The sequence below is a fragment of the Paenirhizobium naphthalenivorans genome (assembly GCF_007992095.1).
GTDB lineage: Bacteria > Pseudomonadota > Alphaproteobacteria > Rhizobiales > Rhizobiaceae > Allorhizobium > Allorhizobium naphthalenivorans.
Map to the genome: position 1 here is coordinate 1 of NZ_BJZP01000012.1, position 114,825 is coordinate 114,825.

102 protein-coding genes and 1 pseudogene are annotated in these 114,825 nt (G+C 60.3%); 73 read left to right on the forward strand and 30 right to left on the reverse strand.

Annotation, left to right across the window (positions count from 1 at the left end; genetic code table 11):
- Positions 1-588 (reverse strand): LysE family translocator (locus tag RNA01_RS12995; protein ID WP_147180646.1); only part of this gene is annotated, 588 nt, incomplete at its 3' end.
- A gap of 127 nt (positions 589-715) precedes the next feature.
- Positions 716-1,618 carry a polyprenyl synthetase family protein gene (locus tag RNA01_RS13000; RefSeq protein ID WP_147180647.1) on the reverse strand — a complete coding sequence of 301 codons (903 nt, stop codon included), beginning with the start codon at positions 1,616-1,618 and terminating at the stop codon, positions 716-718.
- A 196-nt stretch (positions 1,619-1,814) separates the two neighbouring features.
- Here RNA01_RS13000 and mtgA point away from each other — a divergent pair, with 196 nt between their 5' ends.
- The 4 genes from mtgA (at position 1,815) to RNA01_RS13020 (ending at position 4,121) form a co-directional block, all read left to right on the forward strand.
- Positions 1,815-2,507, forward strand: a complete 693-nt coding sequence (gene mtgA / locus RNA01_RS13005; RefSeq protein WP_147180648.1) for a monofunctional biosynthetic peptidoglycan transglycosylase — start codon at positions 1,815-1,817, stop codon at positions 2,505-2,507.
- A 77-nt stretch (positions 2,508-2,584) separates the two neighbouring features.
- The gene (locus RNA01_RS13010; protein ID WP_147180649.1) at positions 2,585-3,232 is read left to right on the forward strand and encodes a glutathione S-transferase family protein; all 648 of its coding nucleotides are present in this window, start codon (positions 2,585-2,587) and stop codon (positions 3,230-3,232) included.
- A gap of 160 nt (positions 3,233-3,392) precedes the next feature.
- Positions 3,393-3,578, forward strand: a complete 186-nt coding sequence (gene rpmF, locus RNA01_RS13015) for a 50S ribosomal protein L32 (RefSeq protein ID WP_016556742.1) — start codon at positions 3,393-3,395, stop codon at positions 3,576-3,578.
- A 135-nt stretch (positions 3,579-3,713) separates the two neighbouring features.
- On the forward strand, positions 3,714-4,121 hold the full coding sequence (locus RNA01_RS13020; protein ID WP_147180752.1) for a hypothetical protein: 408 nt from the start codon (positions 3,714-3,716) through the stop codon (positions 4,119-4,121).
- Between the two features lie 86 nt (positions 4,122-4,207).
- Here the strand turns inward: RNA01_RS13020 and phaR are convergent, their stop codons facing one another.
- Positions 4,208-4,783, reverse strand: a complete 576-nt coding sequence (gene phaR / locus RNA01_RS13025) for a polyhydroxyalkanoate synthesis repressor PhaR (RefSeq protein WP_147180650.1) — start codon at positions 4,781-4,783, stop codon at positions 4,208-4,210.
- A 228-nt stretch (positions 4,784-5,011) separates the two neighbouring features.
- On the opposite strand from phaR, the gene RNA01_RS13030 reads away from it, so the two are divergent.
- The 3 genes from RNA01_RS13030 to RNA01_RS13040 all read left to right on the forward strand — a co-directional run bounded on the left by RNA01_RS13030 (position 5,012) and on the right by RNA01_RS13040 (position 7,463).
- Complete coding sequence (locus RNA01_RS13030; RefSeq protein WP_147180651.1) at positions 5,012-6,193, forward strand: acetyl-CoA C-acetyltransferase; 1,182 nt, start codon at positions 5,012-5,014, stop codon at positions 6,191-6,193.
- Positions 6,194-6,325: 132 nt separating this feature from the next.
- Positions 6,326-7,051 carry a beta-ketoacyl-ACP reductase gene (locus RNA01_RS13035; RefSeq protein ID WP_147180652.1) on the forward strand — a complete coding sequence of 242 codons (726 nt, stop codon included), beginning with the start codon at positions 6,326-6,328 and terminating at the stop codon, positions 7,049-7,051.
- Between the two features lie 64 nt (positions 7,052-7,115).
- Complete coding sequence (locus RNA01_RS13040) at positions 7,116-7,463, forward strand: YunG family protein (protein ID WP_147180653.1); 348 nt, start codon at positions 7,116-7,118, stop codon at positions 7,461-7,463.
- Positions 7,464-7,696: 233 nt separating this feature from the next.
- Here the strand turns inward: RNA01_RS13040 and RNA01_RS13045 are convergent, their stop codons facing one another.
- Complete coding sequence (locus RNA01_RS13045; RefSeq protein WP_147180654.1) at positions 7,697-7,948, reverse strand: YMGG-like glycine zipper-containing protein; 252 nt, start codon at positions 7,946-7,948, stop codon at positions 7,697-7,699.
- 31 nt (positions 7,949-7,979) lie between these two features.
- The gene (locus tag RNA01_RS13050; protein ID WP_147180655.1) at positions 7,980-8,135 is read right to left on the reverse strand and encodes a DUF3309 family protein; all 156 of its coding nucleotides are present in this window, start codon (positions 8,133-8,135) and stop codon (positions 7,980-7,982) included.
- A gap of 549 nt (positions 8,136-8,684) precedes the next feature.
- On the opposite strand from RNA01_RS13050, the gene RNA01_RS13055 reads away from it, so the two are divergent.
- The 4 genes from RNA01_RS13055 to RNA01_RS13070 all read left to right on the forward strand — a co-directional run bounded on the left by RNA01_RS13055 (position 8,685) and on the right by RNA01_RS13070 (position 13,628).
- The gene (locus RNA01_RS13055; RefSeq protein WP_147180753.1) at positions 8,685-11,729 is read left to right on the forward strand and encodes a helicase-related protein; all 3,045 of its coding nucleotides are present in this window, start codon (positions 8,685-8,687) and stop codon (positions 11,727-11,729) included.
- Between the two features lies 1 nt (position 11,730).
- Positions 11,731-12,144 carry an RNA-binding S4 domain-containing protein gene (locus tag RNA01_RS13060; protein ID WP_147180656.1) on the forward strand — a complete coding sequence of 138 codons (414 nt, stop codon included), beginning with the start codon at positions 11,731-11,733 and terminating at the stop codon, positions 12,142-12,144.
- Between the two features lie 188 nt (positions 12,145-12,332).
- Entirely contained in the window at positions 12,333-12,671 is a 339-nt protein-coding gene (gene fdxA, locus RNA01_RS13065) for a ferredoxin FdxA (protein WP_147180657.1), read from the forward strand.
- 387 nt (positions 12,672-13,058) lie between these two features.
- Positions 13,059-13,628: a CarD family transcriptional regulator gene (locus RNA01_RS13070; RefSeq protein ID WP_147180658.1), complete on the forward strand. Its 570-nt coding sequence runs from the start codon at positions 13,059-13,061 to the stop codon at positions 13,626-13,628.
- Between the two features lie 93 nt (positions 13,629-13,721).
- Here RNA01_RS13070 and RNA01_RS13075 read toward each other — a convergent pair whose 3' ends face one another.
- Genes RNA01_RS13075 through RNA01_RS13085 form a run of 3 tightly spaced genes read right to left on the reverse strand, consistent with a single transcriptional unit; the run spans position 13,722 to position 16,475 of the window.
- Positions 13,722-15,020 (reverse strand): KpsE/RkpR family capsule polysaccharide export protein, encoded by a 1,299-nt coding sequence (locus tag RNA01_RS13075; RefSeq protein WP_147180659.1) that lies wholly within the window; start codon positions 15,018-15,020, stop codon positions 13,722-13,724.
- Between the two features lie 4 nt (positions 15,021-15,024).
- Positions 15,025-15,684 (reverse strand): ABC transporter ATP-binding protein, encoded by a 660-nt coding sequence (locus tag RNA01_RS13080; protein ID WP_147180660.1) that lies wholly within the window; start codon positions 15,682-15,684, stop codon positions 15,025-15,027.
- Positions 15,681-16,475, reverse strand: coding sequence for an ABC transporter permease (locus tag RNA01_RS13085; protein WP_235916615.1), 795 nt, complete (start codon positions 16,473-16,475; stop codon positions 15,681-15,683). The genes RNA01_RS13080 and RNA01_RS13085 overlap by 4 nt, the downstream gene beginning before the upstream one ends.
- A 318-nt stretch (positions 16,476-16,793) precedes the next feature.
- Here RNA01_RS13085 and RNA01_RS13090 point away from each other — a divergent pair, with 318 nt between their 5' ends.
- The 3 genes from RNA01_RS13090 (at position 16,794) to RNA01_RS13100 (ending at position 26,604) form a co-directional block, all read left to right on the forward strand.
- Entirely contained in the window at positions 16,794-24,350 is a 7,557-nt protein-coding gene (locus RNA01_RS13090) for a type I polyketide synthase (RefSeq protein ID WP_147180661.1), read from the forward strand.
- Positions 24,351-24,368: 18 nt separating this feature from the next.
- Complete coding sequence (locus tag RNA01_RS13095; protein WP_147180662.1) at positions 24,369-25,748, forward strand: aminotransferase class I/II-fold pyridoxal phosphate-dependent enzyme; 1,380 nt, start codon at positions 24,369-24,371, stop codon at positions 25,746-25,748.
- A gap of 64 nt (positions 25,749-25,812) precedes the next feature.
- Positions 25,813-26,604 (forward strand): SDR family oxidoreductase, encoded by a 792-nt coding sequence (locus RNA01_RS13100; RefSeq protein WP_147180663.1) that lies wholly within the window; start codon positions 25,813-25,815, stop codon positions 26,602-26,604.
- Positions 26,605-26,616: 12 nt separating this feature from the next.
- On the opposite strand, the gene RNA01_RS13105 is transcribed toward RNA01_RS13100, so the two are convergent.
- Positions 26,617-27,780 (reverse strand): capsular biosynthesis protein, encoded by a 1,164-nt coding sequence (locus RNA01_RS13105; RefSeq protein ID WP_235916617.1) that lies wholly within the window; start codon positions 27,778-27,780, stop codon positions 26,617-26,619.
- Positions 27,781-28,243: 463 nt separating this feature from the next.
- On the opposite strand from RNA01_RS13105, the gene RNA01_RS13110 reads away from it, so the two are divergent.
- Positions 28,244-29,329 carry a capsule polysaccharide biogenesis protein gene (locus tag RNA01_RS13110; RefSeq protein ID WP_235916618.1) on the forward strand — a complete coding sequence of 362 codons (1,086 nt, stop codon included), beginning with the start codon at positions 28,244-28,246 and terminating at the stop codon, positions 29,327-29,329.
- Between the two features lie 148 nt (positions 29,330-29,477).
- Entirely contained in the window at positions 29,478-30,626 is a 1,149-nt protein-coding gene (locus tag RNA01_RS13115) for a polysaccharide biosynthesis/export family protein (RefSeq protein ID WP_147180755.1), read from the forward strand.
- 119 nt (positions 30,627-30,745) lie between these two features.
- Here RNA01_RS13115 and RNA01_RS13120 read toward each other — a convergent pair whose 3' ends face one another.
- From RNA01_RS13120 to RNA01_RS13130, 3 genes are all read right to left on the reverse strand, one after another.
- The gene (locus RNA01_RS13120; protein WP_147180666.1) at positions 30,746-31,489 is read right to left on the reverse strand and encodes a Bax inhibitor-1/YccA family protein; all 744 of its coding nucleotides are present in this window, start codon (positions 31,487-31,489) and stop codon (positions 30,746-30,748) included.
- A gap of 189 nt (positions 31,490-31,678) precedes the next feature.
- Positions 31,679-34,225 carry an ABC transporter permease gene (locus RNA01_RS13125; RefSeq protein ID WP_147180667.1) on the reverse strand — a complete coding sequence of 849 codons (2,547 nt, stop codon included), beginning with the start codon at positions 34,223-34,225 and terminating at the stop codon, positions 31,679-31,681.
- On the reverse strand, positions 34,222-34,935 hold the full coding sequence (locus tag RNA01_RS13130; protein WP_147180668.1) for an ABC transporter ATP-binding protein: 714 nt from the start codon (positions 34,933-34,935) through the stop codon (positions 34,222-34,224). The genes RNA01_RS13125 and RNA01_RS13130 overlap by 4 nt, the downstream gene beginning before the upstream one ends.
- A gap of 85 nt (positions 34,936-35,020) precedes the next feature.
- Here RNA01_RS13130 and RNA01_RS13135 point away from each other — a divergent pair, with 85 nt between their 5' ends.
- Both RNA01_RS13135 and thpR read left to right on the forward strand, forming a co-directional pair.
- Complete coding sequence (locus RNA01_RS13135) at positions 35,021-35,668, forward strand: arylesterase (protein ID WP_147180669.1); 648 nt, start codon at positions 35,021-35,023, stop codon at positions 35,666-35,668.
- A 66-nt stretch (positions 35,669-35,734) separates the two neighbouring features.
- Positions 35,735-36,328, forward strand: a complete 594-nt coding sequence (gene thpR, locus RNA01_RS13140) for an RNA 2',3'-cyclic phosphodiesterase (protein WP_147180670.1) — start codon at positions 35,735-35,737, stop codon at positions 36,326-36,328.
- Here thpR and RNA01_RS13145 read toward each other — a convergent pair.
- Positions 36,235-36,741, reverse strand: coding sequence for a low molecular weight protein-tyrosine-phosphatase (locus tag RNA01_RS13145; RefSeq protein WP_147180671.1), 507 nt, complete (start codon positions 36,739-36,741; stop codon positions 36,235-36,237). The two genes, thpR and RNA01_RS13145, sit on opposite strands and share 94 nt — an antisense overlap.
- A 33-nt stretch (positions 36,742-36,774) precedes the next feature.
- Here RNA01_RS13145 and RNA01_RS13150 point away from each other — a divergent pair, with 33 nt between their 5' ends.
- From RNA01_RS13150 to RNA01_RS13180, 7 genes are all read left to right on the forward strand, one after another.
- Entirely contained in the window at positions 36,775-37,077 is a 303-nt protein-coding gene (locus RNA01_RS13150; RefSeq protein ID WP_147180672.1) for a 4a-hydroxytetrahydrobiopterin dehydratase, read from the forward strand.
- 57 nt (positions 37,078-37,134) lie between these two features.
- A complete protein-coding gene (locus tag RNA01_RS13155; protein ID WP_147180673.1) occupies positions 37,135-37,527 on the forward strand; it encodes a YkvA family protein in 393 nt (130 codons plus the stop codon).
- Positions 37,528-37,831: 304 nt separating this feature from the next.
- Complete coding sequence (locus RNA01_RS13160) at positions 37,832-38,335, forward strand: invasion associated locus B family protein (RefSeq protein ID WP_147180674.1); 504 nt, start codon at positions 37,832-37,834, stop codon at positions 38,333-38,335.
- Between the two features lie 321 nt (positions 38,336-38,656).
- A complete protein-coding gene (gene rlmN, locus RNA01_RS13165) occupies positions 38,657-39,820 on the forward strand; it encodes a dual-specificity RNA methyltransferase RlmN (protein ID WP_371864068.1) in 1,164 nt (387 codons plus the stop codon).
- A gap of 117 nt (positions 39,821-39,937) precedes the next feature.
- Entirely contained in the window at positions 39,938-40,891 is a 954-nt protein-coding gene (locus RNA01_RS13170; RefSeq protein ID WP_147180676.1) for an ABC transporter substrate-binding protein, read from the forward strand.
- A gap of 97 nt (positions 40,892-40,988) precedes the next feature.
- The gene (locus RNA01_RS13175; protein WP_147180677.1) at positions 40,989-41,870 is read left to right on the forward strand and encodes an ABC transporter permease; all 882 of its coding nucleotides are present in this window, start codon (positions 40,989-40,991) and stop codon (positions 41,868-41,870) included.
- Positions 41,867-42,661, forward strand: coding sequence for an ABC transporter ATP-binding protein (locus RNA01_RS13180; RefSeq protein ID WP_147180678.1), 795 nt, complete (start codon positions 41,867-41,869; stop codon positions 42,659-42,661). The genes RNA01_RS13175 and RNA01_RS13180 overlap by 4 nt, the downstream gene beginning before the upstream one ends.
- 76 nt (positions 42,662-42,737) lie before the next feature.
- Here the strand turns inward: RNA01_RS13180 and RNA01_RS13185 are convergent, their stop codons facing one another.
- Both RNA01_RS13185 and RNA01_RS13190 read right to left on the reverse strand, forming a co-directional pair.
- Positions 42,738-43,379 (reverse strand): LysE family translocator, encoded by a 642-nt coding sequence (locus RNA01_RS13185; RefSeq protein WP_147180679.1) that lies wholly within the window; start codon positions 43,377-43,379, stop codon positions 42,738-42,740.
- Positions 43,380-43,466: 87 nt separating this feature from the next.
- On the reverse strand, positions 43,467-44,318 hold the full coding sequence (locus RNA01_RS13190) for an SDR family NAD(P)-dependent oxidoreductase (RefSeq protein ID WP_147180680.1): 852 nt from the start codon (positions 44,316-44,318) through the stop codon (positions 43,467-43,469).
- Between the two features lie 207 nt (positions 44,319-44,525).
- On the opposite strand from RNA01_RS13190, the gene RNA01_RS13195 reads away from it, so the two are divergent.
- Positions 44,526-45,749: an argininosuccinate synthase gene (locus tag RNA01_RS13195; RefSeq protein WP_147180681.1), complete on the forward strand. Its 1,224-nt coding sequence runs from the start codon at positions 44,526-44,528 to the stop codon at positions 45,747-45,749.
- Between the two features lie 57 nt (positions 45,750-45,806).
- Here the strand turns inward: RNA01_RS13195 and RNA01_RS13200 are convergent, their stop codons facing one another.
- Entirely contained in the window at positions 45,807-47,000 is a 1,194-nt protein-coding gene (locus RNA01_RS13200) for a multidrug effflux MFS transporter (protein ID WP_174824555.1), read from the reverse strand.
- 246 nt (positions 47,001-47,246) lie between these two features.
- Between RNA01_RS13200 and RNA01_RS13205 the strand changes: the two genes are divergently transcribed.
- From RNA01_RS13205 to ppa, 4 genes are all read left to right on the forward strand, one after another.
- Entirely contained in the window at positions 47,247-49,310 is a 2,064-nt protein-coding gene (locus RNA01_RS13205; protein ID WP_147180682.1) for a M3 family metallopeptidase, read from the forward strand.
- Between the two features lie 155 nt (positions 49,311-49,465).
- On the forward strand, positions 49,466-51,292 hold the full coding sequence (typA, locus tag RNA01_RS13210; protein WP_147180683.1) for a translational GTPase TypA: 1,827 nt from the start codon (positions 49,466-49,468) through the stop codon (positions 51,290-51,292).
- A 197-nt stretch (positions 51,293-51,489) separates the two neighbouring features.
- A complete protein-coding gene (locus RNA01_RS13215) occupies positions 51,490-51,996 on the forward strand; it encodes a GNAT family N-acetyltransferase (RefSeq protein WP_147180684.1) in 507 nt (168 codons plus the stop codon).
- A gap of 232 nt (positions 51,997-52,228) precedes the next feature.
- Positions 52,229-52,762, forward strand: coding sequence for an inorganic diphosphatase (gene ppa, locus RNA01_RS13220; RefSeq protein WP_147180685.1), 534 nt, complete (start codon positions 52,229-52,231; stop codon positions 52,760-52,762).
- Positions 52,763-52,764: 2 nt separating this feature from the next.
- Here ppa and RNA01_RS13225 read toward each other — a convergent pair whose 3' ends face one another.
- Together RNA01_RS13225 and RNA01_RS13230 are read right to left on the reverse strand one after the other, a co-directional pair.
- Positions 52,765-53,079, reverse strand: a complete 315-nt coding sequence (locus tag RNA01_RS13225) for a DUF167 domain-containing protein (RefSeq protein ID WP_147180686.1) — start codon at positions 53,077-53,079, stop codon at positions 52,765-52,767.
- Positions 53,076-53,396: a YggT family protein gene (locus tag RNA01_RS13230; RefSeq protein ID WP_147180687.1), complete on the reverse strand. Its 321-nt coding sequence runs from the start codon at positions 53,394-53,396 to the stop codon at positions 53,076-53,078. Before RNA01_RS13230 ends, RNA01_RS13225 begins: the two co-directional genes overlap by 4 nt.
- A gap of 112 nt (positions 53,397-53,508) precedes the next feature.
- Here RNA01_RS13230 and RNA01_RS13235 point away from each other — a divergent pair, with 112 nt between their 5' ends.
- Positions 53,509-54,753: an MFS transporter gene (locus RNA01_RS13235; RefSeq protein ID WP_147180688.1), complete on the forward strand. Its 1,245-nt coding sequence runs from the start codon at positions 53,509-53,511 to the stop codon at positions 54,751-54,753.
- On the opposite strand, the gene RNA01_RS13240 is transcribed toward RNA01_RS13235, so the two are convergent.
- The 6 genes from RNA01_RS13240 to hemC form a co-directional block, all read right to left on the reverse strand.
- Positions 54,741-55,472, reverse strand: coding sequence for a glutamine amidotransferase (locus tag RNA01_RS13240; RefSeq protein WP_147180689.1), 732 nt, complete (start codon positions 55,470-55,472; stop codon positions 54,741-54,743). The genes RNA01_RS13235 and RNA01_RS13240 overlap by 13 nt on opposite strands.
- Positions 55,465-55,941, reverse strand: a complete 477-nt coding sequence (locus RNA01_RS13245; protein ID WP_147180690.1) for a tellurite resistance TerB family protein — start codon at positions 55,939-55,941, stop codon at positions 55,465-55,467. Before RNA01_RS13245 ends, RNA01_RS13240 begins: the two co-directional genes overlap by 8 nt.
- A 9-nt stretch (positions 55,942-55,950) precedes the next feature.
- A complete protein-coding gene (locus tag RNA01_RS13250; RefSeq protein WP_147180691.1) occupies positions 55,951-57,558 on the reverse strand; it encodes a heme biosynthesis protein HemY in 1,608 nt (535 codons plus the stop codon).
- 12 nt (positions 57,559-57,570) lie between these two features.
- Positions 57,571-58,851: a COG4223 family protein gene (locus RNA01_RS13255; protein ID WP_147180692.1), complete on the reverse strand. Its 1,281-nt coding sequence runs from the start codon at positions 58,849-58,851 to the stop codon at positions 57,571-57,573.
- 88 nt (positions 58,852-58,939) lie between these two features.
- Complete coding sequence (locus RNA01_RS13260; RefSeq protein ID WP_147180693.1) at positions 58,940-59,665, reverse strand: uroporphyrinogen-III synthase; 726 nt, start codon at positions 59,663-59,665, stop codon at positions 58,940-58,942.
- Between the two features lie 3 nt (positions 59,666-59,668).
- Positions 59,669-60,598, reverse strand: a complete 930-nt coding sequence (gene hemC / locus RNA01_RS13265; RefSeq protein WP_147180694.1) for a hydroxymethylbilane synthase — start codon at positions 60,596-60,598, stop codon at positions 59,669-59,671.
- A 73-nt stretch (positions 60,599-60,671) separates the two neighbouring features.
- On the opposite strand from hemC, the gene tsaD reads away from it, so the two are divergent.
- The 5 genes and pseudogenes from tsaD to RNA01_RS13290 all read left to right on the forward strand — a co-directional run bounded on the left by tsaD (position 60,672) and on the right by RNA01_RS13290 (position 64,174).
- Positions 60,672-61,769 (forward strand): tRNA (adenosine(37)-N6)-threonylcarbamoyltransferase complex transferase subunit TsaD, encoded by a 1,098-nt coding sequence (tsaD, locus tag RNA01_RS13270; RefSeq protein ID WP_147180695.1) that lies wholly within the window; start codon positions 60,672-60,674, stop codon positions 61,767-61,769.
- Positions 61,766-62,755, forward strand: a complete 990-nt coding sequence (locus RNA01_RS13275) for an NAD(P)H-dependent glycerol-3-phosphate dehydrogenase (protein WP_147180696.1) — start codon at positions 61,766-61,768, stop codon at positions 62,753-62,755. The genes tsaD and RNA01_RS13275 overlap by 4 nt, the downstream gene beginning before the upstream one ends.
- A gap of 32 nt (positions 62,756-62,787) precedes the next feature.
- Positions 62,788-63,081 (forward strand): YciI-like protein, encoded by a 294-nt coding sequence (locus RNA01_RS13280; RefSeq protein WP_147180697.1) that lies wholly within the window; start codon positions 62,788-62,790, stop codon positions 63,079-63,081.
- 7 nt (positions 63,082-63,088) lie between these two features.
- Positions 63,089-63,520: an EVE domain-containing protein gene (locus RNA01_RS13285; RefSeq protein WP_147180698.1), complete on the forward strand. Its 432-nt coding sequence runs from the start codon at positions 63,089-63,091 to the stop codon at positions 63,518-63,520.
- A pseudogene (locus RNA01_RS13290) lies at positions 63,472-64,174 on the forward strand (class I SAM-dependent methyltransferase). The gene RNA01_RS13285 and the pseudogene RNA01_RS13290 overlap by 49 nt, the downstream one beginning before the upstream one ends.
- A gap of 9 nt (positions 64,175-64,183) precedes the next feature.
- Here RNA01_RS13290 and RNA01_RS13295 read toward each other — a convergent pair.
- A complete protein-coding gene (locus RNA01_RS13295) occupies positions 64,184-64,510 on the reverse strand; it encodes a hypothetical protein (RefSeq protein ID WP_147180700.1) in 327 nt (108 codons plus the stop codon).
- Between the two features lie 303 nt (positions 64,511-64,813).
- On the opposite strand from RNA01_RS13295, the gene sdhC reads away from it, so the two are divergent.
- From sdhC to RNA01_RS13380, 17 genes are all read left to right on the forward strand, one after another.
- Positions 64,814-65,206 carry a succinate dehydrogenase, cytochrome b556 subunit gene (gene sdhC, locus RNA01_RS13300; protein ID WP_147180701.1) on the forward strand — a complete coding sequence of 131 codons (393 nt, stop codon included), beginning with the start codon at positions 64,814-64,816 and terminating at the stop codon, positions 65,204-65,206.
- Positions 65,207-65,217: 11 nt separating this feature from the next.
- Positions 65,218-65,598, forward strand: coding sequence for a succinate dehydrogenase, hydrophobic membrane anchor protein (sdhD, locus tag RNA01_RS13305; protein ID WP_147180702.1), 381 nt, complete (start codon positions 65,218-65,220; stop codon positions 65,596-65,598).
- Positions 65,599-65,604: 6 nt separating this feature from the next.
- Positions 65,605-67,446 (forward strand): succinate dehydrogenase flavoprotein subunit, encoded by a 1,842-nt coding sequence (gene sdhA / locus RNA01_RS13310; protein WP_147180703.1) that lies wholly within the window; start codon positions 65,605-65,607, stop codon positions 67,444-67,446.
- Between the two features lie 18 nt (positions 67,447-67,464).
- Positions 67,465-68,244 carry a succinate dehydrogenase iron-sulfur subunit gene (locus RNA01_RS13315; RefSeq protein ID WP_147180704.1) on the forward strand — a complete coding sequence of 260 codons (780 nt, stop codon included), beginning with the start codon at positions 67,465-67,467 and terminating at the stop codon, positions 68,242-68,244.
- Positions 68,245-68,439: 195 nt separating this feature from the next.
- Positions 68,440-68,958: a protease inhibitor Inh/omp19 family protein gene (locus tag RNA01_RS13320; RefSeq protein ID WP_147180705.1), complete on the forward strand. Its 519-nt coding sequence runs from the start codon at positions 68,440-68,442 to the stop codon at positions 68,956-68,958.
- A gap of 71 nt (positions 68,959-69,029) precedes the next feature.
- Positions 69,030-70,193 (forward strand): cell division protein ZapE, encoded by a 1,164-nt coding sequence (gene zapE / locus RNA01_RS13325; RefSeq protein WP_147180706.1) that lies wholly within the window; start codon positions 69,030-69,032, stop codon positions 70,191-70,193.
- A gap of 178 nt (positions 70,194-70,371) precedes the next feature.
- Positions 70,372-71,334: a malate dehydrogenase gene (mdh, locus tag RNA01_RS13330; RefSeq protein ID WP_147180707.1), complete on the forward strand. Its 963-nt coding sequence runs from the start codon at positions 70,372-70,374 to the stop codon at positions 71,332-71,334.
- 31 nt (positions 71,335-71,365) lie between these two features.
- Complete coding sequence (gene sucC / locus RNA01_RS13335; protein ID WP_147180708.1) at positions 71,366-72,559, forward strand: ADP-forming succinate--CoA ligase subunit beta; 1,194 nt, start codon at positions 71,366-71,368, stop codon at positions 72,557-72,559.
- 18 nt (positions 72,560-72,577) lie between these two features.
- Entirely contained in the window at positions 72,578-73,480 is a 903-nt protein-coding gene (gene sucD, locus RNA01_RS13340; protein WP_147180709.1) for a succinate--CoA ligase subunit alpha, read from the forward strand.
- A gap of 162 nt (positions 73,481-73,642) precedes the next feature.
- The gene (locus RNA01_RS13345) at positions 73,643-76,639 is read left to right on the forward strand and encodes a 2-oxoglutarate dehydrogenase E1 component (RefSeq protein WP_147180710.1); all 2,997 of its coding nucleotides are present in this window, start codon (positions 73,643-73,645) and stop codon (positions 76,637-76,639) included.
- 59 nt (positions 76,640-76,698) lie between these two features.
- The gene (odhB, locus tag RNA01_RS13350; RefSeq protein ID WP_147180711.1) at positions 76,699-77,922 is read left to right on the forward strand and encodes a 2-oxoglutarate dehydrogenase complex dihydrolipoyllysine-residue succinyltransferase; all 1,224 of its coding nucleotides are present in this window, start codon (positions 76,699-76,701) and stop codon (positions 77,920-77,922) included.
- Between the two features lie 93 nt (positions 77,923-78,015).
- Complete coding sequence (locus RNA01_RS13355; protein WP_147180712.1) at positions 78,016-78,651, forward strand: LysE family transporter; 636 nt, start codon at positions 78,016-78,018, stop codon at positions 78,649-78,651.
- Between the two features lies 1 nt (position 78,652).
- Positions 78,653-79,150 carry a hypothetical protein gene (locus tag RNA01_RS13360; RefSeq protein WP_147180713.1) on the forward strand — a complete coding sequence of 166 codons (498 nt, stop codon included), beginning with the start codon at positions 78,653-78,655 and terminating at the stop codon, positions 79,148-79,150.
- On the forward strand, positions 79,147-79,899 hold the full coding sequence (locus RNA01_RS13365; RefSeq protein ID WP_147180714.1) for an SDR family oxidoreductase: 753 nt from the start codon (positions 79,147-79,149) through the stop codon (positions 79,897-79,899). The genes RNA01_RS13360 and RNA01_RS13365 overlap by 4 nt, the downstream gene beginning before the upstream one ends.
- A gap of 25 nt (positions 79,900-79,924) precedes the next feature.
- A complete protein-coding gene (gene lpdA, locus RNA01_RS13370) occupies positions 79,925-81,331 on the forward strand; it encodes a dihydrolipoyl dehydrogenase (protein WP_147180715.1) in 1,407 nt (468 codons plus the stop codon).
- Positions 81,332-81,446: 115 nt separating this feature from the next.
- Positions 81,447-81,947 carry a cytochrome b gene (locus RNA01_RS13375; protein ID WP_147180716.1) on the forward strand — a complete coding sequence of 167 codons (501 nt, stop codon included), beginning with the start codon at positions 81,447-81,449 and terminating at the stop codon, positions 81,945-81,947.
- 49 nt (positions 81,948-81,996) lie between these two features.
- On the forward strand, positions 81,997-82,488 hold the full coding sequence (locus RNA01_RS13380; RefSeq protein ID WP_147180717.1) for a DUF2867 domain-containing protein: 492 nt from the start codon (positions 81,997-81,999) through the stop codon (positions 82,486-82,488).
- Here RNA01_RS13380 and RNA01_RS13385 read toward each other — a convergent pair.
- Positions 82,478-83,572, reverse strand: a complete 1,095-nt coding sequence (locus tag RNA01_RS13385; RefSeq protein WP_147180718.1) for a TraB/GumN family protein — start codon at positions 83,570-83,572, stop codon at positions 82,478-82,480. The genes RNA01_RS13380 and RNA01_RS13385 overlap by 11 nt on opposite strands.
- Positions 83,573-83,653: 81 nt before the next feature.
- A complete protein-coding gene (locus tag RNA01_RS13390; RefSeq protein WP_147180719.1) occupies positions 83,654-84,589 on the reverse strand; it encodes a tyrosine recombinase XerC in 936 nt (311 codons plus the stop codon).
- Positions 84,590-84,727: 138 nt separating this feature from the next.
- On the opposite strand from RNA01_RS13390, the gene RNA01_RS13395 reads away from it, so the two are divergent.
- The 20 genes from RNA01_RS13395 to RNA01_RS13490 all read left to right on the forward strand — a co-directional run bounded on the left by RNA01_RS13395 (position 84,728) and on the right by RNA01_RS13490 (position 110,816).
- Complete coding sequence (locus tag RNA01_RS13395) at positions 84,728-85,627, forward strand: GNAT family N-acetyltransferase (RefSeq protein WP_147180720.1); 900 nt, start codon at positions 84,728-84,730, stop codon at positions 85,625-85,627.
- 427 nt (positions 85,628-86,054) lie between these two features.
- Complete coding sequence (locus RNA01_RS13400; RefSeq protein WP_170253444.1) at positions 86,055-88,301, forward strand: methyl-accepting chemotaxis protein; 2,247 nt, start codon at positions 86,055-86,057, stop codon at positions 88,299-88,301.
- A 124-nt stretch (positions 88,302-88,425) separates the two neighbouring features.
- Positions 88,426-90,630: a primosomal protein N' gene (locus RNA01_RS13405; RefSeq protein WP_147180722.1), complete on the forward strand. Its 2,205-nt coding sequence runs from the start codon at positions 88,426-88,428 to the stop codon at positions 90,628-90,630.
- A 119-nt stretch (positions 90,631-90,749) separates the two neighbouring features.
- Positions 90,750-91,133, forward strand: a complete 384-nt coding sequence (locus RNA01_RS13410) for an AGROH133_08824 family phage infection protein (protein ID WP_147180723.1) — start codon at positions 90,750-90,752, stop codon at positions 91,131-91,133.
- A gap of 261 nt (positions 91,134-91,394) precedes the next feature.
- Positions 91,395-91,961 (forward strand): F0F1 ATP synthase subunit delta, encoded by a 567-nt coding sequence (locus RNA01_RS13415; protein WP_147180724.1) that lies wholly within the window; start codon positions 91,395-91,397, stop codon positions 91,959-91,961.
- A complete protein-coding gene (gene atpA / locus RNA01_RS13420; protein ID WP_147180725.1) occupies positions 91,961-93,490 on the forward strand; it encodes a F0F1 ATP synthase subunit alpha in 1,530 nt (509 codons plus the stop codon). The genes RNA01_RS13415 and atpA overlap by 1 nt, the downstream gene beginning before the upstream one ends.
- A 29-nt stretch (positions 93,491-93,519) precedes the next feature.
- A complete protein-coding gene (locus RNA01_RS13425) occupies positions 93,520-94,398 on the forward strand; it encodes a F0F1 ATP synthase subunit gamma (RefSeq protein WP_147180726.1) in 879 nt (292 codons plus the stop codon).
- Positions 94,399-94,422: 24 nt separating this feature from the next.
- On the forward strand, positions 94,423-95,886 hold the full coding sequence (atpD, locus tag RNA01_RS13430) for a F0F1 ATP synthase subunit beta (RefSeq protein WP_147180727.1): 1,464 nt from the start codon (positions 94,423-94,425) through the stop codon (positions 95,884-95,886).
- 65 nt (positions 95,887-95,951) lie between these two features.
- Positions 95,952-96,359: a F0F1 ATP synthase subunit epsilon gene (locus tag RNA01_RS13435; RefSeq protein ID WP_147180728.1), complete on the forward strand. Its 408-nt coding sequence runs from the start codon at positions 95,952-95,954 to the stop codon at positions 96,357-96,359.
- Between the two features lie 203 nt (positions 96,360-96,562).
- Entirely contained in the window at positions 96,563-97,498 is a 936-nt protein-coding gene (locus RNA01_RS13440) for an L-lactate dehydrogenase (RefSeq protein ID WP_147180729.1), read from the forward strand.
- Between the two features lie 184 nt (positions 97,499-97,682).
- Positions 97,683-98,039, forward strand: a complete 357-nt coding sequence (locus RNA01_RS13445; RefSeq protein WP_147180730.1) for an ArsR/SmtB family transcription factor — start codon at positions 97,683-97,685, stop codon at positions 98,037-98,039.
- Between the two features lie 124 nt (positions 98,040-98,163).
- The gene (locus RNA01_RS13450; protein ID WP_147180731.1) at positions 98,164-99,060 is read left to right on the forward strand and encodes a LysR family transcriptional regulator; all 897 of its coding nucleotides are present in this window, start codon (positions 98,164-98,166) and stop codon (positions 99,058-99,060) included.
- A gap of 190 nt (positions 99,061-99,250) precedes the next feature.
- The gene (locus RNA01_RS13455) at positions 99,251-99,730 is read left to right on the forward strand and encodes a formate dehydrogenase subunit gamma (RefSeq protein ID WP_147180732.1); all 480 of its coding nucleotides are present in this window, start codon (positions 99,251-99,253) and stop codon (positions 99,728-99,730) included.
- Positions 99,727-101,283, forward strand: coding sequence for a formate dehydrogenase beta subunit (locus RNA01_RS13460; RefSeq protein WP_147180733.1), 1,557 nt, complete (start codon positions 99,727-99,729; stop codon positions 101,281-101,283). Before RNA01_RS13455 ends, RNA01_RS13460 begins: the two co-directional genes overlap by 4 nt.
- Positions 101,284-101,288: 5 nt before the next feature.
- On the forward strand, positions 101,289-104,168 hold the full coding sequence (gene fdhF, locus RNA01_RS13465) for a formate dehydrogenase subunit alpha (RefSeq protein ID WP_147180734.1): 2,880 nt from the start codon (positions 101,289-101,291) through the stop codon (positions 104,166-104,168).
- A gap of 134 nt (positions 104,169-104,302) precedes the next feature.
- Positions 104,303-105,127: a formate dehydrogenase accessory sulfurtransferase FdhD gene (gene fdhD / locus RNA01_RS13470; RefSeq protein ID WP_284727860.1), complete on the forward strand. Its 825-nt coding sequence runs from the start codon at positions 104,303-104,305 to the stop codon at positions 105,125-105,127.
- A complete protein-coding gene (locus tag RNA01_RS13475) occupies positions 105,117-105,347 on the forward strand; it encodes a formate dehydrogenase subunit delta (protein WP_147180736.1) in 231 nt (76 codons plus the stop codon). The genes fdhD and RNA01_RS13475 overlap by 11 nt, the downstream gene beginning before the upstream one ends.
- 87 nt (positions 105,348-105,434) lie before the next feature.
- Positions 105,435-106,826: a sigma-54-dependent transcriptional regulator gene (locus tag RNA01_RS13480; protein ID WP_147180737.1), complete on the forward strand. Its 1,392-nt coding sequence runs from the start codon at positions 105,435-105,437 to the stop codon at positions 106,824-106,826.
- The gene (locus tag RNA01_RS13485; protein ID WP_147180738.1) at positions 106,819-108,840 is read left to right on the forward strand and encodes a sensor histidine kinase; all 2,022 of its coding nucleotides are present in this window, start codon (positions 106,819-106,821) and stop codon (positions 108,838-108,840) included. Before RNA01_RS13480 ends, RNA01_RS13485 begins: the two co-directional genes overlap by 8 nt.
- A 320-nt stretch (positions 108,841-109,160) precedes the next feature.
- Complete coding sequence (locus tag RNA01_RS13490) at positions 109,161-110,816, forward strand: OFA family MFS transporter (RefSeq protein WP_147180739.1); 1,656 nt, start codon at positions 109,161-109,163, stop codon at positions 110,814-110,816.
- Positions 110,817-111,096: 280 nt separating this feature from the next.
- On the opposite strand, the gene RNA01_RS13495 is transcribed toward RNA01_RS13490, so the two are convergent.
- From RNA01_RS13495 to rocF, 3 genes are all read right to left on the reverse strand, one after another.
- On the reverse strand, positions 111,097-111,576 hold the full coding sequence (locus RNA01_RS13495) for a chemotaxis protein CheW (protein WP_147180740.1): 480 nt from the start codon (positions 111,574-111,576) through the stop codon (positions 111,097-111,099).
- Entirely contained in the window at positions 111,576-113,348 is a 1,773-nt protein-coding gene (locus RNA01_RS13500; RefSeq protein WP_235916621.1) for a methyl-accepting chemotaxis protein, read from the reverse strand. The genes RNA01_RS13495 and RNA01_RS13500 overlap by 1 nt, the downstream gene beginning before the upstream one ends.
- A gap of 447 nt (positions 113,349-113,795) precedes the next feature.
- Positions 113,796-114,731 (reverse strand): arginase, encoded by a 936-nt coding sequence (rocF, locus tag RNA01_RS13505; RefSeq protein ID WP_147180741.1) that lies wholly within the window; start codon positions 114,729-114,731, stop codon positions 113,796-113,798.
- Between the last annotated feature and the right edge of the window lie 94 nt (positions 114,732-114,825).

Consider the following 114,825-nt stretch of genomic DNA (forward strand, 5'->3'; position numbering starts at 1 on the left):
ATCTATGCCGCGGCGGGCCCTGCGATAGGTGCGAAAGACGGGGGCAGTGGAAAACAACAAGGCATAGCCTGAAAAGACGATCATGCCGGTCAGCAGGCAGCCGCCAACGATCAGCGCCACGGTTGTGGCCGGGGCGCCTTGCGGCAGTCCGAGCGAGATGATCGCCAGCCAAGCGAAGATTGCCTTGGGGTTCGTCAGGTGGATGGCGTATCCGAGCAGGAAGGTGCGCCTGATGCTTCTCACCGGCTGTGCCTTAAGCGGGGGCGCCTGCAGTGGATCGTCCCCGCGGCTTGCCGAGCGCAGCGACTTATAGGCAAGGTAGAGAAGATAAAGCCCGCCCGCGATCTTCACGGCCTGCAGGACGCTCGCGTAGTGGGTGAGAACGGCGGCCAGGCCGATTGAGGCCGCCATGGCCCAGGTGAACGAGCCGGCCAAAACCCCGGCCGCCATCGCAAGCCCGGAGCGGCGCCCCTCGGCGATTGATGTCGATGCGATCGCCATGACGGCGGGGCCGGGGCTGACCACCGCGACAAGATAGACGAGATAGGCCGTAAAGATCTGTGGCAGGTGCTGGGCGATATCGGTCATCAGTAAACCCCGTTCCCGTGGATGGACGATTGAGCATAGCGTCGGCACGTGCCCCGGACACGTCAGATGATTTGATCCGGACCTTTCGGGAATTGATGGGTCGGACCAGTGGCTGGCACGAAAAGGGTCATGCTTTGCGGTTGGCAACAAAACGAGCGGCTTCAATCAGCGTAGCTGCGCGCTCGCCATAGACGGCGATCAGGGCGCTTGCCTCGTCAACCAGCCGATCGAGTTCGGCTTCCACCCAGGCCTGGCCCCTGAGCGCGACCAGTGTGCCCTTGCCGCGGGCGGCGTCCTTGCCGGCGGCCTTGCCCAGCGTTGCGGCATCGGACGTCAGGTCAAGCAAGTCGTCGGCCAGCTGGAAGGCGCGGCCGATGATCTCTCCGAAACGGCGCATGCGGTCGCGGTCATCTTCCGAGGCGCCGGCGATAACGGCACCGGCCTCACAGGCAAACCGGATCAGTGCGCCGGTCTTCATCGCCTGGAGCATCACAATGCCGTGCACATCGGGAGCCTGCTTCTCGGCCGCCAGATCGAGCGCCTGGCCACCGGCCATGCCACCAACGCCAGCGGCGCGGGCGAGGGCTAGCACGAGCTCGATCTTGGCGCGATCGACGATTTGCGTTTCCGGCGCGGCGATGATGTCGAAGGCATAAGTCAGCAAGGCATCGCCAGCGAGGATCGCAGTTGCCTCGTCATAGGCGATGTGGACCGTCGGCTTGCCGCGGCGCAGATCGTCGTCGTCCATGGCCGGCAGGTCGTCGTGGACCAGCGAATAGCTGTGCAGGCATTCGAGCGCCGCGCCGACCCTGAGGGCCGCCATCTCGTCACCGCCGAACATTGCCGCGCTCTCGAAGACCAGAAAGGGGCGAAGTCTCTTGCCGCCGTTCAGTGCGCCATAGCGCATGGCTTCGGCCAGGCGGGCCGGGCGTGTCACTTCCTGCGGTCGGGCTTCTTCCGATAGGAGCTGTTCCAGCAGCGTTTCGGTTCGCTTGGCCACAGTGTTGAGCTTTGCTTCGAATGGGGTCATCAGGGCCTCCGTCGCGGCTATTTGGCATGGGGGCGAGGGACTGGCAACGGGAATCTGGCCGGGAAAAGCCGCGCTGCCTCGCAAGCTGTCTGGCTATCGATGGCGAGCCTCGTTAAGAGGAAAGATCACTCGAAGACACCAGGGTAGGTCCTTCTTGGCGGACAACAGCGATTTCGGAAGCGATGAGGATGGCGATATGGCAGCGCCGCGCAGGTCCAAGAGGCTGGTGCGGGAGCTTCTGCGCATCGTGCTCGCCTTTCTACTGCTGCCCTATGTGTTGATCCCGTTCTATCGACTGGACTTCATTCATCCCGTTTCGACGCTGATGCTGGCCGATCTTGCGATCTTTCAGGGCTATGACCGGCAGTGGGTGGGCTTTGACGAGATCTCGCCGCATCTGGTCCGCGCTGTGATGATGTCGGAGGACGGCCAGTTCTGCTCGCACATGGGCGTCGACTGGGAGCAGATGAAAGGCGTGGTTGACGACGCGCTGGCGGGTGAGGCGACGCGAGGGGCCAGCACGATCCCGATGCAGACGGTCAAGAATCTCTTTCTATGGAACAGCCGGTCGCTGATCCGAAAGGGGTTGGAGTTGCCGCTCGCTATTTTCGCTGACGCGATCTGGTCGAAGAAGCGGACGATGGAGATTTATCTCAACATCGCCGAATGGGGCCCTGGCGTCTATGGCATTGAGGCGGCAGCCCGTTATCATTTCAAGACCTCGGCCGCAAAACTGACGCCGAGCCAGGCGGCGTTGCTTGCCGTTTCGCTTCCTAACCCGATCGAGCGGGTAGCGGGCAAGCCGGGCAAGGGCATGAAACGGTTGGCGGCCTTGGTGGACCGGCGCGCAAAGCGGTCGGGTGCTTATATCACTTGCCTTTATGAGTGACTTTCAAAACTTTGGTTGGTGCCGGAATAGGGAGACCCTTAGTCTTGCCCGGAACATTGGCAATCGGGAGCGCGGCGATGGACCCTTTCATTCTTTATATCGGTAACAAGAATTATTCTTCCTGGTCGTTCCGTCCGTGGATTGCGCTGACCGCATGCGGCATTCCCTTCGAGGAGCAACTGATTCCTTTCGATTTCGATGCCGGCAATCCGAAGTTCCTAGAGATTTCCCCGACCGGTCGCGTGCCGGTTCTCCACCATGGCAATCTCAGGGTTTGGGAATCACTTGCGATTATTGAATATGCCGCCGAGCTTTATCCCGACGCCGGCCTCTGGCCGAGCGACAGGGGCGATCGTGCTATGGCGCGATCGATCTCGATGGAAATGCTGTCCGGCTTCCGGGCGCTGCGCGGAGCCTGCCCGATGAACATTCGCCGTGAGATCCGGGCGATTGATTTGCCGCAGGGTGTTGTCGGCGATGTGGCGCATATCGAGATGATCTGGCGCGACATGCGACAGCGTTCCGGCGGTCCCTTCCTGTTCGGGGAGTTTTCCGCTGCCGACGCAATGTATGCGCCGGTGGTCAATCGCTTCAAGGTTTACGATCTGGTCAAGGCGGCGGATACGCGCGACTACATGCAGGCGATGGAGAGCCATACGGCCTGGATTGCCTGGCGCGATGCCGCGCTCGCCGAGACGTGGGTCGTGCCGGAGGACGAGGCCTGAAAGTTGGCGCGGACCCGGGCCACCGAAAAAAATCAGCCGGGGACTGGTCAAAGCCCCGCAGCCCATGTATAAGCGCGCGAAATTCCGAGATCGAGACAGGTGCTGTTCGGCCTCATCCGGCTGCGGAATCCTGTTTTGCCCGTCATGTGGAGTAAGTAAAATGGCTGTACCAAAAAGAAAAACAAGCCCGTCCAAGCGCGGTATGCGCCGCTCTGCAGACGCGCTGAAGGCTGCGACCTACGTCGAAGATAAGAACTCCGGCGAATTGCGGCGCCCGCACCATATCGATCTGAAAACCGGTATGTACCGTGGCCGTCAGGTTTTGACGCCCAAGGAAAGCGCATAACATCCTAATTTTCGGGTGACTTTTTAAGGCCGGCGTTAAGCCGGCCTTTACTTTTTGGAGGGTCTGGCGGCTAAATCCTCGCTTCGCCGCCCGGCTTGCCGGCGGCTCATGCCTTCCATCGACCGAGGACTTGCCATGCTCTCCGCCATTCCCCTTATGATCCTGCCGCTGGCACTCTACAATCTGGCCATGCTCGGTCTTTTCGGAGCCGGCGGAGTTGACGTTCTGGACCAGCAATTGCTGTCCCTTTCGATGCTGTCGGGGGCCGTCTGGGTCATGTCCGTCAGCGATGTCCTGATCCTGCTGTCGCTCGTCATCCTTTTCTTCGAGATTCTCAAGGCAACGATGAACGGTTCCGGATCGCTGATAAACCACCTGCTGTCCATGCTGGTCTTCATCGCCTTTCTGGTCGAATTCCTGTTGGTCAAGGGGGCGGCTACCCAGACCTTCTTCATCCTGATGACGATTGCCTTCATCGATGTGGTCGGCGGTTTCACCGTGTCGATCCGCTCGGCGGGCCGGGACGTTTCCATCGGTCTTTGAGCCGACCTCCTCGTTCGACAATGCAAAAAGGGCAGGAGATGACTCCTGCCCATCACGGTCGTGCGACAGTTTCTGTCGACGGTGGCTCAGAGATTGTCGAGCTTGCTCTGCAACGTGCGCAGCTGTTCCTTGAGTTCGTCTATGTCCTTCGCCTCTGCCTTCTTGGTCTCTTTCGGCGGTTGGGTTCCAAGGAAGGGCGAGAACATCTGCATCGCCTGGTGGAACATCTCGGTGTTGCGCTTGACCTGCTCTTCCATGAGCTGCATCGGGGCATGCAAATTCTTGGTCAGCGGCGTTTCACCGAAGGCCTTGGTCATCTGCTCGCGCATCTGGACCTGCTGTTCGGTGAAGGCCTTCATCGAGTGCTCGAGAAAGCTCGGCACGACCATTTGCATCTGGTCGCCGTAATAGCTGATCAGCTGGCGCAGGAAGGAGATTGGCAGCAGCGTATTGCCTGTCTTCGACTCCTGCTCGAAAATGATCTGGGTCAGAACCGAATGGGTGATGTCATCGCCGGACTTGGCATCCTGGACGGTGAACTCCTCCCCCTTCTTGACCATCTTGGCCAGGTCTTCCAGCGTCACGTAGGTGCTGGTGCCCGTGTTGTAGAGGCGTCGATTGGCATATTTCTTTATGACGATCTCGCCTTCGGCTTTGGCCATATTTCTCTCCCAATCTCGTTGATTTTGTGGATTTTTGCTCTTCCCATACCAAGTGTAAGCGCAAATCGAGGGTGGTGACAATCTCTTTGTGCGATGCGGCACTCGCATTTGATGAAACTCAAGAGGGTACAACTAAGGAACGAAATCGGCGGCACTCTTCCTATTTGACTTCGACCGAAAGCTTTGCCAGTTTCTCAGTCAACAACATAAAGATTTGAGGAGGCGTCCATGAGCAGTTCATCCATCGTCATTGCCAGCGCCGCGCGTACGCCGGTCGGTTCCTTCAACGGCGCTTTCGCCAATGTTCCGGCTCATGATCTTGGTGCGACCGTCATCAAGGGGGTGCTGGAGCGGGCGGGTGTCGACCCCAAGGAAATTGATGAAGTGATCCTCGGTCAGGTGCTCACCGCCGGCCAGGGCCAGAATCCAGCTCGTCAGGCGGCAATGAAGGCCGGCATTCCCCAGGAGGCCACCTCCTGGGGCGTGAATCAGCTCTGCGGATCGGGCCTTCGTGCCGTCGCTCTCGGCATGCAGCAGATCGCGACCGGCGATGCGACGATCATCATCGCGGGTGGTCAGGAGTCTATGTCGATGGCGCCGCATTGCGCCCATCTGCGGGCGGGCATCAAGATGGGCGACCTGAAGATGGTCGACACGATGATCAAGGACGGCCTGACCGATGCCTTCTACGGCTACCACATGGGTACGACTGCCGAGAATGTCGCTCGCCAGTTCCAGTTGACGCGCGATGAGCAGGATGTCTTCGCCCTTGCCTCGCAGAACAAGGCTGAGGCCGCTCAGGTGGCTGGCCGCTTCAAGGACGAGATCGTTCCGGTCGTGGTGCCGGGCCGCAAAGGCGATGTGACCGTCGATGCTGACGAATATATCCGCATCGGCGCGACGCTCGAGAGCATGACCAAGCTGCGCCCGGCCTTCGATAAGGAAGGCACGGTCACCGCCGGCAACGCCTCCGGCATCAACGACGGCGCGGCCGCGGCCCTGCTCATGACCGAAGCCGAGGCTCAGCGCCGTGGCATCACCCCGCTGGTGCGTATCGCTTCCTGGGCAACAGCCGGCGTCGATCCTCAGATCATGGGAACCGGTCCGATCCCAGCTTCGCGCAAGGCTCTGCAGAAAGCCGGCTGGAGCGTTGCGGACCTCGATTTGGTTGAGGCCAATGAAGCCTTTGCCGCCCAGGCCTGCGCGGTCAATAAGGATCTTGGCTGGGATACTTCGATCGTCAACGTCAACGGTGGAGCGATCGCCATCGGTCATCCAATCGGCGCATCGGGTGCGCGCGTGCTCAACACGCTGGTGTTCGAGATGAAGCGTCGCGGGGCGAAAAAAGGCCTCGCCACGCTGTGCATCGGTGGCGGAATGGGTATCGCCATGTGCCTGGAGGCACTCTGAAGCATGCAGCGCGACCGGCGCGGTCTTCAAAGTCGCGCGTGAGGTCCATCTGCTTGACATGAAACTGTCCTAACAACGGCTCCACGAGAAGGGCCGGTGGGCGCTTGATTATGCTGTGAGGGGAAACAGGACATGAGCAGACTAGCATTGGTAACGGGTGGAACACGGGGTATCGGGGCGGCGATTTCGATCGCGCTCAAGGCTGCGGGCTACAAGGTTGCGGCAAATTATGCCGGCAATGATGAGAAGGCCAAGGCCTTCGAGGCGGAGACGGGGATCCACGCCTTCAAGTGGGACGTTTCCAACTACCAGGCTTGTGTCGAGGGTATCACCAAGGTTGAGGCAACGCTGGGCCCGGTCGAGATCCTCGTCAACAATGCCGGCATCACGCGCGATGCGATGTTTCACAAGATGACGCCGGAACAGTGGAACGAGGTGATCAACACCAATCTCAACGGTGTCTTCAACATGACGCACCCCATCTGGTCCGGCATGCGTGACCGTAATTTTGGCCGCGTCATCACTATTTCGTCTATCAATGGCCAGAAGGGGCAAATGGGGCAGGTCAACTATTCCGCCTCCAAGGCCGGCGATCTCGGCTTCACCAAGGCGCTCGCCCAGGAGGGAGCGGCCAAGGGGATCACCGTCAACGCGATCTGCCCCGGCTATATCGGCACTGAGATGGTGCGTGCGGTCCCGGAAAAGGTGCTCAACGAGCGGATCATCCCGCAGATCCCGGTCGGCCGTCTTGGCGAACCGGAAGAGATTGCGCGCATCGTCGTGTTTCTCGCGTCAGACGACGCTGGTTTCATCACTGGATCGACGATTTCTGCCAATGGCGGGCAATTCGTCGTCTGAGTATGGTCTTGGGCCCATTTGAGAGGCGGCCCCGAAGAGGGGCCGCTTTGCCATGGAAGCTCTCATGAGGTCGCCGTTCCCGACTGTGCAGGTTCTTGTCGTCGCCTGGAAGCGGGCCTGGTCGTCAGGCACGTCGTACAAATGGACGCCGGAAAATCCGGCAATGGGGCAGTGCAGCGTGACGTGTCTCGTCGTGCAGGACCTGTTCGGCGGGCAGATCGTCACGACACAGGTTCCGGGCGGTACCCATTTCTACAACCGCATCGATGGCCAACGTATCGATCTGACGGTCAGTCAGTTTCAACAATCGATCACCTTTGATGATCACCCCGCCAGCCGCGCCGAGGCGCTTAGGGATGCTGGCTTGGAACAGTATTTCCTGTTGCGCCAAAGACTGGGTCCCAATCGTTAACGTGTGGAACTTGATCACAGCCACGAAACCTTAATATCCACCACTCCGTATGGTTAACATTTTGTTGTTTCACAACATCTCGTGGTGAACAGATCAGGAAAATCATCGTGTCTGTGATTCGTCGCTGATTCGTTCCGGCTTTGATCGAGATGTTAACGTTCCGCCATTTAAGGGTGGCAAAAAGCCGCTGGTGGTGGGCCAGCGGTTTTCTGCCAATGTGTTGGGGGGGGGCTTTAGCGGCAACGGGCTTCGTAACGACGACCGTAGCGGTCGCGGTAGATGCAATACCCGCGGCGGTCGGCCTGGGCGATCAAGACGCCGGCAGCGCCGCCGATCACCGCCCCGACAGCCGCCCCGCCGACAGAATTGGTGGCGACACCACCGATGACTGCGCCTGTTGCCGCCCCGACTCCAGCGCCACGTTCCGTGGCGGTGCAGGAGGCAAGAGGCGCAATTAAAGCAAGAGCGATAAGGGTCTTTTTCATCGTCGTTATTCCTCTTCGGTTTCTAGACCGCTCAGATCCGGCCCATGAGCAGCAGGATGACAAGAATGAGGACCACAAGACTGAGGCCGCCAGACGGACCGTAGCCCCAGTTGCGGCTATAGCCCCAATTGGGTAATGCCCCGACCAGCAGCAGAATTAAGATGACGACAAGGATTGTACTCAACATGGCACTCCTCTCCAACGGCGAATGCGAAATTCCACTATCGTGACACCTTAATTCCCCAGGTTCGCAATTGTTCCGCACTCTGAATCGGCATCGGCGAGAAGTCCTGCTCAATATGGCGCCGCCGAGCCTGAGCGCAGACTGTTTCGTCCGGCGGCCACGTAATGCGTTTGCCACAAAGGCCTGCGGGTCGATGAAGCCGGCGATTACGTTGCCGATCTGGCGCTTCCGCTGAAGGTATTGATTGGATCAGCATTTCGTATGAAGCCTGCCGCGATGGCCGATATGTAGCAGTGAACAAATCCGGAATCACTACGAGTCGGCGATTCGTCGCTGATTCGTTCCCAGACTGTTCCATCGTGGCTCTTATGGACCTTTCAACGGTCTCAGTGTGCTTTCCTTTGATCAGTGGAGGGGCGAATTACGCCTATCACAGTCAGGGCGGCTTGCCTTTGTCGGCAATCGTCGCCATGTGTGGGCAAGTTCGCCGGCCGCCGACAAGGGTGTTCGACGATCCATTTTAGCGCGGAGCCGTCGTTGAATTCGCAACCCATGATCCTGAGCGGCCGCGGCGTCACTGCTGTGCTGGGGCCGACCAATACCGGCAAGACTCATTTTGCCATCGATCGCATGATCGCCCATGGCTCCGGCATGATCGGACTGCCGCTGCGCCTCTTGGCGCGGGAGGTCTATGGTCGGCTGGTCGAAAGGGTCGGAGTCTCGCAGGTCGCTCTCGTTACCGGCGAAGAGAAGATTACGCCGCCCGGCGCCCGCTTTTCCGTCTGCACTGTCGAGGCCATGCCGCGGGAGACAAAGGCATCGTTCGTGGCGATCGACGAGATCCAGTTGGCCGGCGATCTGGAACGTGGGCACATTTTCACTGACCGACTCCTGCATCTGCGCGGACGGGATGAGACCCTGTTGCTCGGTTCGGCGACAATGAAGCCCATTCTCCTGCAGTTGCTGCCGGGGATTACCGTGGTCGAGCGGCCCCGTCTGTCGCAGCTTTTCTACGCGGGGCAGAAGAAGATCACCCGCCTGCCGCAGCGAACCGCCATCGTCGCCTTCTCGGCCGATGAGGTCTATGCGATCGCCGAGCTCATCCGCCGCCAGCGCGGCGGGGCGGCCGTTGTTCTCGGAGCACTGAGCCCTCGCACGCGCAACGCCCAGGTGGCGCTTTATCAGGAAGGTGACGTCGAATACCTGGTGGCGACCGATGCGATCGGCATGGGTCTCAACCTGGATGTCGATCACGTCGCATTCGCCCAGGACCGCAAGTTCGACGGCTACCAGTTCCGCAATCTCAATCCGGGTGAACTTGGCCAGATTGCCGGTCGCGCCGGGCGCCACCTGAAGGACGGGACCTTCGGCGTCACGGGACGGGTCGATCCGTTCGAGGAGGAAATGGTCGAGCGGTTGGAGGGACACGAATTCGACAGCGTCAAGGTGCTGCAATGGCGTACCGCTCGCTTCGATTTTTCCTCGGTCCAGGCTCTCTTGCGCAGCCTTGAGGCGGCGCCGCGGGTCGAGGGGTTGACGAAGGCACTACCGGCGATCGACCAGCAGGCGTTGGAATTCCTCGCTCGTTATCCGGAAGTGCGTGATCTCGCGGACAGTCCTGAGCGGGTGGAGAAGCTGTGGGAGGCCTGCGCGCTTCCAGACTATCGGCGCATCACGCCTGCACAGCATGCCGATCTTATCCAAAGTCTGTTTTTCGATCTCGTCCGCCATGGTACGGTCAACGAGAATTTCATGGCCGAACAGGTGCGGCGGGCCGATCGAACGGACGGTGAGATCGATACCTTGTCCGCGAGGATTGCTCAGATCCGAACATGGACTTATGTATCGAACCGACCGGGTTGGCTTGCCGATCCGACACACTGGCAAGAAAAGACGCGGGAAATCGAAGACCGATTGTCCGATGCGCTACATGAACGGTTGACGAAACGCTTTGTTGATCGCAGGACATCTGTGCTCATGAAGCGCTTGAGAGAGAATGCGATGTTGGAAGCTGAAATCAGTGTAAACGGCGATGTCTTCGTGGAAGGACATCACATGGGACAACTCGCCGGTTTCCGGTTCACGCCCATATCAGGCATGGAGGGGTCGGATGCGAAGGCTGTCGAGTCTGCGGCGCACCGGGCGCTCGGGCTCGAGTTCGAAGCGCGCGCCGCGCGTCTTCATGCGGCAGGCAACGGCGATCTGGCGGTCAGTGCGGACGGTTTGGTGCGTTGGCTCGGCGATCCGGTGGCCAAGCTCGCCGGTTCGGACCACATGCTGCATCCGCGTGTCATCCTGCTTGCCGACGAGCAACTGGCCGGCAATGCTCGCGATCACGTCGTCGCCCGCATCGAGCGCTTCGTCAACCATCACATCTCGACCATCCTGAAGCCGCTCGACGACCTGTCGCGGGCCGAGGACCTGCAGGGTCTGGCAAAGGGCTTGGCCTACCAGTTGGTGGAGAGCCTTGGCGTCCTGTTCCGCCGCGACGTTTCCGATGACGTCAAATCGCTCGATCAGGACGCACGCGCCTCGATGCGCCGCTATGGGGTCCGGTTCGGCGCCTATCACATCTTCATGCCGGCGCTGCTCAAGCCTGCCCCGGCCGAGCTGATCACGCTTCTTTGGGCGCTGAAGAACGATGGGCTCGACAAGCCCGGCTATGGCGACCTCATTCCGGTGCTCGCCGCCGGCCGTACCTCGGTTGTGACCGATCCGAGCTATGAGCGGATGTTTTACAAGCTGGCGGGTTTCCGCTTCCTTGGTAAGCGCGCGGTGCGGATCGACATTCTTGAGCGCCTTGCGGACCTCATTCGCCCGCTGCTCCAGTGGAAGCCTGGCGCGACACAGCGTCCCGACGGCGCGTATGACGGCCGTCGGTTTACGACGACGACTGCCATGCTTTCCATTCTAGGTGCCACCCCGGACGACATGGAAGAGATTCTCAAGGGGCTTGGCTATCGCGCCGATAGCGTCACGGCCGAAGAGGCTGAGGCCTTCCTGGCCGGACAGAAACCGGTGGCTGCGTCCGAACAGAAGGCGGACGAAGCCAAGGCTACAGCCGCAGAGCAGCCTGACGCTGAGCCTGTTGTCGAAACCGCTGTGGTGGAGGAAAGCGCAACAAGCGAGACGCCCGCCGTGACGGAAGTGGTTGTCGTCGAAGCAGATGCTCCGATTGATGACGCGGTGACAAAGGCAGAGGTTTCTGGTGAAGATGCTGCCGCCACCGAGCCGAAGCCGGTGCTGTTGTGGCGTCCGGGTGGTCGTAGCGATAGTCAGCGCAATGCGCGGCCGAACGGCGAGCGCCCACGTCAGGGCAGTCGGGGCGCCAACCGTGGTGCGGCCGAAGCGCAGGGCGAAGGCAGGCGTGACGATCGTCGCCGCGATGGCGAGGGCGGCAAGGGCAGGGACAAGGACGGCGGTCGTAGTGGCTTTGGGCACAAGGGCGATCGGAAGGAGCGGCCCAATCGGTCTGACCGCGATGGAAAGCCGCAACAGGCTCGTTTTGAGGCGAAGCCACCGCGTAAGGAGAAGCCGATTGATCCGGATTCGCCTTTTGCCAAGCTTGCAGCTCTCAAGGAGCAGATGAAGAAGTAACATGGCCGAGAAGCAGCCACTGAGCGGTTCGCGCCAGCGCATCGACAAGTGGCTTTTCTTTGCCCGTATTGCGAAGTCCCGCACCCTCGCCAAGGAGCGGATTAGCAGCGGGCGTGTGCGCGTAAATGGTCACATCGTGCGCCAATCCAGCCATGTGATCGGTCCGGGCGACCGGATTGAGGTCGCTCTGAATAGGCGCGACATCGTGCTTCTCGTCCTCAACTCGGGCGTTCGGCGGGGCCCCTATGACGAGGCGCGGCTACTTTATGAAGACCTGACGCCTCTTCCAAGCGATGAGGACGGGTTGAGGTCGCTTGAGCAAGCCTCTCGGCTTCCAGGATCTGGACGCCCGACCAAGAAGGAAAGGCGAGCGATCGATCGCCTCCAGCCTGACGAGGCTTGGTTCGATGATTAGAAAACTCTCCGCTTCAGCAGCTATTTTCAGAATTGTTTATCCTTGCTATAGCCCGGATAACACAGTAGCTGACGGTGTCTATTCAGCCGAGCCGAGCTTCTGCATCATGTGTTTGACCGGATGAGCGATGAATGCGAAGCGAGCAAGGCTACCGTTGCCTGCGCCGAAACGAGAGCCTGGAGTGCCGCATGACTTATATAGTCACTGACAACTGTATCCGCTGCAAATATACCGACTGCGTTGAAGTCTGTCCGGTCGACTGCTTCTACGAAGGTGAGAACTTCCTCGTCATTCATCCGGACGAGTGCATCGACTGTGGTGTCTGCGAGCCGGAATGCCCGGCTGAAGCAATCAAGCCGGATACCGAACCGGGTCTCGACAAGTGGCTTCAGATCAATACCGATTATGCCAAGATCTGGCCCAACATTACGGTAAAGCGGGATCCGTTGCCTGAGGCCAAAGAGATGGACGGGGTTCCTGGGAAGTATGAACAGTACTTTTCTGCCAAGCCGGGCGCCGGTGATTGATTTATTTGCGCCGCTCCGCAGTTGGAAGCGGATCGCTACGGTCAGAGAGGCGCACGAGAAACTCATCTATTTGGGGCGTGCGCGGCCGCATTGTGGCAGTGCGTCAGTAAAATATTGATTTCCGCGTATTTTTGTGGTAGCATGATTGAACTGTTCCACTTCACGGCATTTTTATGCCCTGAACCATCACGAAAGCAAACCCATCGTTCAGCGCGGTTACGGTGACACTAGCGGCCTTAGCGGTCGCGTTGCTGTTGCGACGATGGGATGTTCTGCGTGGCGGGTTGGATCAGGATGGAGTGACCCGACGGTTTCCCCCGTCTCATCCGGGCCTGACCGACCCGGCACCGGCGATGCCGGGAGCATAACAGGGAGTTTTTGAAACGAATGACGACCCAGCAGAAAAAATCTTCGACGCGCCAAGGCTTCAAGACTGGCGAATCGATCGTCTATCCGGCACATGGTGTCGGTATCATCACCGCTATCGAAGAGCAAGAAGTGGCCGGCATGAAGCTTGAGCTTTTCGTGATTGACTTCGAGAAGGATAAGATGCGTCTCAAGGTTCCGGTTGGCAAAGCCGTGAGCATCGGTATGCGTAAGCTCTCGGAAACCGATTTCGTTGAGCGTGCTCTGAAGGTCGTGCAGGGCAAGGCCCGCGTCAAGCGCACCATGTGGTCGCGGCGTGCGCAGGAATATGACGCCAAAATCAATTCCGGCGACCTGATTTCGATCGCTGAAGTGGTACGGGATCTTTTTCGCGCAGAGAATCAGCCTGAGCAGTCCTATTCCGAGCGTCAGCTTTATGAAGCGGCTCTTGATCGCTTTGCCCGCGAAATCGCTGCTGTGAATAAAATGTCCGAAACTGAGGCCGTTCGCCTCGTCGAGGTCAATCTCGCCAAGGGCCCGAAGCGCGGCAAGGGTGTTGAAGAGGACGACGCGCAGGAAGAAGCTGCTTAAGTTCTTGCAGGCTTATTTGAGAACGCCATAGAAAAGGGCCCCCGATCAATGATCGGGGGCCCTTTTCGTGATCGAAAGTGAGGTGATGCCGCCTCAAGCTCGGTCGCGGATGTTGTAATAGAGCAGCGTTGCCATGCCCCAGACAAACATGCCACCGAGGAACACCAGGACCGCATAGAGAAGGCGGTTCGGATATTGGGCCATTTGTGACAGTGTGGGCTGGATGAAAACCGCCAGATACCGCTGTTTGCCAGTCGCGTCTATGCGCGCCTTTTCCAATGATGCCAATGCTCCGGCATAGGTTTTCTCGCCGAACTCATGCTCCAGCTGTAGCTTCTCGTAGAGCTGTAGCCGCCCCGAAACGTCGGAATTGGTCAGGTCCGTGGTGGTCCGATCCGTTTTTGCTTCGGCTATGCCGCTGCCGATCCGTTGCTTCTCCGTCTCAATGCGAGATTCCAGTGCGGAGATCTGTGTCTTGATCACGCGAATGCGCGGCGTATCTTCCGCCATCTGCGAGCGAGCGACCTCTAGTTCTGCGTTGAGCTTGGCGAGCTGCTGTTCCATACCCGCGACCAGCTGGACCGCGAGTTTGGCGCCCTCAACCGGATCTACATCCTGCGAAACATCGCGGAATTCACGCAATGCCATGCGAGCGTCCGTCAGGCGCTTCTCGGCAATGGTGATTTCCTGCCGGGCTAGCTTTAGGGTTTCCTCGTGCGCTGTCGTGGAAAGATCATTTATAAGGATCTCGCAGCGGGTAAGAATGAAGCTTGCGATCTCCTGCGCCTTCTTGGGGTCGAATGCTCTTACATGGAGCTGGAGGATGCCCGAGGCATTGTCGAAATCCACCGTGATCATACGGCGCCAGTAATTCAACTTGTCCTCAATTGGCTGGCCGGCAGCCAATCCGAAGAAATAGTCTCCGCCACGCGGCGCGAAGGTAGCGTCAAGGTCGAAACGCGAATCGACGTCTTCCACCATCCGCTCGCTGAGCAAATAATCCATCAGGATATAGGAGTCTGCTACCGTGCTGCCTGCCGTTGTCTGGGTGAACATGCCCATGATGTCGGATGCGCCAGCTGAGGATATGATGCTACGGACCGCAAAGGAGGCGGAGCTATGGTACTGGTCCTGCGCCACGAAGGCGAGATAGAGCGATGCGAGCGTGCTGGGAATGGCAACCAATACGACGAAGGCGGCGATTATGACGAGGTGCCGGATCTTGAGAAGTGGAGAGATCTTCCTCAACCGGACCGCGCGGCCCTTTCTCTTGCTTTCATCCAGTAGGCCTTCCAGAATCCGCACATTCGGATGCTGTTTCGGTTTGGCAGAGGACTCATCCAGCTTGGGCGGCACTATCTTGGAGCCGGCCGCGTTTTCGGGAATTGCCATGTCGTCAGCTATCCTTCATGTTCTTGTCGTGGACGCGGATCGCATCCTCGACATTGTCGAAATAGGTCAGTTTGCCTTTTTCCAGCACAATGCCACAATCGCAGTAATCCCGGATTGTTCCAGTGCTGTGGGATACCATGATCACATCTGAATCGGCGAGGCGCGTCCTGAAGACCTCATGGCACTTATTCTTGAAGTTTGCATCGCCCACTGCGGTAATTTCATCGACCAGATAATAATCAAATTTGATGCCCATGCTCAAGCCGAATGCCAGTCGCGCTTTCATGCCTGAAGAATAGGTGCCGACCGGAGAGCGGAAAAAAGCGCCAAGTTCAGCGAAATTGGCAACATAGTCGATCAGTTTTTCAGAATCCACCCCATAGATGCGTGCCACAAACCGAACATTCTGCTCGCCTGTCAAGTTCGCCTGAAAACTGCCCTGGAAGCCGAGTGGCCAAGAGATGCGGCCTTCGCGAACGATGCGTCCACCGTCCAGTCTTATGGTGCCGGCAAACAGGCGCAGCAGGGTGGACTTGCCCGCGCCGTTACGCCCTAGGAGGCCGACGCTTCGGCCGCGCTTCAGTACGAGCGATACGCCATCAAGGATCGGCTTCTTCGTGCCTCGGGCGTAAACGAATTTGGAAGCCTGTTCTAACCGGATCATTCGTTACGCAGCGTCCTGGTGGAAAGGGTGAAGAGCGTCAGGCCGCCCATCAGGCAGATGAAAATAAAGCCCATAAGGTAGTTAAGGTCCAGAGCAGTCGCGCGATATTCAGCATAGAATCCCTTGCGAAACAGTGCCACGATGTGGATGACCGGGTTAAGGGTAATGATGTCCTGAAAGGGATGCGGAAGAGCGTCGGGCAGAAAGAAAACTCCAGACAGCATGAAGGATGGTTTCATGGCGATTTGATAAAGTTTCTCGTAAAGAGGGGAGCGGAGGAAAAGAACTGTATTGGCCAGACTGACACCGAAGGCCAGAAGCGCCGCTGCGAGCACAGCAGAAAGGATTGCGGCCCAGTCTATCGTGAGGGGCAGGTGCAATGTGCTGATGATCGTGCCGAGTACGATAACCGCGACCATAGCCATGGTTCCCAACTGCAGGAAAAGACGAGCAACCAAGGTGTCGATCGGCGCGACATTGGGATAACTCAGCAAGGCCTTGTTCGCCTTCAGTGCGTCGTCTAGATAGTTCGTGGTGCCCTGATAGAAATAGAAGCCGACGTAACCGGTGGCGAAGAACAGCGTGAAACTCGTACCGAGCGGCGGCAGATGGGCAATGCCCTGAAAAATAATCGTCAGCATCAGCACGTGGGCCACGGGATCGAGCAGGGCCCAGATATAACCTCCGGGCTTGTTGCCGAAACGGGTCGACATCTCGCGGATCAGCAGCGCCGAAACGATGCGCATGTGTGTCACGAAATACATATTGTTGTTTAGCCTGTGCTCGCCCATGTCTTCTCGTTCGTGGGAGCGCCTCGCGACGCTTTGCCATTGCTAACATGAAATCGATTTTGTGGCAAAAAGAGGTTGCCGGTTATCCTGTTTTCTATCCGGGCGCCAGACGGGGTTGACTAACCGCGGCGGTCTGTACTGCCTTTTGTCGGTCGGTGCATTGGCCAACGAAAGACCGTGCAATCGTCACATATCAGCCGGGTTTAGGAATTGACGGTGTACAATCGCTTGTCTAATGCCTATGCGAGATCTGGATCATCCGTGATTAGGCGCTAGACTGATCAGCTGCGAACCAATGAAACGCTGCGATATAAGTATATGACAGTAGAAGTAATCGGGCGTGCATGCGCCGCACCTGGGGCTAGATCGCCTGAGGCACTGTTCGATATGATGCGTGCGGGAACCTGCGCTGTCACGAACATTCCTGGCGATCGCTGGGACCGTGCGCGGTTCTGGCATCCTCAAATGGGCGTGCCGGGGAAGTACTACACCGATGCGGCGGGTGTGCTTCAGGATATCCATGCTTTCGATCCGGCCCTGTTCGGTATTTCGCGGCGCGAAGCAACGTTCATGGATCCGCAGCAGCGCCTTTTGCTAGAGCTCACTTGGCGCGCGCTCGAGGATGCCAATCTTTCGGTGGCAAGTCTGCAGGGCGAGCGGGTTGCTGTCTATGTCGGAGCCTCCGGCCTGGATCATGCCAATCTGTCTATTGAGGATCCGGCCGCACCCGGTCCTTATTTCATGACCGGCAATACGCTCTCGATTGTCTCCAACCGAATCTCCCACGTTTTTGGCCTCAAGGGACCGAGTCTGACTGTTGACACAGCCTGTTCATCCTCACTCGTAGCCCTCGATCACGCAGTGCGTGCCATCAATTCTGGCATTGTCGACACCGCGATTGTCGGCGGCGTCAACATGCTGTTGCATCCTATGCCCTTCGTCGGCTTTGCCCAGGCGCGTATGCTGTCTCCGGATGGGTTGTGTAAGGCCTATGACAATGACGGCATCGGCTATGTCCGTGCCGAAGGTGGTGCCATTCTCGTCTTGCGCTCGTCCGAGCGCGTAGCCCGAGAGGGCGATCGCAGCCGAGCGCGGATCGTTGCTTCGGGCATAAACGCGGCCGGTCGCACCAATGGCATTTCCTTGCCATCGCGCGAGGCGCAGGCCGAATTGCTGATGTCCATTTATCGCGACGCCGTTGATCCGCGCGATGTCGCTTTCGTCGAAGGCCATGGCACGGGCACCAAGGTCGGCGATCCTGCCGAACTCTGGTCACTCGGCCAGGTGATTGGCATGCGCCGCGAGGAGCCGGTGTGGATCGGCTCGATTAAGACCAATATCGGCCACACCGAGCCCGCCTCCGGTTTGCTGGGCGTGATCAAGGCCATGCTTGCGCTTGAGAATAACTATCTGCCGGCGTCGTTGCATTTCGATACACCAAATGAGGATGTCGATTTTCAGGGGCTCAACGTGCGCGTCGCGGACAAGCCGGTCGTGCTCGAAAAAGGCGATCGGCCCCGTCTTGCGGGGATCAACTCCTTTGGTTTCGGCGGCGCCAATGCCCATGTCGTGATCGCCGACCCGCTGGTATCCAACGTCGCTGCCATGTCCACGGCCAGCGAGGTGGACGCGCCGCGGCTGTTAATGATAAGCGCCCACACGGCTGGCAGCCTAAAGCGACTGCTTGCCGACTATCGCGATCGCCTCGATACGGCCGCAGCCGAGCTCGATGTTTCGGCACTGATCGCCGCCGCGAGCGCCAACCGTTCGGCGCTGCGCCATCGGTTTGTCGTCGCAGCGGGTCGCGCCAAGGCGATTGAAGCCATCGACGCCCATCTTGGCGGGACTGAGAGCCTGGCTGAGACCGGGGAGGCCCTGTCGCGTGATCCGAAAGTTGCGCTGGTTTTCTCTGGAAATGGTGCGCAATGGGCTGGCATGGGGCTGGAAGCGCTCAGGCATAACGATGCCTTCCGCTGTTCCTTCGAGCGGATCTGCGAGCTTTTCTTGCAGCAATCCCCCATCGATCTGAAGACGGCGCTCAGCGATCCCGAACTGGACCAAAAGCTGGCGGATACCAAGGTTGCTCAGCCGCTGCTGTTTGCCATTCAGGCGGCGCTGACCGACAGCATGGTGGAAATGGGGCTTTGCCCCACTTCGAGCTTTGGTCATTCGGTCGGAGAGGTGGCTGCGGCCTATGCGGCCGGGGCGCTGTCACTGGAGGACGCGGTGACGGTGATCGCCAAGCGTTCGCTGCACCAGGACGTGCTGGCGGGCGAGGGTACCATGGCCGCCGTCAAGCTCGGCGAACAAGCCGCTGCGGAACTGATCCGGTCGCTCGGACTTGATGATCTCGAGGTCGCGGCGATCAATGCGCCGAACTCGGTGACGATCTCCGGCTCCTATGAGAATATCAAGCTGTTGCGCGAGCGTGCCCGCAAGCGCAGGGTGGCGGTCCAGCCGCTCGACATCAACTATCCCTTCCATCACCCGCTGATTGACAAGTCGCGCGATGCGTTCCTGGCCGACATGCCGCCGATCGCGCCGCGTCGTGGTGATACCGTGTTCATTTCGACCGTAACCGGTACGGCAATCAACGGCGACGCGCTGACTGCTGAATACTGGTGGCGCAATGTTCGCCAACCTGTCAGGTTCCAGCAGGCCGCCGAAGAGGCGATGGCACTTGGCTGCAATGTCTTCATCGAGGTAACACCGCGCGCCATTCTTGGCGGATACCTGTCAGAAATCGCCAAGCAGCGGTCGGCGTCGATCAATGTTGTCGACACGCTGTCGCGAGATGACGGTCACCTCGACAGCGACCCTGTGCTTCAGGCCATGGCCCGCGCCATTGCCTGTGGAGCAGCGGTCGACCCGGCCAAGGTGTTCGGCAAGCGTAATGCTTTCGTCTCCCTGCCAGAACTGCCGTTCGAGAGGATCGACCTCCAGCCTGACAGGACCAGCGACCGGGCCGATATCTACGGCCGGGACAGCGAATACGGCTATTCGCTTGTCGGTTGGCGCATTGACCCGAATGGCACGGCCTGGAAAAACCATATCGATGCGCATCTGTTCCCGGATCTTGCCGAACACGTTGTCGACGGACGCTCGATTTTGCCGGGCAGCGGCTTCATCGAGATTGCCGTCTCGGCGGCAAGCCAACTCTATGGGCAGTCACGCGTCGAGATCAGCAATCTCGAAATCGTCCGTCCGCTCGAGCTCAGCGAGAGCCGGCTGATCGAGCTCTCTACGCTGATCTCTCCGGAAACCGGTGACCTTGAAATACGCTCGCGTGAGCGGCTGAGCGAGGACGACTGGACGATCCACGCGGTTGCCCGTGTTCGCAAGCTTACCGCGTCCGAGGCGCGCCCCGTCCCTATTCTGCCGCAGATCGCGGTTACCGTGGAGATCGATGCGAAAAAGGCCTATGGCATCGCCTCGAATTTCGGCCTCGATTACGGCCCACACTTCCAGCTGATGCAGCGCACGATCTGTCGCGGCGATCGGCTGATAGAAGTGTCGCTTGGCGAACCGGCGGCGCCGGCTCATCCGATGTTGGGCTATAATCTCAACCCCGTTTCCGTCGATGCCGTCTTTCACGGTCTGGTCGCATTGTTCGACCGGTTCAGCGGCGACCATCGCGGCGCGCCCTATATTCCCGTTCGTTTCGGCCAGATCCGTATTGATCGCACCGGTGCCACCATCCGGCGGGCGGTGATCGAGATCGACAGGCTGAGCCCGACCTCGATCAAGGCACGGTTCCACCTGTTTGACGCCGACGGAGAGCGGGTCGCGACGTTTGAGGATTGCCGGTTCCGTCGCACCTATCTTAAGCAGCGCAAGACGCTGAATGCGCTCTCGTTCCACTACGAGGCGCTGTCCTCTTCTGTCGCCGGTCGAGCCGTGCCGGACAGTGCTTCGGCGCCCGATGCAATTTCTTGTTTTGCCCATTTGGCTGAGACCGGGCTCGACAACGAGACGCTGCTGTTCAATGCGGCGATCATGCGGTCGCTGCATGATATGGCGAGTGTGATTGCCGCCGACAAGCCGAGCTTCTCTGCTGACGACATGCCAAAGGATGTGGAGCTACGGATGTTCCTGTTCAACGGCTTGCATATGCTCGCCGATGCAGGTTTCATCGAGCAGCGTAACGGCGAATGGATCATCGATCCTGAATGCCCGCTGCCGCCGGTCGCCGAACTGCTCGGGGAGCTCTACAAGGACTGTCCGGACCGTGCCGTCGAGGCCGTGTTGATCAATGATGTCTATTGCGAAGTGCTTGATCGTCTGGCGCAGGGCGAGGGTAGGCTGGTCGTAGGCGAGGACGGCGCGCCTCGGCGCGATCATTTCCTCAGCGAAGCGACGCTGGAACACCAAGAAATCCATTCAGTTGCAGCCCGCTCGCGGATCGCCGTCCTTCTTGATGGTGTTCGCGCATGGTTTGACCAGCGGCCATCTGAAGGTAGCCTGAAAATTCTCGAACTCGGCAGCACTTCTGTTCGCTTTAGTCGTGGTCTTGCCGAGGTCGCGGCCGACCATGGTGCGCGACTGGTGATTTATGAACCGGATGGCGCTTTGCGTCATCGCCTGGAACTCGCTTTTGAGGACCAGCCACATGTTCAAGTCGCATCCCGCGAGGAGCTGGCGGCGCTTGAGCCGGCCGATTTGGTGGTTAGCGCCAGCAGCCAGCTGCGCAATCTGGTCGAAGCGGACTTTGCCACGGAGAAGGGCGTCGGCATTCTTTCCGGAGCCCAGGGGTTGCTCGCCGTCGTTGAAGCACCGGCGTTGTTCCATGATTTCGTTTCAGGCCTCTCCGAAGGCTGGTTCGCGCGCAGTCAGGCGGCAGAGTTCCCGATCGGAGCGCTGGCGACTGTCAGTGATTGGCGCGAGATTCTGTCGGGCCTCGGTCTCGGCTCGGCCGATGTTACATTACGCGAGATGACCGGCGGTCCAGTCATCACGATCGAAACGAAGGGCAAGGCCACGGCATCGACCGCAGTTCCGGTCACTGGATCTGCCATGCAAGTGCCTGTTCTTCTCGTTCACGACGGACGGATTTCCGCCGATGCGTTGTCGGCCGCCGCCGCGGCGCAGGGCTTCGCGGCTTTCGATGTCTTTGCCGCCAGTGGCGATCTTGCCACCGACAAGCAGAGTTTTATCGGGTTCTTCGAGCGTCATGCTGACGGCCCGCTGGACGTCATCCATGTTTCGCTGCCGTCCGGTGCCGCTGCAGATGGGTCGGCGGTTCTGCAAGACAATGTCCTGATCCTCAGCGCCTTTGCCTTGGCGCTTGCCGACTATCGTGTTTCGCTCGGCAGAAAGGCGGCGTCGGTCCGGCTTCTGGTTGCGGCACCTGGTGGCGCGCCGGTCGCCGATCTCCCCGCTGCGGACGCCGTCAGTTCGGGTCTGTGGACGTTCCTGCGTGTCCTGCGTAACGAGTTCGACTTCCTTGACGTCCAAAGCATAGATAGCGGTGCGTCGCGTCGCGGGTTGGTCGAACTGCTCGCCGATGTGGCGGCCATTTGTGCGCCGGGCGTATCCAATCGTGAATGGTGTGTCGGCGCAGATGGCGGAACCGTGTTCGAAATGCGCGCGGTGCCGGGGGCCATGCCTGAGGCGAATGCCGCCACAACAGCATTCGAGTCTGCCGTTATCCACCAGCAGGTGCCGTCGCAGGTGTCGAGCATTCGGTGGGAAAGCTATGCCGTTCCGCCGATTGGACCGGAAGAGGTCCTGGTCGAGGTGGCTGCCACGGGCCTCAATTTCCGTGATGTCATGTGGGCGATGGGTCTGCTGCCGGAAGAGGCATTGGAAGACGGCTTTGCCGGGGCGTCGATCGGAATGGAGTTCTCCGGCCATGTAGTCGCCGTCGGCAGCGATGTCGATGACCTCTCGGTTGGCGATCCGGTCATGGCGATCGCGGCTGCGGCCTTTGCCACCCATGTTGCGGTCAATCGTGCCGGCGTGGCCAAGCTGCCGGCCGGTGTCGATCCTGTCGCCGCTGCTTCTATCCCAGTCGTGTTCCTGACGGCCTATTACGCAATTGTCGAGCTCGGCCGGGCTCGCCCCGGCGAGACAATCCTGATTCACGGCGCTGCGGGCGGGGTGGGGCTTGCTGCCCTTCAGGTTGCCAAGCACTTGGGGCTTAAGGTCATAGCCACAGCCGGAACGCAGGAAAAGCGCCGCTTCGTCGAGATGCTCGGAGCGGATCATATTTTTGATTCCCGCTCGCTGAGTTTCGTCGGCGACGTACTGTCGGTGACTGGTGGAGAGGGCGTTGACCTCGTGCTCAACTCGCTGTTCGGCGAGGCGATGGAGCAAAGTCTGTCACTGGTCAAACCGTTCGGCCGGTTCCTTGAACTTGGCAAGCGTGACTATTACGCCGACAGCAAGATCGGCCTTCGCCCGTTCCGACGCAATGTCAGCTACTTCGGCATCGACGCCGACCAATTGCTCGTCCTGCATCCGGAGCTTTCACGTCGCATGCTGACCGAAATCGGCGCGCTGTTCGAGGAGGGCGTGTTTTCGGCGCTTCCTTACCGCGCTTTCAATCACGACGAAATCAGCGATGCGTTCCGCCTGATGCAGAATGCCGGGCATATCGGCAAGATCGTCGTACTTCCGCCGAAGCCCGGTGTGGACCGTGTCGTTTCGCGCGCGTCGCGAAAGATGGAGGTCGATCCTGATGGCGCGCATCTGGTCGTCGGCGGCATCGGCGGTTTCGGCCTCGTTGCAGCCGAGTGGTTGGTTGAGAAGGGTGCTCGCCATATCGCGCTATGCTCGCGCCGCGGCGTCGCGGACGCCGAAACCTTAGCTGCGATCGAGCACTGGCGTGCGGCCGGCGTCGAGGCGCATATCTTCGCCTGTGACGTGACTAGGAAGGCGGACGTCGAGAAGATGCTGACGGCGATCCGCAAGGTAGCTCCGCTCAAGAGCGTCGTTCATGCGGCCATGGTCCTAGATGATGCACTGGTCGGCAATCTCAATCGTGAGCGCAACCAGCCGGTCATCGACGTCAAGGCTAAGGGGGCGGCCAATCTCGATTGGCTGACGAGAGCAGACAGACTAGACAACTTCATTCTCTTCTCGTCCGTGACCACCCTTGTCGGCAATCCGGGCCAGGCCAATTACGTCGCGGCAAACGGTTATCTTGAGGGATTGGCGCGGGCCCGTCGCTCTGCCGGTCTTCCGGCTCTTGCCGTCGGTTTCGGCGCGATTGCTGATGCCGGCTATCTGGCCCGCAATAGCGAGATAGGTCAGCGGCTCGATCGTCGCCTCGGTAAGACGGCGATTGGTTCGCGTGAGGCGCTGCAGTGTGTCGAGGACTATATCGCTTCCGCGCCGGACAGCGTTGAGGCGGCAGTGGTGATGGTTTCCGAATTCGACTGGGGTGCCGCGCATCATCTGAGGTTGGTCGGAGAGGATCTGTTCGAGGTCGTGATGCGGCGAGCCTCGCATCATGCCGGCGGGTCCGAGGGCGGTGAAATCGACCTTGTGGCCATGACCGAAGGCAAGGCCCAGGCCGAAGCCCAGGACATCTTGTTCGACATCGTCGCCCAGGAAATCGCCAGTATCCTCAGGGTTTCGCGTGAGAGTCTTTCCAAGGACAGCGTGCTGAAGGAAATCGGCCTCGACAGCTTGATGGCCGTTGAACTGGGCTTGAATTTCGAACAGAATACCGGCTTCGACATGCCGCTCAGTAGCTTGGCTGATAACGCCACGGTTGGGGACATCACGCGGCGCCTTTATGAGAAGGTTAGATCGCGGAGCGATACCGAGGATACGGCGGCCGAGGGTTCGGACGATATGCGGATCTTCGACGAACTTAGCCGGCGTCACGGCGGAGCCGATCAGGAGGGCAATTCCGATCGGTCGGAGTGAGTGCCTTGGAGTTTTGACATGGATGAGAGCAAACGGCAGTTCATTCTGAACCGCATGAAGGGGTTGCAGAGGGACGTCGAGGACGGGCGCCGCATCCGTGGCGAACAGGCCGCGGCGCAGACGTCGGCGCGTAAGCAGCCAGGCTTCGCCGATCTCCCCGAGTACAAACAGGTCGTCATGCAGCAGCTTGCCGGCCAGCATCTCGGCATGGACAATCCCTTCTATCGAGCCCATGAGGGCGCCAGCGGTGCGATCGCGCAAATTGCTGGCCGCAGCTTCGACAATTTCGCTTCTTACGACTATCTCGGCCTCAATCATCATCCGGACGTACTGGCGCGGGCTGCAGGCGCGCTGGAAACCTTTGGCGTGTCGGCTTCGGCCAGCCGTCTGGTGGCAGGTGAGCGGACCATTCATGCCGAACTTGAAGAGAAAATCGCCGATGTCTATGATGCGGAGACTGCAGTCTGCTTCGTCAGCGGTTATCTGACCAATGTCGCGGGCATCAGCTCGCTGGTCGGGCCGAAAGACTTGGTGATCCACGACGAATTCATCCACAACAGCGCATTGGCAGGTATCCGGCTGTCGGGTGCGACGCGCCGTTTCTTCAAGCACAATGATGTGGCCGACCTCGACCGCGTGCTAAAGACGTTGGCGGGAGACTACGAGCGGATACTGGTGATCGTCGAAGGCGTCTATTCGATGGATGGTGACATCGCCGATCTGCCGGCGCTGCTACGTCTCAAGCAGCAATACGGTTTCTGGCTGATGGTCGATGAAGCGCACTCACTCGGCGTTCTCGGTGATACGGGTCGCGGTGTATTCGAGCATTTCGGCATCGCCGCCGGCGAAGTCGATATCTGGATGGGAACGCTGTCCAAGACCAGTTGCAGTTGTGGCGGCTACATTGCGGGCAACGAGGCGCTGATCACGTTGCTGAAGGCCCAGGCCGGTGGGTTCGTCTACAGCGTGGGCCTAGCACCGGCACTGGCTGCGGCGGCAATCGCCAGTCTGGAAATTCTCAAGGCCGAACCGGAGCGGACGCACCAGCTGCGGCACAACAGCCGACTTTTCCTCGACCTGGCACGCGAGCGCGGGCTCGATACGGGGCTGAGCCAGGGCTATTCCGTCGTGCCGGTGCTCGTGGCCGATTCGCTGCGGGCCGTCCAGCTGTCGAACGAATTGCATGCCGATGGGATCAACGTGCTGCCGATTATCCATCCGGCGGTGCCGGAAGGGCTTGCGCGCTTGCGGTTCTTTATTACCAGTGCCCATACAGAGGCACAGATCGCCCGGGCCGTCGATCGCACGGCAACGATTCTCGAGCGTCTCAAGCAGGAGAATTTCGGCTTGGCCTCGTTCGATGCCGGCCAGTTGATGGCCCTGTTCGCCAAGTCCTGACCTTAGTGTGACGTGCCTGTCCCTTGACTGCGCATACAGTCCGCTGAACCCTCCTGAGGTGCCCATGCATGTCGTCATCACCGGAGGTTCGAGTGGTATCGGTCTTGCTGTGGCGCGTCTCTATGTCGAACGCGGGGTGCGGGTCACGCTGATTGGGCGAGGACTGGAGCGATTGGAAGCGGCGCGGGAACTAATCGCAAGCGAAACCGGTCGGCCGGGCGATGACATTGGCATTCTCAGTGTCGATGTATCCGACGATGCTGCCGTTCAAACAGCGATCGCGTCGGCCGAGGCGGTTGCCGGCCCCTGCGATATTTTGGTGACATCGGCCGGTGTGGTCAAACCGGCACCGTTCGAAAGACTGACTGGTACCGAGTTTCGGCGGCATGTGGATACCAATCTACATGGTACGGTGCATGCCATTTCCGCAGTCTACGCCGGCATGAAAGCGCGCCGACAGGGGAAGATCATGATCGTCTCGTCCGGGGCCGGACTGATTGGGCTGCACGGCTATACCGCCTATTGCGCATCGAAATCGGCACTTGTCGGTTTTGCCGAGGCGCTGCGGGTTGAATCCCGGTCACACGGGATCGCGATTTCAATCTGCTTCCCGCCTGACACTGATACGCCGCAACTGGCAGAGGAGCTGAAACTGCGCCCACCGGAGGCCGTCCGGATGATGGGCAGTGCCGGTCTGTGGAGTGCCGAGGCTGTGGCCCGGCGGATTGTCCGGGGACTGGATCGAGGCCATTCGGAAATTTTCTTCACGCCGAGCCTCTATCTGCTCGCCCGTCTCGGCGGTATCGCCAAGCCTTGGATCTACCGCTGGTTTCACCACTCTACGAGACGACGTTAGCCGTCTTGGTACTTACAGTGCCGATAGTTCCGCTTCGTAGCGAAATGTGGCCGCTCCCTGAGTGCGAGGCGAGAGATAGGGCGAGGGCGTAAGAATGCGCTCAATCATTTCACGCGCCCCGCTTTCGATCGCTTGCTTGCCTATAAAGCCGCCGCGCACCTGAACGGTGGCGATCAGGGCGCGGGCCAGGGCGTCGGGCATGTCTGCTTCAGGGACCTGAGGCCTCGTCCAGAAAGACGCCAGGGTTCCTTGGTGCGTCAGACCGGGAATGTCGTAGATCGAGGCGCCAAGACTGATCACCGGTTTTCTGGCCAGCAGACCCGTCAGTCCGACGGTGGAGTTCACTGTGACGACACCCTCTGCGCGCGCGATCAGCCGATCGAGATCACCGCCGTCGAGCAGGTCGACCCGGTCGGCGACGCCCTGTGCCTGCGCCATGCTGGCGATCCTCCGCCGCCAGTCGCTCAAGCCGTTGTCGATCGGATGCGTCTTGAACAGCAGGCGAGCGTCTGCTGGCGCATGCCGGGCGAATGAGCGAATGACGGCCTCGACAAGCCGGAAAAGGTCGCCGATCGGCGCATGGATGCGGATCTGGTAATCGCCCGGCAGTTGCAGCGGAAACAGGAAGAAGCGGGGTCCTGTCGCTGGCGGCGGCGGCAGATATCGGCTTTCGATCGTCGTTGCTTGGCGGCGGCGTCGTCGTGCAGTCAGGCCCTTGCCGATCCAGCCGGCATATTCGACGGCTGGATGCACCGGCCCATGGGTTCGGTAGTTCGGGTGCAGAAGCCAGCCGAACAGGACGTTCGGTACGTGGAAGGCCAGATCCAGCAGGGCATAGGCCAGAAAGCTCGACCGGAAGTGTCCGTTGAGATCAGCAGGTGGCGCATTGGCGGCGATTGCGCGGACGGTCTCAGCATTGCGGGGAAAGCGGGAACGGCCGGACATGCCGTCCGGCTCGATCGTCAGCCAGTCAGGCCTGAGATAGCCATGTTCGAAGACGTGTACGCGAATGCCAAGCTTGCGGGCGGTATCGATCGCTGCGGCATGCTTTGGCCGACCGTCGCCGAGCATCAGTATGTCAGTTATTCCCTTGTCGCTACAATAGCGTTCGAAAAACTGCGGCCAATCGACGTCCCTGCCCGTGAACCAGGTGGCGCGGCGCGGCCACCAGTACATGGCATCGCCGAGACAGAAGTTGATTTTGTGAACCGTAATACCGCGCCCTTCCGCTGCCGAGGCAAAGCCTCTCAAAAAAGGAGAGGCTGGCCCTTGGAGGATCAGCAAGACGAAAGGTTGCATGACGGTCACTGGCGGTCTTGTTCATCGGATGGTCGCCACTTATAGTCGCGGCCGATCCTCAGGTAAAATGTTTGTGATGTTGAAAATGGTTCGGAATGCCCTCCTCTGTCTCTAGTCTGTGGTGCGTCCTTTGATGCCGTCGTCCGGGACGCGATCCTCGATCCTTTTTCTTCAGGGGCCGCCCTCCACATTCTGGCGGCAACTTGCCGACGCCTTCGAGGCGGCCGGGGTGCCCACCCATCGCGTCAATTTTTCGCTGGGCGATCAGCTTTATTGGCGTAAGCGCGGGGCTCTCAACTACCGTGGATCACTCAAGCGCTGGGCGGCCTATCTTGAGGCATTGATCGAGCGGGAGGGTATCACCGACATTCTCTATTACGCTGATCAGTTGCCCTATCACGCTGTCGCGCGTGAGGTTGGGCAACGACTCGGTGCGCGTTGTCATGCCATGGAATTTGGCTATCTGCGCCCGGACTGGATTACACTCGAGCGTAACGGGATGGGGCGCTTATCGCATTTCCCCAACGATCGCGAAGTTATCGCGGCCATTGCGGAAAAACTCCCTGCACCGGATCTGCACGTGCTCTATCCCCACACTTTCGGTCAGGAAGCGTTTAACGAGGTCGTTTATAACCTGACCGCCTATTTCGGACGCCCATTTTTCCCGCTCTACCGCGACGACAAATACTACAGCGCGCTCGTTGACTATTTGCCATGGGTGGTGCGCGCGTTGCATCGCAAGGCGTATGCTCCCACCGACCTTTACGAAAAAGGGCATGTGCCCTTCCATATCCTGGCATTGCAATTGCAAAGCGATTACCAGATCCGCGCCAATTCGCCTTATCAGCACCTCAGTGAAATGCTGGAGGAGGTCATCGGATCCTTTGCCAGACACGCGCCGAGTGAAACCTTCCTTGTGGTCAAGCAGCATCCGTTGGACAACGGTCTGGAACGTTGGGGCAGATGGGTCGAACGTATTGCGCATAGGCATGATGTCGCCAGTCGCGTGATCTTCATTGAACAGGGCAATCTTGCGGCTATGCTGAAGACGGCCTTGGGTGTCGTCGTGGTGAACTCCACCGTCGGTTTGCACAGTCTCAGGGCGCGTGTGCCGACGATGGCCCTCGGCTGTGCCGTCTTTGACATACCCGGCCTTACCCACCAGGGCAGCCTCGACAGCTTCTGGGCCAGGCCGGAACCCGTCGATAAGGCGCTGCTGAAGTGTTTCATCAAGGCACTGGCGGCGACGATCCAGGTCAAGGGGAATTTCTACCATCAGGAAGGCCGCAAGGTTGCCATCGCGGAGATCGTTCGGCGTCTTCTGAGCGAGCAAGTCAATCAGCCGGGTGCCTTTGCTGATCCGCCTCCACGCTGGTCCTCGCCGAAGGCCAATCCGCGGCATATCGGCAACACCGGCAGCAGATAGTGAATATGCCTATTGGTCAAATTTTAGCTTCCGTAAGCTATTATGGTTCTACATCTGGCAGTCCGGCTTTTTCCCGTGCTATGGGACATCAGCTGAGCCAGATTTTCTTGCAGTCGGGAGTGCCAATTTGAAGCGGTTTGTTGTTGTCATGGTTTGCGCGGGCTTGGCGGGCTGCGAAGCTGTTCCAGGTGCGGGTCCGTTGGCTTCCGAGATCAATGGGCAGGCCGGTAAGTCTTTCTCCGATGTTCATCGTCCCAATGCGGCTGTCTTCGAGGTTGTCGATGTCAATGCCCAGAGTGCACGTACCATCGCGGACTTTTCCGTGGGCATGCTGAAGCGCCGCTTCGGCATCGGCGGTGCGGCGCGCAATGTGGTGATCGGTGTCGGTGACCAGTTGCGTGTAACCATTTTCGAAGCCGGTGGCGACGGGCTTTTCTCTACGCAGGATTCGAAAAAAACCGATATCGATGTGATCGTCCAGCCGGACGGTAAGGCTGCGATTCCCTATGTTGGCCTGGTCCAGTTCAGTGGTAGAACGCTTGAGCAGGCGCGCCAGGCCGTACTGAAAGCGCTGGTCAACAAGGCAGTGGAACCTGATGTCATCATCAGCAGTGGCGGTACGTCTTCTCGTAATGTCACAGTCTCTGGTGCGGTCGGTAAGCCATCTATGGTGCCGCTTGGGCTTTCTGGCGAAACAATCATGGAAACCATCGCCAAGGCTGGTGGTCCCGCGAAGCAGCCTTACGAATCTTATGTAACGCTGACGCGTGGCAGAAAGACCGGCACAGTTCTTCTGCAATCGATCATCGAAAACCCGTCGGAAAATGTATTCGTCGAGCCGAAGGATCAGATTTTCGTTACCTACGATCCGCGCACGTTCACGGCGCTCGGGGAGGTCTGGAAGAACGGCCGCATTCCGTTCGGCTCCAACGACGTTAACCTGCTCGAAGCGATCGCGCTGGCAGGCGGCGGCTCGGACGAGCGGATCGACGCCAAGGGCTATTTCGTTTTCCGCTACGAAGAACCGGAGATCGTCTCCGACCTTCTGTCACCGGAACGCTTCCACGAACTGCTGGCGAAAGGCATGAAGCCGAACAAGGAAGGCCGCTACCCGATCGTCTATCGCTTCGACATGTCTGTTGCCGACAGCCTGATCGTGGGGCAGACATTCCCCGTCAAGGCCCGCGACGTGATTTACGCCTCTCGCCATCCGGCCGTCGATATCGCCAAGTTTGTGCGTATGATTTCGGCTCCGCTTTCCGCTGCGCGTACCGGTCAGATCATCGCCAATCAATAGACCTTCACTCAGGGGCGGACTTTATCTGCAAGCAACAAAAAACCCGCCGGATGACCGGCGGGTTTTGTTTTTATTGGACAAGACGGAACGAAGGCCGCCCGCGTCTTCTAAATTCCCTGTTAGTCGCGATTGCCGAGGAAACGCAGCAGGAACAGGAACAGATTGATAAAGTCGAGGTACAGTCGCAGTGCGCCCATGATCGCTTTGCGACCGGCAATATCTCCGCCATCGCCTTCGTAATAAGTCTCCTTAATGCTCTGCGTATCGTAGGCTGTCAGGCCGGCAAACAGCAGGACACCGATCACGGAGATGGCGAAATCGAGCGCCGAGGAGGCCAGAAAGATATTGACCAGCGACGCGATGATCAGACCGAAAAGGCCCATGATCAGGAAAGAGCCCATGGCCGACAGGTCACGCTTGGTCGTGTAACCATAGAGCGAAAGGGCGCCGAAGGAAGCGGCCGTTACGAAGAAGGTCTGCACGATGCTCGCGCCGGTGTAGACCATGAAGATCGATGACAGCGATAGGCCCATCAGCGCAGCATAGACCCAGAAGGTCGTTTGCGCGGCGGAAACGCTCATCGTGTGGATCTTGAAGCTCAGGAAGAACACGAGCGCCACCGGAGCAAAAATGACCACCCACTTCAACGGGCTCAGATAGATGGCTTGGCCGAAGGCCGTCAGCTGGCCGTCGCTGATCGCCATCTGTGCCGTGACGAATGCAGCAATACCCGTGATCGCGAGACCGAGTGCCATCAGGTTGTAGACCTTCAGCATATAGGTGCGCAGGCCCTCATCGATCATCGCCGCCGACTGGGCGCCAGTCTGGCCCGTTCGACTTTGGTAGTTGCGGAGTTCAGACATTGTATCCTCTCTTCAAGCTCCGAAATGGTTACGGTGTCGGGCTTCATGCCCAGGCGCCGCTGCGAAGCTTCAGCATGCCTATGGCCAATATGAGGTTTCGGGGACTGCCCCACAAGACCTGAGTTCCTCAAATTGGCGTTATCACTAATCCGTCGCTCCAAAATGTTGGAAGCACCCAGACGGCTGGAGCTAAAGTTCCCTCAACACTGGCGCCGCCTTCTGCCCGAGAATGCGCCAAGTTCCTGCAAGCCCGATGCCGATGGTGGTGATCAGCGACAAGAGAATGGTCGTGAGCGCGACATCGGGCAGGAAGGCGGATGGCAGGCGCATGATCTGGCTGAGCACGAACCAGGCGATGCCGCCGCCGGCGACAAGGGCAAAGCAGGCTGTCGCGGCGCCTAAGAGGGAATATTCGTAGGTGAAGGCACGGATCAGCATGGCGCGCGTGGCACCCAGCGTCTTCAATACAACCGCGTCATGGGTGCGGGCGCGGTTGCCGGCGGCAAGCGCACCGGAGAGCACCAGGATCGAGGCGATCAGGGCAATTGCCGCCGCGGCACGGATGGCTGTCGCCAGCTGCCCGACCAACCGGTCGACCACATCGAGCGCATCCTTAACACGTACGCTGGTGATCGTCGGATAGGCTCGGGTCACGGCCTTGAGAATGGCGGCTTCTTCGCTGGCGCTTGCCTGTGTGTCGGTCAAGGTCGCAAGCCAGGCGTGCGGTGCGCCGGCAAAAGTATTCGGTGAGAAAACCATGACGAAGTTGATTGACAGGCTTTCCCACTCGACCTTGCGGAAATTGGCAATCTTCGCAGTGATATTTCGGCCGAGAACATTGACTGTCACCGAGTCACCGATCTTCAACCCGAGTTCACGGGCCTCCGCCGCCGAAAAGGAGACGAGCGGCTCGCCGGTGTAGTTCGCCGGCCACCATACCCCCTCGACGATGGAGGCATTTTCCGGGACGCCCTCGGAATAGGTGATGCCTCGGTCGCCCCGCAGCACCCAGCGCCCTTCCGGTGGCACATCCATCTTGGCAACGTCCGTTCCGTTGAAGGCGAGGATACGCCCGCGCAGCATGGGAACCTCGACCAGCTTGCCGTTCGGCGCTTCGCGTTGAAGAATGGAGCGGAAGCCATCGATGTCGGCCTTCTGAATGTCGATGAAGAAGAAGTTGGGCGCGCGCTCTGGCAGGTTGGCGCCCAGTTCGCGCCGCAGGTTTCCGTCGATCAGGGCCAGTGCCACGAGCAGGCTGAGCCCCAGCCCGAGCGAGAGCGTCACGGCCGGGGTCAAGGCGCCGGGGCGATGGATATTGCCGATCGCCAGCCGAAGTGCTGCGGACGGCACGCGTGGGCTGTGCTTCGCGAGATAGGCGATCCCCAATGCGACAAGGCGGAGCAGGACGAAGCCCGCTGCCATCGCGATGAGGAAGATCGTCGCGATGCGGCGGTCTTCCGAGCTGAAGATCGCCAGCGCCGCCAGGGCGGCGAGTGCAAGGGCCGTTGCGGTCAGGTAGGGCCAGGAGGGCAAGCCACGACGTTCGAAACCCTGTTCGCGGAACAGGGCAGTTGCCGGGACCTGGCGGGAATAGCCGAGCGGAATGATGGCGAAGGCAAGTGTCACCAGCATGCCGAAGACGGCCGCGAGCAGAAGAGCACCCGGATAAAGCGTCGGTGCGGTCGAGATCGGCAAAAAGCCGGCGAGGTAGTGGGCGGCCACGAGGGGGGCGACTGCACCCAACGCGAGGCCGGTAAGGATACCGATCAGCGCGACCATGGCGATCTGGAAAAGGTAAACCATGGCGACCACCGACGCCGGCGCGCCAAGACATTTGAGCGTGGCGATGACAGTGCGCTTGGAATCGAGAAAAGCGCGCACCGCATTCGCCACGCCGACGCCGCCGACGACCAGCGATGTCAGGCCGACAAGGGTAAGAAATTGTGAGAAGCGCTCGATGTTCTCGGTCAGCGACGGCGCGGCGCGATCGCTGGTGCGGATCGACCAACCGGCATTCGGCATCTCGCCCTGCGCTTTCTGACGGATCGCCTCCGGGGTCATCACAGCGGCACTGAGCCGGATCTTGTAGGCATGTTCGACCAGGCTCCCAGTTTCGACCAATCCACTCGCTTTGAGACCTTCCAGGCTGGTCAGCAGACGTGGCGCAAAGCCGAAACCGTCGGATATGGCGTCGGGTTCGGTGACGATCCTGGCGGTAATGACAAAGCGTGCCTTGCCGATCAGGACCTCGTCGCCGACAGAAAGCCCAAGCCGCTCAAGCAGGAGCGGGGCCGCGACGGCGCCGAAGCGCCCGTCTTGCGTCGCGATCAGTTCGGAGAGCGGGCGGGCGGGGTCGGCGGTGAATGTGCCGTACAGCGGGTAGGCGCCATCGACAGCCTTTACTTCAACCAGCGACTGGTCGGATGCGTCGGGTAGGCGCGCCATGGAGCGCAGCACGGTCGAAACGGCGACATCGCCCAAGCTGCCCAGAAAGTGCATCTCCTGCGGGCTGGCCTCGCGATTGTTCAACTCGAAGCGGACGTCGCCGGCGAGCAGGGTGCGGCCTTCGGAGGCGATCGATCCGGTGATCGCGGTGGCAACGGAATTGACTGCGGCGATCGCTCCGGTTCCGAGCGCGATGCAGGCGAGAAAAATATAGAAACCCTTCAGTCCGCCGCGCAGCTCACGTCGCGCGATGCGGAAGGCTATCGCGACCCTGTTGGTAAAGCGCATCATGCCGTCTGGGTTTCCGCAGGCCGATTGATCGTGGCCGCATCCGAAGCCACCTGGCCCGAGGCGACCCGCACCTGCCGCGAGCAGCGCGCTGCCAGTGCAAGGTCATGGGTGACGAGCACCAGCGTCATGCCGCGTTCGGCCTGTTGGGCGAACAGCAGATCGGCGATCTGTTGACCGGTTTCAGTGTCGAGATTTCCGGTCGGCTCGTCGGCGATCAGGACGGCTGGCGAGGGGGCGAGCGCACGGGCGATCGCGACGCGCTGTTGCTCACCGCCGGAGAGTTGGCCGGGATAATGACCGAGTCGCTCGCCCAGACCGACGGCCTCCAGTTCGCGCCGGGCAATGTCAAATGGGTTGCGGACATTGGCAAGTTCAAGCGGAATGGCGACGTTCTCGAGCGCGGTCATATTGGCGATCAAGTGGAATGACTGGAAAACGATGCCGATGTTCTTGCCGCGAAAATCGGCGAGTGCATCTTCGCCAAGTTCGTGCAAACGCGCTCCGTTGACATTGATCTCGCCACTGTCGAGGCGCTCGAGGCCGGCAAGAACCATCAGCAGCGTCGACTTGCCCGAACCGGACGGGCCGACAATGCCGACTGCCTCGCCCTCGTCGATGATCAGGTCTATGCCCTTGAGCACATGCACGGACGCGGCCGCACTACCCAGCGTCAAGTCGGCCTTCTTCAGTTCGATGATGGTTTTTCTCACGCGTCCTCGTCCTATATATCTGAATATCTGACGCGAAGAAGAGTTCGCGCGCCGTTGCCGCACATGCCAACTTAGGAAAGCCCCGATGAGATTTAAAGCGATGCTCCTTCATTTCGCCGTGATCGTCGGTGGGCTCTTTACGTTCGGCCTGGCTGCAGCTGCGGAACCCGTGCAACTGGTTGGCTTCGGCGACAGTCTGATGGCTGGCTATCAGCTTCCGGCGGAGCAATCGCTCACGGCCCAATTGGAAAATGCGCTTGTCGCCAAGACTGTCGAGGTCAGGATCGCCAATGCCGGTGTTTCCGGCGATACGAGCGCCGGGGGGGTGGCCCGGGTTGATTGGTCGGTGCCAGAGGGAACGGACGGCGTGATCCTGGAACTTGGCGCGAACGACGCCTTGCGCGGTATTCCCCCGGAGGAAACGGCTAAGAATCTTGAGGCCATCGTCGGTCGGCTGAAGGAACGCGGCATCGCCGTTCTTCTGGTGGGCATGTTGGCGCCGCCGAATATGGGGGCGGACTATGGCGAGCGCTTCAACCGGATCTACCCGCAACTGGCGGCAAAATACGGTCTCGCCCTCTATCCGTTCATCCTCGACGGCGTCGTGAATCGTTCGGAATTGCAGCTGGAGGACGGGATGCATCCCAACGAAAAGGGCATCGCCCTCATGGTCGAGCGCATGCTGCCGGTCGTGCGGGACTTCGTGAAGACCATCGAAGGCACGCCGAATTAGGGGCTTGCGTCTTCAGGGATTGCGTGATTCGCTGTGAGCATCTGCAAAAGATTCGGGGAGCTCGCGATGCCGAGAATATTCACTGCCCTCGAGATTCCGCGTAGCGCGGCGTTGAGCCTCTCCCTTTTGCGCGGCGGCCTGCCTGGTGCCCGATGGATCGATGTGGAGAATTACCACATCACCCTGCGTTTCATCGGAGATGTCGATGGACGGACCGCCGACGAAATCGTCGACCGCCTCGACCGCATTGACCGACCGGAATTTACACTCAAGCTGAATGGTATCGGATCCTTCGGTTCGAAGAAGCCCCATTCCATCTGGGCCGGTGTCTCTCCCGCCCCGGAGATGTTCGCTCTTCAAGGAGAGATCGAGCGCATTTGCCAGCGCATCGGTCTGCCGCCGGACCCGCGCAAGTTCATGCCGCATGTGACGCTGGCGCGCCTCAAGGCCTGCCGCGTTGATGACGTCGTCCATTATCTTGCCGGGCGCGGCGATTTTCAAACGGCGCCATTCACCGTTGGTCGCTTCGTCCTTTTGTCCTCGAAGGAGTCGGTGGGCGGCGGACCTTATCTGACTGAAGAGGTCTTCCCGCTCCATGAGGCCCGCTCGACCTCCAGCTTCTCGATGATGGACGTGCAGCCAGCGAAGAGCATGTTGTAGACCTTGTGGAAGCCGTCGATCCCGCCGTAATACGGGTCGGGCACGTCAGTCTCGGCGCCGAGCGCATAGGTGCCGAAAAGTGCGATGGTTGCCGTGGCCTCTTGCGGCGCCATTGTTTGCAGATGACGCAGATTGCTGCGATCCATGGCGAGGATCAGGTCAAAACGATCGAAGTCCAAGGGGTCGACCTTGCGTGCGCGTAAGCAGGAAATGTTGATGCCGTGCTCCCGGGCGACGTCGACAGATCGGCGGTCGGGTGGATAGCCGATATGCCAACCACCGGTGCCCGCCGAGTCTGTGGGAAAGGCATCTGCCCCGCCTGCCTTCGTCGCCAAATGGCGAAAAATCCCCTCGGCCAGAGGTGAACGGCAGATATTGCCGAGGCAGACGAAGAGCACTGAATAGGGAGGCATCGGGAAATTCCCTCGCGGCTGGAAGGTTTGGTCATGACATATGAGAAACTGGATTATACGGCAATCGGCGAACGGCTTGACGCCTTTCCTCACTGGTCGCTTGCTTCCGATGGAAAGGCAATCTCGCGCCGCTTCGTTTTCGCCGATTTTGTCGAGGCCTTTGCCTTCATGACGCGCGTGGCGCTTGCCGCCGAACGACTCAATCACCACCCTGATTGGTCAAACGTCTACCGCCGCGTCGATGTCACCCTGACCAGCCATTCTGTGAAAGGTCTGACGGAGCTTGATTTTCAGCTTGCGGCGGTGATGGACGGTGCTACAGGCCCTGGCAATTGATTTTAGCCGGGCAGTTCCCATATCATTCCCGTATCCTAGAACGAGGACCGAGAGGCGATGGACGATATCAAGATCGGTGAAATCCTGTTGCCCGGCGACGAGGAGACTCAGGAGCGCCAAGAAGGTAATGTACGGAAGAAATTCTGGCCGACGATGAGGAAAGCGGCGCGCCAGATACCCTTTTCGCGCGATGTGATCGCCGCTTTCTATTGCGCCACGGATCAGCGGACGCCGCTTCGTGTCCGGGGCATACTGCTCGCCGCGCTCGGTTATTTCGTTATGCCATTCGATGCCATTCCCGACATGTTCGCGCTGGTCGGATTTACCGACGACATTGCCGTTCTGACCACGGCCATTGCCTTGATCAACGGCCACATCAAGGAACGCCACTATGACGCGGCCGACGAGATACTGTCTGATGAGCCGCTTGCGGAGAAGGCGCGCGCCTGACGGGAACCCGTGACCAGGGGGGATCCGGCTGGGTAAGGCAATGGATGACAATGAATTTCGCCTGAGCCCAACTCTCGCCAGATTTCTTCTCTTTAGATCCCCGATGAGGGGAGTGCTGCATTCGAGCCTTGCGAATGTCTCGAAATAAGGCGATTCTCTCCCCGAAATCGTGGTTTGCGGCCGAAGCTGTTTCTTGTTGACGCTTTGGTAACGTAAATTAAGTCATACTGAATCAAGTTTTGACGATGAAGTGTCCGGCTCATCTCCACCGGGCGATGGATGGACAAGCAACCGGCAGGAAGACATGTTCGTAAGAAGTAGCGTAACCGCATTGGCAATCATTCTGACAAGCAGCACGCTGGCTGCGGCGCAATCGCCGACGCGTATCGAGCAGTTCAAGGCATGGGGCGCTTACTCCTATAAGTCGAACGGCGGGAACGTCTGCTACGTGCTCTCCGTGCCGACCGCCAAGGAGCCCGCATCGGTCAATCATGGCGACATCTTTTTCATCGTGTCGCAACGACCCGGACAGAACATCTCCTACGAGCCCCAGGCAATGATGGGATATGCGCTCAAGGAAGGTTCCAAGGTCAATGTGACGATCGATGCGAAGAGCTTTGCCATGTTCGTCAAGGATAGCTCGGCATGGGTTGAGAACGCGGCCGAAGAGCCAGCCCTTGTCGCTGCGATGAAGGGTGGTACGAACATGAGTGTCAAGGCGACCTCGGCGCGTGGAACTGCGACAAGCTATACCTATTCGCTGTCCGGTATTTCGGCGGCACTGAAGAAGATCGAAAACTGCAAATAAGGCTTGCAGAACGGCAAAGTGAGCAAGGGTCGGCGGCGTGCCGGCCCTTTTGCCGTTTATGCCGCTTGGTATGCTCGTGCGACATTCGGCGTGACGCAGGGCAAAAAAACTGCTAAACGCCCCGGAAATGCCGGACTGTCGGGCCATCGGATCCCGTTCGGCGCATTTTTCTAAGGTTCATTCAGGATCGGGTGCGATCGTCGTAGCAGCGGCGATCCGGCCGTCTTTGATCGAAAGGGTTCAGACGACATGGCTGTGATGGAAAGTGTGATTGGGCAGGATGACGCTCGCCCCGCGCCCATCGCCAAGGCGGCGGCGGAAATGCCGACCCTGATCGGTGCGAGCCGCGAGGAGCTTGGTGCGATGCTGCGCGACAAGGGTGTTGCGGAGCGACAGATCAAGATGCGCGTCAGCCAGCTGTGGAACTGGCTCTATGTGCGCGGCGTCTCGGACTTCGATGCTATGGTAAATGTCTCGAAAGACATGCGCGAGATGCTGAAGGCCAACTTCACCATCGCTCGACCGGAAATTGTCGAGGAACAGATCTCCAACGACGGCACCCGCAAGTGGCTGCTGCGCTTTCCGCCGCGTGGCGCCGGTCGTCCGGTGGAGATCGAGGCGGTCTATATTCCCGAGGAAGGCCGCGGGACACTGTGCATTTCCAGTCAGGTCGGCTGTACGCTCACCTGTTCTTTCTGTCACACCGGCACGCAGCGTCTGGTGCGTAACCTGACGGCCGAGGAAATCCTCTCCCAGCTTCTACTGGCGCGCGACCGGCTCGGCGATTTCCCCGACCGGGACGTGCCACAAGGCGGAATGATCCCGTCGAGCGACCGTAAGATCACCAATGTGGTGATGATGGGCATGGGTGAGCCGCTTTATAACTTCGAGGAAGTGAAGAAGGCGCTGTTGATCGCCTCCGATGGCGATGGGCTTTCGCTGTCGAAGCGCCGCATCACCCTCTCGACCTCCGGTGTCGTGCCGGAAATCTACCGGACCGGCGAGGAGATCGGCGTCATGCTGGCGATCTCGCTGCATGCGGTGCGCGACGATTTGCGCGACATGCTGGTGCCGATCAACAAGAAGTATCCGCTGAAGGAACTGATCGAGGCTTGCCGCGCCTATCCGGGGCTGTCCAACGCGCGGCGCATCACGTTCGAATATGTGATGCTGAAGGACGTCAACGACAGTCTGGAGGATGCCAAGGGCCTCATCCAGCTGTTGAAGGGGGTTCCCGCCAAGATCAATCTCATTCCGTTCAACCCCTGGCCCGGCACCAACTACCAGTGCTCGGACTGGGCGCAGATTGAGAAATTCGCCGACTTCATCAACCAGGCCGGCTATGCTTCGCCGATCCGCACGCCGCGGGGGCGCGACATTCTCGCCGCGTGCGGACAGCTAAAGTCGGAGTCCGAGCGTATGCGCAAGACCGATCGTCTGGCCTTCGAGGCGATGATGATCGCCAACCATGGCGAAGATGATTGAGTGCTGAGGTGACTGGATGCATCACGATAATTCATTGACGTTGTATTCTGTCATGAATTGATTTTGGGCGTGGCCTTACCTAAACCATCGGCCGTATCCCAATTAACGGAGGCATCCATGCGCGCCACGCTACTAGCCCTTTTCGCAGCAACCGCTCTCATCCTGCCGGCCAAGGCCGAAGAGGTTACGGTTGCTGTTACCGCCATTGTCGAGCATCCGGCGCTTGACGCTGCCCGCGACGGCATCAAGGAAGCCCTGGCGGATGCCGGTTTCAAGGAAGGCGAGAATCTGAAGTTCGTCTACGAGTCGGCGCAAGGCAATCCCGGCACCGCGGCGCAGATCGCCCGCCAGTTCGTTGGCGATGCCCCGAACGTTATCGTACCGATCTCCACCCCGTCCGCCCAGGCCGTCGTCTCCGCCACCCGCGACATCCCGGTGGTCTTCACCGCCGTGTCCGACCCCCTCGGCGCCCAACTCATCAAGGACCTTCAGAAGCCGGGCGGGAATGTCACAGGTCTTTCCGATATGTCGCCGGTCGCCGACCATGTCGCGCTGATCCGCGAAATCACTCCGAACGCCAAGTCGATCGGCTTCCTGTACAACACCGCCGAGGCCAATTCCGTTTCGACGCTTGCTGCCCTCAAGGTCGAGGCCGAGAAGGCCGGCCTGACCGTCGTCGAATCCGTCGCCACCAAATCGGCTGAAGTGCAGGGCGCTGCCCGCGCGCTGGTCGGTCGCGCCGACGTGTTCTACATACCCACCGACAACACGATTGTTTCGGCCTTCGAAGCTGCCGTCGGCGTTGCCGAGGAAGCCAAGATCCCGCTCTATGCCGGTGATACCGACTCGGTGAACCGCGGTGCGCTGGCCGCCCTCGGCTTCAATTATTTCGACGTCGGCAAGCAGACCGGCGAGATCGTCGTCCGTGTCCTCAAGGGTGAAAATCCGGGCGATATTCCCGTCCGCGTTGCCGCAGGTACCGATCTCGTGATCAATAAGAAGGCCGCAGCCAAGATGGGTGTAACCTTTCCGGAAAGCATCATCAGTCGCGCCACTAAGACGATTGAATGATCTTCGATAACCGGGGCCGCGTTCACGCGGCCCCGTCAACTGCCTGCGTACCGCGCCGCGTCAAATCGGTGGTGCGTGACCTATAAGGACTTCCGTCGTGAGCCAAATTGCCTTCTGGGGTGCCGTAGAGTTGGGCCTGGTTTTCGCCTTCGTGGCGATCGGGGTCTATCTCGCCTTCCGTGTCCTCGACTTTCCCGACCTCACCGTCGACGGGTCGTTCCCTCTCGGGGCCGCTGTCGCTGCTGTCCTGATCGTTGCGGGGTTCAATGCCTGGGCGGCAACAGTCGTGGCGATGATAGCCGGATCGGCCGCCGGTCTTGTGACTGCGGTCCTCAACGTCCGGTTCAAGATTCTCAACCTCCTGGCCTCGATCCTGACAATGATCGCGCTATTCTCCGTGAACCTGCGGATCATGGGTAAGCCAAACGTCGCGCTGCTCAATCAGGATACGATGCTGACGCCTTTCTACGGTCAGGGGCTTCCCGAGTATCTCGTGCGTCCGCTGTTCGTTTTCCTGTTGGTTGCTGTCGTTGTCTTCCTCGTTTGGCGCTTCCTCGAAAGCGACGCGGGGCTCGCCATGCGGGCCACCGGCGCCAATGCCCGCATGGCGCGGGCGCAAGGCGTGCAGACCGACAACCAAGTCTATCTCGGTATCGCGCTGTCCAATGCGCTGGTTGCGCTTGGCGGCGCGCTCTTTGCCCAGACCAACGGCTTTGCCGATGTTACCTCGGGCGTCGGCACGATCGTCGTCGGTCTTGCCGCCGTCATCATCGGCGAGACACTATTTGGCAAACGTGGTCTGCTGATCGCGCTGATTGGCTGCGTCTTCGGCTCGATCGCCTATCGCCTGGCTATCCAGCTTGCGCTGTCGAGCGACGTGCTTGGTCTCAAGGCATCTGACCTGAATTTCGTCACGGCTGTACTGGTCGCCATCGCGCTCGTCCTTCCCAGATTGCGCCGGGGAGGAGCATCGGCATGATCGCGCTCGAAAACATCGATGTCGTCTTCGGTCGCGGCACACCTTTGCAGAAGCAGGCGCTGAAGAACGTCAGCCTCACCATAGAAACCGGTTCCTTCGTCACTGTCATTGGCTCCAATGGCGCCGGCAAGTCGACGCTGCTCGGCGTGCTCGCGGGCGATGTGCTGCCCAGTTCGGGTCGAGTGACGATCGGCAATACCGACGTTTCGCGTAAGGCGACGGCTACCCGTGCCGGCCTCGTCGCTCGTGTGTTCCAGGATCCACTGGCCGGTAGCTGCGGCGCGCTGTCGATCGAGGAGAACCTGGCGCTTGCGTCGATGCGCGGCAAGCGGCGCGGTCTTGTTTCGGCTCTCAGCGGTTCACGGCGGAGCGAATTCCGGGATCGCATCGCCTCGCTCAATCTGGGTCTGGAGAATCGTATGGCGGACCGGATGGACCTCTTGTCCGGCGGCCAGCGTCAGGCGGTCTCACTGGTCATGGCGACGCTTGCCGGGTCCGAAGTGCTGTTGCTCGACGAGCATACCGCAGCGCTTGATCCGGGGATGGCTGAGTTCATCATGGGGCTGACCCAATCGATTGTTTCGGAACGCAAGCTGACGACGCTCATGGTCACGCATTCCATGCGCCAGGCGCTGGACTTCGGCTCGCGGACGATCATGCTGCATGGTGGTGAGATCGTTCTCGACGTGGCCGGCGACAGCCGCAAGGACCTGCAGGTCGAGGACCTGATCGACATGTTCCGTCGTATTCGCGGCCAGACGCTGGATGACGATGAGCTGCTGATCGGTTGAGCCGGGTACTAATAGACAGGGAAAAGGCGCCAGCCCGCAGAGCTTGGCGCCTTTTTTTTCTGTTAGCCCTTGGAAATCAGCGGGCCTGAGTGAACAAGATCTTCACGGCGAAGATCGAAAAGACGCCGGCGAAGGTGTAGTCGATGGCCCGCAAAACCTTGCGGTTCGCCTGCAGCCAGGACGAAAGCACGTCGGCCATGAAGATGATGGCCAGGCCAATCGGCAGGGAGAGGATGATTGACCAGATGCCAAGGAAGAGCAGCTTGCCGGTGACATTCGGGTCGCTGGCGCTGACGAACTGCGGCAGGAAGGTCATGAAGAAAATGATGACCTTGGGGTTCAGGAGGTTGACCCAGAGTCCGTTGAGAAAGGCCCGCGAGGGCGATGCCTGGCGTTGGCCATCCGCCTTGATGACGAAGTTGGAGCCGTGGCGGATCGCCTGGATCGCCAGCCACAGCAGGTAGCCGGCACCACCCGTCTTGAGGATCAGGAAGGCGGTCGGCGAGGCGACGATGAGTGCGGAAATACCGAAAGCGACGAGCATGGTGTGGATCGAAATGCCAAAGCTCGTTCCCGCCAGCACCATCAGGCCAGTACCTCGGCCGTCGCGCAGCGAGCGGCTGATCCACAATGTCATGTCCGGTCCCGGTGTGATGGCCAGCAGCAGGATTGCGAGGCTGAAGGCGAGGAAGGTAGGCAGGTTTGGAATGAATTCCATGGGACGGTTCCGCAACGAAAGGAGCCCGGAATGGGCGACGCAGGTCGCGTCCTCCATACCGGGCTCCACAGCACTTGCCAATCGGGCTTATTCGCCTGAGAGATAGGCCTTGAACCTGGCGTCATAGTCCGGATGCCAGCGCGACAGCGGAGGGCGGTTCTCGACGATGTCGCCAGCCGCCCAGAGAATGCGCTTTTCGTCGGTTCGGCGGTCAACGTCGTTATCGGGGCAGAGAATGTAGAAATCCCCTCGCTCAATGCTTTGCAGCATGAAATCCACCGTCTGTTCCGGGGTCCAGGCTCCTTCCGGTTTCACCGTCCGGCCGTTTGCGGTTAGCGGTGTGAAGACGAAACCGGGAATCAGCAGATGTGCCGTCACCTTGCAGTCTGGAGTGTTGCGCAATTCATGCTGGAGCGCTTCGGTGAAAGCCTTCACGCCGGCTTTTGCCACGTTATAGGCTGGATCGCCCGGAGGGGTGGTGATGCCCTGCTTCGAGCCGGTGTTGATGATCAGTGCCGGCTCGCCGTGGCCGATCATGTGTGGTCCGAAGGTGCGCGTGCCGTTGATGACGCCCATCAGGTTGACGGCCAGCACGTTCTCCCAGTTGGCCTGTGGCCCGAACAGGCTGCTGCCCGGCTGGATACCGGCATTGTTCATCATGACATGGATGCGGCCGAATCGTTGGATGACGGCGCGCTCCAGGGCTTCGAGTTCATCGATCTTGCTGACATCCGTTTCGATGGCGACGATGTCGGTGTCTGGATGGGCAGAGAATGCAGCGACCTGACTGCGGGCCTCGGCCAGCCGGTCGCCGGTGAGATCTGCGAGCACGACACACATGCCCTGCCTTGCGAAAGCCTTCGCGGCGGCGAGGCCGATGCCGGAGGCGGCACCCGTGACAACGGCGACTCTGCCGTTGGCGATTGCTGGATGTTGCATGTCGATGTCCCTCTTCGTTGTTTCCTAGAACCGGGATATGGGCCATGAGATGGCACTGGTCAAACCTCGGCGTGGAGTTCGGCTTTTTGCCGTATGGTCTGCCGCCTGGGGCCGCTTCCCCTTGCGCGGCGCGATAATCTCGCTAAAAGTGCCGCAAACCAAGGGCCCTGGTGCATGCGGCTCAATGCTCACGAACGGACTTTCATCATGGCATCGCATAAAGACGTGAAGAAGGTCGTCCTCGCCTATTCGGGCGGGCTCGACACCTCGATCATTCTGAAATGGCTTCAGACCGAACTCAACGCCGAAGTCGTCACCTTCACCGCTGATCTCGGCCAGGGTGAAGAGCTTGAGCCGGCACGCAAGAAGGCCGAGATGCTCGGCATCAAGGAAATCTTCATCGAGGACGTCCGCGAGGAATTCGTTCGCGATTTCGTCTTTCCGATGTTCCGAGCCAATGCCGTCTACGAAGGCGTCTACCTGCTCGGTACCTCGATCGCTCGCCCGCTGATTTCCAAACATCTGATCGACATCGCCAAGAAGACCGGCGCTGACGCTATCGCTCACGGTGCCACCGGCAAGGGTAACGACCAGGTTCGCTTCGAATTGTCGGCCTATGCGCTGAACCCGGACATCAAGATCATCGCCCCCTGGCGCGACTGGTCGTTCAAGAGCCGTACTGACCTTCTCGAATTCGCCGAACAGCACCAAATTCCGGTCGCCAAGGACAAGAAGGGCGAGGCACCGTTCTCGGTCGATGCCAACCTTCTTCACTCCTCGTCCGAGGGTAAGGTTCTGGAAGATCCGTCCGTCGAGGCTCCGGAATATGTCCACATGCGGACGATCTCGCCGGAAGCCGCGCCCGACAAGGCCACCATTATCAAGATTGGCTTCGAGAAGGGTGACGCCGTGTCGATCAACGGCGTTCGCATGAGCCCGGCGACGATCCTCGCCCAACTCAACGACTATGGTCGCGACAACGGCATCGGCCGCCTCGATCTCGTCGAGAACCGTTTCGTCGGCATGAAGAGCCGCGGCGTTTATGAAACCCCCGGCGGCACGATCCTGCTCACCGCGCATCGCGCGATCGAGAGCATCACGCTCGACCGCGGTGCAGCTCACCTCAAGGACGAGCTGATGCCGCGTTATGCCGAACTTATCTACTATGGTTTCTGGTTCTCGCCGGAACGCGAGATGTTGCAGGCCGCCATCGATCTCAGCCAGAAGAACGTCGAAGGTGAAGTGACCCTCAAGCTTTACAAGGGCAATGTCATCGTCATTGGCCGCGAGAGCGAGAAGTCGCTCTATTCGGACCAACTGGTCACCTTCGAGGACGATCAGGGCGCCTATGACCAGAAGGATGCAGCCGGCTTCATCAAGCTCAACGCGCTGCGCCTGCGCACGCTGGCCAAGCGCAACCTCAAGAGCTGATTGGCCCAAGCCTGAGTTTCTGGAGCCCGCCGTAGCCAACAGCTGCGGCGGGCTTTCTCATTCCGAACGCCGGCGTGCCCAGAGGAAGGCAAGGTAGGCGGCGATCGACATGAATTCCATGAACGGGATGACGGTGCCGAAGGCGGTTAACGGATCGCCGATCATAGCGGCCACCACGCCGCCGAGGAAGCCTGAAGCCATCTGGATGAAGCCGATGAGGGCTGCGGCCGAGCCAGCGATCTGCGGGTGCGGGGCCAGTCCCGCCGTGGTGATGTAGGGGCTGACGAAGGCGATGCCGAAGGAGCAGACTGCAACCGGCCCCATAATCGACAGGAAACTCGGTTCGACAAGCTGCACGGAAAGGCCAATCATCGCACCGCCGAGACCGATCAGCAGAAGGCCGAGGCGGAGAGCGCCGCTCTCGCCGAGCCTGCGGGCCAGCAGGCGTAGCGCCACGGAACCGGAGAAGAAAAACCCGGATTGCATCAGCATGCCGAAGCCGAACTGGCTCGGTGACAGCCCGACCCGGTTGATCAGCACGAAAGGCAGCATGGTCGACTGGGCGTAGAGCGCGCCGATGCAGCCGCCGAGCACCAGCGCCGAGAACAGCACCCGCGGATCTGCAACCAAGGTGCCATAAGCGCTGAGAAGGCGGGACGGACGAATGAGTGAGCGGTTGGGCGTGGTTGTTTCCGCCATCAGCAACCAGACTGTCAGGCTGGTGCCGATACCGAATACAACCATCAGTACGAAGATCGCCTGCCAGCCGGAGAGCGCAAGCGCCAGACCGCCGAGCGTCGGTCCGGCTGCGGGCCCTATGGCCAGCATGATGCCGACCATATTGAGGATACGCGCCGCCTCGGCACCGCTGAACTGGTCGCGGACGATGGCGCGTGACACCGTGATGCCGACCGAAGCGCCGATGCCCTGGATCAAGCGTCCAGCAAGCAGGTAGTCGACCGCCGGGGCGAGGGCGGCAATCAGGCTGCCGATGATGTAGATCGTCATGAAAGCCAGCGTCGCCTTGCGGCGGCCGAAGGCGTCAGACAAGGGACCAGCCAGCAGTTGGGCGACGGCGAAGCCGCCGAAATAAACCGACAGGCTGAGTTTGATCGCGCTGTCTGTCGTTCCGAAGGCCTTTACCAACTCCGGCATGGCGGGCGTGTAGACGGCCATGGAGACTGGGCCGATGGTGGTCAGAAGAGCGCCGATCTGGGTCATGCGGCGTTCACTCATACGAGCCTTTGTCATGGAATTCGTTCAGTCCGATTGAGTTCTGGATGGGCTGGATTACATCCTGGCGGGGAGAAGGGAAGATAGGGTTGAGGCGAGGGTTTGGCGATAGGTCGAATGCGACCTTCTGTGCCCGTCAGTGCTCCATAACCGACAAAATTTCCTCCCTGCCGCGTGTCGGTTCTTGCCAAGCCGGCGTTGCGGATACCATATCGCAAATACGAGCCTGGGTTACCGGCGCAAAGAGGCCAAGGGGAAATTTCCATGAGTGCAACGACTTCCGTCAATCCCGCCGTCTTCGAGTGGAACGGCCCGAACGGGCTTCCGCGGTTCGAAACCGTCTCTGATGACGCCTATGCCCCGGCCTTCGAAGCGGCCCTTACCGACCATGATAACGAGATCGGTGCCATCGCCAACAACCCTGAAGCGCCGACGTTCGCCAATACGATCATTGCACTCGAGACCGCCGGCGACGAGCTGTCGCGCGTTTCGGCGCTGTTCTGGAACAAGGCCGGCGCGCATAGCAATGATGTGATCCAGGCGTTGGAGCGTGACATCGCTCCGAAAATGTCGCGTCATTATTCGAAGATCGGCATGAATGCCGATCTCTTCCGTCGTATCGACACGCTCTGGGAGACGCGCGCCGAACTCGGTCTGACGACCGAAGAACTGCGTGTGCTCGAACGCCACTGGAAGGGCTTCGTGAAGTCGGGCGCCAAACTGGAAAAAGCGAACCAGGAGCGGCTGGCCGAAATCAATGAGCGGCTGGCGAGCCTTGGCGCGCAGTTCGGTCAGAACGTGCTCGCCGACGAGAAATCCTGGTTCCTGCCACTGAACGGGGACGAGGATCTCGCCGGTATTCCCGACTTTCTGAAGGAGGCAATGGCGGCCGTCGCGGCGGCCCGCGGTGAGGGCCATTCCCACGTTGTCACTCTTTCCCGTTCCATCATCGAACCGTTTCTCACCTTCTCCACCCGGCGCGACCTGCGCGAACAGGCCTTCCGGGCCTGGGTGGCACGCGGAATGAATGGCGGTGAGAGCGACAATCGGGCAATCGTCACGGAAACGCTGGCGCTTCGGGCCGAGAAGGCCGGGTTGCTCGGTTATGCCAATTATGCAGCGTTGAAGCTCGACGACACGATGGCCAAGACGCCTGAGGCGGTGAACGGCCTTCTGATGAAGGTCTGGCACAAGGCCGTCGATCAGGCGAAGATCGAAGAGCGCGAGCTTGCCGAACTGATTGCCGAGGAAGGTAAGAACCACGAAGTCATGCCGTGGGACTGGCGCCATTATGCCGAGAAGCTTCGGGCCCGGAAGTTCGATTTCTCCGAGGCCGAACTGAAGCCCTACTTGCAACTCGAAAAGATCATCGACGCGTGCTTCGATGTGGCCGGCCGTCTGTTCGGCATCAAGGCTGTGCCGCTTAAGGACGTGGTCGGCTATCATCCGGACGTGCGTGTCTTCGAGATCCGTGATCGCGATGACACGCTGATCGCCATGTTCCTTGGTGATTATTTCGCCCGGCCGTCGAAGCGTTCCGGCGCCTGGATGAGCTCGTTCCAGTCGCAGCACAAGCTGCCGCTCAAAAACGGGACGGTCGGCGAGATTCCGATCATCTACAATGTCTGCAACTTCGCCAAGCCAGAGGCCGGCAAACCGGCGTTGCTTTCGCTTGATGATGCCCGCACCCTGTTTCACGAATTCGGCCATGCCGCCCATGGAATGCTGTCCAACGTCACTTATCCATCGGTCTCCGGTACGGGCGTGTCGCGCGACTTCGTCGAGCTTCCCTCGCAGCTTTATGAGCACTGGCTGACGGTGCCGGAAATTCTCAAGGCCTATGCCGTGCACTACGAAACCGGGCAGCCGATGCCGCAGTCCCTGCTCGACAAGGTTCTGGCCGCCCGCACTTTCAATGCCGGATTCGGCGCAGTCGAGTTCACCTCTTCGGCGCTTGTCGACATGGCCTTCCATACCCGTGGTGCGGTTGAGGATCCGATGGCGGTGCAGACCGAAGTGCTTGAGAAGATCGGCCTGCCGAAGTCGCTGGTGATGCGCCACGCCACCCCGCATTTCCAGCATGTGTTTGCCGGCGACGGCTATTCGGCCGGCTACTATTCTTACATGTGGTCGGAAGTGCTCGACGCCGACGCCTTTTCCGCCTTCGAGGAGACCGGCAATGCTTTTGATCCGGCCATGGCGGAAAAGCTCAAGGAGAATATCTATTCTGTCGGTGGGTCGGTCGATCCGGAAGCGGCTTATATCGCGTTCCGCGGTCGCCTGCCGAGTGCCGAGGCGATGCTGAAGAAGAAGGGGCTGGCGGCCTGACGACGCCACCAGATCAGTGCAGTAATTCCCTCCGCCGGTAACCAAGCCCGGCGGACTCGGCTTTTTTTCTTTCGCAAACGCAAAAAACAGGGTATGAGCGCGGCAAAGTAACACGCCGCCACTCATCGTCGCGCGCCAGCCATCAGAGATTTTGTATGAAACTTCGCAATATCGCCATCATTGCGCACGTCGACCATGGGAAAACGACCCTTGTGGACGAGCTGCTGAAGCAATCCGGTTCTTTCCGCGAGAACCAGCGCGTCGCCGAACGCGTCATGGACTCGAACGACCTCGAAAAGGAACGCGGCATCACCATTCTCGCCAAGGCGACTTCGGTTGAGTGGAAAGATACCCGCATCAACATCGTCGATACCCCCGGCCACGCCGACTTTGGCGGCGAAGTCGAGCGTATCCTGTCGATGGTGGATGGCGCGATCGTTCTGGTCGACTCCTCGGAAGGCCCGATGCCACAGACCAAGTTTGTCGTGTCCAAGGCCCTAAAGGTTGGCCTTCGTCCGATCGTTGCTATCAACAAGATCGACCGTCCCGATGGCCGCCATGAAGAGGTCATCAACGAAGTCTTCGACCTGTTTGCCAACCTCGATGCCACCGATGAGCAGCTCGACTTCCCGATCCTTTATGGTTCTGGCCGTGACGGCTGGATGAACGTGAATCCGGAAGGCCCGAAGGATGAAGGTCTTGCGCCGCTCCTCGATCTGGTTCTGAAGCATGTTCCGGAGCCTAAGGTCGTTGAGGGCCCGTTCCGTATGATCGGTACGCTGCTTGAGGCCAACCCGTTCCTCGGGCGCATCATCACCGGGCGCATCGAATCCGGTTCGATCAAGTCGAACCAGCCTGTGAAGGTTTTGAGTGTCGACGGCAAGACGGTGGAAACAGGCCGCATCTCCAAGATCCTTGCGTTCCGCGGTATCGAACGCACGGCCATCGACGAGGCCCATGCGGGCGACATCGTCGCCATCGCCGGTCTCTCGAAGGGCACGGTTGCCGATACGTTCTGCGATCCGTCCGTTACCGAGCCGCTCGTCGCGCAGCCGATCGATCCGCCGACCGTCACCATGTCCTTCCTCGTCAACGACAGCCCGCTGGCTGGCACGGAAGGCGACAAGGTTACGAGCCGTGTTATCCGCGATCGCCTGTTCAAGGAAGCCGAAGGCAATGTCGCGCTGAAGATCGAAGAAGCTGAAGGCAAGGATTCGTTTTACGTGTCCGGTCGCGGCGAATTGCAGCTTGCCGTTTTGATCGAGACGATGCGTCGCGAGGGCTTCGAGCTGGCTGTGTCGCGTCCGCGCGTTGTGATGCACAACGACGAGACAACGGGACAGCTGATGGAGCCTGTCGAAGAAGTCGTCATCGACGTGGATGAAGAACATTCCGGCGTGGTCGTTCAGAAGATGAGTGAACGCAAGGCTGAGATGGTCGAGCTTCGTCCGTCCGGCGGCGATCGCGTTCGTTTGGTGTTTCTTGCCCCGACCCGTGGCCTGATCGGCTATCAGTCGGAATTGCTGACCGATACCCGCGGCACTGCGATCATGAACCGTCTGTTCCATGATTATCAGCCGTACAAGGGCGAAATTGGCGGTCGCAATAATGGTGTTCTGCTGTCGAATCAGGCGGGTGAAGCCGTTGCTTACGCTATGTTCAACCTGGAAGATCGCGGTCCGATGATCATTGAGCCGGGTGAAAAGGTCTATGCGGGCATGATCGTCGGCATCCACACGCGCGACAATGACCTGGAAGTCAACGTGCTGAAGGGTAAGCAGCTGACCAACATCCGTTCTGCTGGCAAGGATGAGGCCGTCAAGCTCACTCCGCCGATCCGCATGACGCTGGACCGCGCATTGTCCTGGATCCAGGACGATGAACTGATGGAAGTCACACCGAAGTCGATCCGTCTTCGCAAATTCTATCTGGATGCGAACGACCGCAAGCGTTTCGGCAAGGCGCGTGCAGCCCAAGGCTGACCCTCTTCATTTTATCGCTGCTTGAAACCCCGGCTCTCGAGTCGGGGTTTTTGTTTGTGTATTCGGCGTGATCGGGCTTGCGACCACCGTTAAGAATGCGTTAAATTTTCAGCATGGTCCAAATGAAGCTCTGAAGGCGATTTAATCTGTGCGAATTTCGCACGGTTCTCTTGTCTCAGCCGGACGAAAGTTACGTTATGAAGACGTTGTCGATCGATGTGCGTCCTGCCGAGCCGCAAGACGCGGCCTCTATTGCCGAGGCGCACCGCTCCGCTTGGCAGCACGCCTATGCCGGGCTTATTCCGCATCGGCCGCTTATCAAGATGGTTGAACGCCGTGGCGAGACTTGGTGGCGCAAGGCTACTCGCGGCCCTGCAACGGTTCTCGTTGTCGATGTCGCTGGAACGATCGCCGGCTATACGACGCTCGGCCTCAACCGTGCCCGCGCTCTTCCCCAGGAAGGCGAGATTTATGAAATCTACATGCGGCCGGAATACCAGGGGATCGGCCTTGGCTACGTCCTGTTCGGCGAGGCGCGCCGCCTGTTGAGGTCGCTTGGCTGCAATGGCTTGGCTGTCTGGTGCCTCGAAGAGAGCCAGCACGCCGTCGATTTCTTCCGTTCCAACGGCGGTATCGATGCGGTTGAGGGCGTGGAGGACTTCGATGATGTTCAGCTCAAGAAGCTTGGCTTCATCTGGAACTGATTTGCCCTCAGGAACCTAGCTTTGTCTTGGCGATTGCTCTCTGGGCGGTGGTTTGTGCTGTTTTTTGTTTTCATCCAGTGAAGAGATTTGCTCCGACCGACGGGATTGCGGGAGCCGCAAAAGCCTGACATCTCATATTGGGCATTCGCCTCTCTTCGTCGAAAGCGGTGTTGCAATGCCCTTGGTTTCCCATTAGGAAACGCGGGATTTCAACACTCCCATGGGGCTGAAAATGCGTATTGATGCAATCAAGATCGGCAAGAATCCGCCGGATGACGTGAACGTCATTGTTGAAGTGCCGGTCGGTGGCCAACCGATCAAGTACGAGATGGACAAGGAGGCCGGCGCGCTGATCGTCGACCGTTTCCTCTACACGCCGATGACCTATCCGGGCAATTACGGCTTCGTGCCGCACACGCTGTCGGAAGACGGCGACCCGATCGATGTTCTGATCTGTAACACGCGGCCGCTCGTTCCGGGCTGCGTCATCAATGTCCGCCCGATTGGCGTCATGGTCATGGAAGACGACGGCGGCAAGGATGAGAAGATCATCGCCGTTCCATCGAACAAGCTGACCCAGCGTTACGACAAGGTTGAGAACTACACCGACCTGCCGGAGATCACGCTCAAGCAGATTGAGCATTTCTTCGAGCACTACAAGGATCTGGAGCCCGGAAAGTGGGTCAAGATCGCCGGCTGGCAGGATGTCGGCGTCGCAAAGAAACTGATCGTCGAAGCGATCGAGCGCTATCAGGCAGAAAAATAAGATCAGGTGGCCGTAAGGCCGTCGATCCGTTTTGCCAAATCCTCCGGATCGCCATCGATCCGGAGGATTTTTTGTCTGGCCGTGTCGCCGGACAATAGATTGATAGAGGACTTGGGAACACCAAGTGTCTTAGAGAGGAGGGCGATGAGTGCCTTGTTGGCCTTGCCCTTTTCCGGAACGCAAGAGACACGGGCCTTGAGATGCGCCTCACCGTCCGCATTCTGTTCGACGCCGCCTATCGCATCACGGCCACCGTTCGGTGTCAGGCGAACGGCCAGCCTCAGATGATCCGCAAATGCCTTGTAGGGCTGGATCACAAGAACAGGGGAACGATGCTGTTCCACATCAGCGAGCGGACGAAAAAGATGATCAGCAGCACGACAATCGGTGAGATGTCGATGCCGCCAAGGTCGGGCAGGATCCGGCGGATTGGCCGCAGTACCGGTTCCGTCACGTTGTAGAAGAATGTGCCCAGCGAGTTGACGAAGCGATTGCTTGAATTGATCACGTTGAACGCATAGAGCCAGGAAAAAATGGCGCTGCCGATGAGCACCCAAGTGTAAAGGTTCAAGGCAAGATCGATCGTCTGAAACAGCGCGAGCATGCAGGTCTCCATTTCTCGGTTGACAGACATGTAGACATTGGCGACTAAACGGACAAGTCCTGCGGATCGACCTATGGGAAATCATGTTTAACGGTCGGGTCTGTCCATCAATGCTCTTTCGTCCGAGGGGGACGTTTCCTAGATGGCTTTAACCTCGTCCGGCGATCGTTTCGCCGCCTTCCGGCATGTCTCCTATACCCGTTTCTTCTTCGCCCGCTTCCTTGGCGCTTTCGCCACCCAGATCCTCTCCGTGTCGGTTGGCTGGCAGATGTATGATGAGACGGGCAGCACCCTCTATCTCGGCCTGATCGGCCTTGTGCAGTTCTTGCCGTCGCTGTTCCTGATTCTGGTCACCGGTTCTATCGCTGACCGCTATAATCGCCGCGCGATTGTCGCGATTTGTATGGTTGTCAGTGCTCTTTGTGGCGGAGCCATGCTGCTTCTTACGGTGTTTGACGCGTTCGATCCCCTGATCGTTTTCGCCATCCTTGTGGTTTTTGGCGTCGAGCGCGCCTTCAACGCGCCGGCCGTCCAGTCGCTGGCGCCCAATCTCGTGCCGCAGGCAGATCTCGGCAATGCGGTCGCGTGGAATTCATCCTCTTGGCAAACGGCGTCGATCGTCGGGCCGGTTGCGGGTGGCCTCCTCTATGGCTTCAACGCTACGCTCGCTTATTCGGTGTCCTTCACCTTTTTTATTGCCGCTGCCATTCTTGTTTTCATGGTGGCAAAGCCGGCCCAGCGCAGTGCATCCAAGGCAGTCTCCTGGGGGACAATCCTTGCCGGCTTCCGCTTTATCTTCTCGGAGAAGGTGGTGCTAGGGGCGATCTCGCTTGATCTCTTCGCGGTACTGCTCGGCGGCGCGGTCGCGCTGATGCCGGTCTTCGCACGCGACATCCTGACACTCGGTCCGCTGGGCCTCGGTCTGCTGCGTGCGGCGCCCGGCATCGGCGCGATCATGGTTGCCGTGGCGCTTGCAAGCTTTCCGATCCGTCACAACGCCGGGCTGTTCATGTTCATCGGCGTTGCGCTCTTTGGCGCCGGAACGATCCTGTTCGGGCTTTCCCAAACAGCCTGGATCTCGATCGCCGCCCTGATGTTGATGGGGGCGGCCGACATGGCCTCGGTCTACGTTCGCGAGACGCTGATCGCGCTGTGGACGCCGGACGAGGTGCGTGGCCGCGTCAATGCCGTGAATATGGTTTTCGTCGGCGCCTCGAACGAACTCGGCGAATTCCGCGCTGGCACGATGGCGTACCTGGTCGGACCGGTTCCGGCTGTGGTCATCGGTGGTGCGGGAACGCTCGCCGTCGCTGTGCTCTGGGCGCTCGGTTTCCCGCAATTGCGGAAGATCGACAGTCTGGACGCCCCCAACACTCAGGAGAAGTGATCAACCTTGAGGAAGACCAGGTCGAGGAATTCGGATAGCCAGGCTTTCAGCGGCGCGTCGAAAATCATCCGGCCTTCCAGATGATCGCGGCCCTGCTGGGCATTCGGCATGATGAAGCGATGCGCACCATGCACGACCCAGCGCTGCATCATCGCGCGGGTGAGTTCGGCATGGAACTGCAAGCCCCAGGCATTGTCCCCGTAGCGGATCGCCTGGTTGCGGTAGACGTCGCCAGCGGCGAGCAGCTGACAGCCATGCGGTAGGTCGAAGCCCTCGCGATGGAAGTGGTAGACCATTTTCGGCCAGTGAGGCATCAGCATGCGCCCGTGTTCGGTCGGGCGCATCGGATACCAGCCGATTTCGACACGACCCTCGGGGTCTGCCTCGACCTTTCCGCCGAGATGGCGAACCAACATCTGCGCGCCGAGGCATATGCCGAGGAACGGTTTGTTCTCCTTAAGCGGAACCGCAAGCCAGTCGGTCTCGGCCTTTACAAACGCGTCTGGATCATTGGCGCTCATTGGGCCACCGAACACGACGGCGCCGGAATGCGCTTCGAGCGTGCCCGGCAGGCGATCGCCGAGAACCGGGCGGCGGATATCCAGGGGAAAGCCCTTCTCGATCAGCATCTGGCCCACGCGACCCGCGCTTGACCTTTCCTGATGGAGCACAATCAGGACGGGCAGGCGGTCTCGGCGTCGGGACGGATCGTCAAGCATCGCCGTCGCCCTTGAGGCCGGCGCGTGCCAGGGCTTCCTGCCGCTCATGTACCCGGTCGCGCGCCGACACGCCAAGAAGGTCGGCGATCCGCCAGATCGCATGATCCTCCATTTCGCTGCGGTTTCCATCGGCATAGACAATGTCCCACAGGACGCCGACGAGTTGCTGGCGCTGGCTTTCATCCAGCGTGCGCTTCAGTTCCGATGTGAAGCGAAAATAGTCGACCGCCTCGCTTTCAGCCTTGCGGCTCTCCGCCAACAGCGCATCAAGGGCATTTTCATCGAGCGCATATTGCTCTCGCAAAAGCGACCGCAGCTTGACCTGCTCCGCATCATGCACGACCCCGTCCGCTTCCATGACTTGCAGGCACAGAGCGGCTACCGCGATGCGTGGATCATTCGGCGCGAAGGCCGGCTGCGGCCTGAATTGGGTCAGGCTCTGGAAGAAGGACTGCAATCGGTCCAGCATGTCACCTCCTCAGAAGAGTTTCAGTCGAGTTTTCTGGTCGGCCGGTGCCTGCCCGCCTTCGCGGACACCCGGATCGTCCGGCGGCCGTCCGAAAAATGGCTCCGGGCTCGGCTCGGGCTTCACTTTCCGAGCGGGTGGGCTGGCGGTGACCGGCTTGGCCATCTTATCCGGGGCGACCTGGGCAGGGCGCTCATCCACAATGGACACGGGAGCGCGTGGCTGCTCCGGTGCCAAGGAGGCCTGTTGTGTTTCCACGGTGCTGACTGGCGGCAGGGTTTCGAGAGCAATGGCGGCACTGTCGAGCGCACCGTCCTCGATCGGACCTTCCAACTGATCGAAGGGCACCTTCCATTCAAAGGCGTCGAGCCGTCCGGTGACCGGCGACAGCGGAAGCCACGTGTCTGAGACAAAGCCGTCGGCGACCCAGGCGGGATCACGGCCGGCCTTGAGCGCTTGCGCCATCCAGTGACGAATGCGACCCTGATCGCCGGTCTCGGCCTCCTCAATATCGGCAAGCAGCAGGTAGACGCGCTCGCGCGAATCCATCCGGGCGGCCGCCTCCGCCTTGGTGCGGGCTTTCTTGAAGTCCTGCGCATCGAGGGCCGCCTCCGCAACGATCATCAGCGATTCAACATTGCTGGTGCGCAGCGATTCCAGCCGCTCGGCTCGCTTCAACCTGTCCGTGGCGCTGTCGCCACCGCGGGCATGCAGGTAGGCCTTGGCGATTTCCGGATGCGGATTGAGCTTCCAGACCTGCTCCAGCACGCTTGAGGCCTTGCGCAGGTTATTCTCGCGCAGATAGGCCTTGGCTGCGACGATGGCCGCCGGAACGAGGTCCTTCACAAGTTTCAGGGCCTGCAGCGCGTTGTCGCGGGCGGCTGTTGGCTCGCTTTCCAATTGGTCCCCGGCCTTCGCCGTCAGAAGCACCGCCTTGAGGCGCTCGGCCTCGGCCCGGTTCAACACATGCGCGACCCGCTGCTGGTCGAGCAGGCGGATCGAATCATCCCAGTTGCCGACGCTACAACGGTATTCCAGCGTCGCCTTGGCGGCCCAGGGCAGATAAGGCGCGGTCTCTGCTGCCGTTTCGGCGTATTGGCGGGCTGCCTCATGTGCGCCAAGCCGGTTGGCTTCGACGTAGAGGCCACGCAGCCCCAGTTCGCAAGTTTCCGGATCCTCCGCCATTTGCTGGAACAGACGTCGTGCCTCGTCGTGACGGCCTTCGATCACGGCTGTCTGGGCTTCGAGCACCAGGATGAGTGGTTCTTGGTCGGCGCGCAGCAAGCCCCGGGCCCGCGCGCTCATCTTGTGAGCCAGCGCCGCATTGCCGGCACCGGCGGCGATGAGGCCAGTCGACAGTGCTTGGTAGCCGCGGTCACGGGTACGGGCGCGGAAGTAGCGCCGAGCGGAATGCGGTGAGGTCCACAGGACGCGGATAAACCACCAGAGGATCATGACGGTCGCGACGATCATAAGCACGATCGAGGCCGCCACCATAAGGCTCATTTCGATCAACTGGCCCTGCCAGAGAATCGACAGGGAACCGGGTCGATCGGCGAGCCAGGCAAAGCCGAAGCCGAGGATGAGGATGGTGAGGATGAAGAACAGAATTCTCAGCATGGGTTTGCTTCCTCAGCCCTGCTTGCCGCTGATGACGGCAGCGAGCGCGTCGCCGACCAGCGTCTCGATTTCAATACGGGTCATGAGCGTCGACACGTAGTCGGTGGAAACGGCCTTTCCGGCTTCCGGTAGGCTCTCCCACTCGAGCGCCGCCCCTTTCAGGTCGCCGTTCTGCAACTTGTCCTGCATGCGAGCGAGAATCGCCTCCGGGCTTGCGCCTTCGACATTGCCAACCGGACGGACCTTGATCACCGAGAATGCACTCGACAGCAGGCGCTGGCCGATGCCTTCGTTCGGATCGGGTTGGTGGATCGCCGCCAGCACCTTATCGGCGACATTGCCGAACTTGCGCACCAGTTCGGCGCGCGATGCGACGCCTGTCGCGGCATACGGGCGCAGGCCCTCGATTGCCGGATCGTCGGGCGCGATGCTGGCCAGGGCGTCGAGCTCGGCCATGAAGGGACCGCCGCGCTCCGTTGCGGACTTCAGGGCGGTCAGCGCAATCGCTTTGGCCATCTCGACGTCGGTACGGGGCTCGTCGAGCTTCTTCTCGGCCGCCGCAAGGCGTTCGGTCAGGCGAGTCTCAGTTTCGCCAAGCGCGGTCGCATTGTTGGCAATCTCGTCCTTCAGGGCGGCCAGCGTTTCATCGTTCTGGGCCAGCCTCTGGCGCAATTCATCGAGCGCGGTAGTATCTGTTGCCGGGCTAGCCGGGTTGGCCATCGCCTCTTCCAGCGCCGTCAGCCGCTCTTCTAGACGGGGGTCAGCGGTTGGGGCGGGTGCTGTGGCAATACCGGCAAGCTGCGCCTTCAGGGTTTCGATTTCGACTGACAGACCGGACGTATCTGCCGGAGTTGTGGCTTCGGGTGCCGCTGCTGGCAGGTAACCCGCATATTGCATGCTGCCGGCGGCGGCCAAGGCAATCAGGCCGCCGAAAATACCTGCGGCGATCAGGACCGGCAAAGCCGGTCCGGCTTTCGCCGACGAGTTAGCCGCGCGCGGCGCAGGCTGTTCTACGGTTTTCGGCGGCGGTTCGGTGCCGGCTTCCGGCTCGGATGTGGGGGCCTCGGCATCAACGATTTCTTCCGAGACCGCTGGCATGGGCTCACCGGTCACTTCGGAAGGCTGATCTACAGGCGTCTCGACGGTGGAGGAAGTCGGTTCGCTCTCAGGTGCCTCTGAGCCGTTGCTTTGAGGCTGTGCCGTGGCCTCACTGTCGGTCGCCTCGGCCGTCAGGTCGATGATGACCGGGTCCTTCGGCGACTTCGAGCGGCGGGGTGGCTTTCCGGAAACCATGTCAACCTCTTCATTTCCCTGCGGTCCGCTAAAACTAGTCAGTCGGAAGGGGGAAGGAAAGGGCGAAGATCAAATTTGGCCCTCGACCTTAGAGTAGTGAGAGGAGCGAGGCCTCCGTCGGGACCGGCGCTGCCTGTGTTCTCTGGCTGTAGACTTCGGGAACGGCAGCGGCGACTTTCTCGCTCAGGCAGAGAAAACGGGTGTTGGAGAAACGGTCCGGATCGACCGCTAACAGCGTCTGATCGAACAGACGGTGTGCACTCTCGCTCGAATAGAGCAGCGCGACATCGATGCTGCCTTTGCCGAGAAGCTCTCCAATTTCCGATGAAGACGGTGCAAGAGGCCGCATCCGATAGCACTCGCAGACCTCGAAGGGCATGGTCAGCGCTTTGAGTTCGGTTTCGAAGCTTGCGGCGCGGGGGCTTCCGGCGAGGTATAGAACAGGGCGATCCACGGAGGCGGCTTCGCCGACTTGCTCCATGATCAGCCGGGCAAGGGCCGTTCCGTCACTATTTCCGGTAAAGACTTTGCTAAATCCCAGTTTGCGTGCGGCATCACCCGTCTTCTCACCCACAGCAAAGCAGGCCGTATCCATGTAGGCTGCCGGATAATCGGGCAGGGTCGCCAGGGCGCGCAAGGCCTCGGCGCTGGTGACTGCGATTGCAGCGTGAGGACGCGCAAGGGCCGTTCTCAAGGCGTCGCTGTCGTACTCGGCAGCGGCGAGCGGCAGGAGCAGGGGGGCGTGACCGCGCCGCCTGAGTTCGGCGGCAGTTCGGCTTGCCGCCGGTTCGGGGCGCGTTACAAGAACGCGCATGGCCTAGCTCCAGCTGGAAAAGAAATCGGGACCAGCCTTGGCGCGTACCGCCTCACCGGCGGCGCGTCCGATCCGTGCGGCTTCACTGCGGGCGCCTTCCATGTTGATCTCATGATGACGCGAGCCGTCCGGGGTCAGGATCATGCCGGAGAAGGAGAGTCGGTCGTCGTCACAAATGGCAAGGCCGGCGATCGGTGTCCGGCAAGAGCCATCGAGTGCGGCGAGAAAAGCGCGCTCGCAAGTTACCGCGTCGGAGGTCGTGCGATCGTTGATCGTTGCCAAGAGAGCGTTTATCCGGTCGTCGTCGACCCGGGTTTCGATGCAGATGGCACCCTGGGCCGGCGCCGGGGGGAAGTCCTTCGGATCAAGCAGTTCGGTCGGCACGTCCAGCTTGCCCAGGCGCCGGAGGCCGGCATAGGCCAGCAATGTGCCGTCAGCCTGGCCCTCGGCCAGCTTCCTTAGTCGGGTATCGACCTGTCCCCGAAAGGTGATGACTTTGAGATCTGGACGCAGGCGACGGATCAGGGCCTGGCGGCGCAGCGAGGCGGAGCCGACCGTGGCGCCAAGCGGCAGTTCGGTCAGTTTTGGCGTTGTCTTGCCGATGAAGGCGTCACGGACATCTTCGCGCGGCAGGAAGGCGGATAGGAAAAGGCCGTCCGGCAGTTTGGTCGGCATGTCCTTGGAAGAGTGAACGGCCAGATCCAGATCGCCGGAACGCAATTGCGCCTCGATCTCTTCGGTGAACAAGCCCTTGCCGCCGAGTTCAGCCAAGGGGCGATCGGTGACACGGTCGCCTTGCGTCGAGAGAACGACAACCTCGAACATATCTTCGGTCAGGCCATGGGCTGCCATCAGACGGTCGCGGGTCTCATAGGCTTGCGCGAGCGCCAGAGGGCTGCCACGTGTGCCGATGCGGAAAGGTTTTGTTTGCATCCGATCTGATCCGTTGTTACCGACAGACCTCGTAGACCGGTTTCACCGCCATCGCAATCAATGAACAGGGCAAATGGGCTCCAAACTACGCATACTCGGCATTGAGACCAGCTGTGACGAAACGGCCGCAGCGGTCGTTTCGCGCTTCGAGGACGGCAGCGGTCTGATCGAGGCCGATGTTGTCTTGAGCCAACTCGACGAGCACAGTGCCTATGGTGGCGTCGTGCCGGAGATCGCGGCGCGCGCGCATGTCGATGCGCTCGACAGTCTGATCGAGGAGGCGCTGGTCCGTGCCGGGACGACGCTCTCCGATATCGATGCGATTGCCGCGACTGCCGGCCCCGGTCTGATCGGCGGGTTGCTTGTCGGCCTGATGACCGGCAAGGCGATCGCGCGGGCGACGGGTAAGCCGCTCTACGCGATCAACCACCTTGAAGGTCATGCGCTGACGGTGCGGCTCACCGACAATCTCACCTTCCCCTACCTTATGCTGCTCGTTTCCGGTGGTCATACCCAGTTGGTGCTGGTGCGCGGCATCGGCGACTACCAGCGCTGGGGTACGACGATCGACGACGCGCTGGGCGAGGCATTCGACAAGACCGCCAAGCTGCTCGGTCTGCCCTATCCAGGCGGTCCTGAAGTCGAGAGGGCGGCGGCGAAGGGTGATGCGCAGCGGTTCAATTTTCCGCGGCCGCTGGTTGGAGAGACGCGGCTTGATTTCTCCTTTTCCGGCCTGAAAACGGCGGTCCGTCAGGCGGCCGAGAGCATAGAGCCGGTGAGTGGCCAGGATATCTCTGACATTTGCGCGTCATTCCAGCGGGCGATATCGCGCACGCTCGACGACCGGATCGGGCGTGGGCTGTTGCGATTTCTGACGGAGTTTCCGCAGGGTGACAGCATGCCGGCTCTCGTGGTGGCCGGCGGGGTTGCCGCCAATCAGGAACTACGCCGCACGTTGCAATCGCTGTGCGACCGGCATGGTTTCCGCTTCGTGGCACCACCACTTGGGCTTTGCACCGACAATGCGGTGATGATTGCCTGGGCGGGCCTCGAGCGTATGGCTCTCGGCATGCCGGCAGACGCGCTCGATGTGCAGCCGCGTTCGCGCTGGCCGCTGGATGCGGGCGCGCAGGCTCTGCTCGCCTATGGCAAGCGGGGAGCTAAGGCATGAGCGACAGGGAACGGATCGCCGTCATCGGATCGGGTGCTTTCGGCACCGCGCTTGCGGCCGTCATGGCATCCGAGGGCCGGCTTGAGACGGTGCTTGTTGGCCGCGACGCAACGTTGATCGCCGACTTGCAGTCGACGCGGGTGCACGAGGCGGCGCTGCCGGGTATCCGGCTGCCGGACGGCTTGGTGTTTTCCTCGGATCTGGACGTGATCTCGACGGCGGGCATTGTGCTCTTCGCCATGCCGTCGCAGTCCCAGATTGACGCGACCGCCCAATATGGACCGTATCTGCGCGATGGCGCGACCGTGGTCACTTGCGCCAAGGGAATAGACCGGAGTTCAACCCGGCTGCTCACCGACGTACTCGAAGAAGCCTTGCCGCATCATCCGGTTGCAGCGCTTTCCGGGCCGGGCTTTGCCGCTGATATTGCCAAGGGGTTGCCGACCGCCATGGCGATCGCCGCTGCCGATCTTTCTGTTGCTGAAATGCTGGCGCATGCCATTTCCGGTCGTACCTTCCGGCTCTACGCCTCTGGCGACCGGATCGGCGTACAACTCGGCGGTGCTTTGAAAAACGTCCTGGCGATCGCCTGCGGCATCGTCGAAGGCATGGGGCTCGGCGATTCGGCCCGCGCCGCGCTGATTGCCCGAGGCTTGGCTGAAATGTCACGGCTGGTCGCGGCCATGGGCGGCAAGGCGGACACGGTGCGCGGTCTTTCCGGTCTTGGGGATCTGGTCCTCACGGCCACCAGTCACCAATCGCGTAACCTGCGCTTCGGCATTTCGCTGGGGCGCGGCGAGCCGATCGACTTCTCACGCGGCCAGTTGGTCGAGGGCGCCTTTGCCGCTGCTGTCGCCTCCCGCCTTGCCGAAGGGCTGGAGGTCAGCATGCCGATCACCGATGCCGTCGCCCTGGTCATCGAGGGCAACCTCGATATTCCGACGGCCATTGAGCAACTGATGTCGCGTCCGATCACCACCGAGTGACAAGCGTCGAACAACCAAGGAGAAATGAGAACATGCTGTTTGCCGTGATCTGCACCGACAAGCCCGGGCACCTGAACGTCCGGATGGAAACCCGCCCGGCCCATGTCGAGTGGTTGAACGGCCTGAACGCCGCCGGCACGCTGAAGATCGGCGGGCCGTTCCTCGATGAGGATGGCAAGCCCTGTGGTTCGATGCTGCTGATCGCTGCCGATGATCTCGGCGCGGCCAAGGCTGTTGCCGCGCAGGACCCCTATGCTGGCGCCGGCCTCTTCGCTGATGTTGAAATCAAGCCTTACAACTGGATCTTCAACAATCCGGAGGCCTGAGGCGGACATGGCATTTTGGCTCTACAAGTCAGAACCCTTCAAATGGTCCTGGGAAATGCAGAAGGCCAAGGGTGACGTTGGCGAGGAGTGGACGGGCGTTCGCAACTATCTCGCGCGTAACAACATGCGGGCCATGCAGATCGGCGACAAAGGCTTCTTCTATCATTCGAACGAGGGGCTGGAGGTCGTCGGAATCGTCGAGGTCTGTGCCCTTTCTCATCCGGATTCGACAGCCGAGGGCGATGCCCGCTGGGATTGCGTCGACATCCGCGCTGTGTGCGATATGCCAAGACCCGTCACGCTGAAGGACGTCAAGGCCAATCCGAAGCTCGCCGGTATGGCACTCGTCACCTCGATGCGCCTCTCGGTGCAGCCGGTGACGGAAGAGGAATATCTCGAAGTCTGCCGTATGGGCGGGCTCGAGAATCCACCGCGCTGAGGAGGTGGCTTGAATACCGATCCAGAGGCCTTCATCCGTAAAAACACCAGCCTGATGGCGCCGCCGCACGTGCCGGAAATACGGCTCCGGCTGGCGAGCGAGGTTCATGACCTCTGGCTCAAGACGGAAGAGGACCTTGACGCCATTGGTCTACCGCCGCCGTTCTGGGCTTTCGCCTGGGCGGGCGGGCAGGGTCTTGCCCGCTATGTTCTCGATCACCCCGAGGAAGTGCGCGGCAAGCGCGTGCTCGATTTTGCCACGGGTTCCGGATTGGTGGCGATTGCGGCGAAACTTGCCGGTGCTGCCGAAGTCATCGCCGTTGATATCGATCCTTGGGCAGGAACGGCCGTACGTCTCAATGCGGCGGAAAACGGTGTTGAAATCGAGTTCCTCTCCGACAATCTGATTGGTGTTCCGATCGACACGAATATTATCCTGGCCGGCGACGTGTTCTACGATCGCGATTTTTCCGATGCCTTGGCGGAATGGTTCGGTCGCCTGACGGCGGCTGGGACGCGGGTGCTGGCCGGCGATCCAGGCCGCAGCTACCGTCCGACGGAACGGCTGGAGCCGCTGGCTACCTATGAAGTGCCCGTGACAAGGGTTCTCGAGGATAGCGAAATCAAGAAGACGACGGTCTGGCTGTTTCGCTGACCGGCTTTCTCACCTGGGACGGATGACGCAGACGCCGGCTTCAAACGAACAGGCGCTATTCTCCATATCTGCGCCAACCTCGATGATTTTCGCCACCGGCGGGCGATAGGTAATCATCTTGCGGCGGGAACCTTCGATGGCGAAATAGATCCCCGTGCCGCGGACGCGCACAGCCGAGATAGATCCGGCGAATGTGCCAATGCCCGGAACAACCGACGGAAGCCCTGCACCACCGACAACCGCGTCTCTATAATCATTGCCATGCGCGCTCGAAGCGAAAAGCAGTGATGTTGCGACTGCAACCAGCAATCCGGTGCGGGAAGGACGTATGACCATAGATGCCTTTCCGTCAAAATCGCGAGTGGTTAACAAAAGGTTAAGGCCACAATGCCAGACTTTCCCGGTAAAGTCATGGGTCGTTACGATTTTTTCGCGAGCCCGCAGCAAATCCTGCGATTTGGCATAAAGTTCTATTCATCCCAATCGATTAAATTCAAATCGACGGGCGAATGGGCTTGTCGTCGGTCATTTCGGCGATTAAACGTCGCAATTGATGCAATGCACCCACACGTGGGTTTTCAAGCATTGCCCGGAGGATGTCCGAAAATTCGGAACGCATTGAAACGCCGCGAGGTCCTGATGGCGAATCTGACAAATAACCGGCCCTTGTCGCCGCATCTGCAAATCTACAAGCCGATCCCCACCATGGTGATGTCGATCCTGCATCGTATTACCGGGGCCGCACTCTACTTCGGCACGATCCTGGTCGCTTGGTGGCTGATCGCCGCATCGACGGGCGCAGCCTATTTTGACTGGGTCAGCTGGTTCATGGGGACGATCATCGGTCGGCTCGTGCTGCTCGGCTACACCTGGGCTCTGCTGCATCACATGCTTGGCGGCCTCCGCCACTTGATGTGGGATGTCGGCTACGGCTTCGACAAGCATTTTTCCACCAAGCTCGCCAAGATCAACATCATCGGTTCGCTGGTGTTGACCGTTCTTGTGTGGGCAATCGCCTACGCTGTACGCTGAGGATCACGAACATGGATATGCGCACTCCACTTGGTAAGGTCCGCGGTCTCGGTTCGGCAAAGGAAGGTACGGATCACTTCTGGCGTCAGAGGGTCACGGCTGTTGCCAATATTCCGCTCATCCTCTTCTTCATCGGCTTCCTGGTATGCTACGGCGGCGCTCCCTATGCGGATGTCGTCGGCGCGCTTGCCAATCCGGTCGTCGCTGTGGTTATGGGGCTGGTGGTCATCTCCGGCGTCATTCACATGAAGCTCGGTATGCAGGTCATCATCGAGGATTATGTCCACGCCGAGCTGGTCAAGATCGCCTTGCTGATGCTCAACATGTTCTTCGCGATCCTGATTGCCGGGCTCTGTCTCTTCGCCCTTCTGAAGATCGCATTCGTAGGATAATTCCCCATGGCACCGATCAACTCTCCCGCCCAGAACGGCAAGGCATACAAGTATGTCGATCACTCTTACGACGTGGTCGTCGTCGGTGCTGGCGGCGCAGGTTTGCGCGCCACCCTCGGCATGGCCGAGCAGGGCTTCAAGACCGCCTGCATCACCAAGGTCTTCCCGACTCGCTCACATACGGTCGCGGCGCAGGGCGGTATTGCCGCTTCGCTCACCAATATGACGCCTGACTGTTGGCAGTGGCACCTTTATGACACCGTCAAGGGCTCCGACTGGCTCGGCGACGTCGATGCCATGCAGTATCTCGCCATGGAGGCGCCGAAGGCTGTCTATGAGCTCGAGCACTATGGGGTGCCCTTCTCGCGTAACGAGGAAGGCAAGATCTACCAGCGCCCGTTCGGTGGTCACATGCAGAACTACGGTGAAGGCCCACCGGTACAGCGCACCTGCGCTGCCGCCGACCGCACCGGCCATGCCATCCTGCATACGCTTTATGGTCAGTCGCTACGCAACAATGCGGAATTCTTCATCGAGTATTTCGCCCTCGACCTGATCATGGCGCCGGATGGCCGCTGTACCGGTGTCGTAGCCTGGAACCTTGATGACGGTACGATCCATCGCTTTTCCGCCAAGATGGTGGTTTTGGCGACTGGTGGTTATGGCCGTGCCTACTTCTCGGCCACTTCGGCCCACACCTGCACCGGCGACGGCGGCGGCATGATTGCCCGCGCCGGCCTACCGCTTCAGGACATGGAGTTCGTGCAGTTCCATCCGACCGGCATCTATGGTGCCGGCTGTCTGATCACCGAAGGCGCGCGCGGCGAAGGTGGTTATCTGGTAAATTCCGAAGGCGAGCGCTTCATGGAGCGCTATGCGCCCTCGGCTAAGGACCTTGCTTCACGCGACGTCGTTTCGCGCTGCATGACAATGGAAATCCGTGAGGGCCGCGGTGTTGGCAAGAACAAGGATCACATCTTCCTGCATCTCGACCACCTCGATCCGGCCGTTCTACACGAGCGCCTGCCGGGTATCTCGGAATCGGCGAAGATCTTCGCTGGCGTCGACGTGACCCGCGAGCCGATCCCGGTCCTGCCGACCGTCCACTACAACATGGGCGGTATTCCGACCAATTACTGGGGCGAAGTGCTGAACGCCGATGCCTCGAACCCGGAACGCGTTGCGCCCGGCCTTATGGCTGTTGGCGAGGCGGGTTGTGCATCGGTTCATGGTGCGAACCGCCTTGGCTCCAACTCACTGATCGATCTTGTCGTCTTTGGGCGTGCCGCCGCCATTCGCGCCGGACAGGTCATCGACAAGTCGGAGCCGGTCCCCGCACTCGACATTGCCGCTTGCGACAAGATCATGGAGCGTTTCGACAGGCTGCGGAATGCCTCCGGTTCGACGCCGACGGCCGTGCTGCGCGACAAGATGCAGCGCGCCATGCAGGAAGACGCTGCCGTGTTCCGCACCCAGGAAGCACTGGAAAGCGGCTGCCGTCGCATTTCGGCGATCTGGAAGGAAATGCCGGACGTGAAGGTCACCGACCGCTCGTTGATCTGGAATTCCGACTTGGTCGAAACGCTTGAGTTGCATAACCTGATGGCCAATGCGATCACCACGGTCTATGGCGCTGAGGCGCGCAAGGAAAGCCGTGGCAGTCATGCTCGCGAGGATTACACCAGCGGCCCGTTTGCCGGCCGTGACGACGAGAACTGGCGTAAGCATACGCTGGCTTGGGTCTCCGAGGCAGGCGACGTGAAGCTCGACTACCGTCCGGTCCACACCGACCTCATCGCCGAAGGTATCGATCCGCACAAGATCGAGCCCAAGGCTCGCGTTTATTGATCTGGAGAGGAACTGGACATGGTTGAACTCGCTCTTCCCAAAAACTCGCAGATCAGCGAAGGCAAGGTCTGGCCTAAGCCGGCCGGTGCCACGAACGTACGGGAATACCGAATCTATCGCTGGAACCCTGACGACGGCCAAAACCCGCGCATCGATACCTATTATATCGACATCGATGACTGCGGCCCGATGGTTCTTGATGGTCTTCTGTACATCAAGAACAACATCGATCCGACGCTGACGCTACGCCGCTCATGCCGCGAAGGCATTTGCGGTTCCTGCGCGATGAACATCGACGGCACCAATACGCTCGCCTGCACCAAGGGCATGGACGAGATTGGCGGCACGGTGAAGGTCTACCCGTTGCCGCATATGCCGGTGGTAAAGGATCTGGTGCCGGATCTAACCAATTTCTACGCCCAGCACCGCTCGATCGAGCCATGGCTGAAGACGGTTTCGCCGCCGCCGGCCAAGGAGTGGAAGCAGAGCCATGAGGATCGCCTGAAGCTCGACGGTCTGTACGAGTGCATCCTTTGCGCCTGCTGCTCGACCTCCTGTCCGAGCTACTGGTGGAACGGCGATCGTTATCTTGGTCCAGCCGTTCTGCTACAGGCCTATCGCTGGCTGATCGACAGCCGCGACGAGGCGACCGGCGAACGTCTTGATAACCTGGAAGACCCCTTCCGGCTCTATCGCTGCCACACGATCATGAACTGTACGCAGACCTGCCCGAAGGGTCTGAACCCGGCCAAGGCAATCGCCGAGATCAAGAAGATGATGGTCGAGCGCCGCGTCTGATCGGCGTAAAGAACGGTATGCGGGTTGCATTCCAGCGGTTGTGACCCATGTAATTGCGGACCGGCGAGGATCTCCTTTGGAGGTTCCGCCGTTTCGTATATTGGCCAGTCTCTTGATTCGAGCATGCGTTTTGCGATAATTCCGCCTTGTTTCGGGACGACAACCGGCCTTACGCGGTCAACCGGGAGTGTGATGATGAAGTTGAAACATGTGGCGACGGGCGTTGCGATCCTTCTGTCTCTGGCGGGTTGCCAGCGTGCATCCTACAGCGGCTTCAACTCTGGCGCTTCTTCACTTCCTCCGCTCGAGGCGCAGCCTGTGCCGTCTGTTCAGTCAGGCCAACTGCCGCCGCCCGGCGCGTCTTCCAATTTTCCGGCCGCACCCGCACCAATGACCCAAACCGCAGCGGCCGACGTGGCTCCGGCCACCGCGCTTGACCTGACCAAGGAATCCATGGTCGGCAATTGGCGGGTTTCCAATGCTGGCACCTCCTGCGATATGTTCCTGACGCTGACCAATCTTGGCAGTGGCTCGCGCGGTGGTACGCGCGGTTGCGCCGGTCCGCTGACGGCCATGGGGTCGTGGGAAGTCTCCGGCAAGCAGGTGGTGCTGAAGGACCGTAGCGGCAATGTACTCGGCCGTCTCTACAAGACCGCCGACGCGCGCTATGACGGTACCACCAATACCGGGCAGCCGATCAGCCTCAGCCGCTAAGCTCCATCATTCTCAAGCCGCGCGGCTGTCGTTCTGGCGACGCCGCTCGGTCGCTCAAGCGGAGCCTGCGCATGCAGCCCATCCCCGACTATGCCATGAGCGTCGCCGAGCAGTTGCGCTCGATGACCGAGGCTGGAACGCTCAAGGCCGACAAAGCCCAGATGGCGGTTGCTGGCCATCTCGATCGCATTCTTCAAGATCTGAAGCAGCGCAAGCCGGCCGCCAAGAAGAGTGCGCTCGGCTGGATGTTCGCACAGAAGCGGAAGCCGTTACAGGCGGTTCGCGGTCTCTACGTCCATGGCAGCGTCGGGCGTGGCAAGACCATGCTGATGGACCTTTTCTTCAAGATGGCCCCGGTCGAGAAAAAACGGCGCGCCCATTTCCATGAATTCATGGCCGATGTCCATGCCCGTATCCATGCGCATCGGATCAGGCTGAAGAACGGCGAAACCCGGCAGGCCGATCCGGTGCCGCCTGTCGCCGCGGCGCTGAGGGAGGAGGCTGAGCTCCTCTGCTTCGATGAATTTACCGTCACCGATATCGCCGACGCCATGATCCTCGCCAGGCTCTTTACCGAGCTTTTTGCCCGAGGCTGCACATTGGTGGCCACATCGAACGTCGAACCGGACAATCTCTACCGTGATGGTCTGAATCGGGGATTGTTCCTGCCGTTCATCGAGATGCTGAAGCGCCATGTCGAGGTGACGACCCTCGACTCGCCGACGGACTATCGGCTGGAGAAGTTGGAGAGCCTGCCGGTCTACGTCGCGCCACTCGATGCGGAGGCTGATCGTCTGATGAATCTGGCATGGCAGCGGGTGACCGAAGGGCGGCCTGAGATCTACACCGAGATCGAGATGAAGGGTCGAGTCGTGCCGGTGCCGCGCGCGGTGGGGCGCTCGGCGCGTTTCACCTTCGCCGAGCTTTGCGAGAACCCGCTTGGTGCCTCTGACTATCTGGAGATCGCGCGGCGCTTCGATGTGGTCTTCATAGATCACATTCCATATCTGGGGCCAGCCAAACGAAACGAGACGAAACGCTTCATTATTCTTGTTGATGCATTGTACGACTCTTCCGTGCAGGTGTTTGTGTCCGCAGCGGCGATGCCGGAGACTCTTCTGACGGAAAAGAAGGGTACAGAAGGCTTCGAGTTTGACCGGACCGTTTCCCGTCTTTTCGAGATGCGCAGCGCCGACTATCTTGCGCTACATCATGCCAACCGCGCTGAATTGTGACGATGGAACGTCAGAAAATATTACGTTTACGTAAGAATTTTATCATCTAACCGATTGAAAAAACTGCACCGAAAATAATCGGTTGCAGTTTTTCCTAAGTGTCGTTATGCGAATTTTCACAAAGCTTGGCTAATTGAGGCCGTCAGTTTTGGTTTTGGATCTAAAAGGAAGCACTTCAATGGCGCGCAATAAGATCGCTCTTATCGGTTCTGGAATGATTGGTGGAACGCTGGCGCATCTCGCCGGCCTCAAGGAACTGGGCGATATTGTCCTGTTCGACATTGCCGACGGCATCCCGCAGGGCAAGGGCCTCGACATCGCCCAGTCTTCCCCTGTCGAGGGTTTCAACGCCAAGCTGACCGGCGCTAGCGACTACGCCGCCATTGAAGGCGCGGACGTCTGCATTGTCACTGCTGGCGTCGCCCGCAAGCCGGGCATGAGCCGTGACGACCTGCTCGGCATCAACCTCAAGGTCATGGAGCAGGTCGGCGCCGGCATCAAGAAGTACGCCCCGAACGCTTTCGTGATCTGCATCACCAACCCGCTCGACGCTATGGTCTGGGCGCTCCAGAAGTTCTCTGGCCTGCCGGCCAACAAGGTCGTCGGCATGGCTGGCGTTCTCGACTCGGCGCGCTTCCGCCTGTTCCTTTCGGAAGAGTTCAAGGTCTCTGTTCAGGACGTCACGGCTTTCGTCCTCGGCGGCCACGGTGACACCATGGTCCCGCTCGCCCGTTACTCGACCGTTGGCGGTATTCCGCTGACCGACCTCGTCAAGATGGGCTGGGTCACCAAGGAGCGTCTCGAAGAAATCATCCAGCGTACCCGTGACGGCGGCGCTGAAATCGTCGGTTTGCTGAAGACCGGTTCGGCCTACTATGCCCCGGCCGCTTCGGCGATCGAGATGGCCGAATCCTACCTGAAGGACAAGAAGCGTGTTCTGCCTTGTGCCGCCTATCTTTCGGGTCAGTATGGCGTGAAGGACATGTATGTCGGCGTGCCGACCGTCATCGGCGCCGGTGGTGTGGAACGCATCATTGAGGTTGAGTTCAATAAGGCTGAGGAAGAGGCTTTCCAGAAGTCTGTTGGCGCCGTTGCCGGCCTCTGCGAAGCCTGCATCAATATCGCTCCGGCGCTGAAGTAATCGCCTTACGGCTTAAACCAGGGAAGAGACGATGAATATTCACGAATACCAGGCCAAGGCTCTGTTGAAGAGCTACGGCGCTCCGGTTGCGGAAGGGGTGGCGATCCTGAAGGTCGAGGAGGCAGAAGCCGCCGCCAAGAGCCTTCCGGGTCCGCTTTACGTGGTCAAGAGCCAGATCCATGCCGGCGGTCGCGGCAAGGGCAAGTTCAAGGAGCTTGGCCCCGACGCCAAGGGTGGCGTACGTCTGGCCAAGTCGATCGACGAAGTGGTTGCCAACGTCAAGGAAATGCTTGGCAATACGCTGGTAACCGCGCAGACCGGTGAGGCCGGCAAGCAGGTCAACCGTCTTTACATCGAAGACGGCGCCGACATTGCCCGCGAGCTCTATTGCTCGCTGCTGGTTGATCGTTCGGTCGGTCGTGTTGCATTCGTCGTCTCCACCGAGGGTGGTATGGATATCGAGGCGGTCGCCCATGACACGCCGGAGAAGATCCATACCGTCGCCATCGATCCGGAGAAGGGCGTAACGGCTGACGACGTTGCTGCGATCTGCAAGGCTCTCGAGCTTTCCGGTGCGGCCGCTGAAGATGCCAAGTCGCTCTTCCCGATCCTCTACAAGGCCTTCGACGAGAAGGATATGTCGCTTCTCGAGATCAATCCGCTGATCGTCATGACGAATGGCCATCTGCGCGTTCTCGATGCCAAGGTTTCGTTCGACGGTAACGCGCTGTTCCGTCACGACGACATCAAGGCGCTGCGCGATGAGACTGAAGAGGACGCCAAGGAAATCGAGGCCTCCAAGTGGGATCTCGCTTACGTGGCTCTCGACGGCAACATCGGCTGCATGGTCAATGGTGCCGGTCTCGCCATGGCGACGATGGACATCATCAAGCTGTACGGCAAAGAGCCGGCGAACTTCTGCGACGTTGGCGGTGGCGCCGGCAAGGAGAAGGTCGCTGCGGCCTTCAAGATCATTACCGCTGACCCGAAGGTCGAAGGCATTCTCGTCAACATCTTCGGTGGCATCATGAAGTGCGACGTCATCGCCGAAGGCGTTGTCGCTGCCGTGCAGGAAGTCGGTTTGAAGGTTCCGCTCGTTGTTCGCCTCGAAGGCACCAATGTCGAGCTCGGCAAGAAGATCCTGAACGAGTCCGGTCTGGCGATCACTGCCGCTGACGACTTGGACGACGCGGCGAAGAAGATCGTCGCGGCGATCAACGGCTAATTTGAGGGACCGGAAAATATGTCTATTCTTGTGAACAAAGACACCAAGGTCCTCGTGCAGGGCCTGACCGGCAAGACCGGCACCTTCCATACCGAGCAGGCTCTCGCCTACTACGGCACCCAGATGGTCGGCGGTATCCACCCGAAGAAGGGTGGCGAAACCTGGACCGGCTCCAAGGGCGAAAGCCTGCCGATCTTTGCGACCGTCGCCGAAGGCAAGGAAAAGACCGGCGCCGACGCAACCGTCATCTATGTCCCGCCGGCCGGTGCCGCAGATGCGATCATCGAGGCGATCGAAGCCGAGATCCCGTTCATCACCTGCATCACCGAGGGTATCCCGGTCATGGACATGGTTCGCGTCAAGGCTCGCCTCGATCGCTCCAAGTCCCGCCTGCTCGGCCCCAACTGCCCGGGCATCCTGACCCCGGAAGAATGCAAGATCGGCATCATGCCGGGCTCGATCTTCCGCAAGGGCTCGGTCGGTATCGTTTCGCGCTCTGGAACGTTGACCTACGAAGCCGTGTTCCAGACCTCGAACGAGGGCCTTGGTCAGACGACGGCTGTCGGCATCGGCGGCGACCCGGTCAAGGGTACCGAATTCATCGACGTCCTGGAAATGTTCCTGGCCGACGACGCCACCCAGTCGATTATCATGATCGGCGAAATCGGCGGCTCGGCTGAAGAAGATGCGGCGCAGTTCCTGATCGACGAAGCCAAGAAGGGTCGCAAGAAGCCGATGGCCGGCTTCATCGCCGGTCGTACGGCTCCGAAGGGCCGGACCATGGGGCACGCCGGCGCCGTGGTTTCGGGCGGCAAGGGCGATGCTGAATCCAAGATCGCAGCCATGGAAGCCGCCGGTATCAAGGTTTCGCCTTCCCCGGCACGCCTTGGCAAGACTCTGGTTGAAGTCCTCAAGGGCTGAAGCCATCTAACAAACACCAGGCAGGGGGATCGCAGTCTGTGATCCGCCTGCCTGATTTGACGTTTTAAGCAGTGGATCGTCACGAACGGTCTGAGAAAGCGGCAGACCGGGCTCCGGTCATCACCTCAAGTCGGGAGGCGGGCGCAAAGGCTCGCATGACACATGGCAAGGCAAGAAGCCAACGAGCAGTTTCAGATCACGTCTTTCCTCGACGGTTCGAACGCTGCCTATATCGAGCAGCTCTACGCGCGTTACGAAGATGATCCGACGTCAGTTACCGCCGAATGGCAGGCCTTCTTCAAGGCGCTCGCCGAAAATCCGGCCGATGTGAAGAAGGCTGCCGCCGGCGCCTCTTGGCAGCGCAATAACTGGCCGATCGCCGCGCACGGGGATCTCGTTTCCGCGCTCGACGGCAATTGGGGCGTGGTCGAGAAGGCCATTGAAACCAAGGTCAAGGCGAAGGCCGAGGCCGCAGCGGTCGCCACCGGCAAGCCCGCAAGCGAAGCAGAGGTCCTCCAGGCGACCCGCGATTCCGTTCGCGCCATCATGATGATTCGTGCTTACCGCATGCGCGGCCATCTGCACGCCAATCTCGATCCGCTCGGCCTGGCTGCACCGGTCGAGGACTATAACGAGCTGTCCCCGACGGCCTACGGTTTCACCGAAGCTGACTACAGCCGCAGGATCTTCATCGACAATGTGCTTGGTCTCGAATACGCGACCATTCCGGAAATGCTCGAGATCCTCAAGCGGACCTACTGCTCGACTATTGGTGTCGAGTTTATGCATATTTCTCACCCGGACGAGAAGCAGTGGATCCAGGAGCGTATCGAAGGGCCGGACAAGGGTGTCGATTTCACGCCAAACGGCAAGAAGGCGATCCTGCAAAAGCTGATCGAGTCCGAAGGCTTCGAGCAGTTCATCGACGTCAAGTACAAGGGCACCAAGCGCTTCGGCCTCGACGGAGGCGAAGCACTGATCCCGGCGCTTGAGCAGATCATTAAGCGCGGCGGCCAGGAAGGCCTCGAAGAGGTTGTTCTCGGCATGGCCCATCGCGGTCGCCTGAACGTTCTGACCAATGTGATGCACAAGCCGCATCGCGCCGTTTTCCACGAATTCAAGGGAGGCTCCTTCAAGCCTGACGAAGTCGAAGGCTCGGGCGACGTGAAGTATCACCTCGGTGCCTCGTCCGACCGCGAATTCGACGGCAACAAGGTTCACCTGTCGCTGACGGCCAACCCCTCGCACCTTGAGATCGTCAACCCGGTCGTCATGGGTAAGGCGCGCGCCAAGCAGGACCAGCTCGCCAAGGTCTGGGACGGTGACATCATCCCGCTTTCGGAGCGTTCCAAGGTCCTGCCCCTGCTGCTGCATGGCGATGCGGCTTTCGCTGGCCAGGGCGTTGTTGCCGAAATCCTCGGCCTTTCGGGCCTGCGTGGCCACCGTGTTGCCGGCACGATGCATTTCATCATCAACAATCAGATTGGCTTCACCACCAATCCGGCGTTCTCGCGCTCGTCGCCTTATCCGTCGGACGTAGCCAAGATGATCGAAGCGCCGATCTTCCACGTCAATGGCGACGATCCGGAAGCGGTCACCTACGCCGCCAAGATTGCCACTGAATACCGGATGAAGTTCCACAAGCCGGTTGTAGTCGATATGTTCTGCTACCGCCGCTTCGGTCACAACGAGGGCGATGAGCCCGCGTTCACCCAGCCGAAGATGTACAAGGCGATCCGTGCGCACAAGACGGTCGTGCAGATCTATGCCGAGCGTCTGATTGCCGAAGGCCTGATCTCGGAAGGCGAATTCGAGAAGATGAAGGCCGACTGGCGCGCCCATCTCGAGCAGGAGTTTGAGGCCGGCCAGTCCTACAAGCCGAACAAGGCAGACTGGCTTGACGGTCAGTGGTCCGGCTTGCGCGCTGCAGACAATGCCGACGAGCAGCGTCGTGGCAAGACCGCCGTGCCGATGAAGTCGCTCAAGGAAATTGGTCGCAAGCTGTCGACGATTCCTGAAGGCTTCAGTGCACATCGCACGATCAAACGCTTCATGGACAACCGCGCCCAGATGATCGAGACGGGCGAAGGTATCGACTGGGCAATGGGTGAGGCTCTTGCTTTCGGTTCGCTCTGCGTCGAAGGCACGAAGATCCGCCTGTCGGGTCAGGATTGCGAGCGCGGTACCTTCTCGCAGCGCCACTCGGTGCTCTACGATCAGGAAACCGAAGACCGCTTCATTCCGCTCGCTAACCTGGCGCCGAACCAGGGTCGCTACGAGGTCATCAATTCGATGCTCTCCGAAGAGGCCGTGCTTGGCTTCGAATACGGCTACTCGTTGGCCCGGCCGAACGCGCTGACGCTCTGGGAAGCCCAGTTCGGTGACTTTGCCAACGGTGCGCAGGTCGTCTTTGACCAGTTTATTTCGTCGGGCGAACGCAAGTGGCTGCGCATGTCGGGTCTCGTCTGCTTGCTGCCGCACGGTTATGAAGGTCAGGGTCCGGAACATTCCTCGGCCCGCCTCGAGCGCTGGCTGCAGATGTGCGCCGAAGACAACATGCAGGTCGCCAACGTCACGACGCCGGCGAACTACTTCCACATCCTGCGCCGCCAGGTGAAGCGTGACTTCCGCAAGCCGCTTATCCTGATGACGCCGAAGTCGCTGCTGCGCCACAAGCGTGCTGTCTCCAGCCTTTCGGAAATGGCGGGCGAGAGCTCGTTCCACCGTCTGCTGTGGGACGATGCCGAGGTCATCAAGGACGGCCCGATCAAGCTGCAGAAGGACAATAAGATCCGTCGCGTGGTCATGTGCACGGGTAAGGTCTATTACGACCTTCTGGAAGAGCGGGAGAAGCGCGGCATCGATGATGTCTACCTGTTGCGTATCGAACAGCTCTATCCGTTCCCGGCAAAGGCGCTGATCAACGAACTTTCGCGTTTCCGCAATGCGGAGATGGTGTGGTGCCAGGAAGAGCCAAAGAACATGGGCGCTTGGTCGTTCATCGACCCCTATCTCGAATGGGTGCTCGCTCACATCGATGCCAAGTATCAGCGCGTTCGCTACACAGGCCGTCCGGCCGCAGCTTCACCGGCGACAGGCCTGATGTCCAAGCACCTTGCCCAGCTTGAAGCCTTCCTTGAGGATGCGCTGGGGGGCTGATGCCTCCCACCGCCGAGACCCATCGACAGAAACATTCTCTGATCAACGGAATTGAGATCATGGCCACAGAAATCCGCGTACCCACCCTGGGTGAATCCGTCAGTGAAGCCACCGTCGGCACCTGGTTCAAGAAGGTTGGCGATACCGTCAAGGTCGACGAGCCGCTCGTCGAGCTGGAAACCGACAAGGTCACGGTCGAGGTTCCGTCCCCAGTCTCCGGCGTCCTGACCGAAATCGTTGCCGCCAATGGCGAGACCGTAGGCCTCGGCGCCCTGCTCGGCCAGATCGCCGAAGGCGCTGCGGGTGCAGTTGCGGCTGAGCCGGCCAAGGCCGCTGCCCCGGCTGCTGCCGCTCCGGCAGCCCCTGCCGTGTCGGCTCCTGCCGCAGGCGCTATGCCGGCCGCTCCGGCTGCCGCTAAGATGCTGGCTGAAAATAACCTCTCCGCCGATCAGGTCGAAGGCTCGGGCAAACGCGGCCAGGTCCTCAAGGGCGACGTGATCGCCGCGGTAGCCAAGGGCGTCACGACTGCCGCCGCTCCGGCTCCGGCCGCCGCGCCGCGTGCGCCGTCGGCCGCCGGCGATGTGGTCCGCGAGGAGCGCGTCAAGATGACCCGCCTGCGCCAGACCATCGCCAAGCGCCTCAAAGACGCCCAGAACACGGCAGCCATGCTGACCACCTACAACGAGGTGGACATGTCGGCGGTGATGAGCCTGCGCAACAAGTACAAGGACATCTTCGAGAAGAAGCACGGCGTGAAGCTCGGCTTCATGGGTTTCTTCACCAAGGCTGTGACACATGCCCTGAAGGAACTGCCGGCTGTCAACGCCGAGATCGACGGCACCGACATCATCTACAAGAACTACTGCCACGTCGGCATGGCCGTCGGCACAGACAAGGGTCTTGTGGTTCCGGTCATCCGCGACGCAGACCAGATGACGGTCGCCGAAGTCGAGAAGGAATTGGGTCGCCTGGCCAAGGCCGCCCGTGACGGCTCGCTCTCCATGGCCGACATGCAGGGTGGTACCTTCACCATCACCAATGGCGGTGTCTACGGTTCGCTGATGTCCTCGCCGATCCTCAACGCGCCTCAATCGGGCATCCTCGGCATGCACAAGATCCAGGAGCGTCCGGTCGCTATCGGTGGTCAGGTCGTCATTCGCCCGATGATGTATCTGGCGCTTTCCTACGACCACCGGATCGTCGACGGCAAGGAAGCCGTCACCTTCCTCGTGCGCGTCAAGGAAAGCCTGGAAGATCCGGAACGTCTGGTTCTCGATCTGTAAGAACGATCCTCAGAGAGGCTGCCTCTGGCGGCCTCTCATGCAATCCGGCATAGTGGCGCACCACTGTTTGATCACGCCGGAAGGAAAACGAAGATGCACGCCTATCTCCTAGAACTCGCCTCGCTGATGGCCGTCTTCTCCTTCGCGATTGTCGCGCCCGGTGCCGATACCGCCATGGTTATGCGTCAGGCGATGGTGCATGGACGGCGCGCGGCGATCGTCACCAGCGTCGGCATCGGCACCTCGCTGATGTTCCATGTGACCTACACGATCCTCGGCCTTGGCATCATCATCTCGCAGTCATTGCTGCTGTTCGGCATCATCAAGTGGGTGGGGGCCGCCTATCTCGTTTATATGGGCGTGATGTCGCTCCGTGCAGGCCGGACGGACCTCGATCCCGCTGCTGGCCTGGTTGAAGGGCCGCGTCAGAGCATATTTCGTGCCTTTGGCCTCGGTTTCCTCGCCAATGCGCTCAATCCCAAGCCGGTGCTGTTTTTCCTGTCTATCTTCTCCGCCCTGGTCAGCGCCTCGACGCCTGGCATGGTCAAGTTCAGCTATGGCTTGGTCATGGCTAGCTGCCTGATCGCCTGGTTCGTCGGCGTATCCTTCTTTATGACGACGCCGCGTATGCGCGCCGCTTTCTCCCGCATGAGCAAGTGGATCAACCGCGCATCGGGTCTCGTCTTCATCGCCTTCGGCCTCAAGCTCGCAGTCGCAAAGGCGAACTGAGATGAAGGGCCGACTAACGTCGTCGATCGCTGTCGCCTGCATGGCCGGAACCGTTCCGGCCGCGGCGGCCGATTGCCCGATCGAACGCGCCATCTATGCGGAACCGGAAGCCAAGATCGAGATCCGTTTTCAGGCCAGCGGAGAGAATTCGCCGGTCAGTCATCGCTTCTTGCTTGTAGCTCCTTCCGGCAAGATGACGGTCGAAGGTCATGTGATGTTCGAGCCAGAGATCGAGCGTCCGGTGGCGATGGTCATGCACAATTGCCCTGAGGGCGATGTGACGGGCGCGGACCTCGCTGCCTGCACGGTCTGGACGGGTATCATTTACGCAAGCGACGAGGCCACGGGACACGTCGAACTTCTGCCGTCAGAAGATGCCGATGCTCCGGACAGCCTGATTCTTCCGGGTTTCGGCCCCGCCGTTTCCCGATCGGTTCTCGGCAAGGATCTTGATGTGGTGCCGTGGGATGTGTTCGAGTTGAAGGAATGCGCCCAATGACCGGGCGGCCCGTCGTTCTCATTACCGGCGGCAGCCGCGGCATCGGCGCCGCCGTTGCACGCAAGGCCGCGAGCCAGGGATGGGACGTGCTGGTCAACTATGTTGCCCAGGAAGAAGCGGCGCGTTCACTGGCCACGGAGCTTCATGCAACGGGTGCACGTACCGAAATCATCAAGGGCGATACCGGCAGCGAAGAGGGGATCGCCGCGATCTTCGCGGCGCTCGACCAGCACTTTGGCCGGTTGGACGCGCTCGTCAATAATGCGGGGGTCGTCGATCACGCCGAGCGCGTCGAGGACTTCAGCCGGGCCCGGCTCGACCGGATGTTTGCGATCAACGTGATCGGCAAGATCCGCTGTGCTGCTGAGGCTGTGCGCCGCATGTCCACTGCCCATGGCGGGCAGGGCGGTTCGATTGTCAATATCTCGTCGATGGCGGCTGTGCTCGGCAGTCCCGGACAATATGTCGACTATGCCGCCTCCAAGGGAGCGATTGACACCTTCACTGTCGGCCTGTCCAAGGAGGTCGCGGCCGAAGGTATCCGCGTAAACGCGGTTCGGCCGGGTATCATCGACACCGACATCCACGCTTCCGGCGGCATACCCGACCGGGCAATCGCCATGGCATCAGCGATCCCCATGCGGCGTCCCGGTCTAGCCGGAGAAGTTGCCGACGCAGTTCTCTACCTCATGTCCAGCCAGGCATCCTATGTGACTGGCGCCCTCTTGAATGTCAGCGGCGGACGATAGTCGCCGAAAACGAAGGAAGCAGCCCATGTCTTACGATGTCATCATTATCGGCTCCGGCCCCGGCGGTTATGTCTGCGCGATCAAGGCGGCTCAACTCGGTCTCAAGGTGGCCGTGGTCGAAAAGCGGGCCACCTACGGCGGCACTTGCCTCAACGTTGGCTGCATTCCGTCCAAGGCGCTGCTACATGCCTCGGAAATGTACCATCACGCCGCCCACGGCATGGATTCGCTCGGTGTCGAGCTGGCTGCGCCCACGCTCAATCTTGAAAAGATGATGGCGCACAAGGATGCCACCGTGAAGTCGAACGTCGAGGGCGTTTCCTTCCTGTTCAAGAAGAACAAGATCGACGGCTTCCAGGGCACGGGTAAGATCGTCGGCGCGGGCAAGGTTTCCGTCACCAACGACAAGGGCGAGGAGCAGATCCTCGAAACCAAGAATATCGTCATCGCCACCGGTTCCGACGTGGCCGGCATTCCGGGTGTCGCCGTCGAGATCGACGAGAAGGTCATCGTCTCCTCCACCGGCGGCATCGCGCTCGACAAGGTTCCGGGCAAGATGGTCGTCGTCGGCGGCGGCGTCATCGGCCTCGAACTGGGTTCGGTCTGGATGCGTCTCGGTGCCAAAATCACCGTCGTCGAATATCTCGACAACATCCTCGGCGGCATGGATGGCGAAGTCTCCAAGCAGTTCCAGCGCATGCTCGCCAAGCAGGGCATGGAATTCAATCTTGGTGCCAAAGTGACCGGCGTCGAGAAGACCGGCAAGGGTGCCAAGGTCACGTTCGAGCCGGTCAAGGGCGGTGACGCCCAGACGATCGATGCCGATGTCGTGCTGATCGCCACCGGCCGCAAGCCTTATACCGAAGGCCTTGGCCTTGCTGAAGCAGGTGTTGCACTCGACGGGCGCGGCCGCGTCGAGATCGATGGGCACTACTGCACGAACGTCGCCGGCATCTATGCCATCGGCGACGTCGTCAAGGGTCCGATGCTTGCCCACAAGGCTGAGGACGAAGGCGTGGCGCTGGCCGAAATCCTCGCGGGCCAGCACGGCCATGTGAATTATGACGTCATTCCAGGCGTCGTCTACACCCAGCCGGAAGTCGCCTCCGTCGGCAAGACCGAGGAAGAGCTGAAGGCCGCTGGCATCGTCTACAAGGTGGGCAAGTTCCCGTTCACCGCCAACGGTCGCGCCCGCGCCATGCAAGTGACCGATGGCTTCGTCAAGATCCTGGCCGACAAGGAGACCGACCGCGTTCTCGGCGGGCATATCGTCGGCTTCGGTGCCGGCGAGATGATCCACGAGATTGCCGTGCTGATGGAATTCGGTGGCTCGTCGGAGGACCTCGGCCGTACTTGCCACGCACATCCGACCATGTCGGAAGCGGTCAAGGAGGCCGCGCTTGCCACCTTCTTCAAGCCGATCCATATGTGATAAACGCTGGAGAATAAATCTTCTCCATTTTTCCGGGCCGCGCCTTGCCAAGCAGGGCGCGGCCTTTATCATCAGGACGCAGTTGCCCTCAACCTATTGATAAAAGGCAAGTAAAATGTCCTCCTCCCCCGTCCTTTCCTATTCCATTCCGCAACGCCTTATCCATTGGCTGATGGCTGGCTTGATTTTCTTCAATTTGATCTTCACCGAAGGCATGGAAGAGCTAACTGAGGCAGCCGAAGAAGGCCAAACACCATCGGCAGATATGATCGCTTCGGCCAATATCCATGCCTATGTCGGGATCGGGATACTCTGTCTTGCCGTTCTCCGGCTGATCCTGCGTCTGACGCATGGCGCGCCGGAAGCGCCTGCCGATGAGCCCCCAGTCGTCCGCCTCGTGGGCAAGATCGTCCATGGCACCTTCTACCTTCTGTTTTTGGTTATGCCGGCGGCCGGTATCGCGGCCTACTATTTCGGAATCGGCACGGCCGGCGAACTCCACGCTGGTCCGATGAAGTTGTTGATGTGGGTGCTGATCGTCCTTCACGTCGGCGCTGTTCTCGTCCACCAGTTCGTTTGGAAGACGCCGGTTATCCAGCGTATGACCAAGGGCTGAAGCAGCGGCTTGTCGCTATCAACCCACGGTAAGAAGTGAAGGAAGCGCCATGGTCGTTGTCGTTCCCGAACGTTTGGCGCTTCCGCATCCAGTATTGCTGGAGGCCGACTGGGCCGATCGCTATGCCGTGAACAGTCCCGAACGGGCGATGCCAGCGATCCGTGCGGCCCGGCTGGTGCTTGGCGAACCACCGGCCTGGTTGCGCCGTTTGCTCGAGCTGCGCAACCGTCTGGTTGCGCCGTTCGGTCTAAAGCCTGCAGAGATGAAATTAGGGGAGGCGGATTCGGTCGGTGCCTTTCCGATCATCAGCGCGCGCGGAGATCAGGTCGTGCTCGGCTTCAACGACAAGCATCTCGATTTTCGGATCGTCGTCGACGTCGCCTCGGCGGGAGAGGAGGGCAGCAGGATCGCGGTGACGACACTGGTCAACCGGCACAATGCTTTTGGCCGGCTTTACATTCTCGCCATAACGCCGTTTCACCGGCTGATTGTCAGGACGGTACTTGGGCGCCTTGCCGATCCGGCCGTGCTCAGCCGTTGACGACAGTTACAGTGAAGCCTTGCTTGCGCAACAGTTCCACCAGGCCCTCTGCACCGGGGATATGCAGGGCGCCCACCGCGATGAAGGCATTGCCTTCAGCCAGTAGTGGGGCGGCGCGTTCGGCCATGACCTTGTTACGGTCGGTGACGATTCGCTTCTCGAAGGCGGCATAGCCGCTCTCGTCTTTGCTGGCCTCGCTGGGTGCCACCGCCTCAAGCATGGGCATGGTCATGCCGACGTCGCCGGAGAGGTAGAGGGTCGTCATTGTTTCGATGATATCGTTCATCTTGTCGCCGAGTTCGAGTGTCTCGATCAGCGCTTGCAGGTGGAATTCCACCGGCAGATCGGCCATGGCCTGCAATTGCTCCGCCAGGGTTTCGAGACCGACGACCTTCTTGCCGGCCTTGATGGCATCTTCGACAATATGCTTGTCGAGGAAGGAAGCGCCGGCCGTCTTACGTGCGATTTCGCAGGCCGGGAGCGCCACAAAGCTCGACAGGATCCACGGTTTCATGCGCGCAACCGCCGCAAGGGGGAGGCCGCGGGCCTTGAGGCCAGCTTCGAGCTTGTCGGCATCCTCGGCAGACAGATGATCGCGGATCGTCGTGCCATCCGTGAACATCGTCAATTCGGGATGCATCAGCATCGCTGCGGCTGCCTTCTTCTCATCGAGAATTTCATCGGATTCAATGATGATGGTTGAGACGGCGGCCGCCGTCTTGCGGGCGCTGTCTGGCATGGTCAGGACCCGCGGGTCGGTGACGTGCATCGTGCCGAGAAGATAGGACGGGCTGACCCCTTCCTTCTCGATTCTCCAGAAGATCCCTTTGCCGTTCGGGTTTTTCGCGGCTTCGGTGACGATCTTTTCGTAGGCAGCCGGATCGCTCCGCTGCAATGAAGGCAGCAGGTTTTTCCCCGTGCAGGCGGGCGGTTCGCCGGCATGGGCCGTAGATACCGAAAGGAGCACAAAAGCGGTGGCGACGAGCAAGGCGATATGCAGCGCGGCAATCAGCCAGAGCACGAGTTCGCCGGGTGAGGAAAAGGGGATGTGCTGGCGGAATCGGTCGAGGGAATGGGCGATCATGGAGATGTCCGTTTCAATCGCGGCAATCTAGCCGGTAGCACCCTCACGTTCTCTTAACACATGTGGTTAACGACGGATGCGTCAGGCCCGGGGATGGGCCCTATCATAGACGTCGAGCAGGCGGGCGGCGTCTATCCCGGTATAGACCTGCGTCGTCGACAGGCTGGCGTGGCCGAGTAGTTCCTGAATGGTACGCAAGTCGCCGCCGCTGCCCAGGAGATGGGTGGCGAAGGAGTGGCGCAGCGCATGCGGCGTGGCCGAATCGGGCAGACCGAGCGCGGAGCGCAGGCGCTGCATCTCTCGCTGGATGATAGCCGGCTGCAGCTTGCCGCCGCGCGCGCCCCGGAACATCGGCGCGCCGGCGTCCAGAGGGTAGGGGCACAGTCTGACATAGGTCTGGACCGCTTCGTTGACGACCGGAAGGAGCGGCACAAGCCGCGTCTTGGCGCCCTTGCCGGTGATCCGCAGAGTGGTCGGATCGCCTGCGAAAGCTTGTGGGGTCAGGTCGAGTGCTTCGGAAATGCGTAGCCCGCAACCGTAAAGCAGGGTGAGCACGGCGGCGTCGCGGGCGGCGATCCACGGTTCCTCGTTCATCTGAGCCTCCTGGCTGACGACGCGCAATGCCTGCGCGCCGGACAGGGGCTTCGGCAGTGACTTAGGCTGTTTGGGCGATCGTATAGCCCCTGCGCCTGCGGCATTGACCAAACCCTTGCGCTCCAGGTGCTTCAGGAAGGAACGCAGGCCGGCGAGATGCCGGCCGAGCGAGCGCGCGCTGGCGCCCTGCTTGCGGCGGAAAGCGAGAAAGGCGCGCAAATCCGCCGGGCGCAGCGCGGATACATCTTTGATGCTCGCCGGACCGCCGACATGGGTGGTGAGAAAACGCAGGAACTGGCGCGTGTCGCGTTCGTAAGCCTCGAGCGTATTGCCTGAGAGGCGACGCTCTCCACCGAGGCTTGCCAGCCAGGCGCCGCGCTCAGTCAACAGATCGTCGGCCGCGAGGATCAGTAGTTCGTCCACGGCTGCTTCCTTTACTAAATGCGAATGCTGCGCCAACATGCACGCCTAGCGTTAGGGAATGGCTAACGCTGATACTGTCTGTCATGCTTCGATCACATTGGATTGCGATAGGTTTAAACGAGATAGTCGGAGTTTGAGATGACACGCCGTGATTCGATGACGACCTTCGGGCAGTTCGCCGAGGCGGTTGCGCTGGTCTCGCACGGCAAGCCGGGCCATATCGTTGATACACTGATCGCCGAGCGTGGTCAGAAGATTGTGCACAATCCGCTCTGGCCTGTCATGCGGCCGTTCCTCTACACACTGTTGCGCTATGCCAAGGCAATCGAATTCGCCAACGACATCGCCAACATGCCGGGCTTCAAGGCCTTCGACTACCTGAGTGACACTCTTCAGCTTGACATCTCCGTCAGGCATGGTGAACGCATCCCCGACAGGGGCGGCTTCATCATGGTCAGCAACCATCCGACCGGTATCGCCGACGGGGTAGCCGTGTTCGACTTGTTGAAGAACACCCGGCCAGACATGACGTTCTTCGCCAACCGTGATGCGATCCGGGTCAATCCGCGTTTTGCCGAAATCATCATTCCGGTCGAGTGGCGCGAGGAGCACAAGTCAAAGCTCAAGGCGCGTGAGACGTTGCAACTCACCAACCGTGCCATCCATGAACAGAAGGCCGCCGTGCTGTTTCCGTCCGGGCGCATCGCCTACTGGGCGAACGGACGGCTCAATGAGCGCCCGTGGAAGACCTCGGCGGTCGGGCTTGCCCGCAAGTATAACCTGCCGATCCTGCCGGTACACATATCTGCGCGCAATTCCGGCCTGTTCTACTGGTTCGCCAAGTGGTCGACCGAACTGCGCGACATGACGGTCTTCCACGAACTACTCAACAAGAGGGGCGACCGTTTCGACTTTACCGTCGGGCAACTGATAGAGCCGGATCGATTGAATGGCGATCCGGTCGCGGTCACTGCGGCACTGGAGCGGCATACCGTCCATGCGCTCGCCGCCGACGGTAATGCCGCCTTTCCCCTCTAGGCTCGGTCGGTGCGGCACTGCTGCTTCGCCGTCGTTTGTCGATTTCAGGTTGCACGGTCGATGTGCTTTCCGGGAAATCATTGAGGATTGCCTGAGATAGCGGAGTCTCGCCGACGAGACTTAAGCTGGATAACATCTGTCGCGCTTTTGCGACAGTTTTTGAAGATGCTTAAATTCAAACCTTCCGATGCGCCTATTGCGGTTGGCTTATGTTAACAACTCGCGAGCGCAAGCTGGTCTCTGTACAAAGGGGGCAAGAGCATCGATCGCAGGTCCCCTCGCACCACGCAATCGGCAAGGGGAAAAACGAATGCGCTTCAAGTCCATACAGCTAAAAATTGCAGTCTTATCCGGTGTTTGCGTCCTGGCCGCCACTGCCGGCCTTGTCGGATATGGTATCATCTCTGCGGGAAAAACGCGTGCGTTCGTGGCCAGCCAAGTCACCGAGCTTAGCGATGTGAAAACGAGACAAAGCCTGCAGACGCTGGCATCGACACAAGCCGGCATCATCCGCTCTTCGCTGGATGGTGCATTCGATGCGGCGCGCGTCATGGCACGCAGCTTCGAAATGCTTGCCGGTGATTCGGCCGCGACGCCACCCGAGACCCGGCGGGCGCAACTGAACGCCGTGCTTCTCAATGTCCTGAAGGATAATCCGCGCTTCAACGGGACATACAGCGCGTGGGAGCCGAACGCGCTTGACGGCGCCGACGCGGGTTTTCGGAACCGCCGCGATCTCGGCTCGGATGCCACGGGACGTTTCCTGCCTTACTGGACTCGCGATGTGGCTGGAAAGATCGCAGTGCAGCCGCTTGTCGAATACGACAGTGTCGAGCTTCACCCGAACGGTGTGATGAAAGGTGGCTGGTATATCGGCCCCCAGAAGGGCAAGGGCGAAAGCATCCTCGATCCCCTGCCCTACATCGTGCAAGGCAAAAGCGTGTTTCTCGCCACCATGTCGGTACCGATCACGGTCAACGGCAAGTTTGCCGGTGTTGCCGGCGCAGATTTCGATCTCGGCTTCGTGCAGAAGCTGGCCGAACAGGTGAAAGCCTCGATCTATGACGGAAGGGCATCGGTTTCGATCGTGAGCCACATGGGGCTTGTTGTCGCATCGAGTGAAAATCCGCAGACGATCGGCCAGCCGTTCGATCTCGCGAACAAAAGCCTTTCGCAATATCTTCCGGTTATCCAGGGCGGGCGCGATGAAGTGCTTGCCAGCGGCGATGCATTCAAGGCTTTCTCGCCGATCCTCATCGGCCGGACGGCTACGCCGTGGTCGGTGATGATTGACGTGCCGCGTGCGGTTGCCATGGCTGAAGCGATCCGGTTGGACAAGGACTTGACGCGACGTAATGCGAGCGACGGGACCCTCCAGATCCTCGTTGCGGCCATCATCGCACTTGGCGGTGTCGGTGCCATGTGGTTCGTTGCCCGGAGCATTTCGTCCCCCATCCGCCAGATGACAACCAGCATGCGCACGCTCGCCGCCGGCAACACCGGCTGTGACGTTCCAGGCATTGGCCGCGTGGACGAAATCGGCGCGATGGCGGCTGCGGTCGAAGTCTTCCGTAACAATGCGATTGCCAACCGGCGGCTGGAAGAAGAGGCTGCGGCAACGCAGGCAACGAGCGAGCTTGAGCGTCGCCGCAATATGGAAGTCGAGCGTGTGCGGACTGAAGCCATGTCCCAGGCGACAGCCGGCTTGGCGGATGGTCTGAAACAGCTGGCTGCCGGCAATCTGTCATTCCAGCTGCAGGATCCCTTCTCCACCGAATTCGAGAGCCTGCGCAGCGATTTCAACGCCGCCGTTTCGCAGCTCAGCAACACCTTGATATCGGTTGCCGAGGCGTCCCGCTCCATCGATTCCGGCACCCAGGAGATCAGCCAGAGCGCTGACGACCTGTCGAGGCGTACGGAGCAGCAGGCTGCCTCTCTTGAAGAAACCGCCGCAGCACTCGACCAGATCACCGCCAACGTTTCGAATTCCTCCAAGCGGGCGGAAGAGGCGAGGGCGATCGCGGTACAGGCGAATGCCAGCGCGGCGCATTCAGGCGCGGTCGTGGCCAGTGCTGTCGATGCCATGCAGCGCATCGAGCAATCCTCGAACCAGATCGCCAACATCATTGGCGTGATCGACGAGATCGCCTTCCAGACCAACCTGCTGGCGCTCAACGCCGGCGTCGAGGCGGCTCGCGCCGGTGACGCGGGCAAGGGCTTTGCCGTTGTGGCCCAGGAGGTACGGGAACTGGCGCAGCGTTCTGCCCAGGCGGCGAAAGAGATCAAGGACCTGATCCGCAATTCCAGCACGGAGGTCGAAAACGGGGTCAAGCTCGTAAAGGATACCGGCGATGCGCTAAAGACGATTGAAACCTATATCGTCACCGTGAACCAGCATATGGACGCGATCGCTATTTCGGCCCGCGAGCAGGCGTTGGGGCTCTCCGAGGTCAACACCGCCGTCAACCAAATGGATCAGGTCACGCAGAAGAACGCGGCCATGGTCGAGGAGGCTAACGCGTCAAGCGCGACGCTGGCGATGGAATCGCAGCGCTTGCGCGAGCTTATCCGGCAGTTCCAGCTCGCTGAAGGCGCGGGTGTCGCGGCTGCCCAGCTTCGGGAGGCCGGCGCGGAAATGGTAGTGGGGCGGCCAAAATATGCTGCACGCGGCTGATCTGTCGCGGAATCATCCCCGTCAAGAGACCAACTGAGCAAACGCGTGGCTCGCAGTTCCTCTGCGGGCCACTGTAGCGTTTTCGGTTTTCTTTCCGGTCGTCGAGAGGCAAGTATGGCGTCCCATGAAAGACGATTCGCCCGGACTGTTCGGCCCGTTGCCATCTTCCCGCGTCGTACCCGTACTGGTGCCGATGCCGGCGCCGGTTGCTTATAGCTATGCGGTGCCCGATGGCATGGCGGTGGAGCCCGGCTCGATCGTGCAGGTACCGCTCGGGCCGCGCCAGGTGATCGGCGTCGTTTGGGACGGGCCGGATGCCGGTGGCGTCGATCCCAAGAAGCTTCGCTCGATCACCAAGGTGTTTGATTGTCCGCCGCTCGATAAACCCATGCGGATCTTCCTGGACTGGGTCGCGGCCTATACGTTGTCGCCGCCCGGTTATGTAGCGCGCATGGCGCTGCGCGCGCCGGCAGCCCTTGACCCGGAACCGATGGTCGAGGGTTTTCGCTTTTCGGGGATGACGCCGGAGCGCATGACGCCGGCGCGCCGCAAGGTGCTGGATCTTGCCGTAGACGGGCTGTCCTGGACGAAGAGCGGCCTTGCCCATGCCAGCGGCGTCTCCGCTAGCGTCATCGATGGTCTCGTCGCCCAGGGTGTATTCGAAACCGTCTTTCTGCCGCCGCCACCGTTGGTCGCCAGACCCGACCCCGACTTTGCCGGGCATCGTCTCGCAGGCCCGCAGAAGCAAGCGGCCGATGAAATCCTTGATGGTATCGCCAAGGGTGGCTTTTCCGTCGCGCTGATCGATGGCGTAACGGGGTCTGGTAAGACCGAGGTCTATTTCGAGGCGATCGCGGAGACGCTTCGGCGGGGAAAGCAGGTGCTGATCCTGCTCCCGGAAATCGCATTGACCGCCAACTTCCTTGAACGCTTCCAGGACCGGTTCGGGGCAAAGCCTGGCGAATGGCATTCGGATCTCGCCACCCGGACGCGCGAGAAGGTCTGGCGGCAGGCGGCGACCGGCGAGATCCGCGTGGTCGCCGGTGCGCGTTCGGCGCTCTTCCTGCCGTTCGAGGATCTCGGCCTGATCATCGTCGACGAAGAGCATGACCCGGCCTTCAAGCAGGAAGATCGGGTCTTCTATAATGCGCGCGACATGGCGGTGGTCAGGGCGCGAATCGCCGGCTTCCCGGTCGTGCTGGTTTCGGCGACCCCTTCTGTGGAGAGCCAGGTCAACTGCCAGGCTGGGCGCTATAAACGCATCCATCTGCCGACGCGTTTCGCCGATGCGGCGCTGCCGGATCTCCATCTCATCGACATGCGCCGTCATCCTCCGGAGCGCGGCGGCTTTCTGTCGCCGCTACTGCTCAGGGCCGTCGGCAGGACGGTCGAGCGCAAGGAGCAGGCTCTGCTCTTCCTCAATCGGCGGGGCTACGCGCCGCTGACGCTCTGCCGTGTCTGCGGCCACCGCTTCCAGTGCCCACAATGCTCGAGCTGGTTGGTCGAGCACCGCTTCCGCGGTCAGATCCAATGTCACCAGTGCGGTTATTCAGAACCGACCCCGCACGCCTGCCCGGAATGTGGAACGCTTGACCATCTGGTCGCGTGCGGACCCGGTGTCGAGCGGATTGCCGAGGAGGTGGAGAAACACTTTCCCGATGCCCGCACGCTGGTGCTCTCCTCCGACCTCGGGGGTGTCAAGCGGCTGAGGCTCGAACTTGAGGCAATCGCCAATGGCGAGGCCGATATCGTCATCGGCACCCAGTTGGTCGCCAAGGGTCACAATTTCCCTCTGATGACCCTAGTCGGCATTGTTGACGCGGACATCGGCCTCGCCAACGGTGATCCGAGAGCGGCGGAGCGGACCTTCCAGCTGCTGTCGCAGGTGACTGGTCGCGCGGGACGAACCGGGCGCAAGAGCCACGGCCTCCTGCAGACTTTCCAGCCCATGCACCCGGTGATGCAGGCTCTGGTCTCGGGGGATGCCTCGGCCTTCTACGAGCGCGAGATCGCCGAGCGGGAACGGGCGGCATTGCCACCCTTCGGCCGCCTAGTCTCGATCATCATCTCCGCCGACACGCGTACCGAGGCGGAAACCCATGCGCGACAGCTTCGCCAAACCGCTCCGATTGAACGAGACATTGCCATTCTTGGCCCGGCGGAAGCGCCTTTGGCGTTGATCCGCGGGCGGCATCGTTTCCGGCTTCTCGTGCATGGGCGGCGCACAAGCGACATGCAGGGTTTTGTCCGTGCCATGCTCGCCAACGGGCCGAAGGAGCGCCGGTCGATCCAGGTCCAGGTCGATGTCGATCCGCAGAGCTTCCTGTAGGCCTCGCCGGATCGATAGGGGCGGGCTGGAAAGCTGCAAAAAATGTGGTCCGGCGTATCTCGGCAAGCCGGATTGTGCGATAAGCGCCCCGTTCGATTTACTTCTGACGGGGACCAAGGATGGAGTTTTATTTTCCCACCGAATTCGGTGAACAGCTGGCTTTTGGTGCGGCACTGGCGGCAGCCCTCATCGGCGCCCTGGTGATGTTCGCTCCGGGGCTGACGCTCAAGTTTTTTGCCCTGCAGCCCCGTGACCTGCGTCCCGAGGGCTATGGAGCGGCGCGTTCCGCTGGAGGGCTGATCGTCGGCTTCTCCGCAACGGCCCTGATGCTCGCCCAACCTACTCTCTATCTCGCATTCGGCGCTGCGATGGCTCTTGCCGCATTTGGGCGGATCCTCTCGATCTTGTCGGACAGGGGAAATGCGATCCGCAATATGCTGCTTCTGGTTGTTGAAATTGTGCTTGCAGCGCTCCCGCTTTCTTATGTCTTCGGGCTCGTTTGAGGAGAAAGGGGGAGGGGATGCCGCATCCTCTGACCAATTTGGCGCGGATTCGTAGAAAATTGCGGCCAAAGCCTTGTCCTTAAGGCTTATTCCGTTATTACGCGTGTTGCGAGTCCAGACTTCCTATGCTAGACGGACCGCGAAATTCGAAAAACACAAGCGGGGGACCCTTGTGTTATTCAATAAAAACCTAACGATATCAGGATGATGTCGCCGCCTCGCAAGGGCTGCGAAAATCCTGGATCAAAATCAGGGAATATTTTGCCCGTGGCAGACACATCCCAAGTCATTTCAGGCGTGGCGGAGCGTTACGCGTCGTCGCTGTTCGAGCTTGCCCTTGAGGCAGACTCGATCGATGCGGTCGGTGCTGACCTTAATCGTTTTCAGGCCATGATCGACTCGAGCGACGACCTGAAGCGCTTGGTTGCTTCTCCGGTCTTTTCGGCTGAAGATCAGACCAAGGCAGTTGTCGCCCTTTGCGAGAAGGCTGGCCTCGGCGCTCTCGTGTCGAACTTCCTGAAGGTCGTGGCTGGCAACCGTCGCCTCTTTGCTGTTTCCGGCATGATCGCCTCTTTCTGGCAGGTCGTTGCCCGTCATCGTGGCGAGGTCACTGCTGAGGTCACGTCCGCTCACGCACTTACTTCCGAACAGGAAGACGAATTGAAGGCGGCGCTGAAGGGCGTCACCGGCAAGGACGTAACGATCGTTGTTTCGATCGATCCGTCCATTCTCGGTGGTCTGATCGTCAAGGTCGGCTCGCGCCAGATCGACACGTCTCTTCGCACCAAACTTTCCACCCTTAAGCTTGCACTGAAAGAGGTTGGCTGATGGATATCCGCGCCGCGGAAATTTCCGCAATTCTTAAAGATCAAATCAAAAACTTCGGCAAAGAGGCGGAAGTCTCCGAAGTCGGCCAGGTGCTTTCCGTCGGTGACGGTATCGCCCGTGTCTACGGTCTCGACAACGTTCAGGCCGGCGAAATGGTCGAATTCCCAGGTGGTATTCGTGGCATGGCGCTGAACCTCGAAGCCGACAATGTCGGTGTCGTTATTTTCGGTTCGGACCGTGACATCAAGGAAGGCGACACCGTCAAGCGGACCGGCGCCATCGTGGACGTTCCGGTTGGTCCGGAGTTGCTCGGCCGCGTCGTCGACGCACTCGGCAATCCGATCGACGGCAAGGGCCCGATCAATGCGACCCGCCGCTCGCGCGTCGACATCAAAGCTCCGGGCATCATCCCGCGCAAATCGGTTCATGAGCCGATGTCGACTGGCCTCAAGGCCATTGACGCCCTGATCCCGGTCGGCCGTGGCCAGCGTGAGCTTGTTATCGGTGACCGTCAGACCGGCAAGACCGCGATTATCCTTGACTCCATCCTGAACCAGAAGGCCATTCACGATAATGGCCCGGAAGGCGACAAGCTGTTCTGCGTCTATGTGGCTATCGGCCAGAAGCGCTCGACGGTTGCCCAGTTCGTCAAGGTTCTCGAAGAACGTGGCGCCTTGAAGTACTCGATCATCGTTGCTGCGACCGCTTCGGACCCGGCTCCGATGCAGTATCTGGCTCCGTTCGCCGGTTGCGCCATGGGCGAGTACTTCCGCGATAACAGCATGCACGCCCTGATTGGCTACGACGATCTTTCCAAGCAGGCCGTCGCCTACCGTCAGATGTCGTTGCTGCTGCGCCGTCCGCCGGGCCGCGAAGCCTATCCGGGCGACGTTTTCTATCTTCACTCGCGTCTTCTCGAGCGCGCTGCGAAGCTCTCCGACGATCGCGGCGCCGGTTCGCTGACCGCGCTGCCGGTTATCGAAACCCAGGGTAACGATGTCTCGGCGTTCATTCCGACCAATGTGATCTCGATCACTGACGGTCAGATCTTCCTCGAAACGGACCTGTTCTATCAGGGTATTCGTCCGGCCGTTAACGTCGGTCTGTCGGTTTCCCGCGTCGGTTCGGCCGCGCAGATCAAGGCGATGAAGCAGGTCGCCGGCTCGATCAAGGGTGAGCTTGCCCAGTATCGCGAAATGGCGGCCTTCGCCCAGTTCGGTTCCGACCTTGATGCCTCGACCCAGCGCCTGTTGAATCGTGGTGCGCGTCTGACGGAGCTTTTGAAGCAGCCGCAGTTCTCGCCGCTCAAGACCGAAGAGCAGGTCGCGGTGATCTTCGCCGGTGTCAACGGCTACCTCGACAAAGTCGCGGTCAACCAGATTGGCAAGTTCGAACAGGGTCTTCTTTCCTACCTGCGGTCGGAAGGCAAAGCCATTCTCGATGCCATCCGTACGGAGAAGGCCATCAGCGACGACACCAAGAGCAAGCTCAAGGCTGCTCTGGATGCCTTCGCCAAGACTTTCGCGTAATCGGGGCTCAAGCCAAGGACGGATAACGGATGCCTTCACTTAAGGATCTGAAAAACCGGATCGCCTCCGTCAAGGCGACGCAGAAAATCACCAAGGCGATGAAGATGGTCGCCGCGGCGAAGCTGCGTCGTGCGCAGGAGGCGGCCGAGGCCGCACGTCCCTATTCGCAGCGCATGGGTGCCGTCCTTGCCAATATCGCCCAGGCGATAGGCAGCGATGACAGTGCACCTCGGCTGATGACCGGGACCGGCAAGGACGACGTGCATCTGCTCGTCGTTTGCACGGCCGAACGTGGGCTTTGCGGCGGTTTCAATTCGCAGATCGCCCGCTTTGCCCGTGACCATGCTCGCAAGCTTCTCGGTGCTGGCAAAACCGTCAAGATCTTCTGCGTCGGCAAGAAGGGTTATGACAGCCTGCGTCGCGAGTTCGGTTCCAGCATTGTCGAGCGCACGGACCTGCGCGAAGTCAAGCGCGTCGGTTTTGAAAACGCTGATGCGATCGGTCGCAAGGTCATCGCCATGTTCGACAAGGGCGAATTCGACGTCGCGACGCTGTTCTACTCGGAGTTCAAGTCCGTAATCAGCCAGGTGCCGACCGCGCAGCAGCTGATCCCGGCTGCAGCTCCGGAGGCAGAAGCCGCGACTGGTGCGGCAGCCGTTTACGAATATGAGCCCGATGCCGGGGCGATCCTCAGTGATCTTATTCCGCGCAATATCTCGGTGCAGATCTTCCGGGCTCTGCTTGAAAACGTCGCCGGTGAAATGGGCGCCAAGATGAGCGCGATGGACAATGCGACGCGCAATGCTGGTGAGATGATCAACAAGTTGACGCTCAGCTACAACCGTCAGCGGCAGGCCCAGATCACCAAGGAACTCATTGAAATCATTTCGGGCGCGGAAGCGCTCTGAGGTTAAGGAAAGAGGGTAAGAAATATGGCTAAGGCAGCTACCCCGAAATCTACCGCGGCAAAGTCCGCAACCGGCTCCGCAGGCCGGATTACCCAGGTCATCGGCGCTGTTGTTGACGTCGCTTTCGACGGCGAGCTGCCTGCGATCCTGAACGCGCTGGAGACCGATAACGGTGGCAACCGCCTCGTTCTTGAAGTTGCCCAGCACCTCGGCGAAAGTCAGGTTCGCACGATCGCCATGGACGCGACCGAAGGTCTGGTTCGTGGACAGCCGGTTTCCGATACTGGTGCCCCGATCACCGTTCCGGTCGGCCCCGAGACGCTCGGCCGCATCATGAACGTCATCGGCGAGCCCGTTGACGAAGCTGGGCCGATCGTCACCTCTGGTAAGCGCGCCATTCACCAGGAAGCTCCGGCCTACGTTGAGCAGTCGACCGAAGCCCAGATCCTTGTCACCGGCATCAAGGTCGTCGACCTTCTGGCGCCTTACGCCAAGGGCGGCAAGATTGGCCTGTTCGGCGGCGCCGGCGTTGGCAAGACGGTTCTTATCATGGAGCTGATCAACAACGTCGCTAAGGCTCATGGCGGTTACTCGGTGTTCGCCGGCGTTGGCGAGCGCACGCGCGAAGGTAACGACCTCTATCACGAAATGATCGAGTCGAACGTTAACAAGCTCGGCGGCGGCGAAGGCTCCAAGGCTGCTCTCGTCTACGGCCAGATGAACGAACCGCCGGGCGCACGCGCTCGCGTCGCTCTGACCGGTCTGACGATTGCTGAAGACTTCCGCGATAAGGGGCAGGACGTTCTGTTCTTCGTCGACAACATCTTCCGCTTTACCCAGGCTGGTTCGGAAGTGTCCGCACTTCTCGGTCGTATCCCGTCGGCTGTTGGTTATCAGCCGACGCTGGCGACCGACATGGGTCAGATGCAGGAACGCATCACCACCACGACCAAGGGTTCGATCACCTCGGTTCAGGCGATTTACGTTCCCGCCGACGACTTGACAGACCCGGCTCCGGCAACCTCGTTCGCTCACTTGGACGCAACGACCGTTCTGTCGCGTTCGATCGCTGAAAAGGGTATCTATCCGGCTGTTGACCCGCTCGACTCCACCTCGCGCATGCTTGACCCGATGGTTGTCGGCGAGGAGCACTACGAAGTGGCTCGTAAGGTTCAGTCGACCCTGCAGCGCTACAAGGCTCTCCAGGACATCATCGCCATTCTCGGCATGGATGAACTGTCGGAAGATGACCGTCTCGCAGTCGCCCGCGCCCGTAAGATCGAGCGTTTCCTGTCTCAGCCGTTCTTCGTCGCTGAAGTCTTTACCGGTTCGCCGGGCAAGCTCGTCGCTCTCGAAGACACGATCAAGGGCTTCAAGGGCCTCGTCAACGGCGACTACGATCACCTGCCGGAGGCCGCCTTCTACATGGTCGGCTCGATGGACGAGGCGATTGAAAAGGCCAAGAAGCTGGCCGCTGAAGCTGCCTGATTACGGATTTGGCGCGCGCTTGATGGCGCGCGCCGTTCCCGCCTCTATCGAAGAAGTGAACAACCATGGCCGACAATTTCAATTTTGAACTCGTTTCGCCCGAGCGCCTGCTGATTTCCGAAAAGGTGAGCGAAGTTGTCATTCCGGCAACCGATGGCGAGATGACCGTCATGGCCAATCACGCGCCGACGATGACGACGATCAAGCCGGGCGTAGTTTCGGTCAAAGCCTCGAACGGCCAAGTGACGAAATACGTCGTGTTCGGCGGTTTCGCCGACGTCGTCCCGACGGGTTGCACGCTGCTGGCTGAATCGGCGGTGGCGCTGAGCGATCTCAACCGCGAGACACTGACCAAGCGTATCGAGGCTGCCCGCACCGAACTCGATGCAGTCGAAAGCCACGAACACAAGACTCGCCTCGAGCAATACCTTGCCGAATTGACGCACCTGAACGGCGCTCTGATTCCGGCCTGATCCGGATTTGCGACGGATTAAGAAGCGGCCTTCGGGGCCGCTTTTTTTATATCGTTATTTTCTGTCTGCAAGATTGTCGGGTTTTGCCACAGCTTTCGGCGTATCCTCCAGATGGCAGGCCCACTGAGGCCCCTTGACGTCTTGCCATGCGATTGCAAGACTTGCTGTTCTTAAGACGCGGCAGCGCAGATGGAGACGTTGACATGAAAGTCGGTATCGTCGGCGCGGGAATGGTCGGCAGTTCGGCGGGCTATGCGCTCGCCATATTGGGAATCGCCAGCGATATTGTGTTTGTGGATCGCAACGAAGCGCTGGCCGTCGCTCAGGCTGAGGACATTTCCCACGCCGTGCCGTTCGTGTCGGCGACCACCGTGCTGGCGGGCGGCTATGCGGATCTTGCCGGCGCCGGAGTGGTGATCATCGCTGCGGGCGTGAGCCAGAAGCCAGGCGAAGGCCGGCTTGAACTTCTCGAGCGCAATGCGGCCGTGTTTCGTGATGTCGTGACGCAGGTGTTGAAAGCGGCGCCAAAAGCGATCCTGCTGATTGCCTCGAACCCGGTCGACATCATGACGCAGATTGCCACGCGGCTATCTGGCCTGCCGGCACAGCGCGTCATTGGTTCTGGTACGATTCTCGATACGGCCCGATTCCGCAGTCTCGTTGGTCGTCATCTCGGGATCGCGCCGCAGTCGGTTCATGCCTATGTATTGGGCGAGCACGGCGACAGCGAGGTACTGGCGTGGTCCAATGCCCGTGCCGGTTCAGTTGCGCTCCGCTCGTTTGCCGACCAGGTCGGTAAGCCACTCACCGAAGCCACCCGCGGTGCCATCGACGACGGTGTGCGCAATGCGGCCTACAAGATTATCAATGGCAAGGGCTCTACCTATTACGGGATTGGCGCGGGTCTGGCCCGCATCGTCAAGGCAATAGCTCATGACGAGCGGGATGTGTTGTCGGTCTCGATCGTAACGCCCAGGGTCGGGGATGTCACGGACGTGGCCTTATCGGTGCCGCGGATCGTCGGCGCAGGTGGAGTTGCCGCCGACCTGTTCCCGCAACTGGATGAGGCTGAATTCGCGGCCCTCAACCACAGCGCGAGCTTGCTGAAAGAGCGCGTGGAAACCGTCAAGCTGGGCTAGCGGCGTAGCGTTGTGCATGAAGGGCGCAAAGCCCTGTGCGATCGCCGCAAACAGGCGGCCGTCCGTCTGGCACCGCGGAAGAATTACGTTTTCGTCGCTTCCTGCTGCGCCAAGGGCATTTCCGCCATGATCGCAATATCGTATGTCTCAGCTAGGATAGATAACGCGAACGCCGGATGATTTTATGAATGTGCCGAAGATGACGCCGGGGATGGGGTCGGAACAGCTTGAGGGCTTCATGTCCAAGGCTCGGGCCGCGAGTGGTCTTCTTAAGGCGCTTTCGCATGAAACGCGGCTTCTGATCCTCTGTATCCTCAGTCAGGGTGAGAAAACGGTCGGGGAACTCGAGGCTATACTTGGCCTTCAGCAGGCCGTCGTTTCGCAACAACTTGCCCGGCTGCGCGCCGAAAAGATCGTCACCACTCGCCGCGAGGGTCGACTGATCTACTATAATATCGCCGATCCCTCCCTCACCGGTCTCGTGTCCGCCCTTTATGAAATGTATTGTGGGCCGAATGCGGCTCCCATTATTCCGGACTGAACTCGGGGCTAGGGCTTTGGGGGCTTCGTTCTTGCCCGGTGACCGGGTTGACTTGCTGTCTCAATGACGCCGCCCGTTTGCGCTTCCAGCGTGGTCCGCCTAGTCTTGACGGCGAGGAGTGATCATGATCGACAAGCTTGAATTCTTCATCGCGCTCGCGCGTGCTCAGCATTTTGGTCGCGCGGCGCAAGAATGCGGCATAACTCAGCCAACACTGTCGGCGGCGATCCGGCAATTGGAGGATCAGCTGGGCGTCATGCTCGTGCAGCGCGGTTCTCGCTACCAGGGTCTCACCCCGGAGGGGCAGCGGGTACTCGAATGGGCACGCCGTATCGTCGGTGACGCGCGCACCATGCGGGAAGAGATGCGGGCCGCCCGGCGGGGGCTTGCCGGTCATATCCGCATCGCCGTCATTCCGACGGCCCTGTCGATGGTGCCGCGTATCACCGGTCCCTTCCAAGAAAAGCACCCGGACGTTACCTTCTCTGTCAGCTCGCGTACGTCCTTGCAGGTGCTCAGCCTGCTGGAAAATCTCGAGATCGATGCGGGGATCACCTATCTCGACAATGAGCCGCTTGGCCGCGTGACCTCGGTGCCGCTCTACGCTGAGCGCTATCACCTCATCACGGCGGCAGGCACGCCACTCAGTGATCGCGATCTTGTGTCGTGGCGTGAAGTGGCTGATCTTCGGCTTTGTCTATTGACTGCAGATATGCAAAACCGGCGGATCATCAACCACCATCTCACGGAAGCTGGTGTCGTCGCCAAGCCCACGCTCGAATCCAATTCGATGATTGTGCTGTTTTCCCATATTCGTACGGGCCGCTGGGCGTCGATTATGCCGCGCAACATCGCGGAATCCTTCGGTTTTTCCGAGGAGATTCGGATGATCCCAATCGTTGAGCCGGAGGCCGAGCACTCGGTTGGCCTCGTGGCGCAATATCGCGAACCCTTTACCCCTCTGGTCTCCGCTCTCCTGCATGAGGCACGCCGCTTGTCCGATCTTCAGGTATTTCAATAGGTTTTCTCTATCGTTGCATGGGACTGCTTTATTGACCTTGGCTGGTATCAGTGTGCACTTTGACAACAAGTCAGAGGGTTCGACGGGAAAGCGGACTTCGTCGGCGCGTTAACACTGCAAACCGACTGGGCGTTCGCTTTCCACGTGTCGACCGTCTTGGCGCATTCGTGTCGGTTTGGGAGGGCTGATCATGGATATTCGATCGTCTGCGGATGATTTTGTTTCTCGTACACAGGCCATCGTCGCCGAGTTGAAAGCGCTCGAGGGGCCCTTGCTACCGATCCTGCATGCGGTGCAGGAGAGTTTCGGCTATGTGCCGGATGAGGTGAAGCCGGTCCTTGCTGAGGCGCTCAACCTGTCGCGGGCCGAAGTACACGGCGTGGTTAGCTTTTATCATGATTTCCGCACCCACCCCTCGGGTCGTCATGTTCTGAAGCTCTGTCGTGCCGAGGCCTGCCAGTCACGCGGCGGCGAGGCTCTGGCTGATCGGGTGCGTGAATTGCTCGGCGTTGATTTTCACCAGACCACACAGGACGGGGCGGTGACGCTGGAGCCCGTCTATTGCCTCGGGCTGTGTGCCTGTGCCCCTGCCGCCATGCTGGATGACGAGCTGCATGGCCGGATCGATGCAGACGCGCTCGAGGGTCTTATCGCGGAGGCACGTCTATGAGCCGGACTGTCTTCATTCCCAGCGACGCCGCCGCTCTTGCTGTCGGCGCCGACAAGGTCGCCGCTGCGATCGAACAAGAGGCCACCCTGCGCGGCATCGAGCTTGCTATCGTCCGCAATGGCTCCCGCGGGCTCCTTTGGCTCGAGCCGCTGGTGGAAGTTCGCACCGGACGTGGCCGCATAGCCTATGGGCCAGTGTCCGTCGCCGATGTCCCTAGCCTGTTCGAGGCGGATTTTCTGGCTGGCGGGGAGCATCCGCTCTGTCATGGTCTGACCAAGGAAATTCCCTATCTTGCCCGGCAGACGCGGCTCACCTTCTCCCGTTGCGGTGTCACTGATCCGTTGTCGCTTGCCAACTATCGCCACTACGAGGGACTGAAGGGGCTCGACAAGGCGCTGGCCATGGGGTGCTCGGAAATCGTTAAGACGGTGACCGATAGTGGACTGCGGGGGCGCGGCGGCGCCGGCTTCCCGACCGGCGTCAAATGGAAGACCGTTGCCGATGCCCCCGGTGATCAGAAATACATCGTTTGTAATGCCGACGAGGGCGACAGTGGCACCTTCTCCGACCGGATGATCATGGAGGGTGATCCCTTCGTGTTGATCGAAGGCATGGTCATCGCCGGTATCGCGACTGGTGCCAGCAAGGGCTATGTCTACACCCGCTCCGAATATCCGCATGCCATCAAGACCATGCGCGCCGCGATTGAAATTGCCCGAGGCGCCGGCATTCTCGGTCCGTCTGTCATGGGCTCGGCGCACGCCTTCGACATCGAAGTGCGTATGGGCGCCGGTGCCTATGTCTGCGGTGAGGAGACCTCGCTGCTCAATTCGCTTGAAGGCAAGCGCGGCATCGTGCGAGCCAAGCCGCCGCTTCCGGCGCTGCAGGGGCTGTTCGGCCGGCCGACCGTGGTCAACAACGTGATCTCGCTCGCCTCCGTGCCGGTCATTCTCGACCGCGGGGCCGCCTTCTATCGCGACTATGGCGTGGGTCGCTCGCACGGTACGATCCCGATCCAGCTTGCCGGCAATATCAAGCATGGTGGACTCTATGAAACGGCCTTTGGCCTGACGCTCGGCGAGATCATCTACGACATCGGTGGTGGCACGGCGAGCGGCCGACCGGTCAAGGCCGTGCAGGTCGGCGGTCCGCTCGGGGCCTATTTCCCGCCGAGCCTGTTCGACACGGTCTTCGACTATGAGGCCTTCGCTGCCAGGGATGGTCTGATCGGCCATGCTGGCATCGTCGTCTTCGATGACACTGCAGACATGCTGAAGCAAGCACGCTTCGCCATGGAATTCTGCGCGATTGAAAGTTGCGGCAAGTGCACCCCCTGTCGGATCGGCTCGACGCGGGGCGTCGAGACGGTCGACCGAATTGCCCGGGGCATAGAGCCGGAGAAGAACAGGGCGTTGCTCTCTGACCTCTGCAACACGATGAAGTTCGGCTCGCTCTGTGCACTCGGTGGCTTCACCCCCTATCCAGTCATGAGCGCGCTCCATCATTTTCCGGAGGATTTCGCGCCCACCCCCCTCGTTGAAGCGGCGGAGTAAAGAACATGCCCCTCGTTCATGAAATCGACTATGGCACCCCGGCCTCCAAATCGACCGAGACCGTGACACTGACCATCGACGGTCTCCAGGTCACGGTGCCTGCCGGCACGTCCGTTATGCGTGCCTCGATGGAAGCCGGCATCCAGGTGCCGAAGCTCTGCGCCACTGACATGGTGGATGCCTTCGGCTCCTGCCGGCTCTGTCTCGTCGAGGTCGAGGGCCGCAATGGCACGCCGGCTTCCTGCACCACGCCATGCGCGCCGGGCATGGTGGTTCACACCCAGACAGAGCGGCTGAAGCAGATCCGCAAGGGGGTGATGGAGCTCTATATCTCCGACCATCCGCTTGACTGTCTGACCTGCGCGGCCAATGGCGACTGCGAATTGCAAGACATGGCCGGCGCGGTCGGCCTGCGCGACGTGCGCTATGGCTATGAGGGCGACAATCACGTCAAGACTCGCAACAACGGCGACATCAACGCCAAATGGATGCCGAAGGACGAATCGAACCCCTACTTCACTTATGATCCGTCGAAATGCATCGTCTGCTCGCGCTGCGTGCGGGCCTGTGAGGAAGTGCAGGGCACGTTCGCGCTGACCATCGAGGGCCGTGGTTTCGACAGCCGGGTTTCGCCCGGCGCGCATGAACATTTCCTCGAGTCGGAGTGCGTCTCTTGCGGCGCCTGTGTTCAAGCCTGTCCGACGGCGACGCTCACCGAAAAATCGGTCATCGCCATCGGCCAGCCCGAGCATTCGGCCGTCACCACCTGCGCTTATTGCGGCGTGGGCTGCTCGTTCAAGGCGGAGATGCGCGGCGAGGAACTGGTGCGCATGGTGCCCTACAAGGATGGCAAGGCCAATCGCGGTCATTCCTGTGTCAAGGGTCGTTTCGCTTACGGCTATGCCACCCACAAGGACCGCATCCTCAATCCGATGATGCGCGAGAAGATCACCGATCCGTGGCGCGAAGTGACTTGGGAAGAGGCTCTTGCCCATGTTTCCTCCGAGTTCCGCCGGCTGCAGTATCAGTATGGCAAGGATTCGATCGGCGGCATCACCTCCTCGCGCTGCACCAACGAGGAGACTTTCCTCGTCCAGAAGCTGATCCGCGCCGGTTTCGGCAATAACAATGTCGATACCTGCGCCCGCGTCTGCCATTCGCCGACCGGCTATGGTCTCGGCCAGGCCTTCGGCACCTCGGCTGGCACGCAGGACTTCGATTCGGTCGAACATTCCGACGTGATTATGGTGATCGGCGCCAACCCGTCAGCGGCGCACCCGGTCTTTGCCTCGCGCATGAAGAAGCGCATCCGCCAAGGCGCCAAGCTGATCGTGCTCGACCCGCGAGAAACCGAGACCGTCAACTCGGTCCACGCAAGGGCAGACTACCACTTGCCACTCAAGCCCGGCACTAATGTCGCGGTCATCACTGCTCTTGCCCACGTTATTGTTACGGAAGGCCTGTTCGACGAAGCCTTCATTCGCGAGCGTTGCGACTGGTCGGAATTCGAGGATTGGGCCGCCTTTGTCGCCGAGCCGCAGCATTCGCCGGAAGAGACCGAAAAGTTCACTGGCGTTGCGGCCGATCTCGTGCGCGGCGCAGCCCGGCTTTACGCCCGGGGCGGCAATGGCGCGATTTACTACGGTCTCGGCGTGACCGAGCACAGCCAGGGGTCGACGACTGTCATGGCGATCGCCAACCTTGCCATGGCGACCGGCAATATCGGCCGTCCGGGCGTCGGCGTGAATCCGCTACGCGGCCAGAACAATGTGCAGGGCTCGTGCGACATGGGCTCCTTCCCGCATGAACTGCCGGGCTATCGCCACGTTTCCGACGACGCGACGCGCGATACGTTCGAGAAGCTCTGGGGCGTCAAGCTCGACAACGAGCCGGGCCTGCGTATCCCCAACATGCTCGATGCTGCCGTCGATGGTTCGTTCAAGGGCATCTATATCCAGGGCGAGGACATCCTCCAGTCCGACCCCGACACCAAGCATGTCTCAGCCGGCCTCGCCGCGATGGAATGCGTCGTGGTCCATGACCTCTTCCTCAATGAGACGGCCAACTATGCCCACGTCTTCCTGCCGGGTTCGACCTTCCTGGAGAAAGATGGCACGTTCACCAATGCCGAGCGCCGTATCAACCGGGTGCGCAAGGTTATGAGCCCGAAGAACGGCCTGGCCGACTGGGAGGTCACGCAGAAGCTCGCCCAGGCCATGGGGCTGCCATGGAACTACAGCCATCCGTCCGAAATCATGGACGAGATTGCCGCCACGACGCCGAGCTTCGCCAGCGTGTCCTATGAACTTCTGGAAAAAATGGGCTCGGTTCAGTGGCCCTGCAACGAGAAGTTCCCCGAGGGATCGCCGATCATGCATGTCGGTGGTTTCGTACGTGGCAAGGGCAAGTTCATCCGCACCGAATATGTGGCGACCGACGAACGCACTGGTCCGCGTTTCCCGTTGCTCTTAACCACCGGTCGCATTCTGTCGCAGTATAACGTCGGTGCTCAGACACGCCGTACCGAGAATATCGCCTGGCATGCGGAAGATCGCCTCGAGATCCATCCGCATGACGCCGAACAGCGTGGCATCAAGGACGGCGATTGGGTGCGTCTCGCCAGCCGGGCGGGAGAGACGACGCTGCGGGCGTTCATCACCGAGCGCGTTTCGCCGGGCGTCGTTTACACGACCTTTCACCATCCCGAGACTCAGGCCAATGTCATCACCACGGACTTTTCCGACTGGGCGACCAACTGCCCGGAATACAAGGTGACCGCCGTGCAGGTCGCACCGTCGAATGGTCCGTCCGAATGGCAGCAGGACTATGAGGATCTGTCGCGCCAGTCACGGCGCATTGCTGGGAAGCTGGAGGCTGCGGAGTAGGCAATGGCAAAACATGCCCTTCAGCCGCCTGCTATCGCCTTTCCTCCGCTTGAGGGGGAAAGGCGGCAAGCTGATTTGCCTTGGTCCCCTCTGCCGGTACGCGACGGGTGGTTTGGGTCGAAGGACAGGGCATGATGACCAGAAAGACCTCCACCCGCATTCGTGAAGTGCAATTCCGCAACGGCGTCCTGGCCGAGGGCAGCCGGATTGTTCCGGAAGAAGTGCCGATCGCCTTTTCCTATGGCGGCACGACGCATGCGGTGATGATGGCGACACCGGCCGATCTGGAGGATTTTGCCCTCGGCTTCTCGCTTTCCGAGGGCATTATCTCCGCAGCGGCGGATATTGTCTCGGTCGAGATGATGGAGGCGGGTGATGGCATTGACCTGCAGATTGTGCTGGCCGACGGCACGGCAGAGGCCTTGACGGCACGTCGCCGGCACATGGCCGGCCCGGTTGGCTGTGGCCTGTGTGGTATTGAGTCGATTGAGCAGGCGACACGCAGTGTAGCGCCCGTGGACGCCGGCGATTTCTCGCTGACGCCGGCGCAGATCGCCGAGGCGGTGTGGTTGCTCGGAGACGGACAGAGCCTCAATCGTGAAACCCGTGCCGTGCATGGCGCGGGCTTCTTCATTCCCGGGCAGGGACTGGTTTGTCTGCGCGAGGACGTGGGCCGTCACAATGCGCTCGACAAACTTGCCGGCGCCGTGATGCGCTCCGGCCTGGCTGGCGGCCACGGCGCCGTCGTCGTGACCAGCCGTTTGTCGGTTGAAATGGTGCAAAAGACGGCGGCGCTGCGAAGTGCTGTGCTGATCGCCGTATCGGCACCCACCGCACTTGCGGTGCGCACGGCGGAAGCCGCGGGCATCACCCTCGTTGGCATCGCCCGGGGCGACGAATTCGAGATTTTTACCAGACCAGAACGTACCATTGCCGGAGTGACCGCCCATGTCGCATGACACCACTGAAAGGCTCGTCCGCATGGCGAACCAGATCGCCACCTTCTTCCTGTCGCAGCCCGAATCGGGGCGCATCGAGGGCGTTGCGAACCATATCAACAAGTTCTGGGAGCCGCGCATGCGGCGGGAGCTGTTCGAGCATATCGACAAGGGGGGAGAAGGACTCATGCCAATGGTGATCGAGGCCTCCAGGACGATCAAGCGCCCGATCGCCGCCTAGAGGAGATTCAGTGGCCGCCCGCTTTGGTGTTTGGGATCGCCTCTGCTATGCATGGCGAAGCGTTGAACGAGGGGAGCGATCGACACTGTGAGGGCGGACACGGCACGCAAAGTCCAGGCGAGCGAACGGGACCCGGAATTCGGCCCCTGGTTGGCGCAGGCCACCATTCTCGTCGTCGATGACGAACCGGGCATGCGCAATTTTCTCGTGCGCACGCTAGCCCCCCGTTGCAAGGCGATTGAGGAAGCCGCTGATGCCGAGGAGGCATCCCGCAAGCTTGACCAGCACCATTTCGACGTCGTCATTCTTGATAATATCATGCCGGGCAAGAACGGCGTTGACTGGCTGATCGAACAGAGGGCGATCGGTTTCTTTGCCGATGTCATCCTGATGACGGCCTATGCGGATCTCGAAACGGCGATCCGGGCCTTGCGCGCCGGTGCCGTCGATTTCGTCCTCAAACCCTTCCGTTCCAACCAGATCCTCAATGCGGTCGCGCGCTGTCTCGACCGCATCCGCCTACAGCGCGAGAACTTCGTCTTGCGCTATGAATTGAGAGCGACCGCTGACCACATCCTGCTGCGCGACAAGCTGATCGGTGGGTCCGCCGCAATCCAGCAGGTGCGTGAGACGCTTGCCCGCGTGGCGCCCCTGCCAACGACCGTGTTGCTCACCGGTGAGTCCGGTACGGGCAAAGAGGTGGCTGCCCGTTCGCTGCACGCCCTTTCCGACCGGGCAGCCAAGCCCTTCGTTCCGGTCAACTGCGCCGCCATCCCGCCGGATGTGATCGAGTCCGAACTGTTCGGCCATGTGCGCGGTGCCTTTACCGGGGCGGAATCGGGGCGCGAGGGTCTTTTCCTCCATGCTCAGGGCGGCACGCTTTTCCTCGACGAGATCGGAGAAATGCCGCTGGCCACCCAGAGCAAGCTGCTCCGCGTGATCGAGGACCGGCGCGTGCGCCCGGTCGGAGCGGAGCGGGAAGTACCGATCGACCTGCGCTTTGTTTTCGCCACCAATGCCAACCTCGAGAAGCTGGTGCAGGAGGGTGGGTTCCGCCCGGATCTCTATTACCGCATCAACGTTATGCAGCTGAAGCTGCCGCCGCTGCGCGACCGGGGCGATGACGTGCTCGAGCTTGCAAGCCTATTCATGCACAAGCTGTCGCAGCAGCTCGGCATGCCGATGGTGCCGATCGATAAGGCGGCAAAAGCGGTGCTCTCCGCTTACGCATGGCCGGGCAACGTGCGCGAACTCCGCAATCTGATCGAACGCTCACTTATCCTCGGTGGCTTCCCAGAGGATTTCCGCGGCTGGCGGGGAGGCTCCGTGAGCCTCCCGTCGGGGACCCTTGAGGAGGTCGAACGGCGCCATATCCTCGCTGTGCTGGAAGAGACCGGTGGGGATCGCGACGAGGCTGCGCGACGGCTCGGTATCTCGCGCAAGACTATCGACCGCAAGTTCGTGTTCTGGAATGCCTGAAGCCGCTCCGCGAGATATCAGCATTCGCCGCGGCAGATCGATCCGCTATCGGCTCCTGGCCATAGCTCTCCTGCCGACACTGGTCATCCTGCCGCTTCTGCTGGTTGCGACCATGGCTCGCTGGGAGGCGAAGTTCGATGCTTTGCTGACCTCGAAGGTCAATGCGGACCTCACCATCGCGCACCAATATCTGGCTCGGATCCTTGAGAACACCGGCGAGCATCTCGCCGCACTGACTGGCTCCGTCGCCTTTCGCGACGCGGCGGATCAGGGCGGTGGAGCTGGGCTTTCGGCCTATTTAGAAGAAAACCGGATGCGCCTTGGCCTCGACTTTCTCTTCTTGGTGAACCAAACCGGCATGTCGATCGGGCCCGCCGGCTTCCCGGGCCAGAGCGCGGTGCGGACGGATTGGCCGGTTCTCAGGTCGGCCTTTGCGGGCGAGCCGAAAACGGCAATAGACATCTTCTCCCGGCGGGAGCTGGAGGCGATCTCGCCGGCGCTTGCCGCGCGCGCCCAGCTGGAACTCGTGCCGACACCAAACGCGGTTCCGACTGATCGGGCGAGCGAAACTCGCGGCATGGTCGTGCATTCGGCTAGCCCCGTCGCTTTGCCGGACGGACCAGCCGTGCTCGTCGGCGGTATCCTGCTCAACCAGAATCTCGTTTTCATCGACACGATCAATGATCTCGTCTATCGCGCGGCGAGCTTGCCGGAGGGGAGTCAAGGGACGGCGACGCTTTTCCTCGACGACGTGCGAATCAGCACCAATGTCCGGCTGTTCGAGGACAAGCGGGCGCTTGGCACCCGCGTTTCGGCGGCTGTCCGCCAAGCGGTGCTGGACGAGGGACGGGTCTGGCTCGACAGCGCCTTCGTCGTCAGCGACTGGTATGTTTCGGCCTACGAGCCGATCAGCGACAGTTTTGGCAAGCGCGTCGGCATGCTCTATGTCGGTTTCCTCGAGGCGCCGTTCGCCCGCGCCAAGACCGAGACCATCATCGGTATTGCCGTCGCATTCCTTCTGGTCACTGCTGCCAGCGTGCCGATCTTCCTTCGCTGGGCGCGGGCGATCTTCAAACCGTTGGAGCGGATGACCGGCACCATTGCCCGGGTCGAGGAGGGCGATCTGGGCGCGCGATCCGGCCTTATCGATGCCAGCGATGAGATCGGCCGGGTGGCTGCTCATCTCGACAGCCTTTTGGATCAGTTGCAGCAGCGTGAACGGGAACTCCGGACGTGGAACGACGAGCTCAACGATCGTGTCGCCGAGCGTACGCGTGAACTCGAACTGGCGAACCGGCAGCTGGAGGCGACGACCAAGCAACTCATCATGTCGGAGAAGCTCGCGGCGCTCGGTGAGATTACGGCTGGCGTCGCCCATGAGATCAACAATCCGATTGCCGTCATGCAGGGTAATCTCGATGTGGTGCGCAGCGTGCTTGGGGACAGGGCGGAGGGTTTGGCGACGGAACTCCGGCTGATCGACGAGCAAATCCACCGGGTCAACCAGATCGTCACCAAGCTGCTGCAATTCGCCAAACCGGAGGAATATGCCGGTTATGTCGAGCGTCATAGCCCGGCTGCTGTGATTTCGGATTGTCTTCCGCTCGTCCAACATCTGCTCGGCAAAGCCGCCATCAAGGTCGAGCGGGACGATCAGGCGACGCGGCATGTTCTGATGAATCACACGGAGTTGCAGCAAGTCCTGATCAACCTGATCGTCAACGCCATCCACGCCATGCCGGACGGAGGCCGTCTGCGCCTCGCCAGCCGCGACGAGGAGCGCGATGGTCATGACGGCATCTGCATTGACGTGACGGATACCGGCGTCGGCATGACGCCGCAGGTGCTTTCGCGGATCTTCGATCCGTTTTTTACCACCAAGCGTCGGCAAGGTACGGGCCTTGGCCTATCGATTAGCCAGACCTTGGTCTCCCGCCAAGGCGGCGCGCTGACCGTGGAGAGCGAACCAGGCAGGGGGACGACCTTCTCGATCTGGCTTCCAGAGGCTGACTAATCTGGGGTTCTTGGACATTTTGTCCGTTTTTATCGGACATTTTGTCCGTTCAGGCACTCCTGCTCCAGCTAACTTATTGAAAATTGGCAGATTCGGTATTGGCACGGCGGTTGCTTCGAGATCGCTGTTCCCGGCGGAGTGTTTCTTGGAGAAGATATGCGGACGGGAGCGGGGGAGGAAGCCGCAACGCTTGGCTTCTTATTTGGACCGGTCCTGCGGTACGCCTTGTTGGAGGAACAAAACAAGGTGGGAGAATCCGTGGACGGCCGGATCAGGGAAAGATCCATCGGTGATATCCGATGAGAGGGAGGATTTCGACTATGTCTGCTACGACCGAGACAGCGACGGGCGGTTACGGAGGCGGTGGCCTTCTCGACCGCGAACGCATTATTGCCAAACCTGGTTTCAATCGTTGGTTGGTGCCGCCGGCGGCGCTGGCCATCCATCTTTGCATCGGCATGGCTTATGGCTTTTCCGTCTTCTGGCTGCCACTTACCAAGTCGCTTGGTATTGGCCAGTCCATCGCCTGCCCGGACCTCACTCTCATATCCGCCCTGTTCACGACCAGCTGCGACTGGCGCGTCAGCGATCTCGGCTGGATCTATACTTTGTTCTTCGTCCTTCTCGGGTCCTCGGCGGCCATCTGGGGCGGCTGGCTTGAGCGTGTCGGGCCGCGCCGCGCCGGCTTCGTTTCGGCTTGCTGCTGGTGCGGCGGTATTTTGATCGCTGCGCTTGGCGTCATAACCCATCAGCTGTGGTTGATGTGGCTCGGCGCGGGCGTGATCGGCGGCATCGGGCTCGGCCTCGGCTATATCTCGCCGGTTTCGACGCTGATCAAATGGTTCCCCGACCGGCGCGGCATGGCGACTGGCATGGCCATCATGGGCTTCGGCGGTGGTGCTATGATCGGTGCGCCGCTTGCCAATATGCTGATGAACACTTTCAAGAGCGACACTTCAGTCGGCGTCTGGCAGACTTTTGTCGTCATGGCGTGCGTCTATTTTGTCTTCATGGTGGGCGGCGCCTTTGGTTATCGTATTCCGCCGGCCGGCTGGCGTCCCGAAGGCTGGGTGCCGAAGGTCACCGGCAATGCGATGATCACCCATGGCCACGTCCACCTGAACAAGGCGCACAAGACGCCGCAGTTCTGGCTTATCTGGGCGGTTCTCACCTTGAACGTTTCGGCCGGTATCGGCGTGATCGGCATGGCTTCGCCTATGCTGCAGGAGATCTTCGCCGGTTCGCTGATCGGCCTTCCTGAGCTGAAGTTCTCCGATCTGAGCAAGGAACAACTGACGGCCATCGCCGCGATCGCCGCCGGGTTTACCGGCCTTCTGTCGCTCTTCAACATCGGCGGGCGATTCTTCTGGGCCTCGCTTTCCGACAAGATCGGCCGCAAGAATACCTACTACGTCTTCTTCCTGCTCGGCATCGTGCTCTATGCTTCGGCCCCGTGGGCTGCCGGCATTGGTAGCAAGGTGTTTTTCGTCGCGGCCTTCTGCATCATCCTGTCGATGTATGGCGGCGGTTTTGCCACCATTCCGGCCTATCTTGCCGACATTTTCGGGACCCAGTTCGTCGGCGCCATTCATGGGCGGTTGCTGACCGCCTGGGCAACCGCAGGCATCATCGGTCCTGTGGTGGTCAACTATATTCGCGAGGCGCAGATCGCGGCGGGTATTCCGCGTGCTCAGGTTTACGACTTCACGATGTACATTCTGGCCGGCATGCTGGCGCTCGGTCTCGTTGCCAACTTCCTGGTCAGGCCGCTGTCCGACAAGTGGTTCATGTCCGACGAGGAAGTGGCAGCGTTGCAGGCCAAGAGCCAAGCGGCGGCGGCTGGTCCGACCGGATCCTTCGGCATCGGCAAGGGTGGGTTCGATGGCAAGGCGGCGATCGCTTGGGCCGTCGTCGGCATCCCGATCCTCTGGGGGGTCTGGATCACGCTGCAAAAGACCTTTGTGCTCTTCGCTTGAAGACATGCACTTGGCTTCGACAATGAACAAGGCGGCGCGAGCCGCCTTGTTCATTTCAAACCGCGAAACGACCTGGTGTGTGGCTGGCGCCTTCGAGGCGGAGTGTGTTCAAGGACCTCGCCGGTGTGATCCATTCGATGAAAGCCAGCAACTTGGAAAGCATAGGGGGGGCTGGCGTGCGGAGGTCTGCGCAGTCGAAAGAAGGACTGAAGCCATAAAAAAAGCCCCCGCGACGCGGAGGCTTTTATGATCGCTGGGATCTGATTCTAGTGGCCTCGCCTCAGGCGGCCATCTCTTCAAGATCGCTGCCCTTGAACATCTTGGCGAGGTTCAGGAAGCAGATCATGCCATGCTCGTTGGCGATGATGCCTTCGGAGAAGGATTTGTCGAAGGAGGCGGATATCTCCGGTACCGGCTGAACCTGGCTCGACGGGATGGTTAGAATATCCGAAACGCGGTCGACCAGCATGCCGATGACCATGTTGTGAACCTCTGCAACCACGATAGCCGAACGCTCGTTGGCAACCGTGCTCTTCATCCCGAGCTTGTAGGCAAGATCGATAATCGGGATCACCGAGCCGCGCAGGTTCATCACGCCGATAACGTCTGCGGGGGCATGCGGGATGGGAGTCGACGGTGCCCAGCCGCGGATTTCGCGGATGGTCGTGGTCTTGACGCAGAACTCCTGGTCATGCAGCCGGAAGGCGATGATTTCGAGGGTTTCGCCGTTGAAGCTTGTCGAGTTGATCGCAGTCGCCATTAGAATTCTTCCCAACTTTCCTGTGCCTGGGCGGTTGCAGCGCCGCCGGTTGCGGCGCGAGCGACCTTAGCCATGAGTTTGCGTGCCGGGGATGCGACAGGTCTGGCATCAGGACGCGCTACGGACACTGTAGTCGAAGAGTGTTGCCCAAATCTAAACTGCGACAGCAGATTGCGAAGGGTTTCGGATTCCCTGGCGAGGCTGTGGCTGGCCGCTGTCGTTTCCTCAACCATGGCCGCATTCTGCTGTGTATTCTGGTCCATGGCGTTGACCGCCTTGTTGATCTCCTGAAGTCCGGTTGCCTGTTCGCGAGAGGCTTCGACGATGGCGATGACGTTCTGGTTGATGTCTTGCACCTCGGTGACGATCTGCGTGAGCGCCTTGCCAGTTTCTCCAACGAGCGAGACACCGTTGCGCACCTGTTCGCTGGAGGTGGTGATGAGTGCCTTGATTTCCTTGGCGGCATTGGCCGAGCGCTGGGCCAGTTCGCGCACCTCCTGGGCGACGACCGCAAAACCCTTGCCGGCATCTCCGGCGCGCGCCGCTTCGACACCGGCGTTCAGCGCCAGCAGATTGGTCTGGAAGGCGATGTCATCGATTACACCGATGATGTTGGAGATTTCGCGGGACGAGGATTCGATCCGACTCATAGCGTTGATCGCGCTTTTCACCACTTCTCCGGACTTTTCGGCACCTGATTTGGTCCGGGCCACGAGCGAACCGGCTTCCTCCGCTCGCTTGGAACTGTCGCTGACCGTCTGGGTGACTTGCTCGAGTGCTGCTGCTGTTTCCTCCACGGCGGCGGCCTGCTGTTCGGTACGCTTGGCCAGATCGTCGGAGGCCGACTGGATTTCTTTGGAGCCAGCGGCAATCGCATTGGTATTCTCGCCGACCGTGCGCATGGCAGCCTGCAGCTTGTCGAGTGAGTTGTTGAAGTCCAGCCGCAGTCGGTCGAGACTTGGAATCAGTGGTTGAACGATCCGGGTGGTCAGATCGCCCTCGGCGAGGGCGGTGAGGCCTGCGGCCACATCGTCAACCGAGCGAACCCGGTCGGTGATGTCGGTGGCGAACTTGACCACCTTGAAAACCTTGCCGTTCATGTCGAAGATCGGATTGTAGGAGGCCTGGATCCAGACGACCTTGCCGCCCTTGCCTAAGCGCTTGAACTCTTCGGCGACGAATTCTCCACCGGCCAGCTTTTGCCAGAAGCGCTGGTAGTCCGGGCTCTGGGTGTAAGAAGGTTCACACAACATTGCATGATGTTTGCCCTGGATTTCTCCAAGACTGTAACCGAGCGTGTTGAGAAAGTTATCGTTGGCCGTCAGAATATCACCCGTCGGTGTGAATTCGATGAGTGCCTGCGCCCTGGATACTGCGGCGAGCTTGCCGGCGTCTTCGGCGGCCTTCATCTTGGCGGCGGTGATATCGGTTGCGAATTTCACGACCTTGTAGGGCTTGCCGCCGCTGAACACCGGATTATAGGAGGCCTGAATCCAGATGTCCTGCCCCGTTTTGGAGATCCGCTTGTATTCGCGCGCGTCGAAACGGCCGGACGAAAGTGCGGCCCAGAAATCCGTGTAGTCTTGTGTCGCGGTGTAAGCCGGGTCGCAGAACATTCGATGATGCTTGCCTTTGATCTCCGACAACTCGTAGCCGAGCGCCCGACAGAAATTCTCGTTGGCGGTGATGATATTGCCGCCGAGATCGAATTCGATGATTGCCTGGGACTTGCTCATGGCAGCCAGAATCGCTTTGGCGTCCGCTCCGAACATATTGATAGCCACTGTCTCTCCCCTCGCTATTTGACATGAGAGTGTGTGGTTGAGCCTCCACCTCATGCGTTGAATTCTGAGCCCATTCTTGAGCAATGCCGGTATGGAGCCGAGGAACATGCAAATACTGCCCCCCCTTATAAATAGGGGTCATCAGTTAACGTCTTGTAAATAAATCTTGCTTCGATACGAAATCACGTCCCCTGAGAATTGCTCAGGGGACGTGTTGATCGTCCATAATGTTCATGAAAAAGCTCTCGTCACAGGACGAGAACCGCACCGAATCATGCTTCACTCATGATTCGTGCGCCAGACCCTGCTGATTGTCTCCTGCGCCAGACGGATGGTGTCGACAAGGACATCCTTGGCCGATGGATTTCCATCCTCCAACGCAATAGCAATACTGACGCGGGCCACCGCATTCCGGATCAAGTTCGACCGCCGGCTTTAGGCGGCGCGGGTGGGGCGGTCGAGAATGCGGCGACCGAACAGGCTTGCGGCGAGTTCGACGATGACGCGGGCGCTTTTGCCACGATCATCGAGGAAGGGGTTGAGCTCGACCAGATCGAGCGATGAGACAAGGCCGCTGTCGTGCAGCATTTCCATGATCAGATGGGCCTCGCGGAAAGTTGCGCCGCCGGGTACGGTTGTGCCGACGCCAGGTGCGACATCCGGATCGAGGAAATCAACGTCGAGGCTGACATGCAGCAGGCCGTTGGCGCTTGAGACGTCGGCGATGATACGACGCATGATCGCGCCCATGCCCTCTTCATCGATGGCACGCATGTCGAAGACGTTGACGCCGCTTTCGGCGATGGCCAGGCGCTCCTGTTCATCCACCGACCGGATGCCGACCTGATAGACATGTCGCGGATCGACGAACGGCCGGTTGGCTGGGAGAATCGGGGCGAATTCGGCCTTGCCGCAATAATAAGCAACCGGCATGCCGTGGATATTGCCAGACGGCGAACTTGCCGGGGTATTGAAATCCGCATGGGCATCGAGCCACAGCACGAAGAGAGGGCGATCAAGATCCTTGGCGTGGCGTGCCATGCCCGACACGCTGCCCATGGACAGGCTGTGGTCGCCGCCAAGCAGGACGGGTATCGTCCCTTCGTTGGCAGCGCGATAGGTCGCCTGTTCGATCGCCCGAGCGAAGGCGCCGACGACGGGCAGGTGATGAGCTTTCGGATTTTCGCCAAGGTCACTGGCTGATGCCGGACGCAGGTCGCCGACGTCTGCGACGCGGTAGCCGAGTTCGCCGAGCGCCTGGCCAATGCCGGCTATGCGTAGTGCGGCCGGACCCATGGCGCAACCTCCACGGCCGGAACCCTCTTCCAGCGGAACACCAATCAGCGTGGCGGCCTTCGTCTTGTCGCTCATAAAAATCTCCTTGCTATGGGTGGTGATTTTCTCCGATGCGCATGTCTGCAAAAAGATGGAAAATGATCAGGAAGATAGGTAGTCTGCGCAGATC

Excerpts from the sequence above, each read along its gene's own strand:
- RNA01_RS13000 (WP_147180647.1), bottom strand. The coding sequence starts at position 1,618 with ATGACCCCATTCGAAGCAAAGCTCAACACTGTGGCCAAGCGAACCGAA.
- mtgA (WP_147180648.1), top strand. The coding sequence starts at position 1,815 with ATGGCAGCGCCGCGCAGGTCCAAGAGGCTGGTGCGGGAGCTTCTGCGC.
- RNA01_RS13010 (WP_147180649.1), top strand. The coding sequence starts at position 2,585 with ATGGACCCTTTCATTCTTTATATCGGTAACAAGAATTATTCTTCCTGG.
- rpmF (WP_016556742.1), top strand. The coding sequence starts at position 3,393 with ATGGCTGTACCAAAAAGAAAAACAAGCCCGTCCAAGCGCGGTATGCGC.
- RNA01_RS13020 (WP_147180752.1), top strand. The coding sequence starts at position 3,714 with ATGCTCTCCGCCATTCCCCTTATGATCCTGCCGCTGGCACTCTACAAT.
- phaR (WP_147180650.1), bottom strand. The coding sequence starts at position 4,783 with ATGGCCAAAGCCGAAGGCGAGATCGTCATAAAGAAATATGCCAATCGA.
- RNA01_RS13030 (WP_147180651.1), top strand. The coding sequence starts at position 5,012 with ATGAGCAGTTCATCCATCGTCATTGCCAGCGCCGCGCGTACGCCGGTC.
- RNA01_RS13035 (WP_147180652.1), top strand. The coding sequence starts at position 6,326 with ATGAGCAGACTAGCATTGGTAACGGGTGGAACACGGGGTATCGGGGCG.
- RNA01_RS13040 (WP_147180653.1), top strand. The coding sequence starts at position 7,116 with ATGAGGTCGCCGTTCCCGACTGTGCAGGTTCTTGTCGTCGCCTGGAAG.
- RNA01_RS13045 (WP_147180654.1), bottom strand. The coding sequence starts at position 7,948 with ATGAAAAAGACCCTTATCGCTCTTGCTTTAATTGCGCCTCTTGCCTCC.
- RNA01_RS13050 (WP_147180655.1), bottom strand. The coding sequence starts at position 8,135 with ATGTTGAGTACAATCCTTGTCGTCATCTTAATTCTGCTGCTGGTCGGG.
- RNA01_RS13055 (WP_147180753.1), top strand. The coding sequence starts at position 8,685 with ATGATCCTGAGCGGCCGCGGCGTCACTGCTGTGCTGGGGCCGACCAAT.
- RNA01_RS13060 (WP_147180656.1), top strand. The coding sequence starts at position 11,731 with ATGGCCGAGAAGCAGCCACTGAGCGGTTCGCGCCAGCGCATCGACAAG.
- fdxA (WP_147180657.1), top strand. The coding sequence starts at position 12,333 with ATGACTTATATAGTCACTGACAACTGTATCCGCTGCAAATATACCGAC.
- RNA01_RS13070 (WP_147180658.1), top strand. The coding sequence starts at position 13,059 with ATGACGACCCAGCAGAAAAAATCTTCGACGCGCCAAGGCTTCAAGACT.
- RNA01_RS13075 (WP_147180659.1), bottom strand. The coding sequence starts at position 15,020 with ATGGCAATTCCCGAAAACGCGGCCGGCTCCAAGATAGTGCCGCCCAAG.
- RNA01_RS13080 (WP_147180660.1), bottom strand. The coding sequence starts at position 15,684 with ATGATCCGGTTAGAACAGGCTTCCAAATTCGTTTACGCCCGAGGCACG.
- RNA01_RS13085 (WP_235916615.1), bottom strand. The coding sequence starts at position 16,475 with ATGGGCGAGCACAGGCTAAACAACAATATGTATTTCGTGACACACATG.
- RNA01_RS13090 (WP_147180661.1), top strand. The coding sequence starts at position 16,794 with ATGACAGTAGAAGTAATCGGGCGTGCATGCGCCGCACCTGGGGCTAGA.
- RNA01_RS13095 (WP_147180662.1), top strand. The coding sequence starts at position 24,369 with ATGGATGAGAGCAAACGGCAGTTCATTCTGAACCGCATGAAGGGGTTG.
- RNA01_RS13100 (WP_147180663.1), top strand. The coding sequence starts at position 25,813 with ATGCATGTCGTCATCACCGGAGGTTCGAGTGGTATCGGTCTTGCTGTG.
- RNA01_RS13105 (WP_235916617.1), bottom strand. The coding sequence starts at position 27,780 with ATGTACTGGTGGCCGCGCCGCGCCACCTGGTTCACGGGCAGGGACGTC.
- RNA01_RS13115 (WP_147180755.1), top strand. The coding sequence starts at position 29,478 with ATGGTTTGCGCGGGCTTGGCGGGCTGCGAAGCTGTTCCAGGTGCGGGT.
- RNA01_RS13120 (WP_147180666.1), bottom strand. The coding sequence starts at position 31,489 with ATGTCTGAACTCCGCAACTACCAAAGTCGAACGGGCCAGACTGGCGCC.
- RNA01_RS13125 (WP_147180667.1), bottom strand. The coding sequence starts at position 34,225 with ATGATGCGCTTTACCAACAGGGTCGCGATAGCCTTCCGCATCGCGCGA.
- RNA01_RS13135 (WP_147180669.1), top strand. The coding sequence starts at position 35,021 with ATGAGATTTAAAGCGATGCTCCTTCATTTCGCCGTGATCGTCGGTGGG.
- thpR (WP_147180670.1), top strand. The coding sequence starts at position 35,735 with ATGCCGAGAATATTCACTGCCCTCGAGATTCCGCGTAGCGCGGCGTTG.
- RNA01_RS13145 (WP_147180671.1), bottom strand. The coding sequence starts at position 36,741 with ATGCCTCCCTATTCAGTGCTCTTCGTCTGCCTCGGCAATATCTGCCGT.
- RNA01_RS13150 (WP_147180672.1), top strand. The coding sequence starts at position 36,775 with ATGACATATGAGAAACTGGATTATACGGCAATCGGCGAACGGCTTGAC.
- RNA01_RS13155 (WP_147180673.1), top strand. The coding sequence starts at position 37,135 with ATGGACGATATCAAGATCGGTGAAATCCTGTTGCCCGGCGACGAGGAG.
- RNA01_RS13160 (WP_147180674.1), top strand. The coding sequence starts at position 37,832 with ATGTTCGTAAGAAGTAGCGTAACCGCATTGGCAATCATTCTGACAAGC.
- rlmN (WP_371864068.1), top strand. The coding sequence starts at position 38,657 with ATGCCGACCCTGATCGGTGCGAGCCGCGAGGAGCTTGGTGCGATGCTG.
- RNA01_RS13170 (WP_147180676.1), top strand. The coding sequence starts at position 39,938 with ATGCGCGCCACGCTACTAGCCCTTTTCGCAGCAACCGCTCTCATCCTG.
- RNA01_RS13180 (WP_147180678.1), top strand. The coding sequence starts at position 41,867 with ATGATCGCGCTCGAAAACATCGATGTCGTCTTCGGTCGCGGCACACCT.
- RNA01_RS13185 (WP_147180679.1), bottom strand. The coding sequence starts at position 43,379 with ATGGAATTCATTCCAAACCTGCCTACCTTCCTCGCCTTCAGCCTCGCA.
- RNA01_RS13190 (WP_147180680.1), bottom strand. The coding sequence starts at position 44,318 with ATGCAACATCCAGCAATCGCCAACGGCAGAGTCGCCGTTGTCACGGGT.
- RNA01_RS13195 (WP_147180681.1), top strand. The coding sequence starts at position 44,526 with ATGGCATCGCATAAAGACGTGAAGAAGGTCGTCCTCGCCTATTCGGGC.
- RNA01_RS13200 (WP_174824555.1), bottom strand. The coding sequence starts at position 47,000 with ATGACAAAGGCTCGTATGAGTGAACGCCGCATGACCCAGATCGGCGCT.
- RNA01_RS13205 (WP_147180682.1), top strand. The coding sequence starts at position 47,247 with ATGAGTGCAACGACTTCCGTCAATCCCGCCGTCTTCGAGTGGAACGGC.
- typA (WP_147180683.1), top strand. The coding sequence starts at position 49,466 with ATGAAACTTCGCAATATCGCCATCATTGCGCACGTCGACCATGGGAAA.
- RNA01_RS13215 (WP_147180684.1), top strand. The coding sequence starts at position 51,490 with ATGAAGACGTTGTCGATCGATGTGCGTCCTGCCGAGCCGCAAGACGCG.
- ppa (WP_147180685.1), top strand. The coding sequence starts at position 52,229 with ATGCGTATTGATGCAATCAAGATCGGCAAGAATCCGCCGGATGACGTG.
- RNA01_RS13230 (WP_147180687.1), bottom strand. The coding sequence starts at position 53,396 with ATGTCTGTCAACCGAGAAATGGAGACCTGCATGCTCGCGCTGTTTCAG.
- RNA01_RS13235 (WP_147180688.1), top strand. The coding sequence starts at position 53,509 with ATGGCTTTAACCTCGTCCGGCGATCGTTTCGCCGCCTTCCGGCATGTC.
- RNA01_RS13240 (WP_147180689.1), bottom strand. The coding sequence starts at position 55,472 with ATGCTTGACGATCCGTCCCGACGCCGAGACCGCCTGCCCGTCCTGATT.
- RNA01_RS13245 (WP_147180690.1), bottom strand. The coding sequence starts at position 55,941 with ATGCTGGACCGATTGCAGTCCTTCTTCCAGAGCCTGACCCAATTCAGG.
- RNA01_RS13250 (WP_147180691.1), bottom strand. The coding sequence starts at position 57,558 with ATGCTGAGAATTCTGTTCTTCATCCTCACCATCCTCATCCTCGGCTTC.
- RNA01_RS13255 (WP_147180692.1), bottom strand. The coding sequence starts at position 58,851 with ATGGTTTCCGGAAAGCCACCCCGCCGCTCGAAGTCGCCGAAGGACCCG.
- RNA01_RS13260 (WP_147180693.1), bottom strand. The coding sequence starts at position 59,665 with ATGCGCGTTCTTGTAACGCGCCCCGAACCGGCGGCAAGCCGAACTGCC.
- hemC (WP_147180694.1), bottom strand. The coding sequence starts at position 60,598 with ATGCAAACAAAACCTTTCCGCATCGGCACACGTGGCAGCCCTCTGGCG.
- tsaD (WP_147180695.1), top strand. The coding sequence starts at position 60,672 with ATGGGCTCCAAACTACGCATACTCGGCATTGAGACCAGCTGTGACGAA.
- RNA01_RS13275 (WP_147180696.1), top strand. The coding sequence starts at position 61,766 with ATGAGCGACAGGGAACGGATCGCCGTCATCGGATCGGGTGCTTTCGGC.
- RNA01_RS13280 (WP_147180697.1), top strand. The coding sequence starts at position 62,788 with ATGCTGTTTGCCGTGATCTGCACCGACAAGCCCGGGCACCTGAACGTC.
- RNA01_RS13285 (WP_147180698.1), top strand. The coding sequence starts at position 63,089 with ATGGCATTTTGGCTCTACAAGTCAGAACCCTTCAAATGGTCCTGGGAA.
- RNA01_RS13295 (WP_147180700.1), bottom strand. The coding sequence starts at position 64,510 with ATGGTCATACGTCCTTCCCGCACCGGATTGCTGGTTGCAGTCGCAACA.
- sdhC (WP_147180701.1), top strand. The coding sequence starts at position 64,814 with ATGGCGAATCTGACAAATAACCGGCCCTTGTCGCCGCATCTGCAAATC.
- sdhD (WP_147180702.1), top strand. The coding sequence starts at position 65,218 with ATGGATATGCGCACTCCACTTGGTAAGGTCCGCGGTCTCGGTTCGGCA.
- sdhA (WP_147180703.1), top strand. The coding sequence starts at position 65,605 with ATGGCACCGATCAACTCTCCCGCCCAGAACGGCAAGGCATACAAGTAT.
- RNA01_RS13315 (WP_147180704.1), top strand. The coding sequence starts at position 67,465 with ATGGTTGAACTCGCTCTTCCCAAAAACTCGCAGATCAGCGAAGGCAAG.
- RNA01_RS13320 (WP_147180705.1), top strand. The coding sequence starts at position 68,440 with ATGAAGTTGAAACATGTGGCGACGGGCGTTGCGATCCTTCTGTCTCTG.
- zapE (WP_147180706.1), top strand. The coding sequence starts at position 69,030 with ATGCAGCCCATCCCCGACTATGCCATGAGCGTCGCCGAGCAGTTGCGC.
- mdh (WP_147180707.1), top strand. The coding sequence starts at position 70,372 with ATGGCGCGCAATAAGATCGCTCTTATCGGTTCTGGAATGATTGGTGGA.
- sucC (WP_147180708.1), top strand. The coding sequence starts at position 71,366 with ATGAATATTCACGAATACCAGGCCAAGGCTCTGTTGAAGAGCTACGGC.
- sucD (WP_147180709.1), top strand. The coding sequence starts at position 72,578 with ATGTCTATTCTTGTGAACAAAGACACCAAGGTCCTCGTGCAGGGCCTG.
- RNA01_RS13345 (WP_147180710.1), top strand. The coding sequence starts at position 73,643 with ATGGCAAGGCAAGAAGCCAACGAGCAGTTTCAGATCACGTCTTTCCTC.
- odhB (WP_147180711.1), top strand. The coding sequence starts at position 76,699 with ATGGCCACAGAAATCCGCGTACCCACCCTGGGTGAATCCGTCAGTGAA.
- RNA01_RS13355 (WP_147180712.1), top strand. The coding sequence starts at position 78,016 with ATGCACGCCTATCTCCTAGAACTCGCCTCGCTGATGGCCGTCTTCTCC.
- RNA01_RS13360 (WP_147180713.1), top strand. The coding sequence starts at position 78,653 with ATGAAGGGCCGACTAACGTCGTCGATCGCTGTCGCCTGCATGGCCGGA.
- RNA01_RS13365 (WP_147180714.1), top strand. The coding sequence starts at position 79,147 with ATGACCGGGCGGCCCGTCGTTCTCATTACCGGCGGCAGCCGCGGCATC.
- lpdA (WP_147180715.1), top strand. The coding sequence starts at position 79,925 with ATGTCTTACGATGTCATCATTATCGGCTCCGGCCCCGGCGGTTATGTC.
- RNA01_RS13375 (WP_147180716.1), top strand. The coding sequence starts at position 81,447 with ATGTCCTCCTCCCCCGTCCTTTCCTATTCCATTCCGCAACGCCTTATC.
- RNA01_RS13380 (WP_147180717.1), top strand. The coding sequence starts at position 81,997 with ATGGTCGTTGTCGTTCCCGAACGTTTGGCGCTTCCGCATCCAGTATTG.
- RNA01_RS13385 (WP_147180718.1), bottom strand. The coding sequence starts at position 83,572 with ATGATCGCCCATTCCCTCGACCGATTCCGCCAGCACATCCCCTTTTCC.
- RNA01_RS13395 (WP_147180720.1), top strand. The coding sequence starts at position 84,728 with ATGACACGCCGTGATTCGATGACGACCTTCGGGCAGTTCGCCGAGGCG.
- RNA01_RS13405 (WP_147180722.1), top strand. The coding sequence starts at position 88,426 with ATGAAAGACGATTCGCCCGGACTGTTCGGCCCGTTGCCATCTTCCCGC.
- RNA01_RS13410 (WP_147180723.1), top strand. The coding sequence starts at position 90,750 with ATGGAGTTTTATTTTCCCACCGAATTCGGTGAACAGCTGGCTTTTGGT.
- atpA (WP_147180725.1), top strand. The coding sequence starts at position 91,961 with ATGGATATCCGCGCCGCGGAAATTTCCGCAATTCTTAAAGATCAAATC.
- RNA01_RS13425 (WP_147180726.1), top strand. The coding sequence starts at position 93,520 with ATGCCTTCACTTAAGGATCTGAAAAACCGGATCGCCTCCGTCAAGGCG.
- atpD (WP_147180727.1), top strand. The coding sequence starts at position 94,423 with ATGGCTAAGGCAGCTACCCCGAAATCTACCGCGGCAAAGTCCGCAACC.
- RNA01_RS13435 (WP_147180728.1), top strand. The coding sequence starts at position 95,952 with ATGGCCGACAATTTCAATTTTGAACTCGTTTCGCCCGAGCGCCTGCTG.
- RNA01_RS13440 (WP_147180729.1), top strand. The coding sequence starts at position 96,563 with ATGAAAGTCGGTATCGTCGGCGCGGGAATGGTCGGCAGTTCGGCGGGC.
- RNA01_RS13445 (WP_147180730.1), top strand. The coding sequence starts at position 97,683 with ATGAATGTGCCGAAGATGACGCCGGGGATGGGGTCGGAACAGCTTGAG.
- RNA01_RS13450 (WP_147180731.1), top strand. The coding sequence starts at position 98,164 with ATGATCGACAAGCTTGAATTCTTCATCGCGCTCGCGCGTGCTCAGCAT.
- RNA01_RS13455 (WP_147180732.1), top strand. The coding sequence starts at position 99,251 with ATGGATATTCGATCGTCTGCGGATGATTTTGTTTCTCGTACACAGGCC.
- RNA01_RS13460 (WP_147180733.1), top strand. The coding sequence starts at position 99,727 with ATGAGCCGGACTGTCTTCATTCCCAGCGACGCCGCCGCTCTTGCTGTC.
- fdhF (WP_147180734.1), top strand. The coding sequence starts at position 101,289 with ATGCCCCTCGTTCATGAAATCGACTATGGCACCCCGGCCTCCAAATCG.
- fdhD (WP_284727860.1), top strand. The coding sequence starts at position 104,303 with ATGACCAGAAAGACCTCCACCCGCATTCGTGAAGTGCAATTCCGCAAC.
- RNA01_RS13475 (WP_147180736.1), top strand. The coding sequence starts at position 105,117 with ATGTCGCATGACACCACTGAAAGGCTCGTCCGCATGGCGAACCAGATC.
- RNA01_RS13485 (WP_147180738.1), top strand. The coding sequence starts at position 106,819 with ATGCCTGAAGCCGCTCCGCGAGATATCAGCATTCGCCGCGGCAGATCG.
- RNA01_RS13490 (WP_147180739.1), top strand. The coding sequence starts at position 109,161 with ATGTCTGCTACGACCGAGACAGCGACGGGCGGTTACGGAGGCGGTGGC.
- RNA01_RS13495 (WP_147180740.1), bottom strand. The coding sequence starts at position 111,576 with ATGGCGACTGCGATCAACTCGACAAGCTTCAACGGCGAAACCCTCGAA.
- RNA01_RS13500 (WP_235916621.1), bottom strand. The coding sequence starts at position 113,348 with ATGTTCGGAGCGGACGCCAAAGCGATTCTGGCTGCCATGAGCAAGTCC.
- rocF (WP_147180741.1), bottom strand. The coding sequence starts at position 114,731 with ATGAGCGACAAGACGAAGGCCGCCACGCTGATTGGTGTTCCGCTGGAA.